103 protein-coding genes, 2 tRNA genes, 1 pseudogene and 1 other annotated feature (2 of these 107 cut by a window edge) are annotated in these 111,413 nt (G+C 69.1%); of the genes and pseudogenes, 46 read left to right on the top strand and 60 right to left on the bottom strand.

The features are described from left to right. The 3 genes from ACYQPG_RS10410 to ACYQPG_RS10400 form a co-directional block, all read left to right on the top strand. Positions 1–136 carry the 3' portion of an SURF1 family protein gene (locus ACYQPG_RS10410; protein WP_461230874.1) on the top strand. The gene continues 629 nt to the left of window position 1, outside the view, so only the last 136 of its 765 coding nucleotides appear in the window; its start codon lies beyond the left edge, outside the window; its stop codon occupies positions 134–136. Between the two features lie 212 nt (positions 137–348). Further along, entirely contained in the window at positions 349–1,461 is a 1,113-nt protein-coding gene (sfnG, locus tag ACYQPG_RS10405; protein WP_147938229.1) for a dimethylsulfone monooxygenase SfnG, read from the top strand. A gap of 46 nt (positions 1,462–1,507) precedes the next feature. After that, positions 1,508–2,764, top strand: a complete 1,257-nt coding sequence (locus ACYQPG_RS10400) for an SfnB family sulfur acquisition oxidoreductase (protein ID WP_461230873.1) — start codon at positions 1,508–1,510, stop codon at positions 2,762–2,764. 111 nt (positions 2,765–2,875) lie between these two features. On the opposite strand, the gene ACYQPG_RS10395 is transcribed toward ACYQPG_RS10400, so the two are convergent. The 3 genes from ACYQPG_RS10395 to ACYQPG_RS10385 form a co-directional block, all read right to left on the bottom strand. Continuing rightward, positions 2,876–3,763 carry a cation diffusion facilitator family transporter gene (locus ACYQPG_RS10395; RefSeq protein WP_419829362.1) on the bottom strand — a complete coding sequence of 296 codons (888 nt, stop codon included), beginning with the start codon at positions 3,761–3,763 and terminating at the stop codon, positions 2,876–2,878. A gap of 97 nt (positions 3,764–3,860) precedes the next feature. Then, the gene (locus ACYQPG_RS10390) at positions 3,861–4,082 is read right to left on the bottom strand and encodes a hypothetical protein (protein ID WP_461230872.1); all 222 of its coding nucleotides are present in this window, start codon (positions 4,080–4,082) and stop codon (positions 3,861–3,863) included. Between the two features lie 5 nt (positions 4,083–4,087). Next, complete coding sequence (locus tag ACYQPG_RS10385; RefSeq protein WP_147910704.1) at positions 4,088–4,336, bottom strand: hypothetical protein; 249 nt, start codon at positions 4,334–4,336, stop codon at positions 4,088–4,090. Between the two features lie 98 nt (positions 4,337–4,434). On the opposite strand from ACYQPG_RS10385, the gene queA reads away from it, so the two are divergent. Together queA and tgt are read left to right on the top strand one after the other, a co-directional pair. Continuing rightward, positions 4,435–5,499 (top strand): tRNA preQ1(34) S-adenosylmethionine ribosyltransferase-isomerase QueA, encoded by a 1,065-nt coding sequence (queA, locus tag ACYQPG_RS10380; protein ID WP_461230871.1) that lies wholly within the window; start codon positions 4,435–4,437, stop codon positions 5,497–5,499. Continuing rightward, positions 5,496–6,635 carry a tRNA guanosine(34) transglycosylase Tgt gene (tgt, locus tag ACYQPG_RS10375; protein ID WP_147938234.1) on the top strand — a complete coding sequence of 380 codons (1,140 nt, stop codon included), beginning with the start codon at positions 5,496–5,498 and terminating at the stop codon, positions 6,633–6,635. The genes queA and tgt overlap by 4 nt, the downstream gene beginning before the upstream one ends. A 9-nt stretch (positions 6,636–6,644) precedes the next feature. Here the strand turns inward: tgt and ACYQPG_RS10370 are convergent, their stop codons facing one another. The 3 genes from ACYQPG_RS10370 to ACYQPG_RS10360 form a co-directional block, all read right to left on the bottom strand. Further along, on the bottom strand, positions 6,645–7,700 hold the full coding sequence (locus ACYQPG_RS10370) for a hypothetical protein (protein WP_461230870.1): 1,056 nt from the start codon (positions 7,698–7,700) through the stop codon (positions 6,645–6,647). A 193-nt stretch (positions 7,701–7,893) separates the two neighbouring features. Next, positions 7,894–7,970: transfer RNA gene (locus ACYQPG_RS10365), tRNA-Pro, on the bottom strand. Between the two features lie 82 nt (positions 7,971–8,052). After that, entirely contained in the window at positions 8,053–8,760 is a 708-nt protein-coding gene (locus tag ACYQPG_RS10360; protein WP_461230869.1) for a 4'-phosphopantetheinyl transferase family protein, read from the bottom strand. 144 nt (positions 8,761–8,904) lie between these two features. On the opposite strand from ACYQPG_RS10360, the gene ACYQPG_RS10355 reads away from it, so the two are divergent. From ACYQPG_RS10355 to ACYQPG_RS10345, 3 genes are all read left to right on the top strand, one after another. After that, positions 8,905–10,161 (top strand): MFS transporter, encoded by a 1,257-nt coding sequence (locus ACYQPG_RS10355; RefSeq protein ID WP_461230868.1) that lies wholly within the window; start codon positions 8,905–8,907, stop codon positions 10,159–10,161. A 65-nt stretch (positions 10,162–10,226) separates the two neighbouring features. Continuing rightward, positions 10,227–12,668 (top strand): NAD-dependent DNA ligase LigA, encoded by a 2,442-nt coding sequence (gene ligA / locus ACYQPG_RS10350; RefSeq protein WP_461230867.1) that lies wholly within the window; start codon positions 10,227–10,229, stop codon positions 12,666–12,668. 70 nt (positions 12,669–12,738) lie between these two features. Then, on the top strand, positions 12,739–13,599 hold the full coding sequence (locus ACYQPG_RS10345; RefSeq protein ID WP_147941180.1) for a 3'-5' exonuclease: 861 nt from the start codon (positions 12,739–12,741) through the stop codon (positions 13,597–13,599). Between the two features lie 170 nt (positions 13,600–13,769). Here ACYQPG_RS10345 and ACYQPG_RS10340 read toward each other — a convergent pair whose 3' ends face one another. Continuing rightward, positions 13,770–15,968, bottom strand: coding sequence for a 3-hydroxyacyl-CoA dehydrogenase NAD-binding domain-containing protein (locus ACYQPG_RS10340; protein WP_461230866.1), 2,199 nt, complete (start codon positions 15,966–15,968; stop codon positions 13,770–13,772). 113 nt (positions 15,969–16,081) lie between these two features. Between ACYQPG_RS10340 and ACYQPG_RS10335 the strand changes: the two genes are divergently transcribed. Continuing rightward, on the top strand, positions 16,082–16,861 hold the full coding sequence (locus tag ACYQPG_RS10335) for an EAL domain-containing protein (protein ID WP_147941178.1): 780 nt from the start codon (positions 16,082–16,084) through the stop codon (positions 16,859–16,861). A 33-nt stretch (positions 16,862–16,894) separates the two neighbouring features. Here ACYQPG_RS10335 and ACYQPG_RS10330 read toward each other — a convergent pair whose 3' ends face one another. The 4 genes from ACYQPG_RS10330 to rpsT form a co-directional block, all read right to left on the bottom strand. Next, entirely contained in the window at positions 16,895–17,404 is a 510-nt protein-coding gene (locus ACYQPG_RS10330; protein WP_461230865.1) for a DUF2059 domain-containing protein, read from the bottom strand. Between the two features lie 122 nt (positions 17,405–17,526). Beyond that, a complete protein-coding gene (locus tag ACYQPG_RS10325; protein ID WP_147907120.1) occupies positions 17,527–18,735 on the bottom strand; it encodes an acetyl-CoA C-acetyltransferase in 1,209 nt (402 codons plus the stop codon). Between the two features lie 219 nt (positions 18,736–18,954). Further along, positions 18,955–20,448 (bottom strand): chromosomal replication initiator protein DnaA, encoded by a 1,494-nt coding sequence (dnaA, locus tag ACYQPG_RS10320; protein ID WP_147907119.1) that lies wholly within the window; start codon positions 20,446–20,448, stop codon positions 18,955–18,957. Between the two features lie 491 nt (positions 20,449–20,939). Beyond that, a complete protein-coding gene (gene rpsT, locus ACYQPG_RS10315) occupies positions 20,940–21,206 on the bottom strand; it encodes a 30S ribosomal protein S20 (protein ID WP_147856441.1) in 267 nt (88 codons plus the stop codon). A 271-nt stretch (positions 21,207–21,477) separates the two neighbouring features. Between rpsT and ACYQPG_RS10310 the strand changes: the two genes are divergently transcribed. Both ACYQPG_RS10310 and ACYQPG_RS10305 read left to right on the top strand, forming a co-directional pair. Beyond that, positions 21,478–22,557 carry a hypothetical protein gene (locus tag ACYQPG_RS10310; RefSeq protein WP_147938882.1) on the top strand — a complete coding sequence of 360 codons (1,080 nt, stop codon included), beginning with the start codon at positions 21,478–21,480 and terminating at the stop codon, positions 22,555–22,557. Continuing rightward, positions 22,545–23,321, top strand: a complete 777-nt coding sequence (locus ACYQPG_RS10305) for a hypothetical protein (RefSeq protein WP_461230864.1) — start codon at positions 22,545–22,547, stop codon at positions 23,319–23,321. Before ACYQPG_RS10310 ends, ACYQPG_RS10305 begins: the two co-directional genes overlap by 13 nt. Positions 23,322–23,803: 482 nt before the next feature. On the opposite strand, the gene ccmB is transcribed toward ACYQPG_RS10305, so the two are convergent. Together ccmB and ccmA are read right to left on the bottom strand one after the other, a co-directional pair. Further along, entirely contained in the window at positions 23,804–24,472 is a 669-nt protein-coding gene (gene ccmB / locus ACYQPG_RS10300; protein ID WP_147856438.1) for a heme exporter protein CcmB, read from the bottom strand. After that, on the bottom strand, positions 24,469–25,104 hold the full coding sequence (gene ccmA, locus ACYQPG_RS10295) for a heme ABC exporter ATP-binding protein CcmA (RefSeq protein WP_147938888.1): 636 nt from the start codon (positions 25,102–25,104) through the stop codon (positions 24,469–24,471). The genes ccmB and ccmA overlap by 4 nt, the downstream gene beginning before the upstream one ends. 154 nt (positions 25,105–25,258) lie before the next feature. Here ccmA and ACYQPG_RS10290 point away from each other — a divergent pair, with 154 nt between their 5' ends. Next, positions 25,259–25,441 (top strand): hypothetical protein, encoded by a 183-nt coding sequence (locus tag ACYQPG_RS10290; RefSeq protein ID WP_147907115.1) that lies wholly within the window; start codon positions 25,259–25,261, stop codon positions 25,439–25,441. A 13-nt stretch (positions 25,442–25,454) separates the two neighbouring features. Here ACYQPG_RS10290 and ACYQPG_RS10285 read toward each other — a convergent pair whose 3' ends face one another. Beyond that, positions 25,455–26,240: an RNA methyltransferase gene (locus ACYQPG_RS10285; protein ID WP_461230863.1), complete on the bottom strand. Its 786-nt coding sequence runs from the start codon at positions 26,238–26,240 to the stop codon at positions 25,455–25,457. Between the two features lie 197 nt (positions 26,241–26,437). Here ACYQPG_RS10285 and ACYQPG_RS10280 point away from each other — a divergent pair, with 197 nt between their 5' ends. Next, entirely contained in the window at positions 26,438–27,652 is a 1,215-nt protein-coding gene (locus tag ACYQPG_RS10280; RefSeq protein WP_147907113.1) for an NADP-dependent isocitrate dehydrogenase, read from the top strand. Between the two features lie 106 nt (positions 27,653–27,758). Here ACYQPG_RS10280 and ACYQPG_RS10275 read toward each other — a convergent pair whose 3' ends face one another. From ACYQPG_RS10275 to ACYQPG_RS10265, 3 genes are all read right to left on the bottom strand, one after another. After that, positions 27,759–27,926, bottom strand: a complete 168-nt coding sequence (locus ACYQPG_RS10275; RefSeq protein ID WP_238259382.1) for a hypothetical protein — start codon at positions 27,924–27,926, stop codon at positions 27,759–27,761. A gap of 14 nt (positions 27,927–27,940) precedes the next feature. Beyond that, complete coding sequence (locus ACYQPG_RS10270; RefSeq protein ID WP_147907112.1) at positions 27,941–28,564, bottom strand: acyl-homoserine-lactone synthase; 624 nt, start codon at positions 28,562–28,564, stop codon at positions 27,941–27,943. Positions 28,565–28,736: 172 nt separating this feature from the next. Further along, positions 28,737–29,438, bottom strand: coding sequence for a LuxR family transcriptional regulator (locus ACYQPG_RS10265; RefSeq protein WP_461230862.1), 702 nt, complete (start codon positions 29,436–29,438; stop codon positions 28,737–28,739). 164 nt (positions 29,439–29,602) lie between these two features. On the opposite strand from ACYQPG_RS10265, the gene ACYQPG_RS10260 reads away from it, so the two are divergent. Further along, on the top strand, positions 29,603–29,833 hold the full coding sequence (locus ACYQPG_RS10260) for a hypothetical protein (protein ID WP_147907110.1): 231 nt from the start codon (positions 29,603–29,605) through the stop codon (positions 29,831–29,833). Positions 29,834–30,146: 313 nt separating this feature from the next. On the opposite strand, the gene ACYQPG_RS10255 is transcribed toward ACYQPG_RS10260, so the two are convergent. Continuing rightward, positions 30,147–30,584 (bottom strand): DUF3429 domain-containing protein, encoded by a 438-nt coding sequence (locus ACYQPG_RS10255; protein WP_147907109.1) that lies wholly within the window; start codon positions 30,582–30,584, stop codon positions 30,147–30,149. Positions 30,585–31,096: 512 nt separating this feature from the next. Then, the gene (locus tag ACYQPG_RS10250; RefSeq protein ID WP_461230861.1) at positions 31,097–34,315 is read right to left on the bottom strand and encodes an SEL1-like repeat protein; all 3,219 of its coding nucleotides are present in this window, start codon (positions 34,313–34,315) and stop codon (positions 31,097–31,099) included. 292 nt (positions 34,316–34,607) lie between these two features. On the opposite strand from ACYQPG_RS10250, the gene ACYQPG_RS10245 reads away from it, so the two are divergent. Then, on the top strand, positions 34,608–36,395 hold the full coding sequence (locus ACYQPG_RS10245) for an acyl-CoA dehydrogenase C-terminal domain-containing protein (protein WP_461230860.1): 1,788 nt from the start codon (positions 34,608–34,610) through the stop codon (positions 36,393–36,395). A 149-nt stretch (positions 36,396–36,544) separates the two neighbouring features. Here ACYQPG_RS10245 and ACYQPG_RS10240 read toward each other — a convergent pair whose 3' ends face one another. The 5 genes from ACYQPG_RS10240 to ACYQPG_RS10220 all read right to left on the bottom strand — a co-directional run bounded on the left by ACYQPG_RS10240 (position 36,545) and on the right by ACYQPG_RS10220 (position 39,036). Next, entirely contained in the window at positions 36,545–36,775 is a 231-nt protein-coding gene (locus ACYQPG_RS10240; RefSeq protein ID WP_461230859.1) for a type II toxin-antitoxin system YafQ family toxin, read from the bottom strand. Continuing rightward, the gene (locus ACYQPG_RS10235; RefSeq protein ID WP_461230858.1) at positions 36,762–36,968 is read right to left on the bottom strand and encodes a hypothetical protein; all 207 of its coding nucleotides are present in this window, start codon (positions 36,966–36,968) and stop codon (positions 36,762–36,764) included. Before ACYQPG_RS10235 ends, ACYQPG_RS10240 begins: the two co-directional genes overlap by 14 nt. Before the next feature lie 186 nt (positions 36,969–37,154). Next, complete coding sequence (locus ACYQPG_RS10230) at positions 37,155–38,435, bottom strand: O-acetylhomoserine aminocarboxypropyltransferase (RefSeq protein ID WP_461230857.1); 1,281 nt, start codon at positions 38,433–38,435, stop codon at positions 37,155–37,157. Positions 38,436–38,549: 114 nt separating this feature from the next. Continuing rightward, positions 38,550–38,765, bottom strand: coding sequence for a hypothetical protein (locus tag ACYQPG_RS10225; RefSeq protein ID WP_147855183.1), 216 nt, complete (start codon positions 38,763–38,765; stop codon positions 38,550–38,552). 28 nt (positions 38,766–38,793) lie between these two features. Beyond that, entirely contained in the window at positions 38,794–39,036 is a 243-nt protein-coding gene (locus tag ACYQPG_RS10220) for a hypothetical protein (RefSeq protein ID WP_461230855.1), read from the bottom strand. Positions 39,037–39,288: 252 nt separating this feature from the next. Between ACYQPG_RS10220 and ACYQPG_RS10215 the strand changes: the two genes are divergently transcribed. After that, complete coding sequence (locus ACYQPG_RS10215) at positions 39,289–39,489, top strand: hypothetical protein (protein ID WP_147907104.1); 201 nt, start codon at positions 39,289–39,291, stop codon at positions 39,487–39,489. A 155-nt stretch (positions 39,490–39,644) separates the two neighbouring features. Here ACYQPG_RS10215 and ACYQPG_RS10210 read toward each other — a convergent pair. The 3 genes from ACYQPG_RS10210 to ACYQPG_RS10200 all read right to left on the bottom strand — a co-directional run bounded on the left by ACYQPG_RS10210 (position 39,645) and on the right by ACYQPG_RS10200 (position 40,999). Next, positions 39,645–39,719 (bottom strand) — tRNA-Gly (locus tag ACYQPG_RS10210). A 108-nt stretch (positions 39,720–39,827) separates the two neighbouring features. Next, complete coding sequence (locus tag ACYQPG_RS10205) at positions 39,828–40,292, bottom strand: NUDIX domain-containing protein (protein ID WP_419830015.1); 465 nt, start codon at positions 40,290–40,292, stop codon at positions 39,828–39,830. Positions 40,293–40,303: 11 nt separating this feature from the next. Further along, complete coding sequence (locus ACYQPG_RS10200) at positions 40,304–40,999, bottom strand: fumarylacetoacetate hydrolase family protein (RefSeq protein ID WP_147907103.1); 696 nt, start codon at positions 40,997–40,999, stop codon at positions 40,304–40,306. Between the two features lie 135 nt (positions 41,000–41,134). Between ACYQPG_RS10200 and ACYQPG_RS10195 the strand changes: the two genes are divergently transcribed. Beyond that, entirely contained in the window at positions 41,135–42,586 is a 1,452-nt protein-coding gene (locus ACYQPG_RS10195) for an FAD-binding oxidoreductase (RefSeq protein WP_461230854.1), read from the top strand. Here the strand turns inward: ACYQPG_RS10195 and ACYQPG_RS10190 are convergent. Genes ACYQPG_RS10190 through ACYQPG_RS10170 form a run of 5 tightly spaced genes read right to left on the bottom strand, consistent with a single transcriptional unit; the run spans position 42,583 to position 48,701 of the window. Then, a complete protein-coding gene (locus ACYQPG_RS10190) occupies positions 42,583–43,635 on the bottom strand; it encodes a glycosyltransferase (protein WP_461230853.1) in 1,053 nt (350 codons plus the stop codon). The genes ACYQPG_RS10195 and ACYQPG_RS10190 overlap by 4 nt on opposite strands. Then, positions 43,632–44,549, bottom strand: a complete 918-nt coding sequence (locus ACYQPG_RS10185; RefSeq protein ID WP_147907100.1) for a glycosyltransferase family 2 protein — start codon at positions 44,547–44,549, stop codon at positions 43,632–43,634. Before ACYQPG_RS10185 ends, ACYQPG_RS10190 begins: the two co-directional genes overlap by 4 nt. A 48-nt stretch (positions 44,550–44,597) precedes the next feature. Further along, a complete protein-coding gene (locus ACYQPG_RS10180; protein ID WP_147907099.1) occupies positions 44,598–45,734 on the bottom strand; it encodes a glycosyltransferase in 1,137 nt (378 codons plus the stop codon). Between the two features lie 8 nt (positions 45,735–45,742). Further along, positions 45,743–46,657, bottom strand: a complete 915-nt coding sequence (locus ACYQPG_RS10175) for a glycosyltransferase family 2 protein (protein WP_461230852.1) — start codon at positions 46,655–46,657, stop codon at positions 45,743–45,745. Further along, positions 46,647–48,701: an HAD-IIB family hydrolase gene (locus ACYQPG_RS10170; protein WP_461230851.1), complete on the bottom strand. Its 2,055-nt coding sequence runs from the start codon at positions 48,699–48,701 to the stop codon at positions 46,647–46,649. Before ACYQPG_RS10170 ends, ACYQPG_RS10175 begins: the two co-directional genes overlap by 11 nt. Before the next feature lie 60 nt (positions 48,702–48,761). Between ACYQPG_RS10170 and ACYQPG_RS10165 the strand changes: the two genes are divergently transcribed. Both ACYQPG_RS10165 and ACYQPG_RS10160 read left to right on the top strand, forming a co-directional pair. Next, entirely contained in the window at positions 48,762–49,802 is a 1,041-nt protein-coding gene (locus ACYQPG_RS10165; RefSeq protein ID WP_461232449.1) for a glycosyltransferase family 4 protein, read from the top strand. Then, the gene (locus ACYQPG_RS10160) at positions 49,802–50,983 is read left to right on the top strand and encodes a glycosyltransferase family 4 protein (RefSeq protein ID WP_461230850.1); all 1,182 of its coding nucleotides are present in this window, start codon (positions 49,802–49,804) and stop codon (positions 50,981–50,983) included. Before ACYQPG_RS10165 ends, ACYQPG_RS10160 begins: the two co-directional genes overlap by 1 nt. On the opposite strand, the gene ACYQPG_RS10155 is transcribed toward ACYQPG_RS10160, so the two are convergent. Further along, on the bottom strand, positions 50,971–51,924 hold the full coding sequence (locus ACYQPG_RS10155; RefSeq protein WP_461232448.1) for a glycosyltransferase family protein: 954 nt from the start codon (positions 51,922–51,924) through the stop codon (positions 50,971–50,973). The genes ACYQPG_RS10160 and ACYQPG_RS10155 overlap by 13 nt on opposite strands. Before the next feature lie 120 nt (positions 51,925–52,044). On the opposite strand from ACYQPG_RS10155, the gene ACYQPG_RS10150 reads away from it, so the two are divergent. The 7 genes from ACYQPG_RS10150 to ACYQPG_RS10120 all read left to right on the top strand — a co-directional run bounded on the left by ACYQPG_RS10150 (position 52,045) and on the right by ACYQPG_RS10120 (position 58,504). Then, complete coding sequence (locus ACYQPG_RS10150) at positions 52,045–52,686, top strand: hypothetical protein (protein WP_461230849.1); 642 nt, start codon at positions 52,045–52,047, stop codon at positions 52,684–52,686. After that, positions 52,683–53,327 (top strand): hypothetical protein, encoded by a 645-nt coding sequence (locus ACYQPG_RS10145; protein WP_461230848.1) that lies wholly within the window; start codon positions 52,683–52,685, stop codon positions 53,325–53,327. The genes ACYQPG_RS10150 and ACYQPG_RS10145 overlap by 4 nt, the downstream gene beginning before the upstream one ends. A 362-nt stretch (positions 53,328–53,689) precedes the next feature. Then, a complete protein-coding gene (locus ACYQPG_RS10140; protein ID WP_147907093.1) occupies positions 53,690–54,703 on the top strand; it encodes a 2-keto-3-deoxygluconate permease in 1,014 nt (337 codons plus the stop codon). Position 54,704: 1 nt separating this feature from the next. Continuing rightward, positions 54,705–55,949 (top strand): four-carbon acid sugar kinase family protein, encoded by a 1,245-nt coding sequence (locus ACYQPG_RS10135; protein WP_461230847.1) that lies wholly within the window; start codon positions 54,705–54,707, stop codon positions 55,947–55,949. Next, the gene (gene pdxA, locus ACYQPG_RS10130; protein ID WP_419829341.1) at positions 55,946–56,947 is read left to right on the top strand and encodes a 4-hydroxythreonine-4-phosphate dehydrogenase PdxA; all 1,002 of its coding nucleotides are present in this window, start codon (positions 55,946–55,948) and stop codon (positions 56,945–56,947) included. The genes ACYQPG_RS10135 and pdxA overlap by 4 nt, the downstream gene beginning before the upstream one ends. A gap of 60 nt (positions 56,948–57,007) precedes the next feature. Continuing rightward, positions 57,008–57,766 (top strand): DeoR/GlpR family DNA-binding transcription regulator, encoded by a 759-nt coding sequence (locus tag ACYQPG_RS10125; RefSeq protein WP_147907090.1) that lies wholly within the window; start codon positions 57,008–57,010, stop codon positions 57,764–57,766. A gap of 102 nt (positions 57,767–57,868) precedes the next feature. After that, a complete protein-coding gene (locus ACYQPG_RS10120; RefSeq protein ID WP_461230846.1) occupies positions 57,869–58,504 on the top strand; it encodes a class I SAM-dependent methyltransferase in 636 nt (211 codons plus the stop codon). 40 nt (positions 58,505–58,544) lie between these two features. Here ACYQPG_RS10120 and ACYQPG_RS10115 read toward each other — a convergent pair whose 3' ends face one another. The 4 genes from ACYQPG_RS10115 to ACYQPG_RS10100 are packed head-to-tail and all read right to left on the bottom strand — an operon-like array spanning position 58,545 to position 61,997. Further along, positions 58,545–59,834 carry an NAD(P)/FAD-dependent oxidoreductase gene (locus tag ACYQPG_RS10115; protein WP_461230845.1) on the bottom strand — a complete coding sequence of 430 codons (1,290 nt, stop codon included), beginning with the start codon at positions 59,832–59,834 and terminating at the stop codon, positions 58,545–58,547. Between the two features lie 8 nt (positions 59,835–59,842). After that, on the bottom strand, positions 59,843–60,574 hold the full coding sequence (locus tag ACYQPG_RS10110) for an amino acid ABC transporter ATP-binding protein (RefSeq protein WP_461230844.1): 732 nt from the start codon (positions 60,572–60,574) through the stop codon (positions 59,843–59,845). Next, positions 60,571–61,224: an amino acid ABC transporter permease gene (locus tag ACYQPG_RS10105; RefSeq protein WP_461230843.1), complete on the bottom strand. Its 654-nt coding sequence runs from the start codon at positions 61,222–61,224 to the stop codon at positions 60,571–60,573. Before ACYQPG_RS10105 ends, ACYQPG_RS10110 begins: the two co-directional genes overlap by 4 nt. Positions 61,225–61,229: 5 nt before the next feature. Beyond that, a complete protein-coding gene (locus ACYQPG_RS10100) occupies positions 61,230–61,997 on the bottom strand; it encodes an ABC transporter substrate-binding protein (protein WP_147907086.1) in 768 nt (255 codons plus the stop codon). 173 nt (positions 61,998–62,170) lie between these two features. Between ACYQPG_RS10100 and ACYQPG_RS10095 the strand changes: the two genes are divergently transcribed. The 7 genes from ACYQPG_RS10095 to ACYQPG_RS10065 all read left to right on the top strand — a co-directional run bounded on the left by ACYQPG_RS10095 (position 62,171) and on the right by ACYQPG_RS10065 (position 70,797). Beyond that, the gene (locus tag ACYQPG_RS10095) at positions 62,171–62,764 is read left to right on the top strand and encodes a cupin domain-containing protein (protein ID WP_147907129.1); all 594 of its coding nucleotides are present in this window, start codon (positions 62,171–62,173) and stop codon (positions 62,762–62,764) included. 175 nt (positions 62,765–62,939) lie between these two features. Continuing rightward, positions 62,940–64,154 carry an ABC transporter substrate-binding protein gene (locus ACYQPG_RS10090; RefSeq protein ID WP_461230842.1) on the top strand — a complete coding sequence of 405 codons (1,215 nt, stop codon included), beginning with the start codon at positions 62,940–62,942 and terminating at the stop codon, positions 64,152–64,154. Between the two features lie 115 nt (positions 64,155–64,269). Further along, positions 64,270–65,028, top strand: a complete 759-nt coding sequence (locus ACYQPG_RS10085) for an SDR family oxidoreductase (protein ID WP_147938859.1) — start codon at positions 64,270–64,272, stop codon at positions 65,026–65,028. A gap of 120 nt (positions 65,029–65,148) precedes the next feature. Beyond that, positions 65,149–66,741: a gamma-glutamyltransferase family protein gene (locus ACYQPG_RS10080; protein ID WP_461230841.1), complete on the top strand. Its 1,593-nt coding sequence runs from the start codon at positions 65,149–65,151 to the stop codon at positions 66,739–66,741. Positions 66,742–66,858: 117 nt separating this feature from the next. Then, positions 66,859–68,133 (top strand): MFS transporter, encoded by a 1,275-nt coding sequence (locus ACYQPG_RS10075; protein WP_246692207.1) that lies wholly within the window; start codon positions 66,859–66,861, stop codon positions 68,131–68,133. Between the two features lie 580 nt (positions 68,134–68,713). Further along, positions 68,714–69,007 (top strand): DUF2218 domain-containing protein, encoded by a 294-nt coding sequence (locus ACYQPG_RS10070; RefSeq protein ID WP_039902563.1) that lies wholly within the window; start codon positions 68,714–68,716, stop codon positions 69,005–69,007. Between the two features lie 197 nt (positions 69,008–69,204). Continuing rightward, positions 69,205–70,797, top strand: a complete 1,593-nt coding sequence (locus tag ACYQPG_RS10065) for an ABC transporter substrate-binding protein (protein ID WP_147907080.1) — start codon at positions 69,205–69,207, stop codon at positions 70,795–70,797. A gap of 4 nt (positions 70,798–70,801) precedes the next feature. Here the strand turns inward: ACYQPG_RS10065 and putA are convergent, their stop codons facing one another. Continuing rightward, positions 70,802–74,488, bottom strand: coding sequence for a trifunctional transcriptional regulator/proline dehydrogenase/L-glutamate gamma-semialdehyde dehydrogenase (gene putA, locus ACYQPG_RS10060; RefSeq protein ID WP_461230840.1), 3,687 nt, complete (start codon positions 74,486–74,488; stop codon positions 70,802–70,804). A 211-nt stretch (positions 74,489–74,699) separates the two neighbouring features. Here putA and ACYQPG_RS10055 point away from each other — a divergent pair, with 211 nt between their 5' ends. Further along, positions 74,700–75,746 carry a saccharopine dehydrogenase family protein gene (locus ACYQPG_RS10055; protein WP_147907078.1) on the top strand — a complete coding sequence of 349 codons (1,047 nt, stop codon included), beginning with the start codon at positions 74,700–74,702 and terminating at the stop codon, positions 75,744–75,746. A 108-nt stretch (positions 75,747–75,854) separates the two neighbouring features. Here ACYQPG_RS10055 and ACYQPG_RS10050 read toward each other — a convergent pair whose 3' ends face one another. Beyond that, on the bottom strand, positions 75,855–77,378 hold the full coding sequence (locus tag ACYQPG_RS10050; RefSeq protein WP_461232447.1) for a UxaA family hydrolase: 1,524 nt from the start codon (positions 77,376–77,378) through the stop codon (positions 75,855–75,857). A gap of 137 nt (positions 77,379–77,515) precedes the next feature. After that, positions 77,516–78,481: a DUF1194 domain-containing protein gene (locus tag ACYQPG_RS10045; RefSeq protein WP_461230839.1), complete on the bottom strand. Its 966-nt coding sequence runs from the start codon at positions 78,479–78,481 to the stop codon at positions 77,516–77,518. Between the two features lie 78 nt (positions 78,482–78,559). On the opposite strand from ACYQPG_RS10045, the gene ACYQPG_RS10040 reads away from it, so the two are divergent. After that, positions 78,560–78,784: a hypothetical protein gene (locus ACYQPG_RS10040; RefSeq protein ID WP_147907076.1), complete on the top strand. Its 225-nt coding sequence runs from the start codon at positions 78,560–78,562 to the stop codon at positions 78,782–78,784. A 9-nt stretch (positions 78,785–78,793) separates the two neighbouring features. Here the strand turns inward: ACYQPG_RS10040 and ACYQPG_RS10035 are convergent, their stop codons facing one another. The 11 genes from ACYQPG_RS10035 to ACYQPG_RS09985 all read right to left on the bottom strand — a co-directional run bounded on the left by ACYQPG_RS10035 (position 78,794) and on the right by ACYQPG_RS09985 (position 90,445). Beyond that, positions 78,794–79,567 carry a DUF1223 domain-containing protein gene (locus tag ACYQPG_RS10035; protein WP_147907075.1) on the bottom strand — a complete coding sequence of 258 codons (774 nt, stop codon included), beginning with the start codon at positions 79,565–79,567 and terminating at the stop codon, positions 78,794–78,796. 7 nt (positions 79,568–79,574) lie between these two features. Then, on the bottom strand, positions 79,575–80,591 hold the full coding sequence (locus tag ACYQPG_RS10030) for a lipid A biosynthesis lauroyl acyltransferase (protein ID WP_461230838.1): 1,017 nt from the start codon (positions 80,589–80,591) through the stop codon (positions 79,575–79,577). 182 nt (positions 80,592–80,773) lie between these two features. Further along, positions 80,774–81,796, bottom strand: coding sequence for a zinc-binding dehydrogenase (locus ACYQPG_RS10025; RefSeq protein ID WP_419829336.1), 1,023 nt, complete (start codon positions 81,794–81,796; stop codon positions 80,774–80,776). A gap of 8 nt (positions 81,797–81,804) precedes the next feature. Continuing rightward, positions 81,805–82,095, bottom strand: a complete 291-nt coding sequence (locus ACYQPG_RS10020) for an SH3 domain-containing protein (RefSeq protein ID WP_461230837.1) — start codon at positions 82,093–82,095, stop codon at positions 81,805–81,807. Between the two features lie 111 nt (positions 82,096–82,206). Beyond that, a complete protein-coding gene (locus ACYQPG_RS10015) occupies positions 82,207–82,974 on the bottom strand; it encodes an SDR family oxidoreductase (RefSeq protein WP_147907071.1) in 768 nt (255 codons plus the stop codon). Continuing rightward, on the bottom strand, positions 82,971–84,254 hold the full coding sequence (locus ACYQPG_RS10010) for a beta-ketoacyl-ACP synthase (protein WP_461230836.1): 1,284 nt from the start codon (positions 84,252–84,254) through the stop codon (positions 82,971–82,973). Before ACYQPG_RS10010 ends, ACYQPG_RS10015 begins: the two co-directional genes overlap by 4 nt. A gap of 53 nt (positions 84,255–84,307) precedes the next feature. After that, positions 84,308–85,543, bottom strand: a complete 1,236-nt coding sequence (locus ACYQPG_RS10005) for an allantoate amidohydrolase (RefSeq protein WP_461230835.1) — start codon at positions 85,541–85,543, stop codon at positions 84,308–84,310. After that, complete coding sequence (locus tag ACYQPG_RS10000; RefSeq protein WP_419829333.1) at positions 85,540–86,820, bottom strand: Zn-dependent hydrolase; 1,281 nt, start codon at positions 86,818–86,820, stop codon at positions 85,540–85,542. Before ACYQPG_RS10000 ends, ACYQPG_RS10005 begins: the two co-directional genes overlap by 4 nt. 100 nt (positions 86,821–86,920) lie before the next feature. Beyond that, positions 86,921–87,382 carry a tellurite resistance TerB family protein gene (locus tag ACYQPG_RS09995; RefSeq protein ID WP_147907067.1) on the bottom strand — a complete coding sequence of 154 codons (462 nt, stop codon included), beginning with the start codon at positions 87,380–87,382 and terminating at the stop codon, positions 86,921–86,923. A gap of 244 nt (positions 87,383–87,626) precedes the next feature. After that, entirely contained in the window at positions 87,627–88,793 is a 1,167-nt protein-coding gene (locus ACYQPG_RS09990) for a carboxylate-amine ligase (protein WP_461230834.1), read from the bottom strand. Positions 88,794–88,930: 137 nt separating this feature from the next. Beyond that, positions 88,931–90,445 carry a CYTH and CHAD domain-containing protein gene (locus ACYQPG_RS09985; RefSeq protein ID WP_461230833.1) on the bottom strand — a complete coding sequence of 505 codons (1,515 nt, stop codon included), beginning with the start codon at positions 90,443–90,445 and terminating at the stop codon, positions 88,931–88,933. A gap of 391 nt (positions 90,446–90,836) precedes the next feature. On the opposite strand from ACYQPG_RS09985, the gene selB reads away from it, so the two are divergent. Then, positions 90,837–92,789: a selenocysteine-specific translation elongation factor gene (gene selB, locus ACYQPG_RS09980; RefSeq protein WP_147907064.1), complete on the top strand. Its 1,953-nt coding sequence runs from the start codon at positions 90,837–90,839 to the stop codon at positions 92,787–92,789. Between the two features lie 77 nt (positions 92,790–92,866). On the opposite strand, the gene ACYQPG_RS09975 is transcribed toward selB, so the two are convergent. The 3 genes and pseudogenes from ACYQPG_RS09975 to ACYQPG_RS09965 all read right to left on the bottom strand — a co-directional run bounded on the left by ACYQPG_RS09975 (position 92,867) and on the right by ACYQPG_RS09965 (position 94,815). Next, positions 92,867–93,166: a hypothetical protein gene (locus tag ACYQPG_RS09975; RefSeq protein ID WP_461230832.1), complete on the bottom strand. Its 300-nt coding sequence runs from the start codon at positions 93,164–93,166 to the stop codon at positions 92,867–92,869. Positions 93,167–93,318: 152 nt separating this feature from the next. Continuing rightward, a pseudogene (locus ACYQPG_RS09970) lies at positions 93,319–93,596 on the bottom strand (MSMEG_0570 family nitrogen starvation response protein). Next, positions 93,589–94,815, bottom strand: coding sequence for an MSMEG_0565 family glycosyltransferase (locus tag ACYQPG_RS09965; protein WP_461230831.1), 1,227 nt, complete (start codon positions 94,813–94,815; stop codon positions 93,589–93,591). The pseudogene ACYQPG_RS09970 and the gene ACYQPG_RS09965 overlap by 8 nt, the downstream one beginning before the upstream one ends. Positions 94,816–95,212: 397 nt before the next feature. On the opposite strand from ACYQPG_RS09965, the gene ACYQPG_RS09960 reads away from it, so the two are divergent. From ACYQPG_RS09960 to ACYQPG_RS09930, 7 genes are all read left to right on the top strand, one after another. Next, the gene (locus ACYQPG_RS09960) at positions 95,213–95,662 is read left to right on the top strand and encodes a cupredoxin domain-containing protein (RefSeq protein ID WP_461230830.1); all 450 of its coding nucleotides are present in this window, start codon (positions 95,213–95,215) and stop codon (positions 95,660–95,662) included. Positions 95,663–95,831: 169 nt separating this feature from the next. After that, entirely contained in the window at positions 95,832–96,650 is an 819-nt protein-coding gene (locus ACYQPG_RS09955) for an SGNH/GDSL hydrolase family protein (RefSeq protein WP_147907060.1), read from the top strand. A gap of 177 nt (positions 96,651–96,827) precedes the next feature. Next, positions 96,828–97,358 carry an ATP-dependent protease subunit HslV gene (hslV, locus tag ACYQPG_RS09950; RefSeq protein WP_147938843.1) on the top strand — a complete coding sequence of 177 codons (531 nt, stop codon included), beginning with the start codon at positions 96,828–96,830 and terminating at the stop codon, positions 97,356–97,358. Between the two features lie 237 nt (positions 97,359–97,595). Further along, entirely contained in the window at positions 97,596–99,266 is a 1,671-nt protein-coding gene (locus ACYQPG_RS09945; RefSeq protein WP_461230829.1) for a methyl-accepting chemotaxis protein, read from the top strand. A 53-nt stretch (positions 99,267–99,319) separates the two neighbouring features. Continuing rightward, positions 99,320–99,375 (top strand) — a sequence feature (sul1 is cis-regulatory element that is thought to sense ions involved in sulfur or methionine metabolism; They are found in Alphaproteobacteria). A 64-nt stretch (positions 99,376–99,439) separates the two neighbouring features. After that, complete coding sequence (locus ACYQPG_RS09940; protein WP_461230828.1) at positions 99,440–100,936, top strand: SulP family inorganic anion transporter; 1,497 nt, start codon at positions 99,440–99,442, stop codon at positions 100,934–100,936. A 121-nt stretch (positions 100,937–101,057) separates the two neighbouring features. After that, on the top strand, positions 101,058–102,371 hold the full coding sequence (gene hslU / locus ACYQPG_RS09935) for an ATP-dependent protease ATPase subunit HslU (RefSeq protein WP_147907056.1): 1,314 nt from the start codon (positions 101,058–101,060) through the stop codon (positions 102,369–102,371). A gap of 62 nt (positions 102,372–102,433) precedes the next feature. After that, positions 102,434–103,258: an EamA family transporter gene (locus ACYQPG_RS09930; protein ID WP_461232446.1), complete on the top strand. Its 825-nt coding sequence runs from the start codon at positions 102,434–102,436 to the stop codon at positions 103,256–103,258. Between the two features lie 6 nt (positions 103,259–103,264). On the opposite strand, the gene ACYQPG_RS09925 is transcribed toward ACYQPG_RS09930, so the two are convergent. The 4 genes from ACYQPG_RS09925 to ACYQPG_RS09910 form a co-directional block, all read right to left on the bottom strand. Beyond that, on the bottom strand, positions 103,265–103,666 hold the full coding sequence (locus tag ACYQPG_RS09925; RefSeq protein WP_147853550.1) for a PTS sugar transporter subunit IIA: 402 nt from the start codon (positions 103,664–103,666) through the stop codon (positions 103,265–103,267). Between the two features lie 174 nt (positions 103,667–103,840). Then, positions 103,841–104,281, bottom strand: coding sequence for an HPr kinase/phosphorylase (locus ACYQPG_RS09920; protein WP_419829328.1), 441 nt, complete (start codon positions 104,279–104,281; stop codon positions 103,841–103,843). Further along, the gene (locus ACYQPG_RS09915) at positions 104,281–106,020 is read right to left on the bottom strand and encodes a stimulus-sensing domain-containing protein (protein WP_419830013.1); all 1,740 of its coding nucleotides are present in this window, start codon (positions 106,018–106,020) and stop codon (positions 104,281–104,283) included. The genes ACYQPG_RS09920 and ACYQPG_RS09915 overlap by 1 nt, the downstream gene beginning before the upstream one ends. Before the next feature lie 81 nt (positions 106,021–106,101). After that, positions 106,102–106,812 (bottom strand): response regulator transcription factor, encoded by a 711-nt coding sequence (locus ACYQPG_RS09910; protein ID WP_147907053.1) that lies wholly within the window; start codon positions 106,810–106,812, stop codon positions 106,102–106,104. Positions 106,813–107,099: 287 nt separating this feature from the next. Here ACYQPG_RS09910 and ACYQPG_RS09905 point away from each other — a divergent pair, with 287 nt between their 5' ends. From ACYQPG_RS09905 to lepA, 3 genes are all read left to right on the top strand, one after another. Next, positions 107,100–107,876 (top strand): HugZ family pyridoxamine 5'-phosphate oxidase, encoded by a 777-nt coding sequence (locus ACYQPG_RS09905; RefSeq protein ID WP_461230827.1) that lies wholly within the window; start codon positions 107,100–107,102, stop codon positions 107,874–107,876. Between the two features lie 36 nt (positions 107,877–107,912). Next, the gene (locus ACYQPG_RS09900; RefSeq protein ID WP_246692206.1) at positions 107,913–108,149 is read left to right on the top strand and encodes a hypothetical protein; all 237 of its coding nucleotides are present in this window, start codon (positions 107,913–107,915) and stop codon (positions 108,147–108,149) included. A 219-nt stretch (positions 108,150–108,368) separates the two neighbouring features. Then, a complete protein-coding gene (gene lepA, locus ACYQPG_RS09895) occupies positions 108,369–110,171 on the top strand; it encodes a translation elongation factor 4 (protein WP_147938642.1) in 1,803 nt (600 codons plus the stop codon). Between the two features lie 361 nt (positions 110,172–110,532). Here the strand turns inward: lepA and ACYQPG_RS09890 are convergent, their stop codons facing one another. Together ACYQPG_RS09890 and ACYQPG_RS09885 are read right to left on the bottom strand one after the other, a co-directional pair. Next, a complete protein-coding gene (locus ACYQPG_RS09890; protein WP_461230826.1) occupies positions 110,533–110,850 on the bottom strand; it encodes a c-type cytochrome in 318 nt (105 codons plus the stop codon). Between the two features lie 136 nt (positions 110,851–110,986). Then, positions 110,987–111,413, bottom strand: partial view of a PQQ-dependent sugar dehydrogenase gene (locus tag ACYQPG_RS09885; RefSeq protein WP_461230825.1) — the final stretch only. The gene runs 857 nt beyond the window's last position; only the last 427 of its 1,284 coding nucleotides appear in the window; the start codon falls outside the window, past its right edge — the gene reads right to left on this strand; the stop codon is at positions 110,987–110,989.

The following is a 111,413-nucleotide window of genomic DNA, read 5'->3' as shown; positions in this document are numbered from 1 at the left end:
GCTGAAGGTCGATCTTCCGAACAACCACCTGCAATACGCCTTCACGTGGTTCGCGCTGGCGCTCTGTCTGATCGGCGTGTTCGGTATGTTCGCCTATCGACGCCTGAACGATTCGGATGGCGTCGGCACAGTGTGAGAATAAACCCGCCGCTGAGTGAGTTCGGCGCAGGAGAATGCAACAGGACGGGCGTCTAAAACGGCATCGCGTTCCTTTGACCCGGCATCGTCAACGCGGAATACTTTGCGTGTTCATTAGCGGTCGCGCAAGTCTGCATCTTGTATTCAGTTTGTCGCGATCCTTCGAAGACGCCGCGGGGCAACGTCCCCGCGCGACAGAGGTAGCGCGCCATGACCGACCGTTTCAAAGACACGCCGCCTGATCCGATCCGCTTTGCCTACTGGGTGCCCAACGTCTCGGGCGGCCTCGTGATCAGCAAGATCCCGCAGCGCACGAGCTGGGATGCCGACTACAACCGGCGCCTGGCACAGATCGCGGAGGAATCCGGCTTCGACTACGCCCTGACCCAGATCCGCTTCACGGCTGGCTACGGCGCCGAATATCAGCACGAATCGGTGGCGTTCAGCCACGCGCTGCTGGCCGCCACCTCCAAGATCAAGGTGATTGCCGCGCTGCTGCCAGGCCCCTGGCATCCCACACTGGCGGCCAAGCAGATCGCAACGATCTCGCAGCTGAGCGGCGGCCGGATCGCCGTCAACATCGTGTCGGGCTGGTTCTCGGGCGAGTTCCGCGCGATCGGCGAGCCCTGGCTCGACCACGACGAGCGTTACCGGCGCTCGGAAGAGTTCATCCGCAGCCTCCGGGGGATCTGGACCCAGGACAACTTCACCTTCCGGGGCGATTTCTATCGCTACACGGACTATACCCTGAAGCCGAAGCCGGCCGACCCGCTGCCGGAGATCTTCCAGGGCGGCTCGTCCCGGGCGGCGCGCGACATGGCAGCGCGCGTCTCTGACTGGTACTTCACCAACGGCAACACGCCGGAGAACATCCGCGCGCAGGTCGACGATGTCCGCGCGAAGGCCGCCGCAATCGGCAACAACCCGCGCATCGGCGTGAATGCCTTCGTGATCGCCCGCGATACCGAAGAGGAGGCCCGCGCCGTCCTCCAGGAGATCATCGACCACGCCGATCCGGACGCCGTGAAGGCGTTCGGCCACGAGGTGAAGAATGCCGGGAAAGCCTCGCCCGAGGGAGAAGGCAACTGGGCCAAGTCGGATTTCAACGACCTCGTCCAGTACAATGACGGCTTCAAGACCAACCTGATCGGCACACCGGACCAGATCGCCGAGCGGATCCTCGCGCTGAAGGATGCGGGGGCCGACCTCGCGCTTCTGGCCTTCCTCCATTTCCAGGAGGAGGTCGCGTATTTCGGGGCACATGTGATCCCCCGGGTCCGCGCACTCGAAGCCGCCCGCGAGACGCGCGCCGAGGCGGCCTGATGGCTGCCCGCCCGAAAGATTTCCGCCCCGTTCGGAGTGAGCCATCATGAACATCGCCGTCGACGCGCGCGCGCTCGACCCCCTGCCGCGCCAAGGTGTGCCGGGGCCAGCCAGCCCGCCCTCCCCCGCCCATGTGATCCGTGACGACACGGAGGCGCTGGCGGTCGCCCGGAACCTCGCCGCGGAGTTTCGACGCGGCGCCTCGGAACGCGACCGGAACCACGCGCGGCCCCTGGCGGAGCTCGACGCCTTCTCCCAGAGCGGGTTGTGGTCGATCAACGTGCCGAAGGCGTTCGGCGGCCCGGAGGTGTCCTACAAGACCCTCGCACAGGTCGTCGCGATCATCTCGGCGGCCGATCCGGCGATCGGTCAGATCTCGCAGAACCACCTCGGTATCGTGGCGTCGATCCGGACGGTCTCGGACGAGGCGCAGCAGCGTCTGCTGTTCGGGGCGGTTCTGCGCGGCACACGGTTCGGCAACGCGTTCTCCGAGCGCGGCACCAAGCGGGCCGCGGATTTCGACACCCGGTTCACCGATCACGGCGACCACGTGATCGTGCGCGGCCAGAAGTTCTACGCCACCGGGGCATTGCTCGCTCACCTGGTGCCGATCGTCGCCCTCGATGCGGAGGGACGGGCCTGGTACGCCATCGCCGAGCGGAACGCGCCAGGACTCACCGTGATCGACGACTGGTCCAGCTTCGGCCAGCGCGGCACGGCGAGCGGCACGGTGCTGATCGAGAATGTCCGGGTCGAGAAGACACACTTGGTGCCGGCCTGGAAGGGCTACGAGGCGCCCCGGTCGGACGGCGCCATCTTCCAGATCATCCAGGCGGCGGTCGATGCCGGCATCGGCCGCGAGGCCCTGGACGACACGATCGCGTTCGTGCGCGAGAAGGCGCGCCCGTGGATCGACAGCGGTCAGGAGCGGGCCTCCGACGACCCCTACACGATCCAGGCGGTCGGCGACCTCACCATCCGGCAGCACGCAGCGGAAGCCCTGCTCGACCGGGCCGGGCTCGCCCTCGACGCGGCGGTCGCACAGCCGGATGCGGAGCGTGTCGCGGCGGCCCAGCTCGCCGTCGCGGAGGCGAAGGTGCTGACGACCGAGGTCGCGCTGGCCGCCTCCAACAAGCTGTTCGAGCTCTCCGGCACCCGCTCGACGCTGGCTGCGGAGAACCTCGACCGCCACTGGCGCAATGCCCGGACCCATACCCTGCATGATCCGGTGCGCTGGAAGGTCGCCATCGTCGGCAATCACGCCCTGAACGGTGTCGCGCCGCCGTTCCACGCCTGGAGCTGACGCAGGTCCCGGCGGCCGGGCTGCTGGCACGGATGGAGCGTCGTCCCCGGATCATACCGCGGGCGACGTTTCTGGCTGGGTTTGATGCGCCGGCGTAGGGCTCGCGTGCTCCTAGAGAACCGGCAGGCCCCGGGCTTTGGCTTCCTCGCCCGGCTCCACGTGAATGGTCACGACCGCACCTGGGATCGTGGTTTCCAGGGCGCTCTCCAGCCGGTCGCAGATGGCGTGCGAGGCCTCGACCGTCATGCTGCCCGGAACCACGAGGTGGAAATCGATGAACGTGGCTTGGCCGGCCGAACGGGTGCGGACGTCGTGGGCTTCGAGCGCGCCCTCCCCGTGCTGCGAGATCAGCGAGCGGATCTGGCAGACCACGTCGGGGGACGCGGCCCGATCCATCAGGCCATCGACGGATTCGCGCACCATTCGGAAGCCCGACCACAGGATGTTGAGTGCCACGAGCCCGGCCACCGCCGGGTCGAGGGCCGGGTAGCCGGTTACCCAGACGGCGGCGACGCCCAAGAGTACGCCGCAGGAGGTCACGACGTCGGCGAAGACGTGGCGCGCATCTGCGATCAGGGCCGGCGAGCGCCACGCGCGGCCCCAGCGCATCAGCGCCCAGGCCCAGGCGGCGTTGATGACGCCCGCCCCGAGATTGATCGCCAGACCCACCGCTGGCGTGTCCAAGGGTTTTGGGGCGAGCAGGCCGAAATACGCCTCCCGCAGGATCAGGACGGCGGCCACCACGATGAGGGCGCCCTCGATCACCGCGGAGAAGAACTCCGCCTTGTGGTGGCCGTAGGGATGCTCGGCGTCGGCCGGACGCGCGGCGACACGCAGGGCCACGAAGGCGCCGATCGCCGCCACCACGTTGATGATGCTCTCGAGCGCGTCGGAATACAGCGCCAGGCTGCTGGTGAGCCAGGCCGCGTAGAACTTCAGCCCGGTGACCACCAAGCCGATGCCGGCGCTGAAGAGGGCTGCTTTCTGGGTCCGGTCCATGGGATGCGCCGATCACGAGTCGACGTGCCCATACGGGATGCAGCTTGCCTCAGGCCACGGCAAAGCTTCGACGCTGCCGAAAGAGTCTTAGCTTCGGCTATGCTTCGGTCGGACCGAGAGCCGGACTGCGGGCCGCCTCGCGCTGGCGGCTCCGCTCGGCCTTGGCCCGCGCCTCGGTCGCCTTGCGCATCAGGCGACGCCGCTGCCACGCGAAGCGCGCGGCGGTGGCCATCGTGTCGAGCCGCGCGGCTTCGCGGTCCCAGTACCCGACGAGCTGGCCGTCGAGGGTCATGCGGGCGGGACGGCTGATCCTGACCATGACGTTCAGTCCCGTGGCGCTGGCGGCTCGCCGGTCTCGGCCACGATCAGCGCGTCCGCGTCACCGTTGAAACTCCCGAGCCCGGAGTTCGGCACCGGTACGGCCGGGCTTCCGAAGGGCTCGCTGGGATAGGCCTCCGCGAACTTCGACCGTGCCTGATCCGGATCGTCGGCCTTAAGCACGATCTGTTCGGTGCCGGGCAGCGGCCAGCGCGGGTCTGCAGCATCACGGGGGCGCACGGCGTACCAGGGCATCGTTCGGGCGTCTCCGTCCTCGGTGTGGCGTGAACAGGCGGCGCGGCGAACCGGTTCCGAGGTTGAAACCGCGTCCGGTTCGGTGCAGGCACCCGGCGATGCGCGTGGACCTGTTCGATTTCGACCTGCCGGAGAGCTGCATCGCCCTGCGCCCGGCCGAGCCGCGCGACGGTGGGCGGCTCCTGGTCGTACGCCCCGGCGAGGATTTGGCGGACCGCACGGTGCGCGACCTGCCGGCAGCGCTGCGCTCCGGCGATGCCCTGGTCTTCAACGACACGCGGGTGATCCCGGCGCGGCTCAACGGCGTGCGCACGCGCCCGGGGGCGCCGGGCCAGCGCACGGAGGTGATGCTGCACCTGCGGGAGGCGCCCGCGCGCTGGCGCGCCTTCGCCCGCCCGGCCAAGCGATTGACCCCCGGGGACGCGATCCAGTTCGGTGCGCTCCAGGCCATCGTCGCCGATAAGGCGGAGGGCGGCGAGATCGTGCTGGATTTCGACCGCAGCGGCGCCGAACTCGACGCGGCGATCGCCCAGGAAGGCGCGCTGCCCCTGCCGCCCTACATCGCCGGCAAGCGCCCCACCGACGCCCGCGACGCCACCGATTATCAGACTGTCTACGCACGGCATCCCGGTGCCGTGGCGGCACCGACGGCTGGGCTGCATTTCTCGGACGCGCTGCTCACGGACCTCGACGCGGCCGGCCTGCGGCGCCACCACGTCACCCTGCATGTCGGCGCCGGGACGTTTCTGCCGGTCAAGGCGGACGACACCGACGCCCACCGGATGCACGCCGAGATCGGCATCCTCGATGCCGATACGGCCGCCACCCTCAATGCCGTCCGGGCCGCGGGCGGCCGGATCGTCGCGGTGGGCACGACGGCGCTACGCCTCCTCGAGAGCGCCGCGAGCCCCGACGGCACGCTCTCGGCTTTCTCGGGGCCGACCGACATCTTCATCACGCCCGGCTACCGCTTCCGCGCGGTCGACGCCCTGGTGACGAACTTCCACCTACCGCGCTCGACCCTGTTCATGCTGGTCTCGGCGTTCTCGGGCCTCGACACGATGCGGGCGGTCTACGCGCACGCGATCCGGAGCGGCTACCGCTTCTACTCTTACGGCGACGCCAGCCTGCTGTTTCCGGGCCCGCGCGCGGATATCCCATGACCGAGACCCTGCCCTTCGGCTTCACCCTGCACGGGCAGGACGGCACCGCCCGCACCGGCGCCATCGCGACGCCGCGCGGAGAGATTCGCACGCCGGCCTTCATGCCGGTGGGGACCGCCGCGACCGTGAAGGCGATGTATCCGGGGCAGGTGCGGGAACTGGGCGCCGACGTGGTCCTGGGTAACACCTATCACCTGATGCTCCGTCCGGGCCCGGAGCGGATGGCGCGGCTCGGCGGCCTGCACAAATTCATGAACTGGGACCGGCCGATCCTGACCGATTCCGGCGGCTTCCAAGTGATGTCGCTCTCGGCCCTGCGGAAGATCGACGAGCAGGGCGTGACCTTCCGCTCGCATATCGACGGCACCGCGCACCACATGAGCCCGGAACGCTCCATCGAGATCCAGGGTCTGCTCGGCTCCGACATCCAGATGCAGCTCGACGAATGCGTGCGGCTTCCAGCCGAGCATGCGGCGATCGAGAAGGCCATGCACCTCTCGCTGCGCTGGGCCGAGCGCTGCCGGGTGGCGTTCGGCGAACAACCCGGCAAGGCGATGTTCGGCATCGTGCAGGGCGGCGACATCCCGGCGCTCCGCGTCGAGAGCGCACGCGCGCTCACCGACCTCGACCTGAAGGGCTACGCGGTGGGCGGGCTCGCGGTGGGCGAGCCGCAGGCGGTGATGTTCGCCATGATCGAGACCGTTGAGCCGCACCTGCCGCAGGCCAAGCCGCGCTATCTGATGGGAGTGGGCACGCCGGACGACATCCTCGGGGCGGTGGCCCGGGGCATCGACATGTTCGACTGCGTGATGCCGACCCGCGCAGGCCGGCATGGTCTGGCCTATACCCGCAACGGCCGGGTCAACCTGCGCAACGCCCGCCACGCCGAGGATACGGCGCCGCTGGACGAGACCTCGACCTGCCCGGCGGCGCGCGACTATTCCCGGGCCTATCTCCACCACCTCGTCCGGTCGAACGAGATCCTGGGGATGATGCTGCTCACCTGGAACAACCTCGCCTACTACCAGGACCTGATGGCAGGCGCCCGGGCGGCAATCGGCGCGGGGCGGTTCACGGAGTATTGCGCCGCCACCCGCGAGGGCTGGGCGCGGGCCGAACGCGCTTCTGCCGGCTGAGGATCCGCGTCACGGATGCGCCAGCACGCGATAGGTGCCGTCCGGATCGTCGGTCCCGAGGCGGACGGCGTCTTTCAGGTCCGCCACGATCCGCGCCGCCACCGGCAGGCGGTAGTGCAGCGCATCCCAGTAATTGTCGTCCCGCGTGGTGATCGGCGAGGGACGGCGGAAATCCACCACCACGGCGCCGTGCCGGGCACCGATCTCCGCGACCCGCGCCTTGCAGGCCGCCTCCCGGCGGCCGGCCGGCGTGCCGGGCACCCCCTGCGCGACCGCGTGAACCGGCATGAAGGCGACGAGCTTCGTCGCGGTCCCGGGCAGTCGAGCGAGCAGGGCATCGAGCCGCGCCAATGCCGGCATCGGCGCATCCGGTGGATCGGCGGGCGTTGCAGGATCGCGCGCGCCGGCACGGATATGAGTGCGGGCGCGCTCGGGATCGTACAGCACCTCGGGCGGCGTGAAGACCGCATAGCCGTCGGACCTCAGCCGCGTCTGCACGAGGCCGAGGCGCGCCAGTCCGGTCTGCGCAGCGATCGTGAGCGAGCGGAGGCTGACCTGCCGGAGCACGCCCCAGGGTGTGCCGGCCTCGTAGAGCCAGTCCGGAAAGGCGTTGGCGCTGCGGGCCGGCGGATCGGCCGCGCACCAAGTCGCGTCGAGCCCGAATAGGATCGCCTTCACCGGCCGGTGGGCCACGAACAGCTCGGCCAGCCGAATTTGCTCATCCGGTGTCGCGGCGTTGACCGCCAGGTTGGCAAAGCGCGCCGCGAAGGCGGAATCGAGGGCGCCCGGGTCCAGCAGCCGCGCTGTCGAGGTGCCGAACACGGCGGCGTCGAAGGCACCGCCGCGGGCGATCTGCGGATAAGACAGCCGCTGGTTCGTATCCATGATCGGACCCGGCGGATGGCCGGGTGCCGCCCGTAATCCGTAGGGGTCGAGGATCGCGATGCCGACAACCACGAAGATCCCAACCAGCGCTGCGCCGATGAGGAATTGTCGCGCATAGTCCACCCACACGGACGCCGCCGCGGCGACGGGGTTTGGACCGGCTGGTGTTTCCAAGGCCATAAGCAGGGCGCATACTCGCTTCGGACCGAGCCGTCGCGGGAATTAGCGGTCCGTGCGGTGGACGGGATCAGCAAGGCGACGGCGGATAAGCAATCGCCATGGCGAGGTGCGTAACCCGAACCCACGCCTTGCGGCCCAGGCCGCCAAGTGCTGAAGCAAGAAAGCGGGAAGACCGTCAGCCCCGAGAGGAGCTTGGTCGGAGTGGCAGGATTTGAACCTGCGACCCCCACGTCCCGAACGTGGTGCGCTACCAGACTGCGCTACACTCCGAAGGCCGGCTTGCGTGTCCGCAACTGCCGGCAGCGGGCTTATAGCTGCGCCTTTCCCGTACCGCAAGGGCGGTTTTGGGCGGTCAGCGCAGACGGGTCGTCCAATCGCCCGCCAGATGCCGGACCGTGATCTCGGACGCCGCGCAGCGCAGCGCGGCCGTCGCGGCATATCCGGGACCGCAATCGAGTTCGGTGAGGGTCCAGTCGCCGGCCTGCTGCATGCGGAGGATCCTTGGGCGGGCGGGCGGCACGCTGACGCTGAAACGGTCGAGCGACATCGAGAGGCCGGCACCCAGCGCCTTCACCACGGCCTCCTTGCGCGTCCACAGGCCGAAGAAGGCGGGCTCCATCGTCTCGTGGGAGTGGAAGGCGAGGGCTGCGGCCTCATCCGCCGCAAAATGCCCGCGCGCGATGCGCAACGCATCCGGGATCGGCCGGATCGCCTCGACATCGACGCCGATGGCCGCGCCGCGCGCGACGCCGACGACCGCGCGTTCACCGGAATGGGACAGGTTGAAGTCGAAGGCGCCGTGCGCGGCACCGGCCAGGCGAGGCTTTCCGGCCCCGCCGGCCTCCACGCGAATCGCGCCCGGCGCGCTGCCCAGCGCCTCTCCGAGAATCAGTCGCAGGGCCGCGTGGCTCGCCTGGAACCGAATGCGGTCCGCCGCCCGCATGAAGCGCGCGGCGCGGTGGCGCTCGTGTGTATCCAGGACGGGCGCACACCGATCGAGCTGACCCGGCGACAAAGCCAGATCGACGATCCAGATGTTGGCCGCGCTCACGCGACCCATCGCGAGGTCCGGGCGTACGACGTAGGCTGTTCAGGGTGGGGCGGCACGGGTTCGATCCGGTGGCGGCGGGGGGAGGAGCATCGTCGTGCGGCACCGGGCCGACAAGTGCAGGGCGACTTGAGGGTTCGGCCGGCTCCGACAGGCGTGGCGTTGCCGAGCCTCGCGGGGCGGCGCGCCCGCTACGGCGTCTTCTTCGCGACCTACCTCTATCAAGGTCTGATCGCCGGCTTTTCCCTCACCGCCCTGGCCAACCACCTTACGGCGCGTGGGGTGTCGGCAACCGAGGTCGGGGTTCATTTCGCCCTGGCGGGGCTGCCCTGGACGCTCCAGCCGATCCTGTGGGGGCCGCTCGTCGACCGGTCCGCCGACCTGCGCATGGGCCGGCGCCGGCCCTTCGCGGTGGCAGCGCTTCTCGGGTGTCACGCGGCGGTGGCCCTGATGCTACTGCTCGACGCGGAACAGGTGGGCCTGCTCGGCATCGCCTTCCTGGTCCACAGCCTGTTCGCCTCGCTGCTGGATACCGCATGCGACCGGATGATCATGGACCACGTACCCGCGGCGGAGTTGGGCCGGGTCAGCGCCTGCACGCGCGCGGGCTTCGTCGTCGGCACGAGCCTCAGCGCGGCGATCCTCGGCTTGACGCTCGCCATGTACGGGCTGACCGTCAGCCTCTCCGTGCTGCTCGGGGCCGGTCTGCTGGCGAGCCTGCCGATGCTGCTCGTGCGCGAAGCACCCGCAGACGCGTTGCTGTCGCTTGACCGGCGCGGACCGGAGCCCCGACGGGTCCCGTTCCTGCGCTTCCTCCGCCGCCTTGGGATCGCGCTGCGCCGAAAGCGGGCGCTGCAGCTGCTGGCCCTGTGTTTCGGCCTCGACGGGGCCCTTGGGCTGTTCGAGCTGCCCTTCTCGGTCGACCTGCTCCAAGGACGCGGCTGGGAGCCCGCGGCCCTGTCCCGACTCCAGGCGGGGCTGGCGCTCGTGAGCGGCACTGCGGGCGCGTTCACCATCGGCCTGTGGTCCGATCGGGTCGGGCCGGTGCGGCCGCTGAGAATCCTGCTCGTGGCGAGCGCGGCGACCTTCGTGCTGGCGGGGGTGCTGATCGGTGCCGGCCTTCTCGGCTCCGCGGCACCGCTCATCCTGGCCCTGACCAACGCCTTGCCGGGTCTCTTGATCGTCGCGCTGATGCCCGCCCTGCTCCAGGCCAGCCGCGGACGCGCCGGCGCGGCGACGCAGTTCGAGGTCTACATGGCGGCGATGAATCTCGGCTCGGTCGCCGGGACGGCTTCGGCCGGATGGCTCGCCCCGGTGATGCCGCTGTCCGCCGTGGCAATCCTGGTCGCCACCGTGTTCCTGGGTGCGGCCCTCCTGGTCGGCCACGGCGAGTTGCTCGCCCCGGGCGGTTGAGGGAAATCGGGGATGTCGCAGGGCGGCCGACTCCCCCCGGGCCCGCGATGCGCTAGAACGCCCACATGCCAGCTGCGAAGCCCGACACGCCCGACCTCGACCTGACAGCCGAGGAGGCGCGCACCGAGCATGCCCGGCTCTCGGACGCGATCCAGGAGGCCGACAGGCTCTACTACCAGGAGGACGCGCCCGAGATCTCGGACGCGGAGTACGACCGCCTGCGCCGCCGGCTGGAGGAGATCGAGACCCGGTTTCCCGATCTCGCCGGGACCGGGGCGGCCAGCACGTCGGTCGGCGCCAAGCCCTCGGAGAAGTTCGCCAAGGTGCGGCACGCCGTGCCGATGCTCTCGCTGGGCAACGCCTTCGATGCGGAGGAAGTCGCCGAGTTCGCGGCTCGGGTCCGGCGCTTCCTGGGCTGGCCCGAGGACGCGCCCCTGGCCTTCACGGCGGAGCCGAAGATCGACGGCCTGTCGTTGTCGCTGCGCTACGTGACCGGCGCGCTCGAGACGGCAGCCACCCGCGGAGACGGCGAGGTCGGCGAAAACGTCACCGCCAACGCCCGCACCGTCCACGACATACCGGCCTCGCTCGCGGGGACCGGATGGCCGGAGATCTGCGAGATCCGTGGGGAGGTTTACCTGTCCCACGCCGATTTCGCCGCGATCAACGTGCGCCAAGAGGCGTCCGGCAAGCCGCTCTTCGCCAACCCGCGCAACGCCGCCGCCGGCAGCCTGCGCCAGCTCGATCCCGGCATCACGGCGTCCCGGCCGCTGAAGTTCTTCGCCTATGCCTGGGGCGAGCTCTCGGCACCGATCGCCGAGACCCAGTCCGGCGCCCTCGAACGGTTCGCCAGCTGGGGCCTGCCGGTGAACCCCCTGACCCGCACGTTCACCGACATCGACGCGATTCTCGGTCACTACCGCCGGATCGAGGCGGACCGGGCCGGGCTCGGCTACGACATCGACGGCGTCGTCTACAAGGTGGACGACCTCGCGTTGCAGAAGCGGCTCGGCTTCGTCTCCCGCTCGCCGCGCTGGGCGCTGGCGCACAAGTTCGCCGCCCAGGAGGCGACGACGGTGGTGGAGGACATCGTCATCAATGTCGGCCGCACCGGCTCGCTCAACCCCCTCGCGAAGCTGCGGCCCGTGACGGTGGGCGGCGTGGTCGTGTCCAACGCGACGCTCCACAACGAGGGCTACGTGAAGGGCGTCGGGGGCGACGGCGCGCCGATCCGCGACGGCCGGGACATCCGCGTTGGCGACACCGTCACCGTGGTGCGGGCCGGCGACGTCATCCCGAAAGTGATGGATGTCGACCTCGCCAAGCGCCCGGCGGATTCGCAGCCCTACGCCTTCCCCGAGACCTGCCCGGCCTGCGGCAGCCGCGCCGTGCGGGCGGTCAACCCGCGCACAGGACGCCCGGACGCGATCCGGCGCTGCACCGGCGGCCTGATCTGCCCGGCGCAGGGGGTCGAGCGGCTGAAGCACTTCGTCTCGCGCAACGGTTTCGATATCGAGGGTTTCGGCGAGACCTACATCGAGGTGCTGTTCGAAGCCGGGCTGGTGCGCCAGCCCGCTGATCTGTTCCGCCTGGATTTCGAGACCCTGAAGGCGGCCGTCGTGGCCCGGCGCGAGGCGCTTTCGGCCGAGCGGCGCGCCGAGGCCGGCGCTATCGAGCCGCCGAAGAAGGCCGCCAAGAAGAAGGGCGACGACGAAGACAAGGCGATCAAGAACCTGCTGGCCGGAGTCGAGGCCCGCCGGTCGGTCCCGATGAACCGGCTGCTGTTCGCCCTCGGCATCCCGCAGATCGGCGAGGCCACCGCCAAGGCGCTGGCCAAGCGGTTTTCGGACATGCCGTCCCTCATCGCCGCGATCAAGGACGCGGCGGCCGTGCAGCCGGGGCCGGACTGGGTCGAGCTGCGGTCCGTGGACAGGATCGGCGACACGACCCGAGACCGCCTGCTCGATCTCGGCTTTCCTGACGACGCACATTCCGACGCACCGTCCGATGCGCCGCGCGCGCGGCTCAGCGCCCCCCAGCGGGAAAACCTGCTGCAGCATTACGGCGATGCCGATGCCGTGCGGTCCGCCCTCGCCCGGGCCGCCGAGCAGAAGCCCGGGGACGCCTACCGGCTGTTTGCCGACGACGGCGAGATCGGGCCCGTGGCGACCGACGCGCTGATCCTGTTCTTCTCCGAGCCGCACAATGCCGACGCCGTCACGGCCCTGATCGCGGAAGTCACGGTCGCGCCGATGGAGCGTCCGGCGGCCGCCTCGGCCTTCGCCGGCCAGACCGTGGTCTTCACCGGCACCCTGGAGAAGATGACGCGCAACGAAGCCAAGGCGGTGGCCGAGCGGCTGGGCGCGAAGGTCTCCGGATCGGTGTCGGCCAAGACCGACCTCGTGGTCGCGGGCCCCGGGGCCGGCTCGAAGCTCAAGGATGCCGAGAAGCACGGCGTCCGGGTCGTGTCGGAGGACGATTGGCTCGGGATGGTGGCGCAGGGTTGAAGCGCTGGTCACGGGGGCTTAGACGGTTCGGGAACACCCCGAGAACGTTACACGGCATGGTCCACCCGCGATGACGGTCCTGGCCCTCGACTTCGAGACGGCCAACGAGCGGCGCGACAGTGCCTGCGCGGTGGGTCTCGCCTGGATCGCGGACGGGCGCGTCGTGCGCCGGGAGAGCCACCTGATCCGGCCGCCGGAGATGCGGTTCTCGCCGGGCAACATCCGGGTCCACGGCATCCTGCCCGCCAACGTGGCCAACGAGCCGGATTTCGCCGGCGTGATGGCGCCCTATCTCGGCGATCTCACCCGCGGGCTGATCCTGGCGCACAACGCCAGCTTCGACATCGGCGTGCTGCGCGCGGGCCTGGCCCGGGCCGGCCTGCCGGTTCCGGCTCTGTCCTATCTCTGCACCGTCCAGATCGCCCGCCGGGTCTTCCCGGCACCGGAGGGCTGCGGCCTCGGCAAGGTGGCCCGCCGCCTCGGAATCCGCTTCGAGCACCACGACGCCGGCGAGGATGCCTATGCCTGCGCGGCGATCGCCCTGGCGGCCATGCGCCAGACCGAGACGCCGGACGTCCACGGTCTCGCGGCGGCGATCGGCGTCCCGGTCACCCGGGTGACGGGCGGCCCGTCCCTCCCCCGCCGGGCTGCGGGAGCGATCAGCGACCGCGCGCTGGCCGCTTTCCCGGCCGCCCCCTCGGCGCTGAGCTTCTCCGTGCGAGGCTCGACCGGCAAGCGATACGACATCGTGCTGGAAGAGCGGACGGGCGGCCCGCAACTCAGATGCACCTGCACGGCGGGCCGCTACGGCATGCGCTGCCGCCACGTGAAGGCGCTGGAGGTCGGAGACATCACCGACCTGCTCTCCGACAACGCCGGCGATGTGGAACTGCTCGCCCGGATGCTCGGTGCGAAGCTCCGTGTCGCGTGATGAGGATCAGGCTGCCGCGAGGCAATGCTGAAGCACCGTGACTGGGCGCTCGACATCGCTCGAAGCCACATGCCGACGTCCATTTAGCCGGCGACGCAGTAAGCCGAGCCGTTCCCGGAGCGATCGGGAACGGCTCTCAGTCCCTGGTCTTATGAAGGTCTGATGAAAGATCAGGCTGCGCGCTTCTCCGCCGCGTAGAACGTTCCGCCCTGCTCGGCCATGGCGGCCAGGGTGTCGGGGACCCGGAAGCGGGGGCCGTGCTTGGCCTCCAGGCCGCGGGCGAGGGCCACGAAGGAGGCCGCCCCCATGAAGTCGATGTAGGACAGGGTGCCGCCCGTGAAGGGGGCGAAGCCGAAGCCCAGGATCGAGCCAACATCGGCCTCCCGGGGATCCGTGACCACACCCTCGCCCACGGTGCGGGCGGCTTCCAGCGCCTGCACCACCAGGAGCCGCTGCTTCAGCTCGTTGAAATCGACCGCCTCCGGGGTGATCCGGTTGGGCTGCAGGTCGGCCAGGCCCGGCCAGAGGCGCTTGGGTGCGCCTTCGGGGTAATCGTAGAACCCCTTGCGGTTCTTGCGTCCGAGCCGGCCCTGGCCCTCCACCATGGCGGTGAGGATCGTCTTCTGGGCGGGGTCGACCGCATCCGCCCCGACCTGCGCCTCGGTGGCCTTGGCGATCTTGAGCACGAGGTCGAGGGCGACCTCGTCGTTGAGCGAGAGCGGCCCGACCGGCATGCCGGCCTGGCGCCCTGCGCTCTCGATCATGGCGGGCGGCACGCCCTCGGCGAGCATCTTGTGCCCCTCCAGGATGTAGGCGCCGACGCAGCGGTTGGCGAAGAAGCCGCGGGCGTCGTTCACGACGATCGGCGTCTTCTTGATCAAACGCACGTAATCGAGGGCGGTGGCGAGCGCCGCGTCCCCGGTGGCCTCGCCCTTGATGATCTCGACCAGCATCATCTTCTCCACGGGCGAGAAGAAATGGATGCCGACGAACCGGTCCGGCCGCTGCGAGTTCTTCGCCAGGCCGGAGATCGGCAGGGTCGAGGTGTTGGAGGCGAAGATCGTATCGGCGCCGATCACTGCCTCGACCTTCTGGATCACCTCGGCCTTCACCTTGGGGTCCTCGAACACCGCCTCGATCACGAGGTCGCAACCGCTGAGCGTGGCGTAATCCGTCGTGGTGGTGATCCGGCCGAGCAGCGCGTCGCGGTCCGCGGTCTTGGCGCGGCCCTTGTTGATCTGGCCGGTAATCAGCGTGTGGGCGTAGGCCTTGCCCTTCTCGGCGGCCTCGATCGACTGGTCGACCAGGACGACCTCGATCCCGGCCTGGGCCGTGACGTAGGCGACGCCCGCGCCCATGAAGCCGGCGCCGATCACGCCGACCCGCTTCAGGTTGGTGGCCGGGACGTCCTTCGGCCGGCGGGCACCCTTGTTCAGCTCGCCCATGGAGATGAACAGCGTGCGGATCATCGCCGCCGCCTCCTTCGAGCGCAGGATATGCGCGAAGTACCGGCTCTCGACCCGCAGGGCGAGGTCCATGGGCAGCTGCAGACCCTCGTAGACCGAGGCCAGGATCGCCTTGGCGGCCGGGTAATTGTCGTGCGTCTCGCGGCGGTAGATCGCGTTGGCCGGCGGCCAGATCATCATGCCGGCGGGCGAGTAGACCTTGCCGGAGGGTGCCTTGAACTTCGGCACGTCCCAGGGTGCCACCGCCGAGCCGCCGTCGCGGATCCAGGCCTTGGCGCGCTCGACGATCTCGGCCTGCGGCGCCACCGCGTGGATCAGCCCCATGCCCTTGGCCATCGGCGCGCGGATCTGCTCGCCCTTGAACAGCATCTGGAGCGCGTCGCCGGTCTGCATCAGCCGCGCGACCCGCTGGGTGCCGCCGCCGCCCGGGAACAGCCCGACCTTGATCTCCGGCAGCCCGAGCCGTGTCTTAGCATCGTCCGAGGCGATGCGGTGGTGGCAGGACAGGGCGAGCTCGAAGGCGCCACCCAGGCACAGGCCCTGGATCGCGGCAGCGAACGGCTTGCCGCAGGTCTCAAGCCGCCGGAACAGCAGCGACAGGCGCCGCGACGCCTCGAAGAAGTGGCGCATCGCCACCTCCTCGCCCTGCTCGGCCTTCAACTGCTCATAGGCCCGGCCGAGCCCCTGCAGCATCGTGAGGTCGGCGCCACCGGAGAAGTTGTCCTTGCCGGTGGCGATCACGCAACCCTTGATCGCCGCGTCCGAGGCGACCCGCTCGATGATCTGCTCGAGCTGATCCATCACCGCTTCGGTGATCACGTTCATCGAACGGCCCGGCATATCCCAGGTCGCCACCGCAACGCCGTCTCTATCGGTCTCAAAACGGAAATCGGTCAGCGTCATCGTGCCGTCCTCCCAAAGTCACGCCGTCTAAAAGCCGGTGGTTGTACGTTAAGGTTGCATTGAGCGCCGTAGCGCATGATCCGCCGGTCGGGGGGTACCGACGGATTCGGCATATGACGAAGGACATTGGCTGCCGCGCATGCCGCGACGGGGCCGCCCTCGATTTCGACTTCACAATGGCGTTTCAGCCGATCCTCGACCTCGGATCCGGGCACGTCTGGGCCTACGAGGCCCTGGTGCGCGGGCCCAACGGCGAACCGGCCGGCACCATCCTCGACCGGGTCACCGACGCGAATCGCTACCAGTTCGACCAGGCCGCGCGCGTCAAGGCGATCGAATTGGCCGGGCGCCTGTTCCCGCGGGACAGCGACACGCGGCTGTCGATCAACTTCATGCCGAACGCGGTCTACGAGCCGAACGCCTGCATCCGCGCCTCGCTGGAGGCCGCGCGACGCGTCGACTTCTCGTATCGGCGGATCATGTTCGAGTTCACCGAACAGGAGCGGTTCCGCGACATCGAGCATGTGAAGCGCATCGTTGCCGCCTACCGCAAGCAGGGCTTCCTGACGGCGCTCGATGATTTCGGCGCCGGCTTCGCGGGGCTGAACCTGCTGGCGAATTTCCGTCCCGACCTGATCAAGATCGACATGGAGCTCGTGCGCAGCATCGACACGGATTCCGGCCGCCACGCGATCGTGTCCGGAATCATCGCCATCGCCCGCGCGCTCGGCGTCACGGTTCTGGCCGAGGGCGTCGAGACCGCGGGGGAACTCGATGCCCTGCGCGGTCTCGGGATCACGCTCGTGCAGGGCTATCACTTCGCCAAGCCCAAGCTCGAAGACCTGCCCCGGGTGGACGGCTTCGCCCATCGGGCGGCCGCGCGCGCGGCCTGAGACCAGCCGATCGCGCGCGGGGAACGGCATCGGCTACTTCGGCGCCGGTGCGGGGGGAGCCGCCGGGGGCGGCACCGGCGGCGCACCGGTCTTCGGGGCGTTGTCGGTGGCGGCGGCCACCGCCAGCATGTTGAGCAACTTCGTCACCGAGTTCTGCGAGATCGCCGTCACCGCCGAGTTGGGGTCGGCGTTCAAAGTCTGGAACTTGAGGTAGGTCGGATCGGCGTAGATCTCGTCCAGATGCTTCAGCTCCGCGAGCGTGAACTTCTGGGCGTATTCCTTCGACAGCCCCTCGATCATGATGCCGCGCTGCTTCTCGAACTCGTCCGTGAGTTCCTTGCGCACGGCCTCGGCGCGCGACTCCGGCATCGCCGCGACGGTCTTCTCCAGGGCGACGTTGAAGCCGGTCTGAAGGTTCTTGATCAGGGTCTTATTCACCAGCGACGTGGCTTCGGTGATACGGTCGGACGCATCGTCGGCACGTGCGGCCAGCGGTATGCTCAGGGAGACGCCCAGGCAGAGCGTCGCGATCAGGCGGTTCAAGGGCTCGACTCCCAATGTTTTATCGTCCGGTCCGGATTCGGGCCGACCGTCGCCCGCGCCTCTAGCAGCGTTCCCGGGCTTTGGGGAGCGGCCTTGACCGGCCCCCCGCGCCGCACCGTCGCTCAGACGCGCTCGATGATCGTGGCGGTGCCCATGCCGGCACCGATGCAGAGCGTCACCAGCGCGCGCTCCTTGCCGGTGCGCTCCAGCTCGTCGAGCACCGTTCCGAGGATCATCGCGCCGGTCGCCCCGAGCGGGTGGCCCAGGGCGATCGCGCCGCCGGTGACGTTGACGATTTCGGGATCGAGGTCGAACGCCTGGCAAAAGCGCAGCACCACCGCCGCAAAGGCCTCGTTCACCTCGAACAGATCGATGTCGGAGAGGCTCAGCCCGGACCGGGCCAGAACCTTGCGCGTGACGTCCACCGGCCCCGTGAGCATCAGGGCCGGATCCGAACCGATGTTGGCAAACGCCCGGATCCGCGCCCGCGGCCGCAGGCCCGCGGCGGCGCCGGCCGCCTGCGAGCCGATCAGCACGGCGGCGGCGCCATCGACGATGCCCGACGAATTGCCGGCATGGTGGACGTGGTTGACCGTCTCGACATCCGGGTGCGCGTCGGTCGCCACCGCGTCGAACCCGCCCATCTGGCCCATCTGGACGAAGGAGGCCTTCAGCGCGGCGAGCGACTGCATGTCGGTGCCCGGCCGCATATGCTCGTCGCGATCGAGCAGCGTGATGCCGTTCACGTCGCGGACCGGGACCACCGAGCCGTTAAACAGCCCGTCCGCCCAGGACTTGGCCGAGCGCGCCTGCGATCGCACCGCGTAGGCGTCGCAATCGTCCCGCGAGAACCCGTACTTGGTGGCGATCAGGTCCGCCGAGACGCCCTGCGGCATGAAGTACGACTTGATGGCGATCGCCGGATCGACCGGCCAAGCCCCACCGGACGCGCCGATGCCGATGCGGCTCATCGATTCGACGCCGCCCCCCACCGCCATCTCGTGCTGGCCGCTCATCACCTGCGCGGCGGCGAAATTCACCGCGTCGAGGCCCGACGCGCAGAAGCGGTTGATCTGGATGCCAGGGACGTGGTCGCCGTAATCGCTCACCAGCGCGGCGGCGCGGGCGATGTCGCCCCCCGCCTCGCCCACCGGGTCGACGCATCCCAGGATCACGTCATCCACCAGGGCGGTATCGAGGCCGTTGCGGTCCTTCAGGGCCCGCAGGGCGGTCTCGGCGAGGCGCAGGGCCGTCACCTCGTGCAGGGCTCCGTCCGCCTTGCCACGGCCGCGCGGCGTGCGGACGTGATCGTAGATGAAGGCTTCGGGCATCGGCGTTCCCCAGCGTGTTCTTGCCTGTTGGCGACGCGGCCTTACCGGGCCGACTCGCTGGGCGCCAGTCTGCCACGGCGGATACGCGTCGCACCATCCCGGACCGTGGCGAATCGGCCAAGCGTGAAGCCCGCTTAAAACAGGACCGCGCCCGATCGGGGTTCGATCGGGCGCGCTCGTTAGGATGGTTGAGGGGTGGCCTGGGGCCCGTTCGGGATCCTAGTCCTGAAGCATCCGCTTCAGCAGCTCGACCTCGTCGCCGAGAACCGTATCCTCGCCGATCTGCTTCTCGATCTTGCGCACCGCGTGCAGCACCGTGGTGTGGTCGCGTCCACCGAACCGGCGACCGATCTCGGGCAGCGAGCGCAGGGTCAGCACCTTCGACAGGTACATGGCGATCTGGCGCGGCTTGACCACGGCGGCGGTGCGCCGCTCCGACAGGATGTCCGAGCGCGAGACGTTGTAGCGCGAGGCGACCAGCTTCTGGATATCCTCGATCTTGATGCGCTTCGGCTCGCGGTTCTTCACGAGGTCGCGGATCGCGCTCTCGGCGGTCTCCATCGTGACGGCGGTGCCGGTGAGCGTGGCGTGGGCCAGCAGACGGTTGACCGCGCCTTCGAGGTCGCGGCCGTTGGCCGTGATCGCCCGGGCCACGTAGGTCGCGACCTGCGGCGACACGTCGAAGCCCGGATGCGCCGCCCGCACCGCGGCGAGCCGCGCCGACAGGATCGAGACGCGCAGCGCCTCGTCGAGGGCCGTGATCTCGACCACGAGGCCGCCGCCCAGGCGCGAGCGCACGCGCTCGTCCAGCGCCTCCAGCTCGGTCGGGGGCCGGTCGGACGCCACGACGACCTGCCGGCCGGCATCGATCAGCGCGTTGATGGTGTGGCCGAATTCCGCCTGGATCGACTTGCCTTGAATGAACTGGACGTCGTCCAGGATCAGCAGATCGATGCCGCGCAGACGCTCCTTGTAGGCGAGGGCCGACTGGGTCTTCAGGGCGTTGACGAAGCCGTACATGAAGCGGTCGGCGGTCAGGTAGATCACCCGGCGGCCGGCCTCGCGGGCGGCATGGCCGATGCCGTGCAGCAGGTGGGTCTTGCCGAGGCCGACGCCGGCATGGAGGTAGAGCGGGTTGTAGAGCGCGCCCTCGCCCTGGTGCCGGGCGACCCGCTCGGCGGCGGCATGGGCCAGCGCGTTCGAGCGGCCGATCACGAAGCTCGCGAAGGTCAGCCGCGCGTCCAGCGGCGTGCCGCTGAGGTCACCGCCCGCATCGGCGGAGCGATGCTCCGACGGCGTGGCGACGGCCGCAACCGGTGTCGGCGTCCCGGTGGCGTGGAGCCGGGCCAGCGGGCCGCTGGCCGGTCCGGCCTTGGGCGCGCCGACGGCGGCCGGACGGACCGGGGCGGCCGTGCCGCGCACGCCGACTTCGATCCGGCCGATCTCCTCGGCCTCGGCCTTGAAGGTGCCGAGCACCCGGTCGAGGTAGTGTGATTCGATCCAGCTCTTGAGGAAGCGCGTCGGCACCGTCAGCCGCGCCGTCCCGGCGGTCACGCCCTCCAGTTCCAGGCGGGCGAACCAGCTGGCGAACACATCCTCGCCCAGCTCGGCGCGCAGCCGACGCTTCACCCGCGCCCAGGCGGGCCCGAAATCCATGTTGCCGCCGCTGCGGCCGCCCTCGTCGTCGCTCGCCACCGTTCCGTCGACACGCATCACTGGCTCTCCCGACGCCGCCGGCGGAAACCCGCAGGCCGCGCGTACGCACGATTTACGCCCTCAGCGTCCCGCATAATCGGGCGGGACAGACTCCGCTGGCGGAGTCAACTCCCCACCAAGGAACTTTTGCCGATTGGAAGAGCCTATCAACAATTACCTACAGTTCCTTTAACAGTGGGACTTGTGGGGACGGCCCAGATTCGCAACTGCAAGTCTTCTGCGACTCAACCGGGTCGCTGGATAGAGTCTTGGCGAATCGGAATGATTCGCTCACGTCCCGAAATCGGCGGTCTTTTCTTGAACACAGTCAGTTTTTGTTAAGCTACACGCCACCCCAAGACTCCGCAACGTGCGAAATTCTGGCCTAGGGTTAACGCTTCGCGACCCGGGCCGGACCAGGCCGGCCGGCGGCGCTCCGGAACGCGGACACGAAAAAGCCCGGCGCGAAGGCCGGGCTCGGTGTCGTCTTACGTGGTGCGGTGGCGGGATTAGGCGGCCAGCGCCTTCACCCGGGCGGCCAGGCGCGAGACCTTCCGCGAGGCGTTGTTCTTGTGAACGATGCCGTGCTGGGCAGCGCGCATCATCTCGGGTTCGGCGGCCCGCAAAGCGGTCAGCGCGTCCTGCTGGTTGCCGGCGGCGATCGCCTCCTCGACCTTGCGGACGAAGGTGCGCATGCGCGAGCGGCGCGAGCGGTTGACCGCCGTGCGCTTCTCGATCTTGCGGGTCATTTTCTTGGCCGAAGCGGTGTTGGCCATGGAGTCCTCGTTCTCTTCGTCGGGCGATGCCGACGGGCCGGCTCAGCCGGGAATCGGTCGTCGCATCAGGTTGTCAGGCGATGGCCGCGTAACGGCGCACGCAAAAGCGCGTCGTTCCGGCGAAGTGGCCTCTATAGTTAGCGCGATGCGGCGCGTCAACGCGGAAGATCCCGGAGCGAGCCGGCCGGGCCGCGCGTCCTAGATCTTGACATTTTTCCTATGTTCCTGCTTTGTTCTTGCGGCCGTAACAGGGCGGCGGGGCGGGGCCACCATGCGTGACGAATCTCAAGCGCACAGCGAAGCAATCATTCTGCGTCACGTTCTGGCTCGCCTCACCCTTGAGACGAAGCTGATGCGCCTGCAGCGGCAGCTCCAGGCCAAAAATTGGGAGACCCAGCCGCGCGCGCCAGCGGGACAGCCGAACGGCGGCGAGTGGATGCCGGCCCCCGGCGGTGGCCAGTGGGCCTCGCTCCACGGGGATCGACCCGGCGGACCGTCCCGACAGGATCCACCCGCGCTCACGGACAGCACGACGCTCGAGGATGGGACGCGCATCCTCTCGATCCGCGTACATGCCGGGCGAAAATCCTTCGATGAACGACACACCGTCACGGCGCCGGATGGCGAGAGCCGGATCTTCGAGACATCCGGCGAAACCCCGACGATTCGAGATGGCAATACGGGTGAAGTTCTGTCGCGGACCACCTTCGCGCCGACAGGTCTCGTCGCTGAACCGTTTGCTCAACCTGCCCTGGCCCCTGCCCTACCTCTGATTGCCGCCCCAATCATCGCAACCTTCGAGCTTGGGTTGCAACTCCTGACGTATCTCTCTGCCCGGGAGGACGGGTACGGCACCGCACTGGGGCTTACAACGCAAGAATATAAAACCGGGGACGATCCGCAAATGAGTATGCCAATCTGGATTGGCCGGCTCAGACAATCTCAATTGGACGAAGCTTGTCCAAGAAATGGGGAAGTGCAAGCGATCGTGGACGAGGTAACTGCGCGTGTGACAGCGCAAGGCGGATACGCAAACGCGACGCAGTTGGGTACAAAGATTCACGTCAAGATCGCGCAGATTATCAATGAAAAGAAAGACCCAAATTTTGTTGCAGAACTAATTCTAGCCGAACGGAATGCAAATCAAAATTTTATCCTATCTGGCAGTAAAAGATCCGACGTATTCGAAAGAGCTCGCATCGATACTGCATGTATCTACGATCCAAAAACCGGCCGAAGGGGATGGACCCCTCGACAAGCCGTCGACACAATCAAGGCGGCAAAACGCAAATTTCCCGAAGACGTGCGATTTATCATGATACAGGTGAGACCCAGGAAATGGCCACATTGATTCTTACACCGGCACAGCAAATCCGAGATTTGTCTGCTCCGCTGGTAGATCGAAATCAAGATGTCGTTCTAACTGGCGGCAAATTTATATGCCTTCAAAGTGTTGGTCATATCGCTAGGCAGATACGGATACATAACCGACCAAGCCGTGGATACTTCACACTCGAATGGCGACTAACGGAGTTGTATATCCGGGGGGACAAATTCGATTTCGGAGGCTATGGTCGATCGATCGGCTTGATTGGTCGATCCCGTCGGTTCAAACCCGCCGGTCAGGACGGAGTCTGGTATTGGGACGACCCGATGATCAGTGGCGATTTCGTCGAGCAAATTGAGACGGAAGTTCTGCCCCTTCTCAGATCCTTAGACTCGATCGAGAAAATCGTGACCTTCATCCTATCCCGAGAATCAAGAGGCTACAGTTTTCACAAAGATCATATCTGGATGTGTTTCACGCAGGCAGCTCTTGGCGAGTTTGCAAGTGCAAGAATGCATTGGAAGTTGATCGCTCCGAGCTTTAAAGAACAACATGAAAAGCAAACAGCAATCGATGGCGAACCGATGTCAGACTATTTTCGCAGCGGCCTCGCCGTGGGGGACGCTTTGAAAGAGCGCGATCATATGGCCTTGGCAAAGCTTCTTTGGGAGAACGAGCGCACCGAAGCAGACCGGTTCAAGCTCGGTCGCCACTGGCAGCCGACAGCGTTTCCATTTCAGAAAGCTGCCACACCCGCTACGGTCGCCGGCGGACCGGATCAACAATGATCGCCGCCTGAGGGACAGGTATCAATTCGAGCGCGTCGACGGCGGCCACAATCCGAACAGCAAAAGGATAAGCGCGATAGAGGGATCAGCAGCCAGATAGTCGCGGCAACCCGGAGTTGGCCAAAGTCTCCAGTGTCGTCCACGGACCCGCATCGACTCGCGGGGGAGGGGAAGCGCATGGAAAAGCATACAATCTTCGACGCGCTAAAAGCCTTAGGCGGCAAATAGTGCATTCCGACTTGCGAGGGATCGGCCGGATACGATCAGGGTCGATGCGAACTCTGTACAGATTGCGGCTCGAAATAGGGTGCTTCGATGACAATCACGTCGAGGCATCGAAATTCAAAGGAACAGGAGGCATTGATGGAGGACATGGTTATCTGTTGAAGATATTGGCCGCGAATCCGATGGATTAGATTTCGGCTCTGCGATAGCGCTATGTCGCAAAGCAACGGCGGCGCATAACACTTGACAGCAAACGATCACTCCGGCCAGCGCAAAGCCGCCGCCGCCGCAAGCGTCCCGACCACGGCGGCGATCAGGGTCAGCGCCGTTAGCACCGCGAGCGGCACGAGGAACGGCACCGTGCCCCCCGTCGCCGCCTGGGCGGCCGAGACGCCGAAGATCAGGCTCGGGATCATCAGCGGCAGGACCAGGACCGCGAGAATCAGCCCGCCCCGGCGGATCGAGGCCGTCAGCGCCGCCCCGACCGCGCCGATGAAGCTGAGTGCCGGGGTTCCGGCGAGCAGCGTCAGCGCGGTGGCGCCCATGGCGGTGCCGTCGAGGGCGACGAGCAGGCCGAAGAGCGGCGATGCCAGCGCCAAGGGCAGTCCCGTCGTCAGCCAGTGCGCCGTGACCTTGGCGAGCACCACGCCTTCGAGGGGCACCGGGGCGGCGGTCATCAGGTCGAGGGATCCGTCCTCCTCGTCGGCCTGGAACAAGCGATCGAGGCCGATCAGGGTCGAGAGCACCGCGGCGAGCCACAGGATGGCCGGGCCGATCCGCGACAGCAGGTTGAGATCGGGTCCGAGCGCGAACGGCACCAGGGCGACGATCATCAGGAAGAACACCAGCGACAGGGCGCCGGAGCCGCCGACGCGGCCGGCGAGCCGCAGGTCGCGGGCGATCAGCGCGAGGATGGCACGGGTCACGCCCAATCCTCCGCGGGCTCGGGCTCCGGCCCGGTCCCGGGCTCGATGCGCAACTCCGCCGCCCCGTCGAGGCCCAGCGGCTGGTGGGTGGCGGCGATCACCAGGCCGCCGCCCGCCCGGTGGGCCGCCATCAGGCCAGCGAGGAGGGCCTGCGAGCCGGTATCGAGGGCCGCGGTCGGCTCGTCCAGGAGCCAGAGCGGGCGCGCGCAGACCAGCAGCCGCGCCAGGGCCACGCGCCGCCTCTGGCCGGCCGACAGATAGCCGACCGGCAAATCGTGGGCGTGGCCGAGGCCGAGCCGGTCCAGGGCCTCCCGGGGCGACAGGCGCGGAGCGCCGAGGAGGCTCTGCGCGAAGCGCAGATTCTCGCCGGCCGACAGCGAACTCTTGAGGCCGTCGCGGTGGCCGATTGCATGGAGGCATTCGGGCAGGCTCGCCTCGCCGACCTCGGACAAGGCGATGCGCCCGGCATCGGGCCGCAGCCGGCCCGTCAGGATGGCGAGCAGGCTCGACTTGCCCGCGCCGTTCCGCCCGGTCACCGCCAGGGCGTCGCCGGGCCCGAGGGCGAAGGTCAGGCCGGAGAAGATCCGCCGGCCGGAACGGCGGCAGGCGAGATTGTCGACGCTGAGCCGCACCCGGTACCCCGCCCTCTCCCGCCGGCAGGCGGCCAGACCGATCCGCGCCGCCCCGCGGACGGGAACGGACACCCGGCGCCTCCATGCCCGATTGCGGCGCATAACGGAACCGTGCCGGGACGGGCCGGCTTTTTCACCGGTTGCGGAGGCTTTCATGAACGAGGCGGAACACCCGAGCGAGGCGGACGTCGCCGCGACGGCCGATGCGCGGGAGGGCCGGGCCCTGGTCGAGGCCCGCGTGGCCCTCTGTACCCCGGAGGAGCAGGCGGCGTTCTGGGAGGCGGTCGGGCGCTGCTTCGGCGGCGGCAAACCGCCCGACATGCAAGTCGACGCCTGATCAGCTGCCCAGGTCAGGCCCCTTTCTGAGGTCCTTTTCCTGTCAGCGCCCGCAACGCGCCCCGGAAGGTGCGCACGTCCTGCTCGGTCAGGCCCATGCGGTGGAGCATGTCGCGCATGTTGCGGGCGATGATGTCGCGCTTTTCGGGCGGGTAGAACCGGGCTCCGTCGAGGGCCGCCTCCAGGCTCCCGAACAGGGATATCAGGGCCTCGCGGCTCGCCGGCGGCGACAGCAGCTCGCCCGAGAACGGCAGCACAGCCCGGCCGCTGGCCTGCCGCCAGGCGTAGCCGACCAGCAGCACCGCCTGAGCCAGGTTCAGCGACGGGAAGTCCGGCGAGACCGGGAAGGTGATGATGGCGTCGGCCAACGACACCTCGTCGTTCATCAACCCGACCCGCTCGCGGCCGAACATCACCGCGACGCGCTGCCCCTGCCGGGCGACCACCTCGCCCATCGCGTCCTCAGGCGCGAAGACCCGCTTCATCTGACCGCGCTCCCGCGCCGTGGTGGCGAGCACGAAATGCAGATCGCCGATCGCCTCGGCGACGCTGGCATGGATCGTCGCCCGGTCGAGCACGTGGGTCGCCCCCGAGGCCGCCTCGCGCACGCCCTTCTTGGGCCAGCCGTTCTTCGGGTTGACCAAGCGCAGCTCCGACAGGCCGAAATTGGCCATGGCCCGGGCGGTCATCCCGATATTCTCGGCGAGCTGCGGCTCCACCAGGATCACCACCGGGGCGATTCCGGGCGGCACCTCGGTGAGCTTGGCCGGTGCCTGGTCCTGCGGGTCTTGGGTCGTCATGCCGGCCCTCTGGCACAGCCGGCGACCGCCCGTCGAGGGCCGGGTGACGATGCCGCCCGGATGACAGCCCGCGCCTTCCGCTGCCGGATGGGCCGCGCTATGTCGCCGGGGCGAAACGTACCCAATCGACGGTTGGGCAGGCGACCGCACGGCCCTTGCATGCCGTGCGCGGGGACAACGCGAGAAGGCATCGGTCCATGGCGAAGATCAAGGTAGCGAACCCCGTCGTTGAACTCGACGGCGACGAGATGACCCGGATCATCTGGGCCGAGATCAAGAACAAGCTCATCCATCCCTATCTCGACGTCGACCTCGAATATTACGACCTCGGCGTGGAACACCGCGACGCCACCGGCGACAAGGTCACGGTCGATGCCGCCGAGGCGATCAAGCGCCACGGCGTCGGCGTGAAGTGCGCCACCATCACCCCCGACGAGCAGCGGGTGCAGGAATTCGGCCTCAAGGAGATGTGGCGGTCGCCCAACGGCACGATCCGCAACATCCTGGGCGGCGTGATCTTCCGCGAGCCCATCATCTGCAAGAACGTCCCGCGCCTCGTGCCCGGCTGGACCCAGCCCTTCGTGATCGGCCGCCACGCCTACGGCGACCAGTACCGCGCCACCGACTTCAAGGTGCCCGGCAAGGGGCGCCTGACCATCAAGTTCGAGGGCGACGACGGCACCGTCATCGAGAAGGAGGTGTTCAAGTTCCCGGACGCCGGCGTCGCGATGTCGATGTACAACCTGGACCAGTCGATCATCGACTTCGCCCGCGCCTCGCTGAACTACGGCCTCGCCCGCAAGTACCCGGTCTACCTGTCGACCAAGAACACCATCCTCAAGGCCTATGACGGCCGGTTCAAGGACCTGTTCCAGAAGGTCTACGAGGAGGAGTTCGAGGCCAAGTTCAAGCCGCTCGGGATCACCTACGAGCACCGCCTGATCGACGACATGGTCGCCTCGTGCCTGAAGTGGTCCGGCGGCTACGTCTGGGCGTGCAAGAACTACGACGGCGACGTGCAGTCGGACACCGCCGCGCAAGGCTTCGGCTCGCTCGGCCTGATGACCTCGGTTCTGATGACCCCGGACGGCCAGACCGTCGAGGCAGAGGCTGCCCACGGCACGGTCACGCGGCACTTCCGCGAGCACCAGAAGGGCCGCGAGACCTCGACCAACTCGATCGCCTCGATCTTCGCCTGGACCCGTGGCCTGTCGCACCGCGCCAAGCTCGACGGCAACGACGACCTCGCCAAGTTCTCGGCGACCCTCGAGAAGGTCTGCGTCGACACCGTCGAGGCCGGGCATATGACCAAGGACCTCGCGCTCCTGGTCGGCCCCGATCAGAAGTGGCTCTCCACCACGGGCTTCCTCGACAAGGTCGATCAGAACCTGAAGACCGCGATGGGCGTCTGACAGGTCCATTCCTGTCGGAATCCGAACGGCGGGCGCCCCGAGGCGTCCGCCGTTTTTGTTCAAGGTCGCCGTCGGCCGCCGGAGGGCGGTGCGCGGCTCGTCCGGGTCAGGCCTCAGCCTGTCCATCCCCCCCGCAGCTCTGGGCCAGCGCCCGGCCGACCTCGATCAGCAGCAGGTCGATCGCGGCCCGCATCAGCGGATCGCCGACCGAATCGATCAGGTCGCGTACCGAGAGGCACTGCGCCGCGAGGGTGTCCAGGTGGCTATCGTTCATGGCGTTGGTTCTCATCAGGCGGCCAGGTAGGCCGGCTCGGACACGAGGACGGAGCGGCTGTCGCCGTGGACCGTGCGAAGGCGCGCCAGGGTGCGGGCGTCGAAGGCGGCGGTCGCCGCCATGATGTCCTCGCCGCCGATCTGGACCGGAAGGCCCAGCGGCTGGGCGCGGAAATGCAGCTGGATGACGTGGATCATGTAAAGGGTCGGCATCTGCAGCAGCAGGCCGGTGAGCCCGTGCGCCATGCCCCATTCCACGATGCCGGTGAGCAGGGCGATCGAGACCGGGTTGACCACACGGCCCCGGGCGCGGTGCGAGCGGGCGACGCCCTGCCGGGTCCATTCCCAGAGGTGCGGGCCGGCAGGACGCGCGCCCTCGCAGAGTTCCGGGTAGACGTCGGAGAGGAGGTGCGGGCGCGTGGTCGGCAGGAGGCGGCTGTAGCCGATGACGGTATCGCCCTCCATGGCCAGGAAGTGCACCGCGTGCGGCGTATCGAACTGGTCGATCTCGCGTCCGTCCGGACGGGCCAGGTCGGTCCAGCCCTTCTCCTCGACGAAGATCTGGTGCCGCAGGCGCCAAGCCTGCTCCATCGCGTCGCCGTAGCGACAGGCGTTGGCGGGGGTGACCACATGGATCATGAAACAACCTCACGTCTCGATGCCGTGAGTGTTCCGCGTTCGGGCTCGGGTGTGTACTACGTAAAACCGTAGGGTTACGTGTATCGCCCAGCGCTGATGCAACCGTGGATTTGACGCCGGATCGCGGACCCAGCGGGTGCCGCCCTCAGGTGATGAGGCCGGCCCGCAACGCCTACGCCACGGTGTGCGCCTTGTTGACCGTGTCGAGCTTCGTGCGCGCCGAGCGCAGATGATAATCGACGCCCGAGGCGGTGATGCCCATCACCATCCCGATCTCCGCGTCGGTCTTGCCTTCGGCGGCCCATTGCAGGGTCTCGCGCTCCCGCGGCGACAGGCGCACCGGCTCGCTTGCGCTGGGACGGCTGTTCATCAGGAGCAGTTGCCCGACCGCGTAGGTCGCCACCAGATTGACCGCGATGCGGTCTGCCGCCTCGATCTCGATCGCCGCGCCGGAAAAGCTGATCCCGCCCGGTTCGCCGTCGAGGGTCACGAACGGGATCGTCAGGCCGGCCCGGATACCGAACTCCGTGGCCTCGTCCATGACGCGGCCGCCGACTGGCGTCTCGGCCTGTACGGCATTCCATTCGAACGGGACGGCGCTGGTGCAGAGCCGGCGAACCGTCGGGTCGTGCAGGGCGTAGCCCCGGGTGACGTAACGACGGGCCCATTCCTCCGGCATCGTAGTCGCGAGGACAAAGCCGCCGTGGCGCCGCGGCGGCAGCCCGGGTTCCGGCACGATGCCGGCCATCACGTAGGAAACCCCATATCCGCGGAAGGCGCCCACGAGCAGATGGGCGATCTCGTCCGGCGTCGCCGCGCGGTCGAGATCGCGTAAGAGGTTGAACGTCCTGTCCAAATGCTTCGCTTGCGGCATGCTCGCCCCGGATTTTACACGTAGCGCGACAAATCGCAGACCACCACAACCTGAGGATGGCATCTTGAACGCTTCGGCGATAGGTTGTGACCGAAATCTGTCCCGCGGCCGGGGTCGCCTCCGGCACCGATGTGCGAAGCGGATCGAGTGCGAGTTTCGTGTCCATGATCGACGATGAGACTTCTCCGACGACGCGCTCACTTCTGGAGCGCATCGCCGCCACGCTCGACGTGCCGGCGTCCTACTTCTTCCGCGTCGATTGCATGCCGGCCGATCCGTCGGGGGTCAGTGCGGCGCAGTGCGACGAGGTCACGTCGCTTTTCCGGGCCATCAAGTCACCCGCCCGCCGCGACGCCGTGATGCGGCTGCTCCGCGAGATGGCCAGCGACAGCTAGAGCGCTCTTCGCCGGAGGGCAGATCGGACGGGCCGCAGCGATCGTTTGGAATCAGAGGCTCGACGTCGATCCGAGGCGATGCGCTTTCGGGCGGCTCCGGGCGGCCCTGGTTTCCGAGGGCCGGTCATCGCCCCAGAGATGCATGCGATCCAATGCGGCCGATGCCGTCGTTTTCGACCCGGCGCCTATCCGATGCTCCGATCCCCACCACCGGGCGTCGGCGGTCACCGCCGGTGTCGCCCGCGCTGCTGCGCCACGAAGACATCGCCGCCGCGGCTGAGAAGAAGACCCGCTAGGACGGCCGTTCCGACGCTTAGGACGCCACCAGCAGGGCGGCGCCGGCCACGCCGGACAGGACCAGCCGCAGGCGGCCGAGCCAGAGCGGCACGAGGCCGCGTCGGGGCAGATCCTGATCGATCAGGCCCCAGGCCAGGACGAGGACGCCGAGCACGCGCAAGTCCCAGGGGGCCGGCGCCGCCATCGCGGCCCAGGCCACCAGCGACGGCACGATCGCGACGACATAATCCCCGTTGCCGGAGTTGCGGGCTGCGGCCGCGCCCCAGCGGATGCCGCCCAGGAACGACGCGATCACCGCGCCATACGCCGACAGGATCGTCCGAGGCGACAGACCGATGCTGCTCAAGCCGCCGTCCGAGCCCGAGACTGCGAGCGCCGCGAAGCCCAGGAACGGGATGAGGCCGGCCACGCCGAGCACGAGCGCGCTCATCGGGACAGGGTTCCGGTGCGCCATCCATCCTCCGAGCCGCCGCACGGGCGGCCGCCACGCCGTATTTACGCGGGCCGGTATCGCCCGACCCGAGCGTTCACGCATCGCGTGAGACCGGTCAAGCTGGGATCAGGGCGGCAAAACACAGCAGGCGTCCGCCGGTTCTCGGACCACGCGTCCGGACCCTGAAACGCCCCACGCCGCGCCGCGGGACACACGGCTCGGGCTATACCGTGGGTGCACGCACGGCGCGACGCGCCGGACGCGCTTCAACCCCACGAAAGCACGCGCGGAAAGAGCAGTCTCGTTCATCGCGCGGGGGGGATCGATGCGGCCACACGCCGTCATTCCGGGGCGCCGCAGGCGAGCCCGGAATGACGGGGCGGGTTATCAGGTATGGGGTATCGATCCTCAGGAACTGAATCGTCCAACCCATGTGGTCCGTAGACACACGGGCACGGAAGCGCATCGCCTCCCACATCACCATCGAAGCCGAAAGCCGATGGCCATCGGCCGAGAGGAGGTTCGCGCGGCCGCTACGACTTGCGGGCCGGAGCGGTGAAGCCGTTCGGGCTCGGGGTCGGGGCACCCAGGAGCGACATCGGCGCGGTGATGCCGTCCTTCGCGGCGGGCGGCTCGTTGACGGCGGGATCGAGCTTGCGCGGCTTGAAGGTCGCCGCGAGGCTCTTGGCGCTGGCCAGGTCGGTGGGGCTGAGCTTGTTCGCCACGTCGTCGCGCTTCTTAGCCGCGTCGTCGTCGCCCTGTGCGGCGGCGGCCGAGAACCATGCGTAGGACTGCACCAGATCCTGCGTCAGGCCGAGGCCGCGGGCGTAGAGCACCGCCAGGTTGTACTGGCTGTCGCGCACGCCGAACTCGGCGCCCTGTCGGAACCACGAGGCCGCCGAGGCGAAATCGGGCTTGCCGTTGGCGGCGGGGTTTTCAGCGTAGAGCACTGCCAGATTGTGCATCGAGCGGGCATGGCCCTGCTCGGCGGCCCGGCCGTACCAGAGCTTCGCCTTGTCGAGGTCCCGGACCACGCCGGATCCCTTCTCATAGTGACCGGCAAGCTTGTACTCGGCCGGGGCATAAGCGGCCCCTGCCAGCTTCTCGAACAGCTTCGCGGCCACCGAGAGGTCGCGGGGCATGCCACGGCCGTCCGCTTCGCGCGCTGCCAGATCCCAGATCGCCGTGCCGTCGCCGTCCAGCGCCGCCTGCTTCACCTTGGCGAGGGCCGGCGGAACCGTGCCCAGATCCGCCTGCAGGGTGTTCATGCCCGAGACCTGCGGCACAGCAGCCCGGACGGCGGCCGCCCGCGCCTCTGCGGGAAGCGGTGTCGGCAGGGCCTGCGTGGTCACCGGGTCGGCCACCGGCGGCTTCTGCGCCGGAGCCTCTGCGGCGGTATCCGGGCGGACGTCCCGGGCGGGCTCGGCCCGGCTCGGGGCGACCTGCGAGGTCTGGACCGTGCGCGGTGCCTCGTCGGGGGCACGCATGCTGATCGCCTGGAGCGCGCCCAGAGCCAGCACGATGGCGGCGAGGCCGAGCAGGAGGGGCCGCCGCCGGCGGTTGATCTCCGCCCGCAACCGGCTGAGCCGGCTCTCACCCGCGGCTTCCGGCTCGCTCTCAGCCATGCGGGCGCGCAGGTCCCGGCGGTCGGCCGGCGCCTCGGCGGCCAGCTCAGCCTGGGCGGCCTGGGCGGCGCGACGGGCGGCCGCGATGAAGCTGGTCTTGATGTCGGCTTCGCCGCCGGCCTCCGGAACCGGGCGGCCGCGCGCCGGATCGGCCGAACGCTCCCGCGCCGGCCGGCGGATGGCGGTGTCACGGACCGCGCGCGGCTCCCGGCCCGGACGGCCGCTGCCGGGTTCCAGCAGGTCGTCGGCCAGGCGCGACGCGTCGGATGCCGCGACCCGCGCCTCAGGGCTGGTTGAGGTCAGGAGCCGCTCGTCCAGCGACGGTGGGCGCGCGGCGGTCGAATCGGCTGGGCCGAGCCGGTTGACGAGGCGCTCCAGGGCGGACTGGACGCCCTCCAGGGTGGCGCCGAGCCGCTGGTCCGAGGCGATCTGCCGGGCCTGCATGTCGGCCAGGCTCGCCCGCAGGAGGCCGATCTCGCCGAGCTCGGCGCTCGGCAGGCCGGAGCCCTTGAGGGTCTGGGCCACGGCGTTGCGCGCGGCGCGCTCGACGACGGCCTCGCTCGGCGCCGATTCGCGCAGGGCCGCAACCTGCTGCAGCAGGTCGTCCATAGTGCGCTCGAGGCCTGCCAGGGCCGGATCGCCGCTACGGGGGGCATCGAGCCGGCCCGCGAGCGAGACGACCTGCTTCTCCAGGGCGTCGAGGCCCTCGTTCTCCGGGCGGCTGCCGACCTGATCGACCTTCTCGGCGAGGCTGCGCAGCATCGCGTGGATCGAGGCCATGTCGCCGGCCTGAGCCGGATCGGACGCTTCGGCGCGGTCGTACCGCTGATCGCGGGTGTAGAGGCCGTCGACCTTGTCGGCCAGCGTCTGGATCTGCTCGGCGATGGCGGCCGGGGCGCCGGTGCGGACATCGCTGCGGATCTCCTCCAGCAGCGGGCGCAGGCTGGCCTCGCTGCCGATGCGCTGGAGCTGCGCGATCTGTGCGCTCACGGCCTGTAGGCTGTTGGCCAGACTCTGGATCCGCTCCGGGCCAGCCAGGGCGCCGATCAGGCGGCGGATCTCTTCGAGCTCCGCGAACAGACCCGCCAGCGTGTGGCCGTCCGAACCGGCCTGTCCGGCCGCGGCGACGCTGTCGAGGCGCTCGGCCAGGCGGCGCACGTCGTCGGCCACGCGGGTGTGGACGTTCTCGGCGACCTCCTCGGCCAGCCGCTCGACCTGGGCCCGGACCTGCTCGACCGGCGCCGCGATCGCGGCGAGGTCGGTGCCGACCTGCGCCCGCTCGATGCCGTGCGCAAGCGAGGTCACGGCCTGCTCAAGTGCCCCGACATCGCGGCTGGTCGCCAGCTGATTGATCGCCTCGCGCAGACGCACGGTCTCGCGCTGCAGCTCGGACACGGCGGCGGACGGCGCCGCCATATCCTCGACGCGCGTCTCGAGGCGGCGGGCGAGGTCCATCCGCATGCTCGCCACGACGCCGCCGTCGGACCGGCCTGCGGCGAGCGCGCGCTCACCGACGCCCTCCGACAGCTCGCGCTGGCGCTGGCGGATATCCTGGACGGCGTTGCGGATCTCGACCGCATCCGGCCGGCCGCGGCGGCCGGCGGGGCGCCCGGAGGCCATCTGCTCGCCGAGCTGCGACATCCGCCGCTCGATGTCGCCGAGACGCTCGGTCACCTTCTGGACCGGCGCCGCCGTCAGGGCGCGCTCGATCCGGGTCTCGATCTCGGCCAGGCGCCGGGTCTCGGCCTCCTGGGTCAGGCGCCGCTCCTCGTCCAGGGTCCGGTTCAGTCCGTCGATCCGGCTCATCAGGGCGGCGAAGCCCTGGCCATAGGAATCTGGGCTTGGCTCCTGGCGGGTCTCGGACGTCCGCTCGAACCGGGAGCCGCCCGGCTGATCCATGATATCCGCCTGCCGGTCGCTCTCGAGCCGGCTGTCCGGGCGCGCGGTCTGCTCGGCCCGCTGCTGGCGGCGGCGCTGCCGGCGGTTGCCCTGCAGGCCCTGCTGCTGCGGCACCACCGAGGCGATCCAGGTCTCGAGCGGGACACCCGCCCGCGCCGCGACGTCCCGGGCGGCGTCAAGCACCTCCGGGTCGAAACTGTCGAGCTGCGGCATGGCGTTGCGGGTCATCGGAGGCCTGTCGTCGGCAGCGTTCGGCGTTGATCCTGTTCGCGGGGCGGGACCGAGAGACGGTATCCACGGAACGCGGGCGCCGGATCGTTCGGGGCGACCTTTAACTTTCTTGGTAAACACACGGTTAAGGCGAGGCCGGCCCAGTAATCTTCGGCGCTGACGTGCAAGCCCCTGACACTTCCCGCGCACGCGGCCGCAGAACCGTTGCTCCGGAGCCGGGGGCGCGCTTAAATGCTGGCAAACGGGCGGGCCGATGTCGGCGATCAGCCCGGCGAGGGGGAATCAGGTCATGCCGCACTATCGCGCCCCGGTCGACGACACGCTGTTCCTGCTGAACGACGTCCTGGGCTTCCATAACCGGGACAACCTGGCCGGATTCGCAGACGCCTCCCCGGACGTGGTCGAGGCGGTGCTGCGCGAGGGCGCGAAGCTCGCCGAGGAGGTGCTGGCTCCGGTCAACCGGGTGGGGGACCTCGAGGGCTGCCGCCGCGAGCCCGACGGCAGCGTGCGCACGCCGACCGGCTTCAAGGCCGCCTACGATGCCTACGCGAAGGGCGGCTGGATGGGCCTCGCAGTCCCGGAGGCGTTCGGCGGCCAGGGCCTGCCGCACACCGTCAACACGGCGATGCAGGAATTCGCCTCGGGGGCGAACCTGGCGCTGGGGATGTATCCGGGGCTGACGCAGGGCGCGATGGCCGCGCTCCTGGTCCACGGCACCGAGGCACAGAAGGCGCTCTACCTGCCCAAGATGGTCGAGGGCGCCTGGACCGGCACCATGAACCTGACGGAGCCGCATTGCGGCACGGATCTCGGCCTGCTCAAGACCAAGGCGGTGCCGAACGGCGACGGCTCCTACAGCCTCACCGGCACCAAGATCTTCATCTCGGCGGGGGAGCACGACCTCGCGGAGAACATCGTCCACCTGGTCATCGCCCGGATCGAGGGTGCGCCGGCCGGGACCAAGGGCATCTCCCTGTTCGTGGTCCCGAAGGTGCTGGTGAACCCTGACGGGTCGCTCGGCGCCCGCAACGGCGTGTCCTGCGGCTCCCTCGAGCACAAGATGGGCATCCACGGGAACAGTACCTGCGTGATGAACTACGACGGCGCCACGGGTTGGCTGGTCGGACAGGAGAACCGCGGCCTGAACGCCATGTTCGTGATGATGAACGAGGCGCGGCTCGCGGTCGGCGTCCAGGGGCTGGGCCAGTCCGAGGTCGCCTACCAGAACGCCGTCGCCTACGCGAAGGACCGGCTCCAGGGCCGGGCGCTGACCGGCGCCAAGGCCCCCGACAAGGCCGCCGACCCGATCCTGGTCCACCCGGATGTCCGCCGCACCCTGATGCAGATCCGCGCCTTCAACGAGGCCGCGCGCGCCCTCATGCTATGGACGGCCCTCCAGGCCGACATCCTGCACCGGTCCGAGGATGCCAAGGAGCGCCAGACGGCCGACGACCATCTCGGCCTGCTCACCCCCGTGGTGAAGGGTGTGCTCACCGATCGGGGCTTCGCCAACGCGGTTGAGGCGCAGCAGCTGTTCGGCGGCCACGGCTATATCGAGGAGTGGGGCATGTCGCAGTTCGTGCGCGATGCCCGCATCGCCATGATCTACGAGGGCGCCAACGGGATCCAGGCCATGGACCTGATCGGCCGCAAGCTGCCCAAGGACGGCGGCCGGGCGATGATGACCTTCCTGGGCGAGGTCCAGACCTTCCTGAAGGACCATGCTGAGGATCCCGCGATGGCGCCGTTCACCCAGCCGCTCCAGGCCGGGCTGAACGACCTGCAGGGCGCCGTCATGTGGCTGATGCAGAACGCCTTCTCGAAGCCCGACAATGCCGGCGCCGGGGCGACGGACTTCATGCACCTCTTCGGCCTCGTGGCTTTGGGCTACATGTGGGCGCGGATCGCCAAGGCGGCGCTGGCCAAGCAGGCGGAAGACGCCTCGCCCCGCTGGGCGGCCAAGCTCACCACCGGCCGGTTCTTCATGGAGCGCATGCTGCCGGAGACTGCCTTGCGCCTGGTGCGGATCAAGGCGGGCTCGGAGTCCACGATGGCGCTGGCGGACGAGGTTTTTTAGGCGCGCGCCGAAGGCCGGTTCAAAGACCGGCTTTCATGCGAAGCCAAACTCGACAGACGGTCGCGAGCGGCGCGGTTTCGCAAGGTCTTGCGGCGAAGCGACCACTTCGCGACCGTCCTTCCGGATGCCGTTGTGGCAACGCGACAGCGTCAAAGGCCGAGTTCAGCCTGCGAGCCGAGACGAACCAGCTTGATCGACTGCGCATCCGGCAAGCGATGGAGCAGCACGAAATCCGGTTTGATGTGGCAATCACGATGATCGTGCCAATTGCCGACCAGAGCGGGATCGCGATAACGGGCGTCCAGCGGCTGATCGACCATCAAAGCATCGATTACGGGCGACAGATCTGCAACTCGCGTTGCGCGATCACGCCCCTTCATCTCGCGCCTGTAGTCCTGCCTGAACTGGCCGGTGCATTCCATCGTCCGCATCGAGGTCGGCCATTGATGCGGCCACGCTGTCGAACCGAACCAAGCCGCCCCGCCGCGCTTTCTCCATGGCGGCAAGGGTCGTCAGGTTCGGAATGAGCGGCTCGAAGGGCAGAGCCTTGTCGCGCGCGACACGGACCAGCATCAGCCGGACGGCATCGGCACCGTCAGGCCTATCGTAGCCGGGACCGCAGCTGCCTCTTCCTCCGTGGCTGAGCCGATACTGGCCGGGATCAGCGTGTCAGCCATGGGGTCGACCTCCTGCCCGCATCACACCGTGATGCCGCGGACGATCCGGCGCCATGACACCTCGACGTGTGTCTGGCCGCTCTCAAGCCCCCAGCGCACCATCCAGATCCTCGATCAGATCCGCCGGATCCTCCAGGCCGATCGACAGCCGCACCACCTCAGGGCCGGCGCCGGCGGCGGATTTCTGGTCGTCGGTGAGCTGGCGGTGCGTGGTGGAGGCCGGGTGGATCACCAGCGAACGCGTGTCGCCGATATTGGCCAGGTGCGAGAACAGCGACAGGTTCGAGACCAGCTTCACCCCGGCCTCGTAGCCGCCCTTCAGGCCGAAGGTGAAGACCGCGCCGGCGCCGTTGGGCGTGTAGCGCTTGGCCAGCGCGTGGTAGCGGTCGGTCTCCAGGCCCGGGTAGCTGACCCAGGACACGGCCTCGTGCTGCGCCAGGTGCTTGGCCACCACCAGGGCGTTGTCGGAATGGCGCTGCATCCGCAGGGGCAGGGTCTCGATGCCGTTCAGGATCAGGAAGGCGTTGAACGGCGAGAGGGCCGGGCCGAGATCGCGCAGGCCGAGCACCCGGCACGCGATGGCGAAGCCGAAATTGCCGAAGGTTTCGGCGAGCACCATGCCGGAATATTCCGGCCGGGGCTGGCTCATCATCGGGTAGCGGGAATCCCCCGCCCACTGGAACGAGCCGCCGTCGACGATCAATCCGCCGATCGAATTGCCGTGCCCGCCCAGGAACTTGGTGGCCGAATGCACGACGATGTCGGCCCCGTGCTCGAACGGTCGGATCAGGTACGGTGTCGCCATGGTGTTGTCGACGACCAGCGGGATGTTGTGCTTCTTCGCGACGTCCGAGAGCGCCTTGATGTCGGTGATGACCCCGCCCGGGTTGGCAATCGACTCGCAGAAGATCGCCTTGGTGCGCGGCGTGATCGCCACCTCGAACGAGGCCGGGTCGTCGTTGTCGGCCCACGCCACCGACCAGCCGAAGTTCTTGTAGGAGTGATTGAACTGGTTGATCGAGCCGCCATACAGCTTGTTCGAGGCGATGAACTCGTCCCCCGGCTGCATCAGCGCGTGCATGGTGAGGAACTCGGCGGCGTGACCCGAGGCCACGGCGAGCGCCGCAGTCCCCCCCTCCAGCGCCGCGATGCGCTCCTCCAGCACGGCGTTCGTCGGGTTGGTGATCCGGGTGTAGATGTTGCCGAAGGCCTGCAGCCCGAACAGCGAGGCCGCGTGATCGACGTCGTCGAACACGAAGCTGGTGGTCTGGTAGATGGGCGTGGCCCGCGCGCCCGTGCTCGCGTCGGGGGCGGCGCCCGCATGGATCGCCAACGTGTTGAAGCCGGGCAGGCGGTCGGTCATCGTCAGGTCTCCTCGCACCGTCTCGCCTGTATGCCCGCGCGGGCGCGGGGCGCAAGGTTCGACGAAGGCCCGGCGGTCGATGCCCCCGGCCCCGTCCGTTCCTAGGCTTCGTGCCTATGCCTCGTGCGCGGCGCCGATATCGACATGGGGCTGTCCGGCATCGACCAGGGCGCGGTCCACGGCCTCGATCGCCAGCAGCGTCCGGGTGAGGTCTTCGGCCATGGAGATCGGGGCCACGTCGATCCCGCCCAATCGCTTGGCGATGGCGTTCCGCTGCCGCGCCAGGGCGCCGCGCGCGCGCTTCAGGTCTTCGACCTCGTCGAGGGTCATCCGCAATCCCTTTCCTGGCCCGGGCCGTTCAGTCGCCGGGCGTCCAGTCGATGGTCGGCCGCTGCACCAGCATGCGGTCGAAGTAGTTGGCCACCGCCTGAGCCCCATCCGTGTGCATCATCGCGACGGGATGCGCGAGGTAGGCACGGGCGAGATCCATCGGAATCTGGCCGGACTGGAGGGCTTTCAGTACCTCGTCGATGAACGCGTCGTTGGCGTCGTTGAAATCCCCCGACAGCTTCTTGCGGTCGTTGAGCGCCTTGATCGGCATGCGGTGTCCTCTGGTGCGAACGGTAATCGGCGACGAGTGGGTTTGCCGGCGGGCGCGGACATCCTGAGCGGCGAGTCGCGAGATGGACGGCGTGCCTCGACGCGCCGCCCCCGATCGAACCTGCGTTGCCGTCAGGCTCGTCCGAGGCGCCGACGGGCCGATCCGACAATTGCGAGCGTGTGATTCCACACTTAAGTAATCACGTGCGCCGGTCGATCGGAGCGGATGTCCGGCGTGGAACGTTTACGATCCATGTCCATCGATCTGATACCCGCCCATAGCGTCGAAGTCATTCCCTGCGCGCGCGATCCGCGCTGCTACCGCTGGGTCATCCGCGCCGGCGGCGGAACCGTCGTGGAACGCTCTCCCTACGCGTTCGTCACGCAGAACGGCGCCCGGATTTCGGGAGAATGCTGGATCCGCGAGCACTTCGCCGACGGCGTGCGCGGCTGAGCGCGGAGCCGCGTCAGGCATCGTCCAGCGCACGACAACGTTCCGGTACGGCCGGCCAACGCGCATCCAAGGATATGCGCGCGGGCGCCACATCGGCCGCAAATGCAAAAAACGCCCGACGGGCGTTTTGCACAGATTTGGTTGGGAAGAAAAACTGGAGCGGGCGAAGGGATTCGAACCCTCGACCCCAACCTTGGCAAGGTTGTGCTCTACCCCTGAGCTACACCCGCTCACTAGTGCCTGGCCGCCTGGACTTTCGTGCCGGCGGCCCCCGGCGCGGCTCTCTAAACACCATTCCGCCGGGCGACGCAAGCGTCTCTTTTGCGGTTCCTGTCGATTCACCAATCCGGGTCGGGTGCGAGCCCCTGCCGGATCTCCCGGAGCCGCGCGGCGGTCGCCCGGGTGGTGCCCTCGGGGAGCGCATCCACCGGGAAGAACCCGAAGGCGGCGATCTCGCGGTCGGGGGTCTTGTCCCGCAGCACCGTGAAGGCCGATAGGACGAACACAGCGACGTGGTCCCGGGGCGCCGCCCCGGCGTTCCGGTAGAGCCCGTGGAGGCGCAGGGGCGCAGCGGCGGCGATCTCAGCCTCCTCGCGAAATTCCCGCTCCATGGCGGCGACCGCAGTCTCGCCACGCTCGACGCCTCCGCCAGGCAGGTGCCAGCCGCTGACGTAGGTGTGCCGGACCAGGGCTACCCGTCCCTGCGTATCGAGGGCGACGCCGCGCACGCCCAGCGTCATGCCCCGGGACGCGAGGGCCCCGAGGTGGAACAGGCGCCGGAGGAGCGGCCGGTCGAGGAGCATGGTGCGCGCGGTCACACGACGTCGAGGGTCATCTCGCCAAGGCCGGCGATCGCCGCGACCATGCGTTCGCCGCGCCGGACCGGGCCGACGCCCGACGGCGTGCCGGTGAAGATCAGGTCGCCGGGCTGTAGGGTGAAGTAGCGCGACAGGTAGGCGACCTGCTCGGCGACCGACCAGATCATGTCGGCGAGGTCGCCCGTCTGGCGGATCGCGCCGTCCACCGAGAGCGTGATCGCGCCCTTGGCCGGATGGCCGATCGCCGAGGCCGGAAACAGCGGACCGATCGGGCCGGAGCCGTCGGCCGCCTTGCCGAGGTCCCAGGGCCGCGACAGCTTCTTGGCCTCGTCCTGAAGGTCGCGCCGGGTCATGTCGAGGCCGATCGCGTAGCCGTAGACCTGGTCGAGGGCGGTCTCGGTCGGGATGTCGCTGCCGCCGCCGGAGAGCGCGGCCACGAGCTCGACCTCGAAATGGTAGTTCTGCGTCTGGGGCGGATAGGTGTGCGGCGTCGGCTCGGCGCCGACGATCTGCAGGGCGTCGGCCGGCTTCATGAAGAAGAACGGCGGCTCCCGGTCCGGGTCGGCGCCCATCTCGCGGGCATGGGCGGCGTAGTTGCGGCCGACGCAGTAGACGCGGCGCACGGGGAACAGGTCGGTGCTGCCGGCGATCGGCAGGGCGATCCGGGGGGGATTCTGGATGACGGAGAGCATCGCGGCCTCTGGGGTGGAGCGTGCTGGAAACCGGGCGCGGGTGCCCCGGGCGTGCAGGAGCGTTGTAAAGCCTGCCGGGGCCCGCGCCATCCCGGCGCTTGCAACCGGCGCCGGCTGGCCTACAAAATTTCAGTGATGACGCCCCCTTCCCTCTCCCACGACACGCTGCTCAGCGCCCTGCGCGACGGGATCGGCGCGCGCCACGTGCTCACGGAGCCCGAGGACCTCGCGCCCTACCTGATCGAGAGCCGCAAGCTGTTCACGGGCGCGGCGCTGGCCGTGCTGCGGCCCGGGAGCACCGAGGAAGTTGCGTTCGCGGTCCGCGCCTGCACCCAGGCGGGCCTCGCCGTGGTGCCGCTGGGCGGCAATACCGGGCTGACCGGGGGCGGCGTCCCGCAGGGCGGCGTGGTCCTGTCGCTGGAACGGATGGCGCGCCTGCGCGCGGTCGATCCGGTCGACGCCACGATCACGGTCGAGGCCGGGATGATCCTCTCGGAGGTTCAGGACGCCGCCGAGCGGGCCGGCCTGCTGTTCCCGCTCTCTTACGCGTCCCGGGGCTCCGCCCGGATCGGCGGGGGCATCGCCACCAATGCCGGCGGCATCGCCGTGCTGGCCTACGGCAACGCCCGGGACCTCGTCCTCGGGCTCGAGGTGGTTCTGGCCGACGGGCGGGTGTGGAACGGGCTGCGGGCGCTCCGGAAGGACAATGCCGGCTATGACCTGAAGCAGCTGTTCATCGGGTCCGAGGGCACGCTGGGGATCGTCACCGCGGCGGTGCTGAAGCTGTTCCCGCGTCCCCGCTCGACCAGCGTCGCCTTCGTCGGGCTGGACTCGTCCCGCGCCGCCCTCGACCTGTTCGTCTTCCTGCGCACGCGGATGGACCGCGACCTCACCGCCTTCGAGTACCTGCCGCCCTTCGCCCTGGAGATCGTGCTGCGGCACGTCCCGGGCACGGTCCGGCCGCTCTCGGGCGATCACGGCGCCTACGCGCTGATCGAGGTGTCGTCCGCGCGGCCCGACGCCGACACGCGGGCCGAACTCGAAGCCGCCCTCGGGGAGGCCCTGGAATCGGGATCGATCGCCGACGCGGCCATCGGGGCGAGCGGCGCCCAGAACGCCGCGCTCTGGGCCCTGCGCGAGGGCGTGCCGGAGGCGCAGACCCGGGAAGGCGCCTCGATCAAGCACGACGTCTCGGTGCCGCTCTCGACGCTGCCCGCGTTCCTGGAGCGGGCGAGCGCGGCCTGCATCGCGGTGATGCCGGGCTTGCGGCCCTGCGGCTTCGGCCATTTCGGCGACGGCAACATCCACTTCAACCTGACGCAGCCGGCCGGGCTGGATCGCGCCGCGTTCCTGGCGGAATGGGGCCGGTTCAACCGCATCGTGCATGACATCGTGGACGAACTCGGCGGCTCGATCGCGGCCGAGCATGGCGTCGGCCTGATCAAGCGCGACGAGCTGGCGCATTACGCCGACCCGGTCGGGCTCGACCTGATGCGCCGGATCAAGGCGGCGCTCGATCCCGAGGATCGGATGAACCCCGGAAAGGTAATCCCGAACCCCGACGGGGCACCGCCGGCAAAGCCCTAGCCGCGCGCCTGCGCGTAGAGCGCCTCGCAGCGGTCGAGCCAAAGGTCGCGGCTGAACAGGCGCGCGACCCGGGCCTGCGGGATCGGGCGCGGGATGGCCAGCGCCGTGCCGATCGCACGGGCCAGCCCGGCCTCGTCCCCGGCCGCCGCGAGGCATCCGGCCTCGCCGACCACCTCCCGGGCCGCGCCCATGGCGAAGCCCGCGACCGGCAGGCCGCAAGCCATCGCCTCGATCGCCACCAGACCGAACGGCTCGTCCCAGCACGGGGTGAACAGGAAGACCGAGGCGCGGCCGATCTCGGCGGCGAGCGCCCGGCCGTCGAGATGGCCGCCGTAGCGGATCGGGCCGCCGAGCTGCGGGGCGATCCGGTCCGCCCAGTAATCCGGCTCTTCGACCGGGCCGTAGAGCGTCAGCGCGATGCCGGCGCTCCGGGCCGCCGCGATCGCGTGGTGGGCGCCCTTGATCGCCGCAAGCCGCCCGGACCAGACCGCGCTGCCGTCGCCGCGCTCCCGGAACGGCCAGGCCGCGGGGTCGACGCCGTTATGCAGCACCGACACCTCGGGCGGTGCGCCCTCCGGCCACCAGGCCTGCCCCTGCGCCCGCGACGTCACGGTGATCCGGTGACCCGGGCCAGGGCTGTCGTGAACGAACCCGCGCAGGGCGTCGTAGGGCGGCACGTGCAGGGAGGTGACGGTGGGGACCTGCGCGGTCCGCCGGCGCTCCAGGGGCAGCCGGCTCAGGCTGTTGTTGTGCAGCACGTCGAACCCGCCCGCCGCGATCCGGTCGCAGGCGGCGGCGTAGCCGTCATCGACAGAAGCCCGCAGCCCCGGATCACCGCGATGCTCGAGACCCGGGAAGACGCGCTCGTGGTGCTCCGGGACCACGGCGTCGATCGCGAAGCGCGGATCGCTGTCGCCGGACGCGAACAGCACGACGTCGTGGCCGCGGGCCGCCAGCCCCTCGGCGAGGTGCCAGCTATGGGCCTCCATACCCCCCGTGAAGGGCGGCGCGACCGGGTGGCGGATATGAGCGAGGAGCGCAATCCTCACGCGGTCGCCGCCGCGCCGACCCGGGATTCCAGATACCGGATGACCGACGCCGAGTTTGTGTAGGGCTGGTGGCTCTGCTGCCCGGTCAGGGCGAGGTCGTCGGCGTCGGGCCGGCGCAGGATCCGGATCGGCTGGTCGGGCGTGTCGTCGATCAGGCCCATGACCCGGAACGCGTAGAGCCAGTGGCCCATGGTCCGGTAGCCCCACTTGGCCTCGAACAGCTCGGCGTTGCGCACGACGCTGTCGAGGTGGTGGACCGGGGGCATGTGGTGCGGGTGGTACTGGTGATAGGCCAGCGCGCCCTTGATCCAGGCGATCGGGGTGCCGCTCTGGTCGAGGATCTTGCCGAAATCGGTGTCCTCGCCGCCATAGCCGGCATAGCGCTCGTCGAAGCCGCCGAGCGCCAGGAAGGTGGCCCGCCGGATCGCGAAGTTGAGCGACCAGAAGCAGCGGTAATCGTTGCACATCTCGATGCCGGAAGCCGGCGGTCCGCGACGGTCGGAATGCCGCTCCGCGCTCGCCGCCAGGTCGGCGTAGCGCCAGGCGCCCGCGGTGGCGCGCTCGGGCAGGTGCAGGACCTCGCCCATCAGCAGGCCGTCGAGCTCGGCGAGCCCCCGCGCGTAATCGGCCACGAGGTCGGGGGCCGGGATGCAGTCCACGTCCAGGAAGACGATGCCCTCGCCGGTGGCCGCGCCCACGCCGCGGTTGCGCGCGGCCGCGAGCGGCAGCTCATGTCCGGAAACCCGGATCTGGCGCACCGGAAACGACGTCTCGGGCAGGTCGTAGAGCTCGTCCTGCATCACCGCGACGATGAATTCGGCGGGGGCCTGCGTCTGGCGCTCCAGGCCGCGCAGCACGTTGCGCAGATGCGCCGGCCGGCCCTTGGCCAGGGTCACGACGGAAACGGTGGACATGCGACAGTCGGGCTCCGGGGGGATGATGGACGGGGTGGCGGCGGGGGATCAGCCGGTCGCGACGACGCGAAGCGGACCCGGCTCTTCGGCGCCCAGCCAAAGCGCGTCGGTGAGCCCTTCGAGCCAGTCGGCGGCGCGGAATGCGGCGTCCGGGGCGTAGAGGCCGTGCAGCACGGAGCCGTCGAGGACGCGGGCACGAGCCAGGAGGTCGCGCCAGCCCTGGAGGTCGCCCGGCCAGGCCGGAGCCTGGACGGCGGCCCCGAGCCGGACCAGGGCTTCGGCCTTGCGGGTCTGCTCGGCGAAGTAGCGCCATTCCGGCATCACGATCAGGCGGCCGCCGACCCGGGCGACCTCGTGGACCGTGTTGTCGCCCGCGGACGCGATGACGATGTCGGCGGCCGCCAGATAGTCGGTGACCGAGGGCACCCAGCCGAGTTCGCGCAGGTTGGCGAAATCGGTCTCGTGACCCTCGCGGTGGGTCGGCCCGAGGGTCAGCCACAGGGCGTCGGGCTCGGCCCGCGCCGCCACGGTGAGCGGCGCGTAAGGCGTGCCGCTGCCGCCGCCGCCGGTCACGGCCACGACGATCTCGCGCTGCGGGTCGAGGCCGAGCTTCGCCCGCGCCTCGGCCCGGTCGGGAATCCGGTCGAGGCTGGTGCACAGGCCGCCGCTGTAGAAGGTCTTGGCGCGCAGCGCCGCCGGGTAGTCCGCCTGCTCCAGCCGCGCGTCGAACGGCGCCAGCATCCCGACGCAGGCCTCGTAGGCGCCGACATGTCCGATATCGGAGCGGTCGCCGTGCATCCGGATCTGCACCGCCGGCACGCTGGCGATCCGGGCGAGCAACGCGATTTCGGCCGAGACGTCGACCACGAACAGGCCGACCTCGCGCGCGTCGAGATGATCGAGGATGGTCCGCATGGTCCGGCGCATCGGGGCGAGCCCCAGGGGCACGCAATGCATCACCTGCGGGGTCGGCTCGGCGTAGAGGCGCGCGGTCGGCACCGCGGCGCCGATCATGTCGGGCAGGGCCACGATCTCGATGTCGCGGGAGAAACCGTCGAAGAGATGGGGGCCGGCGGTCAGCACTGAGACCGGCCGGTCACGGGCAAATTCGGCGGCGACCGCCATGGTGCGGTTGGCGTGGCCCCGTCCCTGGTGGTGGACGAAGAACGCAATCGGCTTCTTCATGGTCTGCTTCATGAGAACAGGGCGCCGGGACGGAGGGAGGCGACCACCTCCGGGGCGGTCGGCTTGCGGATCAGGCGGATTACCGGGGCGGCCTCGCTCCAATCGATCAGCCCGGCGGCGCGGAACTGGTCGAGCCAGTACGTCATGCACCAGCGCCCGTGGCGGGCGTGGAACCGGACGGCGTTGGCCAGAATCGGCGCGAAGTGCTGCAGGGGCGGCACGTGGACCGGGTGGTGCTGATGGTAGGCACGCGCCCCCGCGACCCAGTCGGTCGGCAGGCCCGTGGCGGCGAGGCGGGCGGCGAAGTCGGTCTCCTCGCCGCCATAACCTGTAAAGCCCTCGTCCATGCCGCCGACCGAGCGCCAGGCCCGAGCCGGCAGGGCGAAGGACAGCCCCCAGAGCTGGCCGGGATCGGGCTCCCGGCGCAGCCCCGTCTCCGGCACCGGAGGCCGTGCCGGGTGGGGGCGGCCGAGGCTGTCGAGGGCTGCGTCGTCGAGATCGGACGCGTCCAGCGCCGGCCCGGCTTCCGGCGGCAGGTACAGAACCTCGCCGAGGAGCAGCCCCCCGGCGCCGGAGGCGGCCGCCGCGTAGGCGCCGACCAGGCCGGAGGCCGGGATGCAATCCACGTCGAGGAAGACCAGCAGGTCGCCGGCGGCGGCCTCGGCGGCGCGGTTGCGCGCGGCGGCAAGCGGCATCGGCTCGCCCGGCACGTGGAGATGACGCACCGGGCAGCCGGGATCGGGCAGGCCGGGGGCGGGCTCGGGCTGCATCCAGGCGATCACCAGCTCGCGCGGGCGCACGGTTTGCCGGGCGAGGCCGCGCATCAGGTTGCGCAGGCATCCGGCCCGGCCGCGCACGAGGGTCAGCACGCTCGGCGCGGGCGTCGGCGATACGGCCTCAGGAGGCTCAATGTCAGGAAGCATGGGCCAGCATCCGGCGGAAATGCGCCACGCCCTCGATGATGCCGCGGGCATGCGAGGCACGGGCGACGTAGGAATGCTGCAGCGCCGCGTTGCTGGCGAGGTCGTCGGAATAGTTCGCCACGATGATCGCCTGCACCCGCACGCGCAGCATCTCGATGTCGTTGCCCGAATCGCCGGCCACGAACACCGCCCGCTCCGGCAGGCCGTAGAGGGCGCGGACATGGTCCACCGCGGTGCCCTTGGAGGCTGCCGCCGGCAGGACATCGAGGTAGCGGTCGTGGCTGTGGATCACCCGGGCATCGAGACCGGATTCGGCGAGATGCGCTTCGACCTGGCGGGCCGCGGCATCGCCCCCGAAATAGCTCAGCTTGTACGGGCGTTGCTCCAGCGGACCCTGCGGTAGGAGCCCCGGGATGCCGGCGAGCGCCGCGCGCACCGCCTCCCGGTTCCAATCCGCCGCGATCGCCTCGCGCCAGGCGGCATCGGCCGTGTAGGTCACGCCGTTGGCGTCCAGGTGGTAGATCTCGGAGCCGACCGACGTGATCATCACCTGGGGTCGGGGGCTCGCCTGCTGCTCCAGGATCGCCATGGCGCTGTGGAACGAGCGACCGGTGGCGACCCCGAAGGCCAGGCCCGCCTGCTCACTGCGCCAGCGCCTGAAGATGCCGAGCGCGGCCTCGCAGCCGACCAGGGTGTTGTCGATATCGCAGACCAGCAGCTGCGCAGGCGTCCGCAGGGGCGGCTCTGGGGCGAGCAGGGCCCGCAGCAGGGCGTGGTAGCGCGCGGCGTGCCGGTCCCAGTCGTAGGCGGCCGCGGCGCGAGCCCCGCCGGCCACGTAGCGGGCGCGCAGGGCGGGGTCGGACAGGATGCGCAGGCAGGCTTGCGCGATCGCCGTGGGGTCACGGGGATCGACCAGCAGGCCGTTGCCACAGGTCTCGACGATGTCGTTGGGGCCGCCGCTGTCGGTGGCGACCAGGGGCAGGCCGGCGGCCGACGCCTCCAGCAGCGTCAGGCCGAACGGCTCATTCAGCGCCGGATTGACGAAGATCCCGCCGCGCTCCCGGGCATAGGCGTAGATCGCCGGCACGTCGTCGGGCCTGTGCGTCTTCGGGTAGGCCACGCGGCCGTACAGGTCGTAGCGGTCGATCAGCACCAGCAGGTCGCGCATCGTCGCGGCCATCTCGCCGTCGAGGGCGTCGATGTCGCCGCGGGTGCCGGCCACGATCACCAGGTTGGCCCGGGCCTGCAGCTCCGGGCTCTCGCCATAGGCCTCGACCAGGGCCGCCAGGTTCTTGCGCGCCACCGGCCGGGCCAGGGCCAGCAACGGCGGCTTGGCGGGATCGTCTAGGAAGCGGTCGATCAGGGCATCGACCCGCGGATGCGGCTCGGCGGCGGCGAAGCGCGCGAGGTCGCTGCCCGGCGGCACGACGCGGACGCGGCCGGGATTGTAGGATTCGTAGCCGGCATACTGGACTTCGGCCTCGTCCCGGGACGAGGCGATGACCAGGGTGGCCCGGGCGAGTGCCGCCTCCTCGGTGGCGATCCGGCGGGCGAGGTCGGGGGCTCCGGCGGCATCACCACCGAGCATCGCGGCCTTGACCCGCCCGAGGGAGTGGGCGGTGAACACGAACGGGATCGCCAGCCGCGCCTCGACGATCGCCGCCACCGCGGCGGCGTCGGCGTAATGGGCGTGGATCAGGTCGGGCGCGCGCGCCTGCCCGGCGATCCAGGCGATGAGGTTCTCGGCGAAGCTCGCGACTTCGGCGTGCATCGCCTCCTTGGACCGGTAACCCGATGCCGCGCTCGGGAGCCGCACCAGCCTGACCTTGTCGGAGATCCGCTCTTCGGGCACGGCGTAGTCTGGGCCGGGCGATCCGTGGAACAAGCGGGTCGCCACCACGATCTCGGCGACGCCGAAATCCTGGGCCGAGGCGGCGACGAGATCCAGCAGGTAGCGGATGTGGCCGCCGGTATCGGCGGTCAGGCCGTAGACGACATCGCGGCCGCGCAGGCAGCCCTGCAGGGCGACGTGCAGGACGAACATCAGGCGTTTGCTGAAGCTGTCGACCGCGCCTGCCAACTTAACTTATGTGAAGAGGGCGTCGTGATCCGTGTTGCCCAAGTCGCGCCGAACATTTTTCCCGTTCCCCCAAACCATCACGGCGGCACCGAGCGGGTTGTGCACGATCTCAGCACGGCGCTTCGAAGCTTGGGCGTGGAAATAACGTTATTTGCCTCTTCGGACAGTGCGACAGACTTACCCCGTGTCGGCGATTACCCGAGCCTCGCGGCCCTGGAACAACGCCACGGCGGGGTCGCGCCCGGGGTTCCGGCGGCGCTCGACGCGCTGCAGCTGGAGGCGCTGCGGCTGCGGCTGCCCGATTTCGACATCGTGCATTGCCACGGCGAGTTCGCGCACGCGGCGCTGCTCGGCGCGGCCCGAACGCGCAGCCTGACCACGGTGCATTGGCGGGTGGATGAGCTCGACCGGGCGCTGTTTTTCGCCGGCTTCCCCGATCTTCCGGTGGCGGCGATCTCGGCCGCGCAGGAATCCGGCATCCCGGCGTCCAACCGCGCCGGGATCGTGCATCACGGCATCGATCGGGACCGCTACGTTTTCCAGGCCGAGCCGGAGGCGCATGTCGCCTTCGTGGGCCGGATGACCGACCAGAAGCGGCCGGACACCGCGATCCGCGTCGCCCGGGCGGCCGGGATGCCGATCCGTCTCGGCGGCACCGTCGATGTCGGCAACCCCGCCTATTTCGACCGCCAGGTCCGCCCGCTGCTCGGGCCCGACGCGACCTATCTCGGGCCGGTGGACGATGCCCAGAAGGGTTCGCTCCTGGGTAGCGCCCGGGCGCTGCTGTTCCCGATCGACTGGCCCGAGCCGTTCGGGCTGGTGATGATCGAGGCGATGGCCTGCGGCACCCCGGTGGTGGCCTGGAACCGCGGATCGGTCCCGGAGATCGTCGAAGACGGCGTGACGGGGTTCATCGTCGAGTCCGAGGCGCAGGCCGTGAAGGCTATGCGAAGAGTCGCCAGCCTCGACCGCGCACACATTCGAAGAACCTTCGAAGAACGCTTCACCGCCGAGCGCATGGCACGCGATTACCTCGCACTCTACCGTCGCCTGCTCGCCCGCTGATGCGCACGGCGCTCCTGGCCTGGGACTACCCGCCATCCCCTAGCGGCCTCTCGACGGCGGCCCGCGAGATCGCCGAAAGCCTCGCCGAGGCGGGCACCGACGTCACGGTCTTCACCCTGGACCGGACCGGCCGGGAGCGGGTCGGCGGCGTCACCGTGCTCGGTATCGCGATACCGCCTGAGAGCCTGCTGTCGCGACTGCGCCTTTGGGGCACGGTCGGTCATCTCGCGGCGCCGCTGGCCTTCCGGAAATCGGTGCTGGCTGAGCACGCCCGGGCGGCGTTCGCCGTCGTCGAGGCGACGAACTGGTACGCCCCGGCGGTGCTGCTCACAGGCCGCCGGGACCTGCCCATCGTAACGCGCAGCTCGACGCCCGCCGCCTTCACCCGCGAAGGCCGCCCCAACCTGCGCCATCGCCTCGACGGCGCCGCCGCCGACCGACTGGAGCGCCGGCAGGCCAGAAGCAGCGCCGGGCTGATCGCCAACACGGCGGCGCATGCCGGTGTGATCGCCCGGGCCTACGGGCTGTCGGGTGGGAGGCCGGAGGCGGTCATCGGCCTCAGCCTACCGCCGGAGATCGCGGCCGCCGCCCGGGCGGCGCCTTATCCGGCGGACGGGGCGGGACCGGTGCGGCTGCTGTTCGTCGGCCGGGCTGAGGCGCGCAAAGGCTTCGACGCCCTGCTCGACGCTATGGCGATCCTGGCTGCAGAACAGGTGCGAGGCGAGCTTCCGCCCTTCTCGCTCGAACTCGTCGGGGTCCCCCCGGGCGACCTGCCGGCGGACCTGTCGGATGCCGCCAGGAGCCGCATCCGGGCTCGCGGCCGGATCGACGCGGCGGGCCTGGCCGAGGCCTATGCGGGCGCACACGTCGTTCTGGCGCCCTCGCGCTACGAAAGCTTCGGCCTCGTCTACCAGGAGGCCCTGGCCTATGGCCGGCCGGTGGTGGCCTGCGCCGAGGATGCGAGTGCCCGGGCCTTCGTCGGCGCCCCCGAGGCGGGGCCGCTGGCGCGGGCGGCGACCGGCCCCGCCGTTGCCGAAGCTCTGCGCCCGCTCCTGCGTGATCCCGCCCTGCGTTCGGCCTACCGAGCCCGCGCGCTGACGGCGGCTGGCCGGTTCGACCGGACGAGCCTCGGACGCGAAACCTTGGACCTCTACCGGCGGGCGATCGATCAGGCGCGGTAGGGGCGCAGCAGCGCCTCCCGCTCGTCCGGCCGCCCGCGCCCTGGATCCAGCGCCTCGTAGTGCTGGGAGCGTGCCCGAACATGGGCACCGCTGAGTGCATGGTCGATCGCTCCGTGGAGCGCGATGAAGCTCCGGGGCCAGCCGCCGGGCAGCGCGGGCCGCTCGTGCACGCGGCCGACATAGCGCGTCCCGGCGCGGTTCAGCCGGTACTGCACGTCCGGGTAGACATCCGACAGGATGCCGTCGACACGATTGCGCCGGGGAAGCCCAACCGACACGACGTCGCCGGCCTCGGCGAGCACTGCCAGCGCTGGAAGATGCCTACCGGTCTCGGGATCCAGGACCTCGTCGGCGTCGAGCTGCAGCATCCAGTCGTTGCGGGCGAGGTCCTGCAGAGCGTTGCGTTGGGCGGCGAAATCGCCCGCGAGGGGACGCGCCGCCAGCCGCACCGCGCCGGGAGCGAAGCCCGGAACATCAACGGCAAGGGCCGGGGCAGCCGGCGCATCCAGCAGGATCGCGACATCCGAGGTCCAAACGGCCTGCGCCGGCAGCGCCGCCAGCACGGAGTCCCGCTCGGCCGGGCGGCAGATCACCCCGAGCGAGACCGGACGCCGCGCTGCGCCATCGAGGTCGTACAGGGCGCCTTGGGCGGCGCGCACGCTGTGCGGTTGGAGCAGGGCGATGCGATCAGCCGGGCCGAGGGTGCGGATCCCGCGGCCGAGCCGGGTTGCGGCGCTGCGCAGGGTGTAGAGGTCGAGGCCGTAGCCCGCCTCCGGGTCGGGAACGAAGACGGGCGCGGCGAGCCGCCCAGCAAGATCCCGCCAGCATCGGTCGGCGTCCGCATCCGGATCGATCAGCACGCCGCAGGAGGCACACCCGATTGTGAACAGTCGCCGCCACCCGCCCGGGAAATCGAGGACCCGCGCGTTCGGCGCCAGCATGTCGGCGGCGCAAACGAAGCAGCGGCGTGGGGGCTTCACCGCGCGCTCCGGTTTGTCGCGGCGCCCTGGCGACGCGGAGCCGGTGCCATACCTTGGCTGTTCCTCGCGACCCAGCCGCCCATGTCCATCGCCCTCGACTCCCTCCGCCCGGAGCGCGCTGACCCGCGCGGCTCCATCGCCATCGTCGGAAACGCGCCCGGGATCGGACCGGTCGCGCGCACGATCGACGCGGCCCACCAAGTCGTGCGCTTCAACAACGCCCCGGGCTTCGGCGGGCGCACAGGCTCGCGCGTCACGCATCTGGCCCTGGTCAATCGCGGCGGGCAGATGCGGGAATGGCTGGCCGATCCAGGCTTCCTGGACCGCCCGGTGGTCCGGCAGGCAGAGGCGTTCATCCTGCCGTTCCCGATGCTGCCTGCCGAAGCGAACGCGCCTGAACCGATCTGCTGGACCCGCGAGGCGTTGGCGCTGCTGCGGCCCCTCGGCAAGCCAGTCCATCTCCTGCCCGAGGCCCTGCACGACGAGGCGAGGCGCCGGCTCGCGCGCGGCACCAACGATTGCCCGAACCCGAGCACCGGCTTCCTGGTGAGCCTCGCCCTGCTGCTCGACCGCCCCACGGATTCTGGTGAGGTGAACATCCACGGCTTCGGCTTCGCGGGGTGGCCCGGCCATCCCTGGGCAGCCGAGCGGGCCTGGTTCGCAGAGGCCGCAGCAGCCGGGCGCCTGCGCCTGCACCCACCCGAGGCGTCGGACGCATCATGACCACGCTGATCACCGTCCTCAGGAGTGGCGGGCGCTACGATGCGACCTGGGTCGAGCGCCTAGCCCAGGGCGTGCGCCGCCACGCGCCGGCCTTCGACCGGTTCCTCTGCCTGACCGACCTTCCGCTCGATGTAGCGGGTGTCGAGCGGGTACCGCTACGGCACGGCTGGCCGGCCTGGTGGGCCAAGATGGAGGCGTTCCGTCCGGGCCTCGTGCGCGGCACGGCTCTGCTGTGCGATCTCGATACCGTCCTCACCGGATCGGCCGACGCCCTGGCCGAGCCCGGCTTCGCCGCCATGGAGGATTATTTCCACCACGGCCGGCTTTCCAGCGCCCTGATGCGCTGGGACGGGGACGACCTCGCCGGCCTCTACGCGACCTTCACGGCCGATCCCGCACGCTGGATGGCGGCCGGTTCCTGCGGCCCGGTCCCGAACGCGGTGCATGGAGACCAAGTCGTGATCGATCACCTGCTCCGCCGAGACGGCCGCTATCCGGATTTCATCCAGAACGTCCATCCGGGCCTGTTGGATTTCTATGATCCCCGTCGCGAGGCTCATGGCCCAGTCGTAATCTTCATCGGCGCTGCGAAGCCGGATACGGCTACCGGTCCTGTGCTCGACGCATGGAAGCATATTTAACATACTCTGAAGTCCGTCACACCCAAATATGCCAGTTGAAAATATCAAATAATACCTCGCTGAAATTGATCGATATCGGCCATTATACCTTGAGTTACTATGAACACAGCGCCTCGATAGACCCTGTCCCAGCCATCAGCGCTGCGGACAGTATCCGCAAACCTGGGTTGACGGCGGTGCCTGTGCCACGCCGAGGAACCTGAAGAAGGCGTTGCGGACGGGAATGGCGGGTCCGATCCGTGCGCGAAATACGCATCCGAATTGACGATTTGCGCGGAATGCGCAATTTGTTCGCCATGCGTGGTGGGTATTGCCGCCCGTTATACAAAAATTCGCGCGCATTACGCAGGGAGGAAACGAGCATGCAGATCCCGATCAAGCGGGCGATCGAGCGTGTCCCGGGCGGCATGATGGTCGTGCCCCTTCTCACCGGCGCATTGATCGCGACGTTCTTCCCAGGAACGCCGAAGTATTTTGGCTCTTTCACGGGGGCGCTGTTCTCGGGTGCTCTGACGATCCTGGCCGTCTTCTATGTCTGCATGGGTGCGAGCATCGATTTTCGCGCCACCCCTTACATCGTCAAGAAAGGTGGCACCCTGCTCGTCGTGAAGATCGGGATCGCCTTGATCCTGGGGCTGATCTTCGGACGGGTTCTCGGTGAGGCGCCGGTTGCCGCCGGAATGTTCGCGGGGCTGTCCACCCTGGCCATCGTCGCAAGCATGAACGACACGAATGGCGGTCTCTACATGGCGCTGATGGGCCAATACGGGCGCCCGCGCGATGTCGGGGCCTACACGGTCATGTCGCTCGAGAGCGGCCCCTTTCTGACGATGGTGACGCTGGGCGTCGCCGGCCTCTCGGCGTTTCCCTGGCAAACGCTGGTCGGCGCGGTTCTCCCGCTCCTCGTCGGCATGATCATCGGGAACCTCGACCGAGAGATGCGCGCGTTCCTGAGCCGCGCGATTCCGGTGATGATCCCGTTCTTCGCCTTCGCCCTCGGGGCGGGCCTCGATCTGACCAAGGTGTGGCAAGCCGGCCTGCTGGGCTTGGCGATGGGGGTCGCGGTCGTGGTCCTCACCGGGATCCCGCTGTTCCTCGCCGATCGCCTGACAGGCGGCACCGGCGTGGCGGGCGTTGCCGCCGCGTCGACGGCCGGCAATGCCGCAGCCGTGCCGGCGATCGTGGCTGCGGCCAATCCGGCCTACACGGATGCCGCCGGTCCCGCGACGATCCTCGTCGCCGCCTGCGTCGTCGTCACGGCGATCTTGGTCCCGATCGTCACGGCCTGGACCGCGCGGGTCGTCGGCCGTGGAGAGGACGAGACGGAGGCGCTCGATGGAGAGCCCGTTGGTCCCGTGCCGGTCAGCCGTGCCTGAGATGAGCGCGCGCTGGCTCATCCTCGCCGACGATCTGACGGGCGCCGCCGACTGCGCGATCGCGTTCCGACGGCGTGGGAGCGCGGCTGCGGTGATCTGGGGCGATGCGGCTCCGGACGATCGGGTTCCGATCCTGTCGTACGATGCGGACAGCCGCGGTCTGTCCGCGCAGGCCGCAGCCGGGCGCCATGCCGCCCTGTTGCAGCGGCTGCACAGCGCGGATCGACGCCTGTTCAAGAAGATCGATTCGACGATGCGGGGGCAGCCCGCCGCCGAGAGCGCTGCAACGCTGGCGCATCTGCGTAACTGGTCCGGTCAACCGGCCTTCGGCGTGCTGGCACCGGCTTTCCCCGCGACGGGCCGGACCACGGTGGACGGCCGGATGCGGGTCGGCGGCCGTCCGTTGGAAGAGGCGGAGGTCTGGCGGCGCGATCATACCTACGCCAGTGCCGACCTCGGCGCGATGCTGGCGACTGCCGGGACACGGGCCAGGACGATCACCCTGCCGACGGTGCGCAGCGGCTGTCTTGCCGAAGTGCTGGCGGAGGCTGCTGCCGGTCCTGACGAAATCGTCGTCTGCGATGCCGAGACCGACGACGATCTGCACCGTATCGCCGAGGCCGGCCTGGCAGCGACGCCGTCGGCCTGCTTCATCGGCAGTGCCGGGCTGGCGCACGCACTTGCGGCCTCCGGGCCGAAGGCTGCGCGCGAGCCGGTCCGGATCAGGCCGGACAGGCGCGGCACGCTCCTCGTCGTCGGTTCACTCGCCGAAGTCTCGCGCGCCGGCGCCAAGCGTCTCGTTGCCGACGGTGCCGTGGCGCATCTGCCGGTCTCCCCGGAGACATTGCTGGCCTCCGAAGGCCAGGGGCATCTGACGGCGGAGCTCGCGGAGCGGCTGACGGCTGGTCAGGATGTCCTGGTCGAGATCCTGATCGGCGCCGACCCCGACATGAGGCTCGGGCCCCGGCTCGCGCACGGGCTCGCAGACGCACTGGCGCCGATCGCGGAGCAGATCGGGGCGCTGGCGGCCACGGGCGGCGAGACCGCGGCGGCGCTGTTGACGCGCTTCGATATCCACGGAATCCAGCTGGCCGACGAGATCGAGCCGGGCGTCTCGCTCGGCGTCACGCTGGGCCGGCTTTCGATCCCTATCGCCACGAAAGCCGGGGCGTTCGGCGATGCCGATAGCCTCACGCGCATTCGTGACCGCCTGCGCAGAGCGCGAATTGAAGGAAGCCTGACATGACCCGTCCGACCATCGCCATCACCATGGGCGATCCCGCCGGCATCGGGCCGGAGATCATCATGAAGGCGCTGGCGCATCCGGAGGTCCACGCGATCTGCCGTCCGCTGGTAGTCGGCGATGCCGGGCGCCTTCGGCAGGCCGGACGCATCGTCGGAGCCACGATCGGGGTCGACGCGCTCGCCGATGCCGGCGACGCGGCGTTCGACACCGACGCGGTCCAGTGCATCGATCTGAAATGCGTGCCCGACGACCTACCGTTCGGAAAGCTGTCCCCGATCGCCGGCGAGACCGCCTATCGCTGCATCGCGGCGGCGGTGGAGATCGTCCAGGCGGGTCAGGCGCAGGGGATCTGCACAGCGCCCCTGTCAAAGGAAGCGCTGCACGCGGCGGGTCACAAGTTTCCCGGCCACACCGAGATGCTGGCCCATCTCACCGGGACGCCGGAAGTCTCGATGATGCTGGTCTCCCCCAAGCTGCGAGTGATCCACGTCACGACCCATATCGGCCTGATCGACGCGATCGCGCGAATCGAGCCGGGACTCGTCGAGCGCGTCATCGCCCGCGGGCACGCGGTGCTGGTGAAGGCCGGCATCGCCGAGCCGAAGATCGGCGTCTGCGCCATCAATCCGCATGCGGGCGAGAACGGTCTGTTCGGTCATGGCGAGGAGGCGGAGAAGATCACGCCGGCGGTCGAGGCCTGTCGCGCCAAGGGCTGGGACGTTCGTGGCCCCCTGCCGGCCGACACCCTGTTCTTCCTGGCCGGTCGGGGCGATTACGACATGGTGGTCGCCATGTATCACGATCAGGGTCATGGCCCGATCAAGGTCTTGGGTCTCGAGGCCGGAGTGAACATCACGGTCGGGCTTCCGGTGATCCGCACCTCGGTCGACCACGGGACGGCCTTCGACATCGCCGGGACGGGTGTCGCGGATGAGCGCAGCCTCATCGAAGCCCTGCGGCAGGCGGTCGAGCTGGCGCCGAAACCATCCGCGGCTTGACAGGATCGTCGGGACGGATGGAAGCGCCTCCTGTCGCGGGCAGGTAGGAAGAGCAGGGCTATGCGCGGTACGGAACGCCGGGCGCGGCTGCTGGAGGCGCTGGGGCTCGGTGAGATCGATGTGGACGATCTCGCCCGACGGTTCGGCGTCTCAGCCTCGACCGTCCGGCGCGATCTGCAGCACCTCTCCGACACCAAGGCGGTGCGACGGACCTACGGCGGCGCAATCCTGGCCGGGGCCATGCCCGAGACCACTCTCGACCAGAGGTCGGCGATCAACGGCCCCGAGAAACAAGCGATCGCCCGGGCGGCGCTCGCACTCATCGCGGATGGCGAGACCCTCATCCTCGATGCCGGCTCGACGGTCACGGCCTTCGGGCGCCTCCTGCTCGATCGACGGCTGCGCATCATCACGAACAATCTGGCGCTGCTGCCCTGCCTGGCGCAGGCGCCCGGAATCGATCTCGTCGTCCTCGGCGGCAGCCTGAGAGCCACGAGCATGAGCACCGTCGGCCCTCTCGCCGTCGAAGCCCTGCAGAGGATGACCGCGGATCGAACGGTGATGAGTGCGGACGGCGTGGTCGCTGGACGCGGCCTGTGCGAGGCGAGCCTCGATCAGGTCGCGCTCAAATCCGTGATGATCGCGCAGGCGCGCGAGACGATCGTGCTGGCCAACGCTGGCAAGCTCGGGCGCGCGGAGCAGATGGCCTGGGCTCCGCTCCCACGGCGCTGGACTTTGGTCACCGACGCGACAGTTCCACCGGACCAGCGGCGGCACCTCGCGGACGCAGGCGCCTCCATCATCGTCGCCGGCACCTGATCGACGCGGCGCCGTTGGCGGACGCGATCAAGCGGCGGGACGGTCGGATCACAGCGCGCGGTGTGCGATCCCGGTGCTGCGGCCGACAAAGATGGACCGATCATGACCCAGGACCTGCCGGAGCTGCCGCCGGAGGCATTCGCCAAGCCCGACCACCATCCCGATCCGCTGTTCTACGCGCAGCCGCGGCTGGTCACCCACATCGACGCGGCCGCGATCGCCGCCGTGACCGACCTCTACCGCGCGGTCGTGCCTGCGGGCGGCATCGTCCTCGACCTGATGTCGAGCTGGATTAGCCACCTGCCGGACGAGGTCGCCTACGAAAGCGTCATCGGCCACGGCATGAACGCGGCGGAGCTGGCCGCCAACCCGCGCCTGGCCCGGTACTTCGTGCAGGACCTCAACGCCGAGCCGCGCCTACCGCTCGACACGGCGAGCGTTGACGCGGCTTTGATGTGCGTCTCGGTGCAGTACCTACAACGCCCCGTGGCTGTCCTGTCCGAGGTCGCCCGCATCCTGCGCCCCGGCGCACCGGTGATCATCAGTTTCTCGAACCGCTGCTTCCCGACCAAGGCGGTTGCGATCTGGAGCGCGCTCGACGGCGAGGGGCACGCGCAGCTGGTCAACCTATACCTGCAGCGCGCGGGCTTCGCGCGCGTCGAGACCCGCATCCTGAAGCGCGCGGCAGGCTCGGGCGACCCGCTGACGGCGGTCATCGGATGGACAGGGCCGGCCTGACAGCCCGTCCGGACCGGCAGGGTGAATCCGAGCGTCCGCGTCAGCGGATGCCGCCGTCGCTGAGCCGGTACCAGGCGATGATGGCCGAGACGTACAGGCGGTGGAACGCGTGCAGCGGCAGCGGTGCGACCGGTGTCAGCGGCAGTGGCAGACGGTCCGGATCCCCGGTCACGACGTAATCGGCGATCAACCGCCCCATGGTGGATTGAAGGCCGACACCGCGCCCCTGGCAGCCGATGTCGATGAGGAGCCCGGGCGCGGGCTCGTGGAGATGCGGCAAGTAATCCTGCGTGATCGCCACCCGGCCGCACCAGCGATGGTCGAACGCGATCCCGTCGAGCTGCGGGAACAGCTTGCCGACAATGCGCTCGAGATGAGCCCAGTCGCGGGCACTGCGCGGCTCGCGGAACGGCCCACGGCCGCCCATCAGCAGGCGGCCGGTATGGTCGAGGCGGAAATACAGCAGGAGCTTGCGCGTGTCCGACGAGACTTGCCCCTCGGGCAGGATCGAGCGGCGGAGGTTGTCCGAGAGCGGCTTCGTGGCAACCTGGAAGGAATTCGCCGCGATCACGGTCTGCGCGAGCCCGGGCCAAAGCCCGCCCGTGTAGCCGTTGGTGCACAGGACGACCCGCTCGGTCGAGAGCCGCGCGCCCTGGGCGGTCGTGACGGTCCAGGTCGATCCGGTGCGGGACAAACCGGTGACGGGGCTGCCTCCGTGGATGGCGGCGCCGGCCTTCAATGCAGCGCGAGCGAGACCGCGGGCGTAGCTCAGCGGCTGGACCGCACCGCCACGGCCGTCGAGCCAGCCGCCCAGGTATCGCTCCGTTCCGAGGAGCCGCGCGGTCTCGGACTTGTCGAGGACCCGGGTCGGCGCACCGAGCCCGGCCCATTGCTCCGCCCGGCGCGCGACCTCGACGAGCCCGGCCTCGGTATGCGCGCCCTGGATCCAGCCGGCGCGTTGGTGCGGCACGTCCATCGTGTGTCGGGCGATCAGGTCGAAGACCGTGTCGGCGGTGCTTCCCGCAAAGCGCGCGAGCCGCTCGCCGCGCTCGTGCCCGAACTTGGCGACGAGGTCGGCGGGATCATATTTCAGGCCCGGGATCACCTGGCCGCCGTTGCGCCCGGACCCGCCGAAGCCGACTTCGCGAGCCTCCAGCACGACCGGTCGGATCCCGCGCTCGGCGAGGTGCAGGGCGGTCGAGAGGCCGCAGAAGCCGCCGCCGACGATCACCACATCGGCGTGCCCGGATTCGGACAGGGGCGGCGTCTCGGGTCCCGGTGGTGCGGTGGTGGCCCAGAGCGACGGAGCGAGGGGAAACGGTTCGGCCACGGTAATCCCTAGAGCGGATGCAGCACGCGCTGCAGGAAGTCTTGGGTGCGCGGGTGTTGCGGGCGATTGAGGATCTCGGCGGCCGGCCCCTGCTCGACCAGGCGACCGCCGTCGAGGAACAGCACGCGATCGGCGACTTCCCGGGCGAACCCGATCTCGTGGGTCACGACGATCATGGTCATGCCCTCGTCCGCCAGCCCGCGCATCACCCGCAGGACATCGCCGACCAGCTCCGGATCGAGGGCCGATGTCGGCTCGTCGAACAGAATCGCCTCGGGACGCATGGCCAGGGCCCGCGCGATGGCGACGCGCTGCTGCTGGCCGCCGGACAGCGCGTCGGGCCGGGCGTCCTCCTTGCCGGCGAGGCCGACCCGGGCGAGCAGCGCCCGAGCGCGCTCTTCGACCTCGGCGCGGGGCTCCCGCTTCACGTGGATGGGCCCCTCGACGACGTTCTCCAGCGCGGTGCGGTTGGCGAACAGGTTGAAGCGCTGGAACACCATGGACACGCGGGTCCGCACCGCTTGGATGCTCCGCTTGTCCCGGTCGACGCGCTGGCCGTCGACCCGGATCTCGCCGCCGTCATAGGCTTCGAGCCCGTTGATGCAGCGCAGCAGCGTCGACTTGCCGGAACCCGACGGCCCGATGATGCAGACTACCTCGCCCTTGGTGACCTCGGCCGAGACGCCCTTGATCACTTCCAGCGAGCCGTAATGCTTGTGCACATCCTGGAGAACGATCACCGGTGGCGCCCCTTCGCTTCGAGGTGGCGCACCAGGAGGATCAGCGGCAGGCTCAGCGCCAAGTACATCAGCGCCACCATGGTGTAGACGCTGGTATTCTTGAACGTCGAGGAGGCGATGAGCTTGCCCTGGAGGGCGAGTTCCGCGACCGTGATGGTCGAGGCTTGCGACGAATCCTTGAGCATCATGATCATGATGTTGCCGTAGGGCGGCAACGCGATCTTGATCGCCTGGGGCAGGATCACCCGACGCATGGTCATCCACCAGCCCATACCGATCGACAGGGCAGCCTCGACCTGCCCGCGGTCCACCGCCTCGATACCGGCCCGGAAGTTCTCGGCCTGATAGGCAGAATAGGCGATTCCGAGCCCGATGATCGCTGCCTGCACCGCCGTGAGCGACAGGCCGAAATCCGGCAGCACGAAGTAGATGTAGAAAAGCTGCACGATGATCGGGATGCCGCGCAGGATGTTGATCATCACCGCGCTGAACCCCGCCAGCACGGCGATGCCGGAGACCCGCAGCACCGCCCAGAAAAGGCCGAGGACGGTCGAGACGACAAGGGAAGCCAGGGTGATCAGAACCGTAAGCTGCACGCCCTGGAACAGGATCGGCAGATAATCCTGCGCGTCGGCCAGGAACTCGCGCATGAAGCTCAGGACCGGTCGGCCGAGGGCGGCAGACCCCACTTTGTCAGGATCTTCTCAAGGGTCCCGTCGGCCTTCAGCTTGGCGAGCGCGGCGTCGATCTTGGCGAGCAGGGCGGTGTCGGCCTTGCGCACGCTGATGCCCACCGCGGCCACGACGGTCGGCTTGAGGGTCTCGACCAGCCGGACGCCGGGAAACATCCCCTGCTTGACGTAGTAGGCCAGGATTGGAGCGTCGGCGAAGCCGGCCTTCAGCCGCCCGGAATTCACGTCTCGGATGATGTCCGGGATCGCGTCGTAGATCTTCACCTCGGCGAACAGGCCCGACTTCTTTAACGGATCGACGAAGGCGGTGCCGACCTGGGCGCCGACGGTCTCACCCTTCAGGTCGGCGAAGGACGTGTAGTCCTTGGTGTCGGCCTTCGGGACGATCAATCCCTCGCCGTAGCTGTAGACCGGGGCCGAGAAAGACACGATCTCCTTGCGCTGGGGCGTGATGAACATCGCCGCCGAAATGATGTCGATCTTCGAGGCGGTGAGCGCCGGGATCAGGGTCGAGAATTGTAGGGGCTCGACTGCGACGGCGAAGCCGGCCTCCTTGCCGACCGCGTTCACGAGATCCACCATGACCCCCTGGATCGTGTTGGTCTTGGTGTCGAGGAAGGTGAACGGCAAGCCGGTCGGCGTGGCGCCGACCCTCAGGGGCGGCTCGGCCCTGGCCGGGCCGGCGATCAGGAGGGCGAGGCTCAAGCCCAGGCTTGGAAGCAGGCGTCTCATGGCGCGGATCCTCGACACTTGCATAGCGCGGCTCTGCGCTATCGCTCGTCTGTTTTCATATTCGTGAAGATTACCGCACGGTTCGCGGCTCGACGCAAGATGATTTCACGTGCATGAAGATGGCACGGATTCTCCAGGATGACGCTGCGGTGAGCAGGCCCAAAGTCGAACCGATGGCGGCCGATCCCGTGGACCGGGCCGTGGGCCAGCGGCTGCGCGCCCTGCGCCAGGAGCGACGGCTGTCCCTGGAGAAGGTCGCGGCCAGCACCGGGCTCTCGATCGGGTTCATCAGCCAGGTAGAGCGCGGCCTGTCCTCGCCGTCCCTGCGCGTCCTGGCCCTGCTCGCCGACACGCTCCAGACCGGGATCGGCGGCCTGTTCGAGACGACCGCCCCGGAGAAGGACCCCGACCCGATCGTGGTGTTCGAGCGGGACCGGGCGGAACTCAAGCTCTGGCGCGCCGGGATCACCAAGCAACTGCTGACGCCCGCGGGCAGGACGCCGAGCCTCAGCCTGTTCCACATGGTGCTCGAGCCGAAGGCCAGCACGGGCGACGAGCTGTTCAGCCACGACGGCGAGGAGGCCGGACTTGTGCTCGAGGGGCGTCTGACCCTCGTGGTGGAAGCCCGGACGCTGGACCTCGCCGCCGGCGACAGCTTCCGCTTCGCAAGCCATCGGCCGCACCGGTTCGGCAATCCGGACGGCCGGACGCGTGCCGTCGTCCTGTGGGTCAACGCCTTGGGGGCGGATCGAACACCGGATCCGTGAAGGGCCGCAGTGCGCGCGCGCGCGGATAAGCGCAGCCGTCCGGGCCGCGATCCGCGCCGGCGGAACGAGACTTCGGCTCGGTGTCTCGCAGACCATGGCGATCGGTCTTGACGCTGAGTTGTAGCACGTGCCCTCGTAGCACTCACAAAGAGAAGCATTCCACGGGAGGTCCACCATGGCGCTGATCCGCAGCTGCGTCCTCTCGGCCGCGATCGCCTGCGGCGCGATGGCCGGGGCAGCCGCGGTGGAGCCGATCACCGTGAAGGTGGGTGTCCTGAACGATATGTCGGGGGTCTACTCCGATACGGGAGGCCAGGGGTCAGTGGTCGCCGCGCGGCTCGCGATCGAGGATTTCGCCAAGACCGACGCCGACGTGCGGGTCGATCTCGTCTCCGCCGACCACCAGAACAAGCCGGATGTCGGCGCCGCCATCGCGCGGCAATGGTACGATCGCGACGGGGTTGACGCGATCTTCGACGTGCCGACGTCCTCGGTGGCCTTGGCGGTCAGCCAGGTCACGCGCGAAAAGAACCGGATCTTCATCGATTCCGGCGCCGGGACCACGGATCTGACCGGCAAGGCCTGCTCGCCCAATACAATCCAGTGGACCTACGACACCTATGCCCTCGCGCACGGCACGGCCGGCGCGATGCTCAAGCGCGGGGGCGAGTCCTGGTACTTCCTCACCGCCGACTATGCGTTCGGGATCTCGCTCCAGAACGAGGCCTCCGCGGTCGTCCAGAAGGGCGGGGGCCGCGTGCTCGGTGCCGCCAAGGTGCCGTTCCCGGCCACGGACTTCTCGTCGTTCCTGCTTCAGGCGCAGGCGTCGGGGGCGAAGGTGGTCGGGCTCGCCAACGCCGGCGGCGACACGATCAACGCCGTCAAGCAGGCCCACGAGTTCGGTCTGACGGAGAGCGGTCAGACCCTGGCGGCATTGCTCGTCTACGCGGTGGACGTGCATTCGCTCGGCCTGCAGACGGCCCGCGGACTGGTGCTGACCGAGTCCTTCTACTGGGATCTCAACCCCGGCACGCGCGCCTTCTCCGAGCGTTTCGCGCCGCGCCACAACGGCGCCATGCCGACGATGAACCAGGCGGGCGTCTATGCCGGCCTCCTACACTACCTGAAGGCCGTCGCGGCGACGAAGTCGAAGGATCCGCAGACGACCATGGCCTGGATGAAGGCCAACCCCACCGACGATCCGCTGTTCGGCAAGGGCTCGATCCGGGTCGATGGCCGCAAGCTGCACCCGATGTACCTGTTCGAGGTGAAGGCGCCCGCCGAATCGAAGGGCGAATGGGACCTGTACAAGCTCCTCGACACCATCCCGGCCGAGCAGGCGTTCCGCCCCCTCGCCGACGGGGGGTGTCCCCTGGCCGCCGCGCAATAGGCTCGGCGCATGAGCTTCCGGGAGCCGGGGATCGGCAACCGGTAGACCCTGGGACGCCGTCCGGCGCAGGCACGGCCGCGGCCCTCGACGAAAGACGTTCGGGAGAGCGCTCGACATGCTGCGCGATATCAGAGGACAGGTCGCCTGGGTGACGGGAGCCGGGTCCGGCATCGGACAGGCCGCCGCGGTGGCGCTCGCCAAGGCCGGGATGCGGCTGGCCCTTACGGGGCGCCGGGCGGACGCCCTGGAGCACACTGCGGAACTGGTCCGCGCCGCGGGTGGCGAGGCCCTGATAGCGCCCGCCGACATGGGCCGCGCCGACGACGTCGAGCGCGCCTGGGCGGCGGTCCACGCGGCCTATCAAGGCTGCGACATCCTGGTGAACTCCGCCGGTCTCAACGTGCCGAACCGGTCCTGGAGCGAGATCTCGCACGCCGACATCGACGCGGTGATCGGCGTGGATCTCAACGGCCCCTTCTACGCATCCCGGGCCGTGCTTCCGACGATGCGCGTCCAGAAGGGCGGCCTGATCATTCAGGTCTCGTCATGGGCCGGCCGTTACGTGTCCAAGCTGACGGGTCCGGCCTACTCGGCGGCCAAGCACGGGCTGGTCGCGCTCTCCGAGAGCCTGAACCAGGAGGAATGCGGACATGGCATCCGCTCCTGCTGCATCTGCCCCGGTGAGGTGGCGACGCCCATCCTGGACAAGCGTCCCGTTCCGGTCACGGCGGACGACAGGGCGCGCATGCTGCAATCGGAGGATCTCGCCGAGACGATCCTATTCGTGGCCCGCCTCCCGGCGACCGTCTGCGTCAACGAGATCCTGATCAGCCCGACATGGAATCGCGGCTATCTCGAAGGGATCAAGCTCTGAGCGGGGAAGACCGCGCCCGGTCGTCGGGATATTGGATTCCGCTGCTCGACGCGGCCCTCTTGAAGGGCACGAGGCTTGCTGAGATTGGTTCTGGCAGCCGGAGACGTCCACGAGGCCGATATGCAGTACCGACACGATGCGCTCTACGCCTCCCGGCGCTCGCCCGTCTTCGCGCGCAATCTCGTCGCCACGTCGCAGCCGCTCGCCACGCAGGCCGGGTTGCGGATGCTGCAACAGGGCGGCAACGCCCTCGACGCGGCGCTGGCGGCGGCCATCGCGCTCACGGTGGTCGAGCCCACCGGCAACGGCATCGGGTCGGACGCCTTCTGCATCCTCTGGCACGACGGCAAGCTCCACGGGCTCAATGCGTCCGGCCGCTCGCCGGCTGGTTGGACGCCTGAACGCTACGCCGGGCACACGGCGTTTCCGCATCGCGGCTGGGACACCGTCACGGTCCCGGGCGCAGTCTCGGCTTGGGTCGAGCTATCGCGGCGCTTCGGCCAGCTGCCGTTCGAGCGCCTGTTCGAGCCGGCCATCGATTACGCCGAGGCGGGCTTCCTCGTCTCGCCGGTCATCGCCGAGCTCTGGCGGCGCGGCGCGGCGGAACTGAAGAACCAGCCCGGCTTTGCGGCCACCTTTATGCCGGACGGGCGCACGCCGGCCGCCGGTGAGCTTTTCCGGTCGCCCGGCCACGCGCGCACGCTCCGGTCGATCGCCGAGACGCGCGGCGACAGCTTCTACCGGGGCGCGTTGGCGCACCGGATCGCGGATTTCGCCCGCGCGCACGGGGCGGCGCTCGACGAGGGCGACCTTGCCGAGCACAGCGCGGATTGGTGCGGCACCATTCATCAGGATTTCGGCGGCGTGAGCCTGCACGAGATCCCGCCGAACGGTCAGGGCATCGCGGCGCTGATGGCCCTCGGTATCCTCCGGGCGGCCGGCCTCGAAGATCTGCCGGTCGACGGCGCGGACGCGCTCCACCTCCAGATCGAGGCCATGAAGCTCGCCTTCGCGGACGTCTACGCCTACGCGGCCGACCTTCGGCACATGACCAAGGTCACCCACGACCATCTGCTGGACCCGGGCTACCTGGCGTCGCGGGCGGCGCTGATCGACCGTCGGCGCGCGCAGGTGTTCGGGCATGGAGCGCCGAACGAGGGCGGGACCGTGTGCCTCGCCACCGGCGATGCGGGCGGCATGATGGTCTCCTACATCCAGTCGAATTATTCGGGCTTCGGGTCCGGCGTGGTGGTCCCGGAGACGGGCATCAGCCTGCAGAACCGTGGATACGGCTTCACCCTGGCCGAGGGCCATCCCAACCAGGTCGGGCCGAGCAAGCGTCCGTTCAACACGATCATCCCAGGCTTCGTGATGCAGAACGGCGCGCCGTTGATGGCGTTCGGCTTCATGGGCGGGCCGATCCAGGCGCAGGGCCACGTGCAGATTGTGGTGCGAACCCAGGTGTGGGGGCAGGATCCGCAGACGGCGGTGGACGCGCCCCGCTGGCGCCACGTCGCCGGCCTGCAGGTGGCGGTCGAGACCACGTTCCCGGCCTCGACGCTGGGCGACCTGGAGGCGCGCGGCCACGAACTCGTCCGAGAGCCGCCGGATTCCGCCTTCGGGTTCGGGGGCGCGCAGCTCGTGCGCCGGATCGAGGGCGGCTACGTCGGCGGCTCCGATCCCCGCAAGGACGGCCATGCCGGCGGATTCTAGAGCCTCGCCCGGCGACGTCTGAAAACCCCGCTGCGACGCGCGCTGAAGCGGCGCCCGTCACGGCGCGCGCCTCATCCAACCGAGATCGAGCAGCATATGTCGTCACCGGACGCGGCCGTGAGCGCAACACCCGTCCGCGGTACATCGCAAATGTACAAGGCGGTGATTGCATCCTCGATCGGAAACGCTCTCGAGTTCTACGATCTGACGCTGTACCTGTACTTCGCCGTCACGATCTCGAAGTTGTTCTTCCCGACCAGCAACCCGACCACGTCGCTGCTGATCGCCCTCGGCAGCTTCGGCATCTCGTACCTAATGCGCCCGCTCGGGGCGATCGTACTCGGCCTCTATGCGGACAGAGCCGGCCGCAAACCCGCTTTGATGCTGTCGATCATGCTGATGATGGTCGGGACCTTCATGATGGTCGTGATGCCGTCCTACGAATCGATCGGCATCCTGGCCTCGGTCGGCGTGCTGGTGGCACGGCTGATCCAGGGTTTCTCGGTCGGTGGCGAATTCGGCGCGTCGACCGCCTTCATGGTCGAGCACGGGCCGACGCGAAAAGGCTTCTTCGCGAGCTTCCAGTTCGCCAGCCAGGGTCTGGCGAGCGTTCTGGCGGCCTTATCCGGGGTCATCCTGAGCGCCACGCTGAGCCCGGACCAGATCGCCGCGTGGGGCTGGCGCCTGCCGTTCGCGTTCGGGCTGCTGATCGGTCCCGTGGGCCTCTACATCCGTCGTAACATCGCGGAGACGCCCGAATTCGAGGCCTCGGCCGAGACGGGCGACGCGCGCTCACCCGTACGCGACCTGTTCGGACAGCAATGGCTGAACATGCTGCTGGCGACGGGGCTCGTGGCGACCTCCACGGCGCTGAACTACATGATCAGCTACACGCCGACCTACGCCGTCAAGCAACTCGGCCTGCCATCCTGGATCGGCTTCCTGGCGTCGTTCGTGGGCGCCGTCATGCTGATGACAGTCGCACCGCTGGTGGGGCACTGGTCGGACACGGTCGGCCGGACACCGATCATGCGGATCGTGGTGATCGCGGTGTTCGTACTGATGTTTCCCGCCTTCGCGCTGCTGATCAGCTATCCGGTGCTGCTCGTCATCGTGCCGGTGCTCGCCCTGATCGGCGGCCTGAAGGCGAGCTACAGCGCGGCCCTGCCGGCGCTCATGGCCGAGATCTTCCCGACACGCACCCGCAGCACGGGCATGAACATCAGCTACAACGTGGGCGTGACGGTCTTCGGCGGCTTCGCACCGTTCTGGATCGAGAGCCTGATCGCGGTCACACACACGCCGCTCGCGCCCAGCTTCTTCCTGATGTTCGCGGCCGGAATCAGCCTCACGTGCCTGGTGCTGGTCCGTCGGAAATTTGGATTGCGATGATCTGGGTTTTCTCGGTCTGACGTTGGCATCGGCTGCCGCGTCCAATTGAGCCGAGGCGTGCCCTACGGAGCCTGATCCGGGGGTGAGGCAGCTGTCCGGCCGTGATCCAGGCGCATGAGGACAGAACCGTCAGGGGTTTGCAGGGGCAGATACCGCAGGACCGGCCCAGGACATCCTCTGCTATACCGTCGTTGCCACGCCTCGATCGCACTTCCGATCTCGGCTGACGATGGGACACCGTTCGAGTTCGGCCAACGTCGCGCAAGCGGTCCCGATGGCGAAGTCGCTCGCAGGCGGACTTCGCCTCAACACTCCGATCGGCGCGATTGAATTTGTGCGGCGCGCCATAATTCGGCACGTCGAGGGGTGCAGGACAGCCACGCGGCGCCGAGTTCGGCGGTCGCCGTGCCGGCCGTTAAACGACTGCTAACGCATCGAGCCGACCCTTCAGGCAGCGATCGGGGGCAGCCTCGTGAGCCCGGGCATAGTCCTTGCTCAGGATGTGTTCATCTCGCATGTGCGAGATATCGCAACGCTCCGTCCACCGATGACCGCGTTCACTTTTCTGGAGACCCACGGAATGCCGACCTCTCAGGCCCGCGTGCAGACCGCCGAGGCAAGCCGCTACCTGCAGCAGCTGTGCCGGCACTGGAGCCACAAGTTCAAAGTCGAGGCGACGCCCGAGCACGGCACCGTGCCGTTCGGCGAGGACCGCGTCTGCACCTTCGACGCCGAACCCGATGCCCTGGTGATGCGCATCGACAGCGCCGACCCGGTCAACCTCACCCGGCTCGAGAACGTGGTCGCTGATCACCTTGCCCGCTTCGCCTTCCGCGAGAGCCTCGGCGATATCCGCTGGTCCCGCGCCGCCTGAGCTGTCGCCGACGTTGCCGGGGCGCGAATCCTGAGGACGCGCGAGCGGTCGCGTTCCGATATGGGCCGTCTGGCTTCAGACCGGGACGGCTGTCTCAATCCTGACCGGTAAGGGTCCGGCTGCTGGCGTAGGCTTTGCAACCGGGAAGCGCTGCGCGGATCCGCGTCGGCAACCCTGGATCGGAGCGGGACGACGGTATGAAGCGACGCACTCTGCTGCGAGGCGCTGGCGCCTTGATGGCCGGAGCCATGGCACGCCCTGCCCTGGTCCGGGCGGCCTCAGCCACGACACTCCGCTTCGTGCCTTACGCAGACCTCGCTCTGCTCGATCCGATCATCACCACGAATTACGTCACACGCACGCACGCGTTGATGGTGTTCGACACGCTGTACAGCCTGGATGCGTCCTACCGCGCGCAGCCGCAGATGGTCGGGAGCCAGGACGTATCGCCGGACGGTTTGACCTGGCGGCTGACCCTGCGCGACGGCCTACGCTTCCACGACGGCACCCCGGTTCTCGCCCGCGACGTGGTGGCGAGCCTCAAGCGCTGGTCCGGGCGCGATGCCTTCGGGGGCGCGCTGTTTTCCACCGTCGACGAACTCTCGGCCCCGTCCGACACCGTTGTGCAGTTCCGGCTCAAGAAGCCGTTCCCGCTTCTCCCGGACGCCCTGGCAAAGCCGACCTCCTACCTGCCGGTGATCATGCCGGAACGGCTGAGCGCGACGCCGGCCACGCAAGCCGTGGCGGAGATCGTCGGCAGCGGGCCCTATCGCTACGTCGCGACCGAGCGCGTACCGGGCTCCCTCAACGTCTACCGCCGGTTCGAGGCTTACCGGCCCCGCGAGGACGGCACGCCGAGCTTCACCGCCGGCCCCCGGATCGCGCATTTCGACCGGATCGAATGGCGTACGATCCCCGATGGCGCCACCGCGGCCGGCGCCCTGCGTTCGGGCGAGATCGATTGGTGGGAGCAGCCGCTGGTCGACCTCGTGCCCGATCTGCTGCGCCAGCGGGACGTGCGCGTCGAACTGGTGGAGACGACCGGCCTGATCGGGCAGATCCGCCTCAACCATACCCTGCCGCCCTTCGACAATCCCGCGATCAGCCGGGCGCTCCTGTCGGCCGTCGATCAGAACGAGATGATGGACGCGGTCGCAGGCAGCGATCCGTCGATCCGGCGCGGTCCCGCGGGCATCTTCACCCCCGGCGGCCCGATGGCTTCGGAGGCTGGGATGTCGGTGTTCACCGGTCCGCGCGACCTCGCAGGCGCCAAGCGGGCGCTGGCGGCGGCCGGCTACAACGGCGAGCGGGTCGTGCTGCTGGCGGGCACCGACGTGCCGCGGATCAACGCGGTCTGCGAGGTGATGGCCGACCTCTGCCGTAAGCTCGGGATGAACCTCGACGTCGTCTCCACCGACTGGGGCACGGTGAATCAGCGGATCCTCAATGCGAAGCCGCTCGACCAGGGCGGTTGGTCGATGTTCGGCATCTTCTCCGGTGGGCTCGACATGATCTCGCCGGCCTACCACTTGGCGGCCCGCGGCAACGGCCGGGCCGGCGTCCCGAGTTGGCTGACGGATGCGCCCCTGGAGGAGATGCGCGCCGCGTGGTTCGCAGCCCCGGATGTCGGCGCCCAGAAGGCCTTGGCGGCGACCATCCAGGCCCGGGCCCTGGAGGTCGGCGCCTACATTCCGTGCGGCCAGTATTTCCAGCCCACCGCCTACCGGCGCGACCTGGACGGTATGCTCACTGGTTTGCCGCTGTTCTGGAACCTGCGCCGGTCGGCCTGATCGATTAGCCGATCGCCAGAAGGCTGGCATTGCCACCGGCGGCCGTGGTGTTGATCGCGGTCGAGCGCTCCTCGATCAAGCCAGGGAGCGCATACAGGTCGCCTGCCGCAAGCGCGTCGATTGCGCGGGCCTGAACCTGAAGGATCGGGCCGGGACGGTGGGCGATGGCGCGGTTCAGCGCCTGCAAACCCTCGGGTCCGCCTTCGTACAGCACCGCCCGGACCTCGCCGGCCTGCCTGAGATCCGCCGCGCGTTCGACCCGGGCCGCGAGTTCGGCCGGTAGCTCGGCCAAGATCGCGAAGATCCTGTCCGGACTCAGCACCACGGCGCGGTTGCCGGTGGCGATGATCGCACCGAGTTGAAGGATCAGGCCGCGCTCTGTTTCGGCGATCGCCGCGACGCGCCCGCGTGGGCGCAACGCGTAGAGATTGCGCTCCCCGACCGGCCCGGCGAGCGCAATCTCCGCGCCCTGGATCGGAGGCAACGCTGCAACGGTGTCGGCGAGCGGGCCGAACCCACGGACTCGCAGCCACGCCGCGTAGCGTCGGCCCAAATCGCCTGAGCCCTCAAGACCATCGAGCGCGGAAGCCGGCGGCCGCTTCAGCAAGCGGCCGAGATAAAGCGGACCGCCGGCCTTGGGCCCGGTACCGGACAACCCGGACCCGCCGAAGGGCTGGACGCCGACCACCGCGCCGATGACGTTGCGGTTGACGTAGCGGTTGCCGGCCCCGACGCGGTCGAGAATCCGGTCGGCAGTCTCGTCGATGCGGGTCTGGAGGCCGAACGTCAGGCCGTAACCGGTGGCGTCGATCTCGTCCAACAGGCGGCCGAGATCGTGGCGCGCGTACCGCAGGACATGCAGGACCGGCCCGAACACCTCATGCTCGACATCCGCGACGCGGGTGATCTCGATGAGCGTGGGCGGAACGAAGGTGCCGTTCGCCGTCTCGGCCGGCAGCGAAACCTGGTGGATGGCGAAGCCGCGTCCCCGCATCGTCTCGACATGCTTGTTCAGGCGTTCGGCCGCCGCCTGGGTAATGACAGGGCCGACATCGACTGCGAGCCGGCGGGGATCGCCGACGACCAGCTCGCGCATGGCGCTCCGCAGCATGTCCACGGTACGGTCCGCGATCTCCTCCTGAAGGCACAGGATACGCAGGGCCGAGCAGCGCTGGCCGGCGGAATCAAACGCCGAAGCGATGACGTCGGCGACCACCTGCTCGGCCAGGGCGGAGGAATCGACCACCATGGCGTTCTGACCGCCCGTCTCCGCGACGAGCGGGATCGGCTCGCCGTCGCAGCCCAGGCGCTCGGCGAGACGTCCCTGGATCGTCTTTGCGATGCCGGTCGAGCCGGTGAACATCACGCCCTGCACGCGGGCGTCGCCGACCAGGGCCGCCCCGACGTCGCCGGCCCCCGGAAGGATCTGCAGGGCATCCTCCGGGATGCCGGCGCCGTGCAGCAAGCGGATCGCCTCCCAGGCCGTGAGCGGCGTCTCCGCGGCGGGCTTGGCCAGGACCGGGTTGCCGGCCGCCAGGGCGGCGGCGACCTGCCCGACGAAGATCGCCAGCGGGAAGTTCCAGGGGGCGATGCAGACGACCGGACCGAGCGGGGCGTGCGGGCCGGTGAGAGTCCGCTCGGCCTCGGCCGCGTAGTAGCGCAGGAAATCCACGGCCTCGCGGATCTCCGCGACGGCGTTGGCGGAGGATTTGCCGGCCTCGCGCACGATCAGCCCGATCAGCACCGGCATCCGTGCCTCGAAGGCGTCGGCCGCGGTGCGCAGACGCGCGGAGCGCGTCTCGGTCTCCACCGCCGCCCAGGTCTCGGCTGCCGCCTCCGCCCGGGCGAGCGCCGCCTCGATGGCGGGGACCGACGCGGCGCGGACTGTCCCGACCACGTCCCGATGGTCGGCGGGGTTGTGCACGGGCGTATCGGCTGAGGCCGGATCGGCCCCCGACGGCACGGCGCGCCAGGGCGTCCTCCCGCTTTCCGCCAGCGCCGCAGCGAGTCGGCCCAGGACGGCCTCGTCGGCCAGGTCGAGGCCCGCGGCATTGGCACGGCTGAGTCCGTAGAGATCGCGTGGCAGGGCGATCCGCTCGTGCGGTGCGCCCGGGACCGGCATCGCCGCGACGGCGGCGACGGGATCGGCGATCAGCGCGTCCACCGGCACGGACACGTCGCCGACCCGGTTCACGAAGGAGCTGTTCGCGCCGTTCTCGAGGAGCCGCCGCACGAGATAGGCCAGCAGGGTCTCGTGGGTGCCCACCGGCGCGTAGATCCGGCACGGCCTGTCGAGGTCGGCCCCGCCGACCACCGCTTCGTAGAGCGGCTCCCCCATGCCGTGCAGGCACTGGAATTCGTATCGCCCGAGGCGGAAATCGGGGCCCGCCATCTCGACGATGCTGGCCAGCGTCTGTGCGTTGTGGGTGGCGAATTGTGGAAAGATCGCCTCGGGTGCGGCGAGGAGCTTTCGCGCGCAAGCGAGGTAGGACACGTCCGTGTGCAGCTTGCGGGTGAAGACTGGGAAGTCCGCGAGCCCCTCCACCTGCGCGCGCTTGATCTCGCTGTCCCAGTACGCGCCCTTTACCAGACGAACCATCAGCCGCCGCCGGCTGCGCCGGGCCAGGTCGATCAGCACATCGATCGCGAATGGGCAGCGCTTGCCGTAGGCCTGTACGACGAAGCCCAGCCCATCCCATCCGGCGAGACCCGGGTCGAAGACCAGCGTCTCGAGGATGGCGAGGGACAGGTCGAGGCGGTCGGCCTCCTCGGCGTCGATGTTGAGACCGATCTCGTAGCGCTTGGCGAGACGGGCGAGGTCCCGAATGCGGGGCGCCAGTTCCGCCATCACGCGCCCGCGCTGGGATCTCGTGTATCGGGGATGAAGCGCCGACAGCTTGATCGAGATGCCCGGCCCCAAGAGGACGCCGCGCCCGGCAGACGCATCCCCGATCGCTCGAATCGCCTCCTGGTAGGCGCTCAGATAACGGTCCGCGTCCTCGGCGGTGAGGGCAGCCTCGCCGAGCATGTCGTAGGAGTAGGTGAACCCCCTCGCCTCCATCCGGGCGGCGTTGCGCAGGGCCTCTCCGATGTCGCGCCCGGTGACGAACTGCTCGCCCATCAGCCGCATGGCGAGATCGACCGCCTTGCGGATCAGCGGTTCACCGCCGCGCGCGATCAGGCGGGTCAGCGTCGCCGACAGCCCGGATTCACTGCGTGTCGCCGTGAGCCGGCCGGTCACCAGCAGGCCCCAGGTCGCGGCGTTCACGAAGGGCGACGGGCTGTGGCCGAGATGCGCGGCCCAGTCGCCACCGGCGATCTTGTCCCGGATCAGCGCATCGCGGGTGGCGGCGTCGGGAATGCGCAGCAGCGCTTCGGCGAGACACATCAACGCCACGCCCTCCTGACTGGAGAGCGCGTATTCGTGGATCAGGCCTTCGACGCCGCCGCGGCGGGTGTTGCGACGTAGCCCTTCCACCAGACGCCGGGCCATGTCGGCGACGCGCCCGGCCGCGTCGGGCGGCAAGCGGGCGAGATCGAGGAGCGGCGCCACGCAATCCGGCTCGGGGCGCCGACACGCCGCGACCATCGCGGCCCGGAGTGGCGACAGGGAGACCACGTCGTCCGCGAAGGCCGTGAACGGGTCGTCCGTCGGGACGGCGGGACGGTGCAGAACGCCTGATTCTGGCATGTTCGCTCCCTCGGGCTGAAAAGACTCAACGCCTGCGTGCACCAGGCTACGTCTCCGGGGCATCGTCCCGAAAGGTGGCTGCCGACGCGGATCGGGTGCCGCTCAGCGCACGGGTCTCGCGCACCTGCCAGGTTCGCCATGTGACCGGCCGCCATGTGACGGACGGCCGTACGCAGTCCCCTCCTGCTCGGGCCATGATAGAGGGACGGTCATGACCGCGATCCTGATCTACGGAGCCACCGGCTACACCGGGACGCTCCTGGCCGAACATGCCCGTGTGCAGGGCCTTCGCCCGATCCTGGCCGGCCGCGATCCGGACAAGCTGCGACCGCTGGCCGACCGGCTCGGGCTCGACTGGAGGGCGGCCCCCCTCGATGCCCCGGACCGGCTGCGGGACGCGCTCGCCGGCGTCGCCGCGGTGATCCACGCCGCCGGACCCTTCTCCAGGACGGCCCGCCCCATGGCCGAGGCGTGCCTGGCCGCAAGGACGCACTACGTCGACATCACCGGCGAGATCGACGTGCTGGAGTCGCTCGCCGCCCGGGACGCCGATGCGCAGGCGGCCGGCATCGTGCTGCTGCCCGCCGCCGGCTTCGACGTTGTGCCGAGCGATTGCCTGGCCGCCCACGTGGCCGGCCGGCTACCCGGCGCCACGAACCTGCGGATCTCCATCGGCGGTTTCGGTGGCTTCAGCCGCGGGACGGCCCGCACCATGGTCGAGGGCATCGCCTGGGGCACGCGGGTGCGGCGCGCCGGCCGCATCGTCGAGTTGCCAAGCCCGCCCCGCGGGAGCGCGGATTTCGGCCGCGGACCTCGGCGCACGGTGGGGCTCGGCTGGGGCGACGTGTCGAGCGCGTGGTACTCGACGCGGGTCCCCAACATCGAGGTGTTCTTCGAGGCGCTCCCCGCCATGTCTGCCGCAGCGGGCCTGCCTGCTGGCTTCCGGCGGATCATCGCCGGCGGCACGGTGCAGCGCCTCATCAATCGCGGCATCGACCGCCTGCCGGAGGGCCCGTCGGCGGCCGCGCGGGCGACGGCGCGCAGCACGTTCCTGGCCGAGGCCTGGGATGAGAACGGCAGGCGCGCGGCAAGCCGGATGGAGACCCCCGAGGGGTATACGCTCACCGTCCTGACAGCGCTGGAAGTCGCCCGGCGCGTGGCGGCGGGTGGGATCCCGGCCGGGTTCCACACGCCGGTCACCGCCTTCGGGGCGGATTTCATCCTGGGTTTTCCAAACGTCGTGCGGATGGATCTCTGATCTCGCATCCGGGCGTGTCGTTCGAACAGCGCGATCTCCGGAGGGCCCATTCTCCGAAGTGGCTCCGCTACGCTCGCAACGGCAATTGAGACTTCGATCGCCGTCAAATCAGACGGTTGCGCCGAGCTGCCAGGGGGCGAATTCCGACGATCCGAAGTCGAACTGCTCGCTCTTCGTCCGCTCGCCGCTGGCGACCCGAAGGATCAGCTCGAAGATCCGTTGGCCGGCCTGCTCGACGCTTTCCTCGCCGTCGAGGATCGTGCCGCAATTGACGTCCATGTCCTCCTCGAGCCGCCGGTACATGGTCGAATTCGTCGCGATCTTGATCGACGGGGACGGCTTGCAGCCGAACACGCTGCCGCGCCCGGTGGTGAAGCACACGAGGTTCGCCCCGCCGGCCACCTGCCCGGTCGCAGAGACCGGATCGTAGCCGGGGGTGTCCATGAACACGAAGCCTTTGGCGATGACTGGATCGGCGTAGCGGACCACGTCGATCAGGTTGGTGCTGCCAGCCTTGGCCATGGCACCCAGCGACTTTTCCAGGATTGTGGTCAGGCCGCCGGCCTTGTTGCCGGGGGACGGGTTGGCGTCGATCTCCGAGCCCTCCCGGCGGGTGTACTCTTCCCACCAGCGCATCAGATCGACGAGCTTCTGGCCAACCTCCGGGGACACAGCGCGCCGGGTGAACAGGTGTTCGGCCCCGTAGGTCTCGGTGGTTTCCGACAGGATCACGGTGCCGCCGTTCTCGACCACGCGGTCGCTGGCGATCCCGAGCGCCGGGTTGGCGGAAACGCCGGAATAGCCGTCCGAGCCACCGCATTGCAGGGCGACGATCAGCTCGCTCGCCGGCACGGTCTCCCGCTGCACCACGTTCGCCTCGGCCAGGATTCCCGTGACGAACGCGATGCCGGCCTCGACGGTCTTGCGCGTGCCGCCGAGCGTCTGGATGTTCATGCTGCGGATCCGGTCGCCCAGGCCCTGCTCCTCCAGGAAGGCGCCGATCTGGTTCACCTCGCAGCCGAGCCCGATCATCACGATGTGCGAGAAGTTGACGTGGCGGGCATAGCCCGCGAGCGTCCGGCGCAGGAGCCGCAGCGGCTCACCCATGGCCATGCCGCAGCCGGTCTTATGGGTCAGCGCGACGACGCCGTCGACATTCGGGTAAGCGGCCAGCGGATCGAGGCCGAGGATCGGGTGGCGCCGGAACGCGTCCGCGATCAGGTCGGCGACATGCGCGCTGCAATTCACCGAGGTCAGGATGCCGACATAGTTGCGCGTCGCCACCCGCCCGTCCGGGCGGCGGATGCCCTGGAAGGTCGCGGGTGGCGCGACCAGCCGGGTCGGGCGCGCATCGACCCCGAACGCGTAGTCGCGAGCGAACTCGCCCATGCCGAGATTGTGCACGTGGACGTGCCGGCCGGCCGCGATGTCGTCCTTGGCGAAGCCGATGATCTGTCCGTACTTGGTCACAGCCTCGCCCGAGCGGTGGGGACGGACCGCGACCTTGTGGCCGGGCAGGATCCGCTCGACGGCCATCACGCCCGGGGCGACCGGCGTGCCCGGCTCGATCGCAGTCCTGGCGACCGCGACGCCGTCGTCCGGCCGCAGGGTGATGACGGGATAGGCGGACAGCCTGTCGGCCGTGACCAGCATCGGACTTCCTCCCTGAGTCGCGCCTCGCCGGGCGCGTTCACGGGAAACCTAGCGCCCCTGCACGCAGGGCGCGAGAACCGCGGGTGACGCGGGAGCCCGGATGTCGTCGGCTGGTATCAGGAGATCTCGCGCACCAGCTTGGCGATGAGCGCCCGGCCGAATGCCTCGAAGCTCTGCGCGGTCATGACGAACGCTCCTTCCCCGCCGATCACGGTCTCCCGGTAGTAGGCGGCCAGCCCGTCTGGGGGATTGGTGTGCTCTTTCAAATACCCCGGCATCCCGGTGGGATCGGTGAGGATGACGATGCCGTTGACCGTGGTGCCCAGCGCCACGGCGGCATCCCGGGCTTCGGCGATCGCGCGGCCGGAATTGCTGGTGCCGTCCCCGGAGATGTCGATCACCGTCCGCTCTGCGCGGTAGGGCGAGCTATCGATGAGCATGGACGCGAAACCGATCGCCGACCCGATGGCGGTCCGGCCGTAGAAGGGGCGCGATGCTCCGGCCAGCCGCGCGGCGAAGGTGGCGGCATCGGCGGCCGAAGCGATGGTCATCCAGTCGACCGCGACCTGCTGCTCACCGGGCCCCGCCCAATCGAACAGCGCCACAGCGATGCGCCCGCGCTTCCCCTCGGCGATCGCCTGCAGGACGCGCCGGTCGCCGAAGGCTTCGGCATAGCCCCGTCGCTCCAACTCGAATCGCGACGCGCTGATGCTCAGCGAGACATCGACCGCGAGCACCAGGAGAACATCGACCCCGGTCTCCGCGGCGGTGGCCCGCCGCGCCGTCAGCGACAGCGTGGCGAGCATCCCGGAGAGCAGATGGCGTCGCCGCATGGCCGAAAACCCGGTGATGGGCGTCCGCACGGTCCGGCGGACCACCTCGGGCGTGCAACGAGCCTGCCGCCGGGCTGGTTCGGTGCCACCGGCACCGCATATGCGACACCGGCGCCCGGCTTCCAAGCGATAGGAGCGGCGGCGCCTCTCCGTAGTCGAAGCGGCGGGCTCATCGGCGATGCTGGCTCCGACCGCATTGCGGGAAGGTTCCGTTGCCCCGGGCGCGGGCGACGCCGCCTTCGGTCGCATCGGGCACCGGGCTGTCCGCTCTATCTCCGCGTGGTGAGGTGCATCAGGCGCCGAAACCGGGAAAGCTCGAAACCGACAATGCGTATCTTCAAGTGGATCGGCCGCGTCACGAGGGCTGTCGTGGTCGGCGGGGTGACGGGCACCGTCGCTTTGACCAGTCGGCTCCTCGACGGGACCATCGAGCTGGTCGGCCGGTCCTCCGAGCGCCTGGATGCGAAGCTCGGCGCCCTGGCGCACGCCTCGGAAGAACGCCGCCGCCAGCAGGGCCGCCGCCCGATCGATCCGATCACCCTGCAGAAGTAGACCGTAGCCCTACAGGCCCGGGCCCTTGGCGGCGCCGAGGATACGGCCCGGGCGGCCTTCGGCGGCGCTCTGTACCAGAACGACCCAGCTGTCGGCCTCGGCGATCTCCGCCATGGTGCACGGGACATCGAACCGCGTCGGCTGGCCGGCCCAGGTGCCGAGACGCTGCATGCCGCGCACGACGTTGACATAGGTGGCCGTCCGGCCGCCGTTCTCCCCGCCCTGAATTGCGATGGCGCGGCTCCGCAGCACGGGCACGAGCCAGACATCGCCGCGGGTGTCGGTCCTGGTGTCCGGCGCAGCGCCGACCTCGACGGTGATCCGGTCGCCATGCATCTCGCCGCGGACCGGGATCGGCAGACCGCCGTGCTGCGTCGCCTCGCGCATCAAGCGTTCGAGGGCCGCTCGATCCGATCCGACCGCGAAGCCGCTGCCGTCGACCACGATCTGCGGCGTGAAGACCTGCCGGGCGCCGCGAGCCCTGGCGTAGGCGCGCTGACGTTCGGTCAGAGGCCGCATCGCCAGGGTGTCTTTCCAGCCGAGATAATCCCAGTAGGTCACCGGCAGGGTCAGCGCGACCACGCCGGGCTGGCGTGCCAGGTCGCGGATCACGGGGTCGGCACTCCGGCAGGCGCCACAGCCCTGGCTGGTGAACAGCTCCACGACGGCGCGGACCGGCTCCGCCCGCGCCTGCGCCGAAGCCGAGACCGCGCACAGCAGCGCGGCAGCGCACAGCGCGCGGCTTTCGCCGGTCCTGGTACGGGCGCGGTGCCGATGCGTCATCGATCCATCAGAGCGGTTGGGACGCCGTGTGGGAAATCACGTTGGCTTGAGAGGCCTCTACCATCGGTTGAGCGGCCTGTGGGAGATTTCTCGCCTTAGGCAACATGTCCGGCCGCCACCGACGGTGCATCCAGAGCCATTGGCCGGGATGCTCGCGCACCCAGCTATCCACGACCGCCGTCATCGCCTGCATGGCGCCGGTCACATCGATCACCCCGTCAGCGTTGCGCGGCAGGTCGAGCGGCGGCGTCAGTTCGAGCCGGAATCGGCCCTTCGGCAAGCGGATCACCCGGACGCCGTGAACCGGGCAGTCGTAGTGCCGGACGAGCTTGGCGAGCAGCGGGTTGGCCAGACAGGGCCGCCCGAGAAAATCGACCACGACGCCGCGGGTGAAGTGCTGATCGATCAGCTGTCCGAGATGGCCGCCGTTCTCGACCACGTCCCGCATGGCGAAGACGGCGCCGGGGGTCGACGCCGCCAGGCCCCCCATCGAACGTCGGCGGACCTCCTGCACGAGGCGCGCGGCGGCCGGGTTGTTGGGCGGCCGGAAGACGGCGGTCGCATCCAGGCCGAACCGGGCCGCGCAGATCGCCGGGAGTTCCCAGTTTCCGAGGTGGGCGGAGAAGATCAGCCCGGGCCGACCGTCGTCGCGCAGGGCCGCGAAGTGCTCGATCCCCGCAACCTCCGTGCGCATCGTACCGGTGGCGTCGGGATCGTAGTCGAACAGCGAATCGAGGTGGGCGTATTCGGCGCCGGTCCGCCCGAGATTGTCCCAGGCCTCCAGGGCGATGCGCTTCCGCTCCGCCTCCGGCATGTCGGGAAACGCCCCGCGCAGGTTCGCCATGGCGGTGCGATGGGCCGGCAGCCATGGTCCGACCGTGCGCAGGAGCGCTGCGCCGAGCGCGGTCGAGCGATCCGGACCGAGGGCGCGGGCCAGCCAGACCAGGGCGCGGATCAACGGTATCATGGCGAATCCGGCAAGCCGGGGGAACGATCGTCTGAGGATGAGAGCGAGGCGCAGCACGTTGGTTTCCCGGGCACGATGCGGGCAGGCCCGGCAGTTCGCGTGTAAGGCGACGCTTAAACCATGTCCGCCGCGGTGCGATAGCGCATCGCCGCGCAAGATGGCCGCCGCCCTTCGGAACGATGGCAGGCCAGCATTGGGCAAGGCGTCCGGGAGGAGATCCCAGGACGCAGCGCCGACCGCTACAGGCTGACGAGAATCTTTCCGAACACCTTGCGGGATTCGAGCCGCTCCAGCCCCTGCGCGAAGTCGCCGAGCGGGTAGACCGTATCGACCACCGGGCGGATCCCCTGGGCCATCTTGTCGAGGGCCTGCGCGATGTTCGCCAGCGAGCAGCCGAATGAGCCGGTGATGCGATACTGCTGCTGGAACAGCTGCATCAGGTTCATGGTCGCCGAGACGCCGGAGGTCGAGCCGCAGGTTACCAGCCGGCCGCCGCGCTTCAGGCAAAGCAGCGAGCCGTTCCAGGTATCGGCGCCGACATGCTCGAACACCACATCGACGCCCTTGCGCTTGGTCAGCCGGCGGACCTCGCCCTCAAATCGCTCGGTGCGGTAGTTGATGACGTGGTCGGCTCCGAGCTCCGTCGCCTTCCGACCCTTCTCGTCGTCGCCGACCGTGGTGTAGACGGTGCAGCCGATCGCCTTGGCCATGCGGATCGCCGCGGTTCCGATGCCGGAGCCGCCGGCATGGACCAGGACGCTCTCTCCCGGCTCCAGGCGGGCGTTGTCGAACAGCATGTGCTGGACGGTGCCGAAGGCGATGCCCGCACAGGCTGCGTCCGTGTCGCTGACGCCATCCGGCACCTTCACGACCAGACGGGCCGGCACAGTCACCAGCTCGCGCGCAAAACCATCGACGTGGAAACCCATCACGCCGGAAACATCCTCGCAGAGGTTGTCGCGGCCCTCCCGGCAGGCCCGGCACTGCCCGCAGGTCATCGCCCCGTAGGGAACGACCCGATCGCCTGGCGCGACAGCGGTGACGCCTGCGCCGACCGCTTGCACGACGCCGGCCGCCTCGGCGCCGACGATGAGCGGCATCTTGCGCTTGGCGAACGCCATGCCGCGAAAGCCCCAGACGTCGATGAAGTTGAGGCCGACCGCACGGATACGGATCTGCACGTCGCCGGGCCCCGGCGCAGCGGGGGCCTCGACCTCGTTCAAGCGCAGGTCGCGGTCGCCGAATAGCTGTAGGGCTCGCATGTCGTCTTTCATCGTTCCGGCGCCAGGTAACGCCGCCGCGCCCACCCCACGGTTCGCCCGGCCTTGACCCGGCACCACGTCGCCCGGCTCGGCGTATCGGCGGTGCAGCCGAAGACCAGGGCACGGGTGCGGATCTCGCCGACCTGTTCGGCCCCGGCGTCCGGCTCGGCGCGGATCGAGAGCGGCTCGCCGGGGGAGAGCCCCGAGATCCGGTACGGTTCCGGTTCGGCACGGGCACGGCCCGGGACGAGCGGAGCGGCGAGGCAGAGTCCGGCGAGGAGGGCGAGGCGGGCGCGCATTGGCAGGTCGCTAAAGCATCGCGCGTGCGAGGGGAATTGAGGGCGTCGGACTTATCACGGCGGTAACGAAAGCCGCGAGCCTACAACGGAGACACGCAAGCGGAACTGCAATCAGGCGCGGTGGACGCCCATCATCGCGGTGAGACCGCCGTCCACCGGCAAGACTGCTCCGGTGATGTAGGCCGCCCCGTCGCCCATGAGGAACGCGGCCAGGGCGGCGACGTCCTCAGGCCGGGCGAACCGGCCGGCTGGAATCTGGCGCTCCATCCCGGCGCGGTGCGCGGCGTAACGCGCCATCATGGCGGTGTCGACGAAGCCCGGCGCAATGACGTTGACCGTCACCCCGCGCTTGGCGGTCTCGATCGCGAGCGTGCGGCAATAGGCGATCAGCGCGCCCTTGCTGGCCGAGTATGCGGCGTTTCCGGCATTGCCCCGCAGGGCGGCCACAGAACCGATGGCGATGACGCGGCCCGCCCGGGCGCGGATCATCTCGCGCATCAGCGCCTTGGCGATCCGCGTCAGGGAAAAGAAGTTGACCTGCATGGCCGCCTCGGCCCGCTCTTGGTCGAACATCGCCGCCAGGGCGTCGCTGGCCTGACCGGCATTGTGGACGAGGCCGTAATAGGCCGTCGCCTCCGCGGCCTCGCAGAAGCCCTCGAGGGCGGCCTTGTCGGCAAGGTCCAAGGCGTGACCGGTGAAAGTGCGGTCCGGATGAGCCTCGTGCAGCTCGGCGAGCAACGCCTCGGCAGCCTCGGCCGAGGAGCGGTAAGTGAAGTCGACGGCGTGCCCGGCGCGTGCCAGCGCCCGTACGATCGCCAGGCCGACCCCCGAGGCGCCGCCGGTGACGAGGACGCGCCGTGCTTCGGGCGTGCCGCTCACGCCGGTTCCGACCCGAAGACCAGACAAGTGTTCTGGCCGCCAAATCCGAACGAATTCGACAGCACCGTCCGCACCGTCATGTCCCGGGCGGTCTCCACCACATCGAGGCCGATCACTGGATCCGCCATCCGGTGGTTGATGGTCGGCGGGATGCGGCCATGCTGGATCGTCAGCAGCGAGACCGCCGCCTCGATGGCACCGGCTGCGGTCAGCGTGTGGCCGATCATCGACTTGTTGGAGGTTACCGGTAGGGACGGGGCGCGGGCGCCGAAGACCGCGGCGAGCCCGAAAGCCTCCATCTTGTCGTTCTCGGGCGTCGAGGTGCCGTGCGCATTGACCGTGTCGATTGCCTCCGGGGCGAGCCCGGCATCGTCGAGACTGGCCCGGATCGCCGCGATGACCGGCGCTCCGTCAGGGCTGGAGCGGGTGCGATGAAAACCGTCGCCCTTCTCGCCGCAGCCGAGCACGTAGCCGAGGATCCTGGCGCCCCTGGCGATTGCGGCCTTCGCATCCTCAAGGACCAGGGCGGCCGCGCCCTCTCCCATCACGAAGCCGTCCCGATCCTTCGAGAACGGCTTCGAGGCCTCCGCGGGGACATCGTTGCGCGTGGAGAGCGCCGAGAGCAGCGAGAACCGGATCAGCGATTCCGGGTTCACGGAGCCGTCGGTGCCGATGCAGAGTGCCGCTGCGGTCTCGCCCCGGCGGATCGCCTCGACGCCGAGCTGGATCGCGGTGGCGCCGGAGGAACAGGCGGTAGAGAGCGAGATCGGCGAGCCCTTGGTGCCGAACCGGTCGGCGATGCGATCGGCCACGGTGCCGAAGATGAACAGGTCGTGCCAATTGTCGAAGCGTCGGGTCGCAGCGGCCCGGAGCAACCCGGCGTAATCGACCGCGCCGTCGCCGCCGGCGGCCTCGGCGAGCGCCTGGCGCTGCGGCCATTCCATCTCGACGGGGGGGACCGCGATGAACAGGGCCCCCGGGAAATCACCCGTCGTGCCGATGCCGGCCTGCGCGACCGCCTCCTCGGCGGCCTCCGCGGCAAAGCGCTCGGACAGGAGCGGGGCAATCAGCGGATCGGTATCCAGGAAATCAACGGTGCCGGCGATGCGGGTGCGGAGACCCTCGGTCGAGAATCGGGCGATGGCATGGATGCCGGACCGGCCCGCACAGAGGGCCGCCCAGGTATCGGCTTGGCCCTGACCGAGGGAGGAGACGACGCCGATGCCCGTCACCGCGATCAGCGGCCGGCCCCTGGCGTCGCGATGGGATCGCGCGCTCATGGCGCGTCTGTACGGGATTTTCCGGCGGCGTACACCCGGTCCGTGTATGCCGTTCAGGCTGCGCGCCGCGAAGCCGAAAACGCTCTGAGCGCCCCGAACAGCACCCGCGCCCCGGTCTCGATATCGTCAATGCTCGCGAATTCGGCGGGGTTGTGGCTGATGCCGCCTAGGCAACGCACGAACACCATGGCGATCGGTGCGATCGCCGCCACCGCCATGCCGTCATGCCCGGCGCCGCTCGGCAGAGCGACGACGGGCAGGCCCTCGGCCGCGATGGCGTCGCGGATCAGCGCGGTCAGCCCGGGATCGCACGGCACCGCCCCGGCCTCGTGCAGGAGGCTGACGCCGAGATCGAGGTTGCGGCGCGCCGCAATGCCATTGAAATCCGCCTGGATGTCGGCGAGCGCGGCGAGGCGCTGAGCGTCGTCGGGCGCGCGAAGATCGAGCGTGAATCGCACCCGCCCGGGTATCGTGTTCCCGACGCCCGGTTCGACCACCATCCGGCCGACGGTGCCGACCAGATGCTGCTCGTCGCGGCATCGTGCCTCCACGGCGAGCACGCAGTCCGCGGCGCCCGCCAAGGCGTCGCGCCGCTCGCCCATGGCGACAGTGCCGGCATGGCCGGCCTCGCCGACCAAGGTGAATTCCAGGCGGCTGGCGCCCGAGATCGCGGTCACGACGCCCACCGGCAGGCCGGCCTTCTCGAGCATCGGCCCCTGCTCGATATGCAGTTCGAGGTAGCCGAGAATCGCGACCGGCGGACGCGCCGCGGACGCGATCGCCGCGGGGTCGAGCCCGGACGTCCGCAATGCCGCGGCGAGGGAGATCCCATCCGCATCCGTGGCATCGAGGACGGCCGGGTCGAGGCGGCCCGCGAAGGCGCGGCTGCCGATGAGGGTGGCGGCGAAGCGGACACCCTCCTCGTCGGCGAAAGCCACCACTTCCAAGGCGTGCGGCAGGCGGATGCCGTCGCGCGCTAGAGCCTCGACGCAGGCGATCCCGGCGATCACGCCGAGCGGCCCGTCGTAGCGGCCGGCATTGCGGACCGTATCGAGATGGGACCCGATGACGAGAGCCGGACCACCCGGGTCAGGACCTTCGAGGCGGCCGATCAGGTTGCCGACGGCATCGTGCCGCACGGTCAGGCCGGCCTCGCGCATCCATCCCGCCACCAGCGCCTCGGCCCGCGCCTGCTCGGGTGTCAGGTAGAGGCGGATGATGGCGCCGGGCTCGGCGGTGATCGCAGCCAGCGCGTCGAGGCGGTCCTGGATGCGCGGGGCGAAGATCATCGCGCGGTCTGGTCCGTCCGGGGCGCGTTGGCGAGGCGGAGCACTGTCTGCAACAGGACGTCGGCACCGGCCGCGCAATCGCCCGGCGTGGCGGATTCCGACTCGTTGTGGCTCACGCCGTCCTTGCACGGCACGAAGATCATTGCGGTCGGCACCTTGGCGGCGAGGTTGCAGGCGTCGTGCCCGGCCCCCGAGATGATCCGGCGCCGCGGATGCCCGAGGCTCTCGGCGGCGGCATCCACGGCGGCCACGATCGCCGGATCGAACGGCACCGGTTCCTTGCGCCAGATCCGGGTCAGGGCGACCTCAAGCCGGCGTCGCTCGGCGATCTCGGTCGCGGCCTCGCGCAGGCTCGCCTCCATGGCGTCGAGGGTTGTGGATCGGGGGTCGCGCACGTCGACCGTGAAGGCGACCCGCCCCGGCACGACGTTGCGCGAAGGGGCCAGGATCACGGCCTCCCCGATCGTGGCCACCGCGGTCGGCGCATGCGCCAGGGCGATCCGCTCGGCCGCAAGCGCGAACTCGGAGAGGGCCAACAGCGCGTCCCGGCGGCGCGGCATCGGCGTGGTGCCGGCGTGGCTCTCAAAGCCGGTGATTCGCCCGTCGAACCACATGATGCCCTGGCCGCCCTCGACCACCCCGATGGTCTTGCCTTCGGCCTCCAGGATCGGGCCCTGCTCGATATGCAGTTCCACGAAGGCACCGATCTCGCGTGCACCGACGGCTTCGCCGCCGTGATAGCCGATCGCCGCCAGGGCTTCGGCGACTGTGACGCCGGCCGCGTCGCGCTTGGCCAGGATCTCGTCCGTCGTGAAGTCACCCGCATAGGCCGCCGACGCCATCATGGCCGGGGCGAAGCGCGAGCCCTCCTCGTTGGTCCAGTTGACCACCATCAAGGGTGCCTCGGTCTCGATCCCGGCATCGTTCAAGCTGCGCATCACCTCCAGTCCGGCCAGGACTCCGAGCACGCCGTCGAACTTGCCGCCGGTCGGCTGCGTATCGAGATGCGATCCGAACGCGATCGGCGCGCGGCTCATGTCCCGCCCCGGCCGCACGGCGTACTGGGTCCCGAGTGCATCCACCGAGACCGTGAGGCCGGCCGTCTCGCAGGCTTCCCGGAACCAGTCGCGCACGCAACCATCCTCGGGCGACAGAGTCAGGCGGTTGATGCCGCCGGCCGGCGTACTGCCGAACGTCGCCGTCTCCAGGATCGTGGCCCACAGGCGCGATCCGTTCGCGCGCAGGTTATCGGTCTTGCTCGGGGTGGTTTCGGCCATGGCGGGTCCTCTCACGGCGCTGGGCCGTGCGAATCGTTTCTCGGTCACCGTTATCAGGCGATGGGCCGGCCCGGAGCAACGGTGATGCCAGCCGGCGGGATCAGACCGGAGGCCGGCGTACCGGATTGGCGCGCAACAATGCCTCGCCGTCGACCTGCAGCGCGATGGCGATCTCGCCCAGGGCATTCGCTTCGATGCCGCTGATCCCGTCCTGGTCGGCGACGTCGGCGGCGATCAGGAAGACGTTCTCCCGCTGGCTCATCGGCCGATCCGCGACGGCGGCAACATGGCGGAGATTCTCGGCCCGGCCGAGACGGGTGCGGGCCCGAGCGATCCCTTCGTACAGCTCCGTCTCCAGCATCAGCGCGTCGTAGCCCTTCACCAGGACCGGATCGGCGCGCAGACCGTGCAGGGCCGTGTCGAACTCCTCGCTCGCCACCTCGCCGTCGGCGACGATGACGTTGGCGGCGGCCGAGACAGCCGCGAGCATCAGCGCCTTGTCGCCCGCATAGGCTGTCACGGTACGGCCGACATGGCCGAAAATGTCGCTCAGAAGGCTCATGCCGAATATTCGAGGATGTCCGCCGGAGCGGGAGGGATAGCAGACCGCGGTCGCGAAGGAAGGGGCTGTGAGGCGCTTGGTCAACGCGACGCGGTTCGGATCTGGGGTCGGAGCTTCGCAACAGGCGAGCACCAGAAATTCGCCAGCAACATCCGTCTGTGAATCATGCATTCAACCGCGTCCCCAGCGCGGTCGGACAGATCCCGGGCCTGCCATCCCCCCCTCGGGCGCGCCCGGTTCCTGTTCAACGCCGTCGGGACGGTGCGCGCGTGGCCCCAACCGCGCTCGCCGGTCCGGCGGCGGTTTCCTGGGCGAGAAGATCCACCACCGCCGACAGGGCCTCCCGCTCCCGGGCCCCGCGTTTGCGGGCTGCGGAAAAGATCGCGAGCTGTCGATCGGCGCTCGATCCTTCCGCCACGATGGTCCGGGCGTGCGCGCAGGCCTCCGCGCAGCCGAGCGCTTCGGCATCCTCTGCCGTCTCCTCGAGCAATGTCTCGACCGTCTCGGTCATCGGCACCGCCTGCTCCCGCGCCTCGTCGATCAGCTTGGCCTTCACCCCGTCGCGTTCGGCCCGCCACAGGTTCTCACGGATGAAGCCCCGGGAGGCGGCCGTCATCCCGGCATGGCGTGTTTGGTCCCGGACCACCCGACGCACCAGGCAGCGGAACAGGCTGGCGATGCAGAGTCCGTCGTCGAGGCGAGGGCAGCTGTCCGCGACGCGCAGCTCGAGAGTCGGATATTTGAGGGACGGGCGAATCTGCCACCACAGGAAGGTCGCATCCGCGATGGCGCCGCTGCGGGTCATCACGTCGACGTAGCGGGCGTAGTCGGCCGGGCCGGCAAAGAGTTCCGGCAGGCCGGTGCGGGGCAACTCGGCGTAGGCGCGGGTCCGATAGCCGGCCATCCCGGTCCGTTCGCCCTGCCAGAACGGCGAGGAGCTCGAGAGCGCGAGCAGCACCGGCAGGAACGGCAGCAGCCGCCCCATGAGGTCGATGCGGGTGTCGGGATCCGGTACCTCGACATGGACGTGCAGTCCGCAGACGAGGTTGCGTTGCCCGACCATCCGCAGGTCGGCCATGATGCCGTGGTAGCGGGCCTTGTCGGTGGCAGATTGGTCCCGCCACCGGGCCGTCGGATGCGTCCCGGCCGCGAAAGGCAGGATTTCGCGCTCAGAACCGATTTCAGAAAGCGTCCGGCGCAGCTCCGCCAGATGGCCCCGCGCCGCTTCGGTGTCGTCGGTCGGGGGTGAGGCGATCTCGATCTGACACTGGAGTTGCTCACGCTCGACTGTGTCCAGCCGCGCCTTGACGGCTGCGTGGAACGCCTTCAGCCGGGCTCGCGGCGAGCCGCGCGTGCGGGCGTCGGCGAGGAAGAACTCTTCCTCCATCCCGAACCGATAGGCATGGGCCATCCGCACTCCTCGCCCGGGACGTCGGCCCAGGCCGGCATTCCGATCGACGAAGCGTCGCGAGATCCGTGCCGGACCCGATCGCAATCGGGCACGGATCCGCCGTCTCGGCCGGGAAACGCGGGGTCAGGCAGCGTCCGTCAACGCCAGAACGGCTTGACGTCCAGCAGCTCAGCGCGCGCCTCCGCGGCCTCGATCAGAAGCTCCCGGGTGCTCGCGTCGTCCGGACCGGGCATCGGCGCCCCGCCCAGGCTCTCCATCATCGTGCGCGCCGTCTCCAGGTCGTTCAGCGCGCCGAGGTGATCCTGCAGGTCCGAGAGCGCGGTGCCGAACTTGTCTTGGCGACGCCGCGCCTTCTTTTTCGTGTAGAGCCCCGCGAAGAATTCGGCGCCGTAGCGCAGTTTCTTCGCGGCGATCCGTGCCCGGTGGCGGGTGTGCGGATCGAGCTTCTTCAAGCCCCGGCCGCGCTTCTTCATACGCTCGCGGGCCCGATCCAGGACGCGCGCCGCGAAGGTGCTGCCGTCCTCGGCGGCGGCATCCTGGACCGCCCAAGACCCAGCCTCGACCCAGCCGGCGAAGTCGATGATCAGGCCGCGCCATTGCGGGCTCTCCAGGATCGCCAGGACCGCGTCGTAGGCTTTGGCGCGCTCGGCCTCGGCCAGCTCGCGCACGGCGGTGAGGTCGGTGTCGTCCGGGCGCTCCTTGGCGAGGTTCGGCAGGGTATGACCGAGGAACACGTCGAGGTTGCGGGCATGCCCGAACGGTTCGGTGACGCGCTTGATCTCGTCGCCGAAGGTGGCCGCGCGTGGGTCGGTCTCCAGCATGGGGGCGAACAGCGACAGGGCCGAGCGCAGGCGCCGCAGCGAGACGCGCATCTGGTGCAGGGCCTCCGGCGCATGGCCCGCAAGGAACGCGGTCTCGTTAAGGCGCAGGTGGCGCAGGCAAGCGCGGGCCACCCGGCGGAAGACGTCGCCGACGCTCGCCCCCTCGGGCAGCACCACCGGCTCGGCCTTGACCGAGGACGGGTTGGTCGCGTCGACCAGGGCGAAGCCGCGGCTGCTCTTGGCGGTGGCGCTCAGGCGCAGCGGAACGGTCTCGGCCAGATGCTGTGCCAGGGCGAACAGGTCGGCGGGCTCGCCGTCGGCGAGCTCGAGTTCGACCTCGCAAATCGGGGTATCGCCCGCCGGGCTTTCGACCCGACCTTCATCCAGAGTGACCAGGATGCGCGAGGTGCCCTGCAGAACCGGGATGACCCGACGCGTGACCACCGTCGAGAACAGCTTCACCAGGGGCGCGTCCGCCTTGCGCAGGACCTTGTCCGCTGCAGTCTCGGCCCAGGCCGCGGGATCGGGCGTCTCGCCCGCGATCTCGGTCTCCCACTCGGACCGGTCGAACAATCCGACACCGCCCTGCCCGGCCTTCACGGTCTGGATGTGGCGGTCGCCTTGATTGCGGACCCGCAGGGTCAATCCGGCGGCGCGCAGATCCTGTTCCGCGGTATCGTAATAGCTGCTGACGAGGAGTTCGGGCTCGGAGCCTTCGGATCCCTGAAGCCGGGGATGGGCCGCCAGCGCGGTCAGGTCGGGACCCGCGCAATCGAGCTTCAGCTCAATCTCGCGGGGGGCGGCCACGGCGTGGCTATCGGTCTCGCTCATGCTCTCCTCTTCGAAACGTCCGGTTCTTAACTCGGCGGGGCGCCCACCGGTTTGCATCCGGGCGTCGTGAAAGCCGATCTAGGGCCGATCCGGACTTTCTGGCAATCGGGGCCACCCCTAAGTCCTTGATCGGACGTGCACGATCGTGCCGATCCGGCGCCCGGCACGCATATGAGGTTGCACCGGGTATCCACGGTATCGGCCGAAGCGGTCCGTGGCATGCGTATTGAGTCGCTTCACTTTTACGCTTTCCCAATCCGGAATGCCGTGGCAAACCCGATTGTCCACAACTCATCTGCCTCCAGCGTCACGACCTCGACCGGTGGGCGGCGAACGCGCAACGTTGGTTCAGCGAGACGAAATCCCTCGCCGTGAGTGCGGTGCGGGCTGCGTGGACGGCATCAACGCGGAGACAATCGGGTCGGTGACTTCCTTGAAGACACTTCTGGTCGGCGTGATCGGGCATGTGGACCACGGCAAGACGGCCCTGGTCCGGGCGCTCACGGGAGTCGAAACGGACAGGCTCAAGGAAGAGCGGGACCGCGGGGTCTCCATCGTACCGGGCTTCGCGTTGCTGACGAGCGCGCAGGGCGAGATTGACCTCGTCGACCTGCCGGGTCACGAGCAGTTCGTCCGCGCCATGGTCTCCGGTGCCACCGGCATGCGTGCCGTCCTGCTCGCGGTGGATGCCAACGAAGGGATCAAGCCGCAGACGGTCGAGCACCTGGAGATCGCCCGGCTGATCGGTGTCCGCCGCGGCGTGCTGGCGCTGACGAAAGCTGATCTGGCCTCGCCCGAGGCGATCGCCACGCGGTCAGCGGAGATTGCCGCCGCCGCCTCCCGGGCCGGGATCGTCGCAGGGCCGGTGATCGCCACCTCCACGCACGCCGGCACCGGAGTCGAGGATCTGGCCCGCGCCTTGGCCGATTTGCTCGCCGATGCGGAAACCGGTGTCGACGACGGGTTCCCGTATCTGCCAGTGGATCGGGTCTTCACCCGTCCGGGCTTCGGCACGGTGGTGACCGGGACCCTCCGGCGCGGGCCGCTCGCAATCGGCGACACCCTGGAGATTGTGCCCGGCGGCCGCAGCGCGGTGGTGCGAAGCCTTCAGATCCACGGACGCCCGGTCGAGCGCGCCGAGCCCGGACGACGGACCGCCGTAGCCCTGCGCGGCGTCGGTCTCGACGAGATCGCGCGCGGTCAGGCCCTGACGGTGCCCGGATTGCTGACGCCGTCGCACTGGCTCGACGTGGCGCTGACCGCTGCGGCCAGTGCGGATGCGGTGCTGCCCGGCGGCAGCGCATGCCGGCTCCTGTTCGGGACCACCGAGGTCGAGGCCCGCCTGCGCTTGCTGGACCGCGACACGCTGGAACCGGGCGCGACCGCACCGGCGCAGTTGCACCTCGCCGAGCCGATCACCGTGCCGGCTCGCGAGCCGTTCGTGCTCCGCCTCGATTCCCCGCCCGCGACCGTGGCCGGCGGCCGCGTACTCGATCCGGTGAGCCGTCGGCGGCGGCGGCACGATGCCAGGGTGTTGGCCGACTTCAGCGCGCTGGCGACCGGGAAGCCGGCGGACGCCGTGACGGTCCGGCTGTCGCAGGCCGGTGCAGCGGGGGCGACCCTGCCGGAACTCGCCCGCGCAGCCGGCATCGGAACCGAGCGGGTCCGCCAGATCCTTACGGCCTCCGGCGCCCGGGCGATCGGCGACGGCTTCATCGGGGCTCCCGCCTTCGCGGCGCTGCGCGCCGCAGCGTTGGCGGCGCTCAGCGAGTATCACCGGGACAACCCGATGGAGCACGGCATCCCGCTGGAGCGCCTCGCCCGGCTGCTGTCGATTCCTGAAGTCCTGACAAGCTTGGTCCTGCGCGATCTCGCCGGCACGGGGGGCACGGTTCAGGCCGGCGCACTCTGGCGCAGGTCCGATTTCGATCCGGCCCGCAACGAGAGCGAGACCGCGCGCAAGCTCGAGCAGCTGTTCCGCCGGGCCGGACTCAATCCGCCCGATGAAAACGAGGCGGTCGGCCGTGATGTCAGGCGCCGGGAGGCACTGACCTATCTCGTCGGCGCCGGCACGGTGATCCGCGCCATCGACCGGGTGCAGCGCCGGGCTGTGCTGTTCCACCGCGACGCGGTCACGGTCGCCCGCACGCGGCTGGCGGAGGCATTCCCGAACGCGACGACGCCGGAAACCGGATTTCTGGCGCGGGAAGCCGGGGCGGCCCTCGGGATCTCGCGAAAGTACTCGATCCCGCTTCTCGAGCACCTGGATGCCGCGGGCTTCAGCCGCAGGGCGGGGGACCGGCGCGTGATCGTGACCCTGGAGGAAGCGGCGGGCGGTCGCTGAGGTCCGCAGTCCATAACCGCGCGAGCCAGCGCATCACCGTCATCTCGAAAGCGGCAATCGGCTCTCGGGAGGATGCTCTAGAAACCCTCGCCGGGCCAATCGTCGGCACCGGGTTCGTAGCAGGTGTAGCCGATCAGGCAGGTCGGGTTGTCGCGGGTCGGCCGGAAGGCGCGCCGCGCGATCTCGGTCGGTTCGCAGAACGACCGGTCCCGGACGAACCGATCGTAGGTCTGGCCGCCGGTCCCGAGGACCAGGGCGCCGCGGGCCTGGACCAGCCGGACGGTCTGCTGGCAGGTCATGGTCGTGCTCGACGGGCGCGTCTGGGCCGCTGCGGGGATGATCATCACGAAGAGAGCCGTGGCGATCCGGACGATCATCGGTTGCGCCTGGTGTGATCAGATCGGGTTATCGGAGAACGCCGCCTGAACCGCGATCCGCGCTGTGTCGGTTCGACACGGGTTGGCGGAGCTTCACGCAGCGAGCCTCGATCAGGTCGCCCCGCCTGTGCCATGGGCCGATCTCGAATTCATCATTCCTCGAACGCCTCGACATGCACCGTGCCCGGCACCTGACGACGCACGGCTTCCTCGATCCGGGCCAGTTGCGGCTCTGGCCGCCCTCAGGAAATCCGTACCGCTCACGGACCTTGTCGCTGGCGCTGCCGAGGGCGAGCCGGATCGGTGCCAGGAACTCGTCCAGGACGTAGTCCTGACCGACCGCCGAATGGTCCTTGATGACCAACGACGGCGAATAGCAGGCCTCGCGGCTGCCGTCCGGCCATCGGATATGGAAACGCATCTCAGGCATCGCCTGCGATCCGGGTGGTGTTCCAGGCGGCGGATCCCGTGGCGATCGCCGAAAGCGGGGCCGGACCGGGGGCGAACGACGCGTAGGTCGGCAGGTGACGTGCGGCGCAGGCGTCCCAGGTGTGGGCCCGGGCGACCTCGAGACCGTTGGCGCGCAGGCGAGCGTGCCGGGACGGGTCGAGGCTCGCCTGCATGGCGGCGGCGATCGCTTCGGGATCGTCGGGCTGGACTGCGAGGGCCGCTGCGACGTTCGGCTGTTCAGCGAAGGGCGACGGTGCCGAGACGATGACGGCGGTACCGCTGGCCATCGCCTCCAGAACGCATAGGCCGTAGCCTCCCCGTGGGGATGGAAACACCAGCGTATCTGCGATGCGGTAGAGGCCCGGCATATCCGCCTGAGCGATCGGCCCTGTCCGGATGACCGGCTTGCCGGGACCGACCTCCAGGCCTTCGCGCTCCAGGGCGGCGTAGCACCGGGCTTCGTAGCCGGCATGGTCGAGGAGCGAAACGCCCCCCGCGATCACGAGCTGTGCGGCCGGGATATCACTGCGCAGGCGCGCGAAGGCCGCGATGAGCGCCAGCGTGTTCTTTCGCGCCTCGAACCCGCCGACGCTGAGGAAGACCGGTCCGGGCCCGATGCCGATGCGCTCACGCAGCGCCGGATCGCCGGGCGACGGCTCAGGGGTGTAGACGGTACCATCCACGCCGCTGCCGACCACGTCGGCCCGCGCGCCATATTCGGCCGCAAGGGCCTTGGCCCAGGACGAGCTCAGGCAGAGCAGACGCCCGGCATCGACGATCGCCCGCTCCTGCCACTGGCTCATCTGCGGATCTGTCAGCGTATCGATGTGGTGGACCGTGCGGACGAAGCCGGGGATCAGGCGGCGCCGCGTCAGGGTCGCCAGCGCGTTGCCGCTGATGCCGCAATGCGCATGGAAGATGTCGAAGTCGCAGGCCGCCGGCGTCGAGAAATGAGACAGGTAATCAGCGATCCGTGACTGGACCAGCGCGACCGTCGGTTCGGCGATTGGTTTGGCCGTGACCGAGACCACGGGACAGCGTGCATCCCGAAAGAAGCCGCGACCGGTCGGGTCGGGGGCGTGGACCACCGCCTCATGCCCGAGGTCGCACAGAGCCTCGCCGAGCGCCAGGGCGTGGACCACGCCCCCGCGGGGGTTGGTCGAGTGCGTGAGAATCGCGATGCGCAAGCGATCGACCATGGGATGGCAGATGAGGCTCGCAGCCGGTCCGGACTCCGCCCTCGAAGCCCAGCACCAGGATCCCGCCACCCATCCGGAGACCCGTTATGCCCGATCGCATCGATCGTGCCGAAATCTGCACCCGGGATAATAAACGGTTCGATTTTGTCATCTTGGCGGGGCACACAACGTCATCGGCGTATTCGAAAAGCCACCTTGAGCCACGGCGTCGCGCACCGGAACCCAGGCTCCTTCATCTCATTACCGGCGAGAAACCCGCGCGCTTTGATCCTCGCTGTGAATATTTAATACAGTGCGAGGATCACTGGATGGAACGGAGCGTCGTCTTCCTGCGAGAGCCGGCGCCTGGCCCTCGGGACGATGCTCCGGCTGCGGGTCGAGGCGGAGAACCAAGACCTTGCAGAAGATCCTAATCGCTGCTGCCCTGGCTAGCCTTCTCGCCGGTCCAGCCGACGCCGAGGACAACCCGCAGCTCGGCAAACCCGCCAGCGCGGTGATGCCGCCCGTCGAGCTGACCATCACGCTTCAGGATGACAAACCGGTCTGCGCGCCGGCCGATCTGCGCCTGCCCGCCAACACCGACGTGGTGCTGAAGGTGGTGAGCGAGGCCAATGTCCCAGTGACACTCACGGCACCCGGACAGTTCGAACAGGGACACCTGCTGCACGCCGACGGCGACCTCGTCCATGTAATGAGCGAGAAGGGCTACACCGTCAAAGCCAACGGCCGCGGCACTCTGAAACTGCGCACCCTCGACGCCGGGGAGCACAGCTACGCCTGCACCGCGAACAACAAGCGCAATGCACCCTTCATGGGCAAACTCGTGCTGTCCCCGCCGGCTGGTTGACGCCGGTCGCGCAAAGGCGAGACGCCGCCCGGCTCGGGTCCGGCGACGTCTCGCATTTAATTTTGTGTTACGAATTCACATCATCTTAAAGGCGCGTACGGAACCGCTCTTTTCAAGTGCCTGTGTCAGATTGTATCGGTCATTGACGAGTGGCGGAGCAATCGGTCCCGTGTCCCAGAACCTGACATCCGTCACGCCCGCTAAGCTGCGCCGAAAGCGCTGGCGGGATGTATTGGTTCTGTGCGGCCTGCTGTTGGTCCCCACCGCGGTTCTCGCCTACGCGGATCTCCTGCCTGATTCATTGGACATGCTCGGCATCGACCTGAGCGACAGTCCGGATCTCCCACACGTCGCACGGCAGATCGCCATCGGCGCGCCGCTCAAGATCGTTGCGTTCGGGTCGTCTTCGACCGAGGGCATCGGTGCCTCGAGCCCGGCCAACGCTTATCCGGCCCGCTTGCAGGTCAACCTGCGCAAGAAGCTCCGCGGCATGGAGGTCGCCGTCATCAATCGCGGCATCGGCGGCGAGCATGTCGACGACATGCTGAAGCGCCTGGACCGCGACGTGATCGCGGCCGAGCCGCAGCTCGTCATCTGGCAGACCGGCAGCAACGATCCGCTGCGCGGCGTCTCCATCGAGCATTTCCACGAGGCGACCGCCGTCGCGATCCGTCGGATTCGGGAAGCCGGCATCGACGTGGTGCTGATGGAACCGCAATGGTGTCCGAAACTGGATTCGACACCCGGCTCGTCCCGGTTCCGGGATGCGGTGCGGGCGATCGGGACGGAACTCGACGTGCCGGTCATCCGTCGGGCCGACCTGATGCACGGCTGGGTCCGCGAGGGGAAGCTCACCGCCAAGCAGCTCTTCGCCTCAGACGGCCTCCACATGGCCGATGGTGGCTACGCCCTGCTGGCTCAGGCGGCGGCCGAATCGATCCTGCACGACGCCGGTCCCGTGCAGACCGCCGAGGCGGTCGCGGAGTAGAGCTCCGCACCGTCGCAAGGCCCCCGACACGACGGAAGCGAACGTCCTATCGTCGGGGCGGACGTCCGATGGCTGGACGCGGCCGATAAAGCTCCCCATCTCGGCGCGGACCGAGATCGGAGCCGAACTTTGAGCCAGGACGCATTCAGGTACGACGACCGGGGCTCCGTGCCCCAGATGCACGCCACCACGATCCTGATGGTCCGCAAGGGCGGGCGCGTCGTGGTTGGGGGCGACGGGCAGGTCAGCCTTGGCCAAACCATCGTCAAAGGAAACGCCCGCAAGGTGCGACGCCTCGCCAAGGGCGCGGTGATCGGGGGCTTCGCCGGGGCGACCGCCGATGCCTTCACGCTGTTCGAGCGCCTCGAAGCCAAGCTGGAGCAGTATCCCGGCCAACTGACGCGCGCCTGCGTCGAACTCACCAAGGATTGGCGTACCGACCGCTACCTCCGCCGCCTCGAAGCGATGATGGTGGTGGCTGACCGCGACGTCAGCCTGTTGCTCTCGGGTTCCGGAGACGTGCTGGAGCCGGAAACCGGCGTCATGGCGATCGGTTCGGGCGGAAACTACGCCCTGGCAGCCGCCCGCGCCCTCGAGGATAGCGATCTCGACGCGGAAGCGATCGTGCGTAAAGCCATGACGATCGCCGCTGAGATTTGCGTCTACACCAACGGCAACCTGGTTATCGAGGCCCTCGATCAGGCGTGATGCAGAAGGTTCATGCGCCCGAGGTATGATCGCCTGGTTGCGGTGAAGTAGGCTGGTGCGACGAGGGGCGAGACGATTTTCGACGTTTATTGAACAGGATAAGATGCCGATCTGCCGGTCGAATGACCACGCGGACCGGCGATTCGAATCGCATCAGCTTGCCAGCAGACTGCACCTTAACGGAGCTTTGATTCGTCACCGGCACAATCGTTCCGCAAAGCCCTGGGTGGAAACGGCATGAAGATCGGTGGCAAGATCCTGGGCTTCGTCGCAGCCTGCAGCCTGACGACGCTCGTCGTCGCGGGCATCAGCGTCGCGACCCTGCAGCGCTTCGAGCACGCACTGACACAGGTCGAGGATGCCTCGGTCCGCGCGCTGAATGCCGCAAACTTCAACCGCCTCGTTGCCGAGGTGACAATGGACTCCCGCGGCGTCTACGCCTCGGCCGACCGGACCGAGGCTACGAAATACGCCGCCGGCATCCGCAAGGGCTTGGCGGCAATGGATGTCCTGCGGGCCGACTGGGCGCCCCGGGTGACGGAGCAGGAACGCCCGCTCTTCGACGCGATGGCGCGGAACGCCGACGCCTTCCGGACCTTGCGGGCTGCGCTGGCCACCGCCGGCGTGGAAGCCGGTCCCCGCGCCGCCGCCGATCTGGGCTTCAACGAGGCCAACCAGTCCAACCGCAGGGCGTTCCAGGCGAGCATCGATGCCCTGGTCATGGGCGGCCGGGCCGAGATGGCCGCGGTCAAGGCCGAGACCCGCGACCTCTTCCAGGCGCGGACGCTCCTGGTGTTCGCGCTGGCGCTGCTCGGCACAGTGGCGTGCTGCGGGCTCGGCCTCCTTGTCGGCCAGCGCCAGATCGCCCGGCCGCTCCGGGCCGTGTCCGAGGCGATCCAACGCCTGTCGCGGGGCGACCACACGCTGCCGGATGTGCATCCGCGTCGCGACGAGATCGGGGCGATCTGGGCCAGTATGCAGGTCTTCGCGGGGACGATGCGGGAAGCCGACGGTCTGCGGCAGGAGCGCGAGCGCTTGGGCGCGGAGGCGGTGACCCGCAAGCGCACCGAGATGGTCGGGCTTGCAGACCAGTTCGAGGGCAGCATCGGTGGCTTGGTTCACCACCTCGTCGGCGCCGCCACCGGCATGGAACGCGCCGCTGCCGCCATGGCGGGCAATGCCGAGCGCACCGACGAGCAGTCGCGCGTCGTGACCCGCGCCGCCGAGACCACCGCGCACAATGTCGAGGCGGTCGCCGCCGCCACGGAGGAACTCGCCGCCACCGCGAGTGAGATCGGCGTCCAGGTTTCACAGACGTCCGACGCTGCCGCTGTCGCCGTCGAGGCCGCCAAACGGACCCGCGCCAGTGTCCAGGCGCTTGCTCGGAGTGCCGACGGCATCGGGCGGGTCGTATCGCTGATCTCGACCATCGCGGGACAGACAAATCTGCTCGCCCTCAACGCGACGATCGAGGCGGCCCGGGCCGGCGAGTCGGGGCGTGGTTTCGCCGTGGTCGCCACCGAGGTGAAGGCGCTGGCGACTCAGACCGCCAGGGCTACGGACGAGATCGCCGGCCAGATCGACGCGATGCGTGCGGCGACCCATGCGGCCGTCTTGGCCATCGAAGAGATCGGCGGCACGATCGAGCAGGTCCACGGCATCGCGCTGGGCGTGGCGGCGGCCGTCGAGCAACAGCAGGTCGCCACCCAGGAGATTGCCCGCAGCATCGCCGAGGCTGCCAGCGGCACCCGCGCCGTGACCGAGACCATGTCGATGGTGTTGGACGCCGCCCACGAGACCGGCGCCAGCGCCGGCAGGGTACTCGATGCGGCGGCCGACATCGCCCGCCGTTCGGATGGCCTGGGGAACGAGGTCGCGGGTTTCGTAGCGCAGGTGCGGGCGGCCTGACGCCGCCTGAATGTTGCATCGCAGTGCGATGCCCCGTAGGGTCGTGCCATTCGCAAGGACCCGGTGAAAGCCCGGGTGGCTCTTCCGGCCGCCGATCCGCCGGACCACGCATCCGAGACGCCCGTTGATCCGCCGTTCGAGCGGACGCGCGTCTCGTGCGGATTCTCATCACCATGCAACGCAGTTCATCCGGAACCGGCGGCCCTCTCGGGTCGTGGGTGTCCAATATCCGCGGCGATACCCTGTCGGGCGTCGTCGTCGCCCTGGCGCTGATCCCGGAGGCGATCGGCTTCTCGGTCATCGCCGGGGTCGATCCCAAGGTCGGGCTCTACGCCTCGGTGGTCATCGCCTGCACGATCGCCTTCGCGGGGGGGCGGCCGGCCATGATCTCGGCCGCGACCGCCGCGACCGCGGTGGTGATGGTCGATCTCGTGCGCGAGCACGGGGTTCAATACCTGTTCGCCGCCACCGTCCTGATGGGCGTGATCCAGATCCTCGCCGGCCTGCTCAGACTCGGCCGGCTGATGCGGTTCGTCTCGCAATCGGTCATGACCGGCTTCGTCAACGCGCTGGCGATCCTGATCTTCCTGGCGCAAATGCCCGAGCTTACGGGCGTTACGCCGGCGACCTACGGATTGATCGCCTTGGGCCTCGCGATCATCTACGGTTTCCCGCGGATCACCCGGGCCGTCCCCTCGCCCCTCGTGGCGATCGCGGTGCTGACCGCAGTGACGGCGATCTTCCACCTCGACGTGCGCACCGTCTCGCATCTGGGCGCTCTGCCCTCGACGCTGCCGAGCTTCGCGCTGCCGGACGTGCCGCTGACCTTCGAGACCCTGCGCATCCTGCTGCCCTACGCGGCGACGCTCGCCGCCGTCGGCCTGCTGGAAAGCCTGCTCACCGCGCAGATCGTCGACGACATGACCGACACCGCCAGCGACAAGAACCGGGAATGCATGGGCCAGGGCGTCGCCAACATGGCCTCCGCGGTGTTCGGCGGCATGGGCGGCTGCGCGATGATCGGGCAGTCGGTGATCAACGTCACCTCGGGGGCTCGCGGCCGCCTATCCACGCTGGTGGCAGGCGCCTTCCTGCTGCTGCTCCTGGTGGCCCTTCAGGATCTGCTGGCCGTGGTACCGGTCGCGGCCCTGACGGCGGTGATGATCATGGTCTCGCTGAATACCTTCTCGTGGCGGTCGCTGGCGCAGCTGCGCACGAACCCGCTGCCGTCCTCGGCCGTGATGCTGGCGACCGTCCTGGTCGTGGTCGCCACCAAGGATCTGGCGCAGGGTGTGCTCGCCGGCGTGCTCCTCTCCGGCGTGTTCTTCGCCGGCAAGGTCTCGCGGCTGAGCCAGGTGACCTCCACGCTCTCGGAAGACGGCCGGACCCGGACCTATCGGGTGGCCGGGCAGGTCTTCTTCGCCTCGGCCGGCACCTTCTCGGAGGCGATCGACGTGCTGGAGCCGGTGGACCGCCTCGTGATCGACCTGCAGGACTCGCATTTCTGGGACATCTCGGCGGTGGCCGCGCTAGACCGCGTCGTCCTGAAGGCCCGGACCCGTGGGCGGACCGTCGACGTGATCGGCCTGAACGCTGCCAGTGCGACGCTGGTCGAACGCTTCGGCAAGCACGACAAGCCCGACGCCGCACCGTCGCTGGCGGGTCACTGAGACGGGGCGACGCACGCCCCAGGCCGCGCCCGGCCTCTTGCGTCGCGCGCGCCGCGACCCCATTCCCGGCCCAGGCCTGCGGTTGCGTCGGCCAGGCCGGGACAACAAGGATGGCACAGCGTTGACGACGTTCTCTCCCCGCGAGATCGTGTCCGAACTCGATCGCTTCATCGTCGGGCAGCACGACGCCAAGCGCGCCGTCGCGATCGCGCTCCGCAATCGCTGGCGTCGCCAGCAGCTCACGGGGCCGCTTCGCGAGGAGGTCGCGCCCAAAAACATCCTGATGATCGGGCCGACCGGCTGCGGCAAGACCGAGATCGCCCGCCGCCTCGCCAGGCTGGCCAATGCCCCGTTCCTGAAGATCGAGGCCACCAAATTCACCGAGGTCGGCTATGTCGGCCGTGACGTCGAGCAGATCATCCGCGATCTCGTGGAGGTGGCGATCGGCCTGACCCGACAGGCGAAGCGCGAGACCGTCAAAGCCAAGGCAGAGGCGGCGGCCGAGAATCGGATCCTCGACGCCCTGGTCGGGCCCACCGCCAGCCAGGCGACCCGCGACAGCTTCCGGCGCAAGCTGCGTGATAGCGAACTCGACGACAAGGAAGTCGAGCTGGAGCTGGCCTCGGGTGCCCCGTCGGGTCTGCCGATGTTCGAGATCCCCGGCATGCCGGGGGCCTCCATGGGGGCGATCAACATCGGGGACGTGCTCGGCAAGGCGCTGGGCGGGCAGCGCGGCAAGCCGCGCCGTATCCTGGTTCGAGATGCCTACGCGCCGCTGCTGGCCGAGGAATCCGACAAGCTGGTCGACGACGACGCGCTGATCCGCGACGCGATCCGTGAAGTCGAGAACAACGGCATCGTCTTCCTCGATGAGATCGACAAGATCTGCACCCGTGAGGGCCGCTCCTCCGGGGACGTCTCCCGCGAAGGCGTACAGCGCGATCTGCTGCCCCTGATCGAGGGTACGACGGTCGCGACGAAGCACGGCCCGGTGAAGACCGACCACGTGCTGTTCATCGCCTCGGGAGCGTTCCATGTCTCGAAGCCCTCCGACCTCCTGCCGGAACTCCAGGGCCGTCTGCCGATCCGGGTCGAGCTGCAGCCGCTGACGGTGGACGACTTCCGCCAGATCCTGACGTCCACGGAAGCGAGCCTGCTCAAGCAGACGGTGGCGCTGATGGAGACGGAGGGCGTGACCCTCACGTTCACCGACGACGCCGTGGACGCGCTGGCCCGAGTCGCCGTCGAGGTGAATTCGTCGGTCGAGAACATCGGCGCCCGCCGCCTGCAGACCGTTCTGGAGCGGGTGATCGATGAGATCTCCTTCACCGCCACCGACCGGTCCGGAGAGACCGTGCCGATCGACGCCGCCTATGTCCGTGCCCGGGTCGAGGATCTGGCTGCCAACGCGGACCTGAGCCGATTCATCCTGTGATCACGCGCTCGGGGTGGCGGCCGGATGCGGCTCTCCTCCCCGTCATCGCGCTGGTGGCCGGGATGATCTCCCTCCAGTTCGGAGCCACGGTCGCCAAGAGCCTGTTCCCCGTCGTCGGAGCGGCCGGGACGGCGTCTCTGCGAGTCGGCTTCTCGGCCGTGATGCTGATCGCGGTCTGGCGTCCGTGGCGGCGCAGCCTGTCGGGGCGCGATGCCGGATGGATCGCGCTCTACGGGATCAGCCTGGGGCTGATGAACGTCCTGTTCTACCTGGCCATCGCCCGTTTGCCGCTCGGGCCGGCGGTGGCGATCGAGTTCGCAGGGCCGCTCGCCATTGCGCTGATCGCGTCCCGTCGCAGGTCTGACTTCCTGTGGATCGGGGTCGCGGTACTGGGACTCGGCCTGCTCCTGCCGGTCGCATCGACGAGCTCCTTGGACCCGCTCGGCGTCGTCCTCGCGCTCGGGGCGGCTCTGGCCTGGGCGCTCTACATCTTGTTCGGCCAACGTGCGGGACGGATCGACGGCGGTCAGGCAGTCTCGCTAGGCATGCTGGTCGCGGCGGTGGTCGCAGCACCATTCGGGCTGACGGAAGCCGGTTTTGACCTGTTCGCCCCCGGTATCCTGGTCGCCGGTCTCACGGTAGCGCTCATGTCCAGCGCCCTGCCCTACTCGCTCGAGATGTTCGCGCTGCGCCGCCTGGATCGGAAACGTTTCGGCGTCCTGATGAGCCTGGAGCCTGCCGTGGCCGCCTGCGCGGGCTTCGCTCTGTTGGGCGAGCGGCTCGGCATCGTTCAGTGGCTGGCCATCGGGCTGGTGATTCTTGCCTCGGCGGGCATCACCGCGACGAGCCGCCAGCCTGCCACAACGGCCGTAGTCCTCGACGGCTGAAGAGCTTTATTTCCCGGCCAGGACGCGGGAGGCGACGTTGATGTATTTGCGCCCGGCTTCCTGGGCGTGAAGGACGGCGTCGCTGAGGTTTTCCTCGTCACGGACGCTCGCTAACTTGATCAGCATCGGCAGGTTGATCCCCGCCACCACCTCGACCGAGCCGCCGTTCATACACGAGAGCGCAAGGTTCGAGGGCGTGCCACCGAACATGTCGGTGAGCACCACCACACCGTCGCCGGTGTTCACGCGGCAGACCGCCGACATGATGTCCCGGCGCCGCAATTCCATATCGTCTTCCGGCCCGATCGTGATCGTCTCGATCTGATCCTGCGGGCCGACCACGTGCTCCAGAGCGGCCTTGAATTCGGTCGCCAGCAGCCCGTGAGTGACGAGCACCATGCCAATCATCGACACGTGTTCCAACGTCCTCTGTCTGCCGCCATGTTGTGCAATGCACAGGTCCCAACAAGGCGATCGCGACGTTTTTGCTCGGACATTAGAACGATCATGCCACGCGGGCCCCTTCGGCGCCATGGGGTCTCACCACCGGGACGCGAATCGATGACCTGTGCGGCTGCGAAGTCACGGACTGGACTTTCGCAGCGCGGCACGAATCAGCAACATCGATAATCCCGCCCGTCGCACTGCGGCGTCGAGGACCAAGCGCGGTAACGGCACGTCGAGAATTTGGGCATCGCCCGGTGGATCGGGCAACCGAGGTTGTTCGTCAACGAGATCGACCGAGAGGCGTAGATGCGCCTCGTAGCTGAGCGGCAATCCAAGGTCCGCTGCCGATAGAATGCCCTGCCCTCGGATCTCGACCTGTCCCGCCGATACCTCATGGGACCGGGCGACAAGCGTATCGGCCCGTCGGTCGCACACCACCCGGTCGTCTGCCACGAAGGCCCCATCCGCCTCCGCGGCGATGAGAACCGCCAAGCTCGACTTTCCAGAGCCGGACGGACCGCGAATCAGGATGCCGGCCCCACCCAAGGTCACGCAGGAAGCGTGGAGGGTCGTCATCAGGCGTGGAGCTGCCGCGGTGCGGCCGGGAGGCGAACGGTGAAGCGGGCGCCGCGCACCGTGGGCTCGCCGTCCTCGTCCGGTGCACCGGGTCGGTTCTCGGCTCGGATCGTCCCACGGTGGGCCTGAACGATCTGGCGCGAGATCGACAGCCCGAGCCCCGAATTCTGCCCGAACCCCTGCTCGGGCCGATCGGTGTAGAAGCGCTCGAAGATGCGCTCCAGGGCGTGCTCCGGAATGCCGGGTCCCTCGTCCTCGCAAACCAGCTCGACCTCGCCGCGGACCCGGCGCAGGGCCACCCGGACCTTCGCCTCGGTGGGCGAGAACGAGCGGGCATTGTCGAGAAGGTTGTTGACGACCTGACCAAGCCGGCTGTCGTGGCCGATCACCGTGAAGGGTGCATCCTGATCGGCGATTGGCTCGACGTCGAGCTGGATCAGGCAATCTTTCGGGCGTCTCCGCTCGTTCGCCACCGAGACGACCGTGGACAGCAGCTTCTTGAGATCGACCCGGCGTGCCTCTGCGCGGGCAAGTTCGGCGTCGAGCCGCGAAGCGTCGGCGATGTCGCTGATCAGCCGGTCGAGGCGCTTCACATCGTGCTGGATGATTGCCATCAAGCGGCCGCGCGAATCATCGGACTTCGCCAGCGGCAGCGTCTCGACCGCGCTGCGCAGGGACGTCAGCGGGTTCTTCAGCTCATGGCTGACATCGGCGGCGAAGCTTTCGATGGCGTCGATGCGCCGGTAGAGCGCCTGGGTCATGTCCCGCAGGGCCCCGGAAAGGTGGCCGATCTCGTCCGTGCGCTGGGTAAAGTCGGGGATCTCTTCGCGGGTCTTGATCCCCATGCGGACCTTTTCGGCAGCCTCGGCCAGCCGCCGGACCGGCCCTGCGATGGCGCCGGCCAGCAACGCCGAGAGCACCACCATGACAGCCGAGGCGACCAGGAACACCTGCAGGAGACCGAAGCGCTCCGAGGCGATCACCCGGTCGATGGCGTCCCCTTGCGTGGAGATCAGGAGCGCGCCTCGCACCGAGCCGGCACGGTGGATCGGCACGGCCACCGAGACGGTGGTCTCGCCCAGGGCGTTGCGGCGGACCAGGCTGCCGCGATTGCCGGTGAGCGCAGCTTGGACCTCGCGGAGCGAATGGCCGTTCACCGGCCCCGTCTCCTCGGGTTGAGCGCCTCGGCCGCCGATGAGGGCGCTGAGCTTAGTCTGGACCGCCTGGAAAGCGGATTCCAGCATGCCCGCTTTGTGGGGCTTTGCCGCGATCGTGTCGTTGCGGCCGGCATCCCCGCGCTTGAACAGGGTCCGGGTGTCGAACAGCAGGCCGCCCTCCTGGTCGTAGACCCGGGCCCGGTTGCCCGTGGGGGTGACCAGGCGGGACAGCAGCGGCGCCACCTTCTCGGGGTTGAGCGAGAAGGCCAGAGGCTGCGATTCCTCCTCGGTGGGCTCCCCCGCCTGCTGCTGGAGCAGCTTGTCGGGGTCGATCTGGATGGTGTCGGTGTCGACCGACGCGGAGGCCGCGATGGCGCCCGCGATGATCTCGCCCTGGATCGCCAGGCTCTGGATCCGGGCCTGGATCAGGCCCTGCCGGAACTGATTGAGGTAGAGGAACCCGACGAGCAGCGCGATCAACCCGACGAGGTTGAGCACGACGATGCGACGCGTCAGGCTCGAAGACGCGCGCTGGCCGATCGCGTCCCAGAGGGCGCGCGGCCAGGTCAGCGGTCGGGACAGGAGCTGGGTGAACGAGGGGCGCGGTGGGGCGTCCTCGGCTTGGGCGGGGGTCTGGCCGGTCACGTGGCGGATCCTTTTAGATCACGCCTCCTTGAACCGGTAGCCGACGCCGTACAGCGTCTCGATCATGTCGAAGGCCTGGTCGGTCACTTTGAACTTCTTGCGCAGGCGTTTGATGTGGCTGTCGATGGTGCGGTCGTCGACGTAGACCTGATCGTCGTAGGCGGCATCCATGAGGGCGTTGCGGCTCTTCACGACGCCCGGGCGGTGGGCCAGCGCCTGCAGGATCAGGAATTCCGTGACCGTGAGGGTCACCGGCTCACCCTTCCAGGTGCAGGTGTGGCGCTCCGGATCCATCATCAGCGAGCCACGCTCCAGCGAGCGGGCCGCGACCTCGGCCTCGCCCCGTGGGGTGGCGCCCGCCGGCTCCTTGGCGAAGCGGCGCAGCACCGCCTTCACGCGCTCCACCAGAAGGCGCTGCGAGAACGGCTTATGGATGAAGTCGTCCGCGCCCATCTTGAGACCGAACAGCTCGTCGATCTCCTCGTCCTTCGAGGTCAGGAAGATCACCGGGAGGTCGGATTTCTGCCGCAGGCGGCGGAGAAGCTCCATCCCGTCCATGCGCGGCATCTTGATGTCGAAGATCGCGAGGTCCGGCGGGGAGTGCCGCAGACCGTCGAGGGCGGAGGCGCCGTCGGTGTAGGTCTGGATGCGATAGCCTTCGGTCTCAAGCGCGATCGACACGGAGGTCAGGATATTCCGGTCGTCGTCGACGAGGGCGATGGTTGGCATGCGCGATCCCTGACTGAACGGGCTCAAGCGCGGTCCCGGCTGTTCGCGCGGGCCGCGCTCCATCCCGGCCCCCGAGGGGCAGGCGGAAGCGCGAACCGGGCCGGTTTCGGCGCCGCCCGGTTCGCGCAACGGGACAGGTGCTTTAGTACGGCCGATCGGAAAAAGCGAGCGGCGGTCATAGCTTGGCCATAAAGGCCGATCTGACGCGGGTCCGGGCGCTCGTGCGGGAAGCGGTGCGCCGCTACGGTGGCGGGCGTGCGGCAGCGGTGGAAAACGGGAGCGACCGGATGGGCGAGACGAGCACCAGTGCGTCGGAACAGCGCGAGATGGCCCGTCCGCTGCCCGCGGGCGAGGCGCCGTTCGACGCCATCGGGTTGTCGCGGATGCTGCTGCGGAGCATCCGTTCCGGGGCACTGGCGACCCTCGATTCGGAGGGGACGCCGTTCGCGTCGCTGGTGACGATCGCCACCGACCAGGACGGCACGCCGCTGATGCTGCTGTCGCGGCTCTCGGCCCACACCCGCAACCTGCTGGCGGATCCGCGGTGCTCGCTGCTGTTCTCGCAGGGCGGCAAGGGCGATCCGTTGGCGCATCCGCGGCTCACCGTGGTCGGCACCGCCGTGCAGACCGAGGCGGCGCGGGCGCGGGCGCGTTTCCTGGCCCGCCATCCGAAGGCCAAGCTCTACGCCGACTTTCCGGATTTCGGGTTCTTCGCAGTGACCGCGAAGTCTGGACACCTGAACGGCGGTTTCGCGAAGGCCGCCACGTTGACCCGCGAAGAATTGCTCCTCGACCTCACCGGGGCGGAGGCCGTGGTCGCCGGCGAGGCCGGGGCGGTCGAGCACATGAACGCCGACCACTCCGACGCGCTGGCGCTCTACGCCGCCGCGGCGGGTGCGGAGGCTGGGCTGCCGTGGCGCTTGAGCGGGCTGGACCCGGAGGGGCTCGACCTGATGGCCGGCGACCGGACGGCGCGGGTGGTCTTTCCCGAGCGCGTCTCCGACATGGGCGGCCTGCGCAGACACCTCGTCGCCATGGCGGCGCAGGCGCGCGGCGGGGCCTGAGCGGGGGACATCGGGGGCGGGAGATCACCCCGGGGCATGGCGAAGTGCCGCCCGGTGCACCATATCCGCGCGATGAGCGAGATCCAGACAGACACCTATCCCTTCAGCCTCGATGTGCAGCCGGTCGGCGAAAGCGGCGCGATGTTCCAGTGGAGCATCCGCAAGCACGGCAAGCTGCACCAGCGCTCGGACCGGAAGCACCCGACCGAGTCGAAGGCCCGGACCCACGGCGAGGCCGAGATCGAGCGCCTGATCCGCGACCGCGGCCGCTGAACGCTCGTCATAGCCGCCGGCATCGGCGGAGCACTGCCGACGGGCGGGGGTCGGTTCGTACTGGCTCCCGCTTCGTCGTTCTGGCCCCCCGGTCGCAGCGGGTCGGCTCCCGCGCTTGGCGCGTCTGCGCGGCACTGCTATCTCGCGCGTGAGCCGACCCATCCGAACACGCCCAGACGTCAGACGGTGCGCGCCGTCGCGCGCCCGAACGGAATGCCGATGACAACCCCGATCGACAACATCCGCAACTTCTCGATCGTCGCGCATATCGACCACGGCAAATCGACCCTGGCGGACCGGCTGATCCAGGCCACCGGCACCGTGGCGTTGCGCGACATGAGCGAGCAGATGCTCGACTCGATGGATATCGAGAAGGAGCGCGGCATCACCATCAAGGCGCAGACCGTGCGCCTGGAATACCGGGCCGAGGACGGCAAGGATTACATCCTCAACCTGATGGACACGCCCGGCCACGTGGACTTCGCCTACGAGGTGTCGCGCTCGCTGGCCGCCTGCGAGGGCTCGCTGCTGGTGGTGGATGCCTCCCAGGGCGTCGAAGCGCAGACGCTGGCCAACGTCTACCAGGCGCTCGACGCCAACCACGAGATCGTGCCGGTCCTCAACAAGGTCGATCTGCCGGCCGCCGAGCCGGAGCGGGTCAAGGAGCAGATCGAGGAGGTGATCGGCCTCGACGCCTCGAACGCGGTGCCGATCTCGGCCAAGACCGGGCTGAACATCGAGGCGGTGCTGGAGGCGATCGTGACCCGCCTGCCGCCGCCCAAGGGCGACCGGAGCGCGCCGCTCAAGGCCCTGCTGGTGGACAGCTGGTACGACGCCTATCTCGGCGTCGTCGTGCTGGTGCGCATCATCGACGGTGTGCTCAAGAAGGGCATGACCATCCGGATGATGGGCGCGGACGCCGTCCACGGCGTCGACCGGATCGGCGTGTTCCGTCCGAAGATGGCCGAGATCGGCGAGCTCGGCCCGGGCGAGGTCGGCTTCTTCACCGGCTCGATCAAGGAGGTCGCCGACACCCGCGTCGGCGACACGCTGACCGAGGACAAGCGCCAGACCACCTCGATGCTGCCGGGCTTCAAGGAAGTCCAGGCGGTCGTGTTCTGCGGCCTGTTCCCGGTGGACGCCGCCGAGTTCGAGAACCTGCGCGCGGCCATGGGCCGGCTCCGGCTCAACGACGCGTCCTTCTCCTACGAGATGGAGAGTTCGGCCGCGCTGGGCTTCGGCTTCCGCTGCGGCTTCCTCGGCCTGCTGCACCTGGAGATCATCCAGGAGCGGCTGGAGCGCGAGTTCAACCTCGACCTGATCTCCACCGCGCCCTCGGTGGTCTACCGCCTGAAGATGCGCGACGGCACGCTCAAAGAGCTGCACAACCCGGCCGACATGCCGGACGTGATGAAGATCGAGCTGATCGAGGAGCCCTGGATCCGCGCCACGATCCTGACGCCGGACGAGTATCTAGGCGGCGTGCTCAAGCTCTGCCAGGACCGCCGCGGCGTCCAGATCGACCTGAACTACGTCGGCAAGCGCGCCATGGTGGTCTACGACCTGCCGCTGAACGAGGTGGTGTTCGATTTCTACGACCGGCTGAAATCGATCTCGAAGGGCTACGCTTCGTTCGACTACCACGTCTCCGACTACCGCGAGGGTGACCTCGTGAAGATGTCGCTGCTGGTCAACGCCGAGCCGGTGGACGCCCTCTCGATGCTGGTCCACCGCACCCGCGCCGAATCGCGCGGCCGGGCCATGTGCGAGAAGCTGAAGGACCTGATCCCCCGCCACCTGTTCCAGATCCCGGTCCAGGCGGCGATCGGCGGCAAGATCATCGCCCGCGAGACGATCAAGGCCCTGTCCAAGGACGTCACCGCCAAGTGCTACGGCGGCGACATCTCGCGCAAGCGCAAGCTGTTGGACAAGCAGAAGGAAGGCAAGAAGAAGATGCGCCAGTTCGGGCGCGTGGAGATCCCGCAGGAGGCGTTCATCGCGGCGCTGAAGATGGACGATTGAGGTGCTGATTTCGTGACGCGTACTCAACCTAGGGTGGGCGGTGCGGATCGGTTCAGCGTCTGGCCTTATCGGTCTGTCTTTGATCGAGAGCCTGTTCGACCGGCTATCCCATCCTTTTCCTCATCCTGAGGTGCCGGAGCGCAGCGGAGGCCTCGAAGGAGCCCTCCCGCCAGTCGCGCGATCCCTGGAGGGCTCCTTCGAGGCAGCTACGCAGCACCTCAGGATGAGGGGGAGGGTTTGAGGATCTCCGTGGCTCGAAATCGTCACTCGGTGGACCCGGTGCAGTTATCGAATCCGAACGGTCCCTTCCGTCGTCGCGAGCACTACGAAGCAATGACGGTGTGGAGCGCCGGAGAAGCTTCTACCCCGGCGGCAGCACGTCGATCTGGATGCCCGCGTAATACGCCGCCAGATTCGCGATGTCGGCATCCGACAGTTCCTTGGCGACCACGTTCATGATCTCGTTCTGCCGCTTGCCGTCGCGGTACTCGCCGAGCGCCTTCACCAGGTAGGGCTCGACCTGGGCGGCGAGGTTCGGCGCCTCCGGCAGCTTCGAGAGCCCGTCCATCCCGTGACAGGTCTGGCAGGCGCTGGCCTTCTTGCGCCCGAGGGCCGCGTCGCCGGCCTGGGCCGAGAGCGGGACGAGCAGAGCGGCAAGAAGGAGAAGCGGGCGGATCATCGGCTGGGCTCGGTAGGCGGTTTCACGAAAGGTCAACGGAACAGGCGCAGTCCCCCTCTCCCGTGCGGGAGAGGGGGACTGCGCCTGTTTGCGGCGGTGGCGCCTCGTACGGAGCGAGGCGCCAAGTCCCAAAAACCTACTTGTCGTAGGAGATCCGGTAGATCGCCCCGGCGGAATCGTCCGAGACCAGCAGCGAGCCGTCGAGCATCACCGCCACGTCCACCGGGCGGCCGAGATACTCGCCGTCGCCGGTCAGCCAGCCTTCCGCGAACGGCTTGACCGCGCCGAGCTTCCCGTCCGCGCCCATGGGGGCGAACATCACCCGGGCGCCCACCGGCTCGGTGCGGTTCCAGGAACCGTGCTCGGCGATGAAGATCCCGCCCTTGTACGAGGCCGGGAACTGCTTGCCGTTGTAGAAGGCCATGCCGAGATCGGCCGCGTGGGGCGGCAATTCGGTGACCGGGGCGACCGCGTCGGCGGGCGGGGTCTGGTCCTTATACTCGACCGTGCGGATTGCGCCGCCGCCGTACCAGGGGAAGCCGAAATTCTCGCCCGCCTTGGTG

It is taken from the genome of Methylobacterium sp. CM6246 (genome assembly GCF_054818005.1).
This window is presented reverse-complemented; position numbering and strand designations above follow the sequence as displayed.

Bases quoted from the DNA above. Each gene is read 5' to 3' on its own strand.
- sfnG (WP_147938229.1), top strand. From the start codon at position 349: ATGACCGACCGTTTCAAAGACACGCCGCCTGATCCGATCCGCTTTGCC.
- ACYQPG_RS10400 (WP_461230873.1), top strand. From the start codon at position 1,508: ATGAACATCGCCGTCGACGCGCGCGCGCTCGACCCCCTGCCGCGCCAA.
- ACYQPG_RS10395 (WP_419829362.1), bottom strand. From the start codon at position 3,763: ATGGACCGGACCCAGAAAGCAGCCCTCTTCAGCGCCGGCATCGGCTTG.
- ACYQPG_RS10390 (WP_461230872.1), bottom strand. From the start codon at position 4,082: ATGGTCAGGATCAGCCGTCCCGCCCGCATGACCCTCGACGGCCAGCTC.
- ACYQPG_RS10385 (WP_147910704.1), bottom strand. From the start codon at position 4,336: ATGCCCTGGTACGCCGTGCGCCCCCGTGATGCTGCAGACCCGCGCTGG.
- queA (WP_461230871.1), top strand. From the start codon at position 4,435: ATGCGCGTGGACCTGTTCGATTTCGACCTGCCGGAGAGCTGCATCGCC.
- tgt (WP_147938234.1), top strand. From the start codon at position 5,496: ATGACCGAGACCCTGCCCTTCGGCTTCACCCTGCACGGGCAGGACGGC.
- ACYQPG_RS10370 (WP_461230870.1), bottom strand. From the start codon at position 7,700: ATGGCCTTGGAAACACCAGCCGGTCCAAACCCCGTCGCCGCGGCGGCG.
- ACYQPG_RS10360 (WP_461230869.1), bottom strand. From the start codon at position 8,760: ATGGGTCGCGTGAGCGCGGCCAACATCTGGATCGTCGATCTGGCTTTG.
- ligA (WP_461230867.1), top strand. From the start codon at position 10,227: ATGCCAGCTGCGAAGCCCGACACGCCCGACCTCGACCTGACAGCCGAG.
- ACYQPG_RS10345 (WP_147941180.1), top strand. From the start codon at position 12,739: ATGACGGTCCTGGCCCTCGACTTCGAGACGGCCAACGAGCGGCGCGAC.
- ACYQPG_RS10340 (WP_461230866.1), bottom strand. From the start codon at position 15,968: ATGACGCTGACCGATTTCCGTTTTGAGACCGATAGAGACGGCGTTGCG.
- ACYQPG_RS10335 (WP_147941178.1), top strand. From the start codon at position 16,082: ATGACGAAGGACATTGGCTGCCGCGCATGCCGCGACGGGGCCGCCCTC.
- ACYQPG_RS10325 (WP_147907120.1), bottom strand. From the start codon at position 18,735: ATGCCCGAAGCCTTCATCTACGATCACGTCCGCACGCCGCGCGGCCGT.
- dnaA (WP_147907119.1), bottom strand. From the start codon at position 20,448: ATGCGTGTCGACGGAACGGTGGCGAGCGACGACGAGGGCGGCCGCAGC.
- rpsT (WP_147856441.1), bottom strand. From the start codon at position 21,206: ATGGCCAACACCGCTTCGGCCAAGAAAATGACCCGCAAGATCGAGAAG.
- ACYQPG_RS10310 (WP_147938882.1), top strand. From the start codon at position 21,478: ATGCGTGACGAATCTCAAGCGCACAGCGAAGCAATCATTCTGCGTCAC.
- ACYQPG_RS10305 (WP_461230864.1), top strand. From the start codon at position 22,545: ATGGCCACATTGATTCTTACACCGGCACAGCAAATCCGAGATTTGTCT.
- ACYQPG_RS10290 (WP_147907115.1), top strand. From the start codon at position 25,259: ATGAACGAGGCGGAACACCCGAGCGAGGCGGACGTCGCCGCGACGGCC.
- ACYQPG_RS10285 (WP_461230863.1), bottom strand. From the start codon at position 26,240: ATGACGACCCAAGACCCGCAGGACCAGGCACCGGCCAAGCTCACCGAG.
- ACYQPG_RS10280 (WP_147907113.1), top strand. From the start codon at position 26,438: ATGGCGAAGATCAAGGTAGCGAACCCCGTCGTTGAACTCGACGGCGAC.
- ACYQPG_RS10275 (WP_238259382.1), bottom strand. From the start codon at position 27,926: ATGAACGATAGCCACCTGGACACCCTCGCGGCGCAGTGCCTCTCGGTA.
- ACYQPG_RS10270 (WP_147907112.1), bottom strand. From the start codon at position 28,564: ATGATCCATGTGGTCACCCCCGCCAACGCCTGTCGCTACGGCGACGCG.
- ACYQPG_RS10265 (WP_461230862.1), bottom strand. From the start codon at position 29,438: ATGCCGCAAGCGAAGCATTTGGACAGGACGTTCAACCTCTTACGCGAT.
- ACYQPG_RS10260 (WP_147907110.1), top strand. From the start codon at position 29,603: ATGATCGACGATGAGACTTCTCCGACGACGCGCTCACTTCTGGAGCGC.
- ACYQPG_RS10255 (WP_147907109.1), bottom strand. From the start codon at position 30,584: ATGGCGCACCGGAACCCTGTCCCGATGAGCGCGCTCGTGCTCGGCGTG.
- ACYQPG_RS10250 (WP_461230861.1), bottom strand. From the start codon at position 34,315: ATGACCCGCAACGCCATGCCGCAGCTCGACAGTTTCGACCCGGAGGTG.
- ACYQPG_RS10245 (WP_461230860.1), top strand. From the start codon at position 34,608: ATGCCGCACTATCGCGCCCCGGTCGACGACACGCTGTTCCTGCTGAAC.
- ACYQPG_RS10240 (WP_461230859.1), bottom strand. From the start codon at position 36,775: ATGAAGGGGCGTGATCGCGCAACGCGAGTTGCAGATCTGTCGCCCGTA.
- ACYQPG_RS10235 (WP_461230858.1), bottom strand. From the start codon at position 36,968: ATGCTGGTCCGTGTCGCGCGCGACAAGGCTCTGCCCTTCGAGCCGCTC.
- ACYQPG_RS10230 (WP_461230857.1), bottom strand. From the start codon at position 38,435: ATGACCGACCGCCTGCCCGGCTTCAACACGTTGGCGATCCATGCGGGC.
- ACYQPG_RS10225 (WP_147855183.1), bottom strand. From the start codon at position 38,765: ATGACCCTCGACGAGGTCGAAGACCTGAAGCGCGCGCGCGGCGCCCTG.
- ACYQPG_RS10220 (WP_461230855.1), bottom strand. From the start codon at position 39,036: ATGCCGATCAAGGCGCTCAACGACCGCAAGAAGCTGTCGGGGGATTTC.
- ACYQPG_RS10215 (WP_147907104.1), top strand. From the start codon at position 39,289: ATGTCCATCGATCTGATACCCGCCCATAGCGTCGAAGTCATTCCCTGC.
- ACYQPG_RS10205 (WP_419830015.1), bottom strand. From the start codon at position 40,292: ATGCTCCTCGACCGGCCGCTCCTCCGGCGCCTGTTCCACCTCGGGGCC.
- ACYQPG_RS10200 (WP_147907103.1), bottom strand. From the start codon at position 40,999: ATGCTCTCCGTCATCCAGAATCCCCCCCGGATCGCCCTGCCGATCGCC.
- ACYQPG_RS10195 (WP_461230854.1), top strand. From the start codon at position 41,135: ATGACGCCCCCTTCCCTCTCCCACGACACGCTGCTCAGCGCCCTGCGC.
- ACYQPG_RS10185 (WP_147907100.1), bottom strand. From the start codon at position 44,549: ATGTCCACCGTTTCCGTCGTGACCCTGGCCAAGGGCCGGCCGGCGCAT.
- ACYQPG_RS10180 (WP_147907099.1), bottom strand. From the start codon at position 45,734: ATGAAGAAGCCGATTGCGTTCTTCGTCCACCACCAGGGACGGGGCCAC.
- ACYQPG_RS10175 (WP_461230852.1), bottom strand. From the start codon at position 46,657: ATGCTTCCTGACATTGAGCCTCCTGAGGCCGTATCGCCGACGCCCGCG.
- ACYQPG_RS10170 (WP_461230851.1), bottom strand. From the start codon at position 48,701: ATGTTCGTCCTGCACGTCGCCCTGCAGGGCTGCCTGCGCGGCCGCGAT.
- ACYQPG_RS10160 (WP_461230850.1), top strand. From the start codon at position 49,802: ATGCGCACGGCGCTCCTGGCCTGGGACTACCCGCCATCCCCTAGCGGC.
- ACYQPG_RS10155 (WP_461232448.1), bottom strand. From the start codon at position 51,924: ATGCTGGCGCCGAACGCGCGGGTCCTCGATTTCCCGGGCGGGTGGCGG.
- ACYQPG_RS10150 (WP_461230849.1), top strand. From the start codon at position 52,045: ATGTCCATCGCCCTCGACTCCCTCCGCCCGGAGCGCGCTGACCCGCGC.
- ACYQPG_RS10145 (WP_461230848.1), top strand. From the start codon at position 52,683: ATGACCACGCTGATCACCGTCCTCAGGAGTGGCGGGCGCTACGATGCG.
- ACYQPG_RS10140 (WP_147907093.1), top strand. From the start codon at position 53,690: ATGCAGATCCCGATCAAGCGGGCGATCGAGCGTGTCCCGGGCGGCATG.
- ACYQPG_RS10135 (WP_461230847.1), top strand. From the start codon at position 54,705: ATGAGCGCGCGCTGGCTCATCCTCGCCGACGATCTGACGGGCGCCGCC.
- pdxA (WP_419829341.1), top strand. From the start codon at position 55,946: ATGACCCGTCCGACCATCGCCATCACCATGGGCGATCCCGCCGGCATC.
- ACYQPG_RS10125 (WP_147907090.1), top strand. From the start codon at position 57,008: ATGCGCGGTACGGAACGCCGGGCGCGGCTGCTGGAGGCGCTGGGGCTC.
- ACYQPG_RS10120 (WP_461230846.1), top strand. From the start codon at position 57,869: ATGACCCAGGACCTGCCGGAGCTGCCGCCGGAGGCATTCGCCAAGCCC.
- ACYQPG_RS10105 (WP_461230843.1), bottom strand. From the start codon at position 61,224: ATGCGCGAGTTCCTGGCCGACGCGCAGGATTATCTGCCGATCCTGTTC.
- ACYQPG_RS10100 (WP_147907086.1), bottom strand. From the start codon at position 61,997: ATGAGACGCCTGCTTCCAAGCCTGGGCTTGAGCCTCGCCCTCCTGATC.
- ACYQPG_RS10095 (WP_147907129.1), top strand. From the start codon at position 62,171: ATGGCGGCCGATCCCGTGGACCGGGCCGTGGGCCAGCGGCTGCGCGCC.
- ACYQPG_RS10090 (WP_461230842.1), top strand. From the start codon at position 62,940: ATGGCGCTGATCCGCAGCTGCGTCCTCTCGGCCGCGATCGCCTGCGGC.
- ACYQPG_RS10085 (WP_147938859.1), top strand. From the start codon at position 64,270: ATGCTGCGCGATATCAGAGGACAGGTCGCCTGGGTGACGGGAGCCGGG.
- ACYQPG_RS10080 (WP_461230841.1), top strand. From the start codon at position 65,149: ATGCAGTACCGACACGATGCGCTCTACGCCTCCCGGCGCTCGCCCGTC.
- ACYQPG_RS10070 (WP_039902563.1), top strand. From the start codon at position 68,714: ATGCCGACCTCTCAGGCCCGCGTGCAGACCGCCGAGGCAAGCCGCTAC.
- ACYQPG_RS10065 (WP_147907080.1), top strand. From the start codon at position 69,205: ATGAAGCGACGCACTCTGCTGCGAGGCGCTGGCGCCTTGATGGCCGGA.
- putA (WP_461230840.1), bottom strand. From the start codon at position 74,488: ATGCCAGAATCAGGCGTTCTGCACCGTCCCGCCGTCCCGACGGACGAC.
- ACYQPG_RS10055 (WP_147907078.1), top strand. From the start codon at position 74,700: ATGACCGCGATCCTGATCTACGGAGCCACCGGCTACACCGGGACGCTC.
- ACYQPG_RS10045 (WP_461230839.1), bottom strand. From the start codon at position 78,481: ATGCGACCGAAGGCGGCGTCGCCCGCGCCCGGGGCAACGGAACCTTCC.
- ACYQPG_RS10040 (WP_147907076.1), top strand. From the start codon at position 78,560: ATGCGTATCTTCAAGTGGATCGGCCGCGTCACGAGGGCTGTCGTGGTC.
- ACYQPG_RS10035 (WP_147907075.1), bottom strand. From the start codon at position 79,567: ATGACGCATCGGCACCGCGCCCGTACCAGGACCGGCGAAAGCCGCGCG.
- ACYQPG_RS10025 (WP_419829336.1), bottom strand. From the start codon at position 81,796: ATGCGAGCCCTACAGCTATTCGGCGACCGCGACCTGCGCTTGAACGAG.
- ACYQPG_RS10020 (WP_461230837.1), bottom strand. From the start codon at position 82,095: ATGCGCGCCCGCCTCGCCCTCCTCGCCGGACTCTGCCTCGCCGCTCCG.
- ACYQPG_RS10010 (WP_461230836.1), bottom strand. From the start codon at position 84,254: ATGAGCGCGCGATCCCATCGCGACGCCAGGGGCCGGCCGCTGATCGCG.
- ACYQPG_RS10005 (WP_461230835.1), bottom strand. From the start codon at position 85,543: ATGATCTTCGCCCCGCGCATCCAGGACCGCCTCGACGCGCTGGCTGCG.
- ACYQPG_RS10000 (WP_419829333.1), bottom strand. From the start codon at position 86,820: ATGGCCGAAACCACCCCGAGCAAGACCGATAACCTGCGCGCGAACGGA.
- ACYQPG_RS09995 (WP_147907067.1), bottom strand. From the start codon at position 87,382: ATGAGCCTTCTGAGCGACATTTTCGGCCATGTCGGCCGTACCGTGACA.
- ACYQPG_RS09990 (WP_461230834.1), bottom strand. From the start codon at position 88,793: ATGGCCCATGCCTATCGGTTCGGGATGGAGGAAGAGTTCTTCCTCGCC.
- ACYQPG_RS09985 (WP_461230833.1), bottom strand. From the start codon at position 90,445: ATGAGCGAGACCGATAGCCACGCCGTGGCCGCCCCCCGCGAGATTGAG.
- ACYQPG_RS09975 (WP_461230832.1), bottom strand. From the start codon at position 93,166: ATGATCGTCCGGATCGCCACGGCTCTCTTCGTGATGATCATCCCCGCA.
- ACYQPG_RS09965 (WP_461230831.1), bottom strand. From the start codon at position 94,815: ATGGTCGATCGCTTGCGCATCGCGATTCTCACGCACTCGACCAACCCC.
- hslV (WP_147938843.1), top strand. From the start codon at position 96,828: ATGCACGCCACCACGATCCTGATGGTCCGCAAGGGCGGGCGCGTCGTG.
- ACYQPG_RS09945 (WP_461230829.1), top strand. From the start codon at position 97,596: ATGAAGATCGGTGGCAAGATCCTGGGCTTCGTCGCAGCCTGCAGCCTG.
- ACYQPG_RS09940 (WP_461230828.1), top strand. From the start codon at position 99,440: ATGCAACGCAGTTCATCCGGAACCGGCGGCCCTCTCGGGTCGTGGGTG.
- ACYQPG_RS09930 (WP_461232446.1), top strand. From the start codon at position 102,434: ATGATCTCCCTCCAGTTCGGAGCCACGGTCGCCAAGAGCCTGTTCCCC.
- ACYQPG_RS09925 (WP_147853550.1), bottom strand. From the start codon at position 103,666: ATGATTGGCATGGTGCTCGTCACTCACGGGCTGCTGGCGACCGAATTC.
- ACYQPG_RS09920 (WP_419829328.1), bottom strand. From the start codon at position 104,281: ATGACGACCCTCCACGCTTCCTGCGTGACCTTGGGTGGGGCCGGCATC.
- ACYQPG_RS09910 (WP_147907053.1), bottom strand. From the start codon at position 106,812: ATGCCAACCATCGCCCTCGTCGACGACGACCGGAATATCCTGACCTCC.
- ACYQPG_RS09905 (WP_461230827.1), top strand. From the start codon at position 107,100: ATGGGCGAGACGAGCACCAGTGCGTCGGAACAGCGCGAGATGGCCCGT.
- ACYQPG_RS09900 (WP_246692206.1), top strand. From the start codon at position 107,913: ATGGCGAAGTGCCGCCCGGTGCACCATATCCGCGCGATGAGCGAGATC.
- lepA (WP_147938642.1), top strand. From the start codon at position 108,369: ATGACAACCCCGATCGACAACATCCGCAACTTCTCGATCGTCGCGCAT.
- ACYQPG_RS09890 (WP_461230826.1), bottom strand. From the start codon at position 110,850: ATGATCCGCCCGCTTCTCCTTCTTGCCGCTCTGCTCGTCCCGCTCTCG.